Here is a 112,853-nt window from a genome sequence, read left to right as displayed (position 1 = left end):
CGGTCTGCACCCGCATCTCCAGCCAGGCCCGGCCGGGCAGCCGCATCTCGGCGCGCAGCCGCAGCAGTTCGCCGGGGACGATCTCCTCCACCCGCCAGAAGTCGAGTGCCTCGCCGACCCGCAACTGGTGCGGGTGACGCCGGCCGCGCCGCAGCCCCACCCCGCCGACCAGCCGGTCCAACCAGCCGCGCACGGACCAGGCGAGCGGGAACGAGTACCAGCCGTTCTCCCCACCGACCCCCTCGATCACCTGCCACAACGCCTCCGGCGGGGCCGCCACCGTCTGCTCCCGCAGGTCGGTGTAGGCGGTGCCGCCGCTCCAGTGCGGGTCGCTCGGCAGCGGCTCGGCGGGGGCGTCCGCACCGGCCGCGTTCGACCACCGGGTCTCCACCTCGGCGTCGCGCACCTTGGCCAGCGCCAGCTCGACCGCCCGGTCGAAACCGGTGAGTCCGCCGGCCGGGTCCGGCAGGTACGTCGCGATGTCGTGCTCGTGCGCCACCGCCTCGTGCACCAGGCTCTCCACCAGCGGCCGGGCGAGCGCGTTGGGCACCGGGGTGACCAGTCCGACCCAGTACGACGACAGTGTGGGCGTGAGCGGCCGTACCGGCAGCAGGAGACGGCGGGAGAGCCCGGCGACCCGGGCGTAGCGCTGCATCATGTCGCCGAAGGTCAACACGTCCGGACCGGCGATGTCGAAGGCCCGGTTGACCTCCGGTGGCAGCGTCGCGCAGCCGACCAGGTAGCGCAGCACGTCGCGGACCGCGATCGGCTGGATCCGGTTGCTGACCCAGCGTGGGGTGACCATCACCGGCAGCCGCTCGGTCAGGTAGCGCAACATCTCGAACGACGCCGAGCCGGAGCCGAGGATCACCGCCGCCCGCAGCACCACCGTGGGCACGCCGCTGTCCAGCAGGATCCGCGCCACCTCGGCGCGGGAGCGCAGGTGCGCCGAGGCGGCGTCGTCGGGCGCCGGCTCCGGCCCACCCAGGTAGACGATCCGGCGTACGCCTGCGGCGCGGGCCGCCTCGGCGAAGGTCGTCGCGGCCTGCCGGTCGGCGGCCTCGAAGCCGGCCTGGCCGAGCGAGTGCACCAGGTAGTACGCCACGTCGACGCCGTCGAAGACGCCGGCCAGGCTCTCCGGCCGGCTCAGGTCGCCCTCGACCACCTCGACCTGCGCGGCCCACGGCACGTCGCGCAGCCGATTGGCCCGCCGCGCCAGGCAGCGCACCGCGTATCCCTCGGCCAGCAGGCGCGGCGCCAGGCGCCCGCCGATGTATCCGGTCGCTCCGGTCACCAGGCATCTCACGCCTCCAGTCTGCGGTCTCCTAGACTCTGGCGCTGTGGAGACCGCCGAGGGCACCTTCTGGGGGCCGGACTTCGAGCAGCTCAGCACGGCCGACCCGGAGATCGCGGAGGTGGTGCTGGGCGAGCTGGACCGGCTGCGCGGCGGGCTGCAGCTGATCGCCAGCGAGAACCTCACCTCGCCGGCCGTGCTGGCGGCGCTGGGCTCGACGCTCACCAACAAGTACGCCGAGGGCTATCCGGGCCGGCGCTACTACGGCGGCTGCGCGCAGGTGGACCGGGCTGAGGAACTCGGCATCGCCCGGGCGAAGGACCTTTTCGGCGCCGAGCACGCCAACCTCCAGCCGCACTCCGGCGCGAGCGCCAACCTGGCCGCGTACGCCGCGCTGGTCCAGCCGGGTGACACGGTGCTGGCGATGGAGCTGCCGCACGGGGGGCACCTCACCCACGGCAGCCGGGTGAACTTCTCCGGCCGGTGGTTCAAACCCGTCGGCTACACCGTCCGGCGGGACACCGAGCTGATCGACTACGACGAGGTACGGGATCTCGCCCGCACCCACCAGCCGAAGATGATCATTTGTGGCGCGACCGCGTACCCACGGCTGATCGACTTCGCCCGGTTCCGGGAGATCGCCGACGAGGTGGGCGCGTACCTGATGGTGGATGCCGCGCACTTCATCGGGCTGGTCGCCGGGCAGGCGATCCCGTCGCCGGTGCCGTACGCCGACGTGGTCTGCGCGACCACCCACAAGGTGCTGCGCGGCCCGCGCGGCGGCATGATCCTCTGCCGGGAGGCGTTGGCCGAGCGGATCGACAAGGCGGTCTTCCCGTTCACCCAGGGCGGCCCGCTGATGCACGCCGTGGCGGCCAAGGCGGTCGCGTTGCACGAGGCGGCGCAACCGGCGTACCGCGGTTACGCCGCGCAGGTGGTGGCGAACGCCCGGGCGCTCGCCGCCGGGCTGGCCGCCGAGGGGATGCGTCCGGTCTCCGGCGGCACCGACACCCACCTGGCCCTGATCGACCTGCGGGAGACCGGGGTCACCGGCGCCGAGGCGGAGGCGCGCTGCGACGCGGCGACCATCACGCTGAACAAGAACGCGATCCCGTACGACCCGCAGAAGCCGTTTGTCGCCTCCGGGATCCGGGTGGGTACGCCGAGCGTCACCACCCAGGGCATGGGGGAGGCGCAGATGCGTCAGATCGCCGGGTTGATCGCCCGGGCGGTGCGGACCGACCCGTCCGCCCCGGGTGGCGTCGACGAGTTGGCCCGGATCGCCGCCGACGCGGCCGAACTGGCGGCCGAGTTCCCGGCGTACCCCCGATGAGCGCGCCTTCGGGCGGACCCGGCGTACCCCGGGCGACCGCGCCCCGGGCCGGGGAACCCGGCGCGATCCGGGCCCGGCTGCCGTACCTGCGCCTGCCGCTGCTGGCCTGTGCCGCGCTGGCGGTGGTCGCGGTGCCGGCCGCCGCCGTGCTGCGCGGCCCGACCGGTGCGGCCGGCGTGGCCGCCGGCATCGCCCTGGTGGTCGTCAGCTACCTGATCTCGGGTCTCTCGGTGGCCTGGGCGGACGCGGTCCACCCGCGACTGATCATGTCGGTGGGGCTGGTCACCTACGCCACGAAGATCGTCATCCTGGGGGTGGCGATGGCAGCCGTGGCGGCCACCGGCTGGCCGGGGCTGCCGGACATGGGGGCGGCCATCATCGCGGCCGTGCTGGTGTGGACCGGTGCCCACCTGACCTGGGCGTTGCGCTCCCCGCTGCCCAGCGTGGACCGTCCGTCGGATCACTGACCGTACGGCTGGAGTTTCCCCGGCGTTTCGTCGGCCTGTCCGGCTGGCCGGACAGGAGTAGGCTAACCCCGGCTTGACGCGCCGCACCCGCCGCCCGCACGCTGCCCGCAGTGTGGGGGGTGCCGCACACTCGCGAAACACCCGGCTGATAGTGTTCGCCTCGTCATGGCCGACAACCCACACCGCAGAAGCCCCGACGAACACTCGTCGGAAGGTGTCGCCGGAGCCGTCCTCGGCTACCTGCTCGCCGGCATCGTGGTGTGGGGATTCCTCGGCTGGTTGGCGGGGGAGTTCCTGGGCCTGCCGACCGGCGTCGGAATCGCCGTGGGCATGATGCTCGGCGCAGCCGGAGCGATCTACCTGATCATGAAGAGGCTCAGTGCCTGAGTGCCGGCACGCGCGGGTCTGTCGAGTGCGGAGGATGACACGGTGAGCGGACAGCTTGTCGCCGCAGAGGGCCTTCCCTGGCCCCCCAGCGTCGGAGACTTCTACCCGCCGGATCTCGCCGGCCCGTGGGTCACGAAGTTCACGCTGATGATCTGGCTGGCCGTCGGGCTTCTGATCATCTTCTTCATGGCCACCTACCGGAACCCGAAGCTGGTGCCGAGCAAGGGTCAGTGGATGGCCGAGTCGATCTACGGCCTGGTCCGGGACAACATCGCCCGCGAGCAGATGGGCAAGGACGGCATCCGGTTCGCGCCCTACTTCACCGTGCTGTTCTGCTTCATCGCGGTGACCAACCTCTTCGGCGTCACCCCCGGGTTGCAGATCTCCCCGAACTCGCACATCGCCTTCCCGATCGTGCTAGCCGCGATCACCTACGTGATGTACCTCTACATCGGTGTCCGCAAGCAGGGTCTGGGCCGCTACCTCAAGCAGAGCCTGATCATCCCGGGCGTGCCGTGGCCGATGCACGTCCTGCTGATCCCGATCGAGTTCCTGCAGAACTTCATCAACCGACCCGTCACGCTGGCGGTGCGACTCTTCGCCAACATGTTCGCCGGGCACCTGATCCTGCTGGTGTTCACCGTCGGCGGCTTCGTGATGCTCGCCTCGGACAACGTCTTCGTCCAGGTGACGTCGGTCTTCTCGTTCCTGATGGCGATCCTGATGGCCTTCTTCGAGGTGCTCGTCGCGCTGTTGCAGGCCTACGTCTTCGTCACCCTGACCGCCAACTACATCGGCACGTCGCTCGCCGACGGGCACTGATCCACAGACCTCGGCGGGCCGCCCGGCCCGACCAAGCTTCCGGTACGACCGCGTACGCGTGAGGAATCACGCGTCTACTAGGAGGAATACCCGCAATGGACGTTATTGCCGCCATCGAGGGCAGCGTCAACACCATCGGTTACGGTCTCGCCGCCATCGGCCCCGGCATCGGTGTCGCCCTGGTCTTCGCGGCCTACATCCAGGCCAGCGCCCGCCAGCCGGAGTCCGCCGGCTACAACCGCACCTGGCTGGTCCTGGGCTTCGCGCTGGTCGAGGCGCTCGCCCTGTTCGGCCTGGTGCTCGCGTTCGCAGTCTGACGTAGCCCGACGCGACCCGGAGGTCTGACATGTATGTCGCCGCTGAAGGTGTAGAGCATCACCCGCTCGTGCCGATCTGGCAGGAGCTCGTCGTCGGGACGATCGCCTTCGCCCTGCTCTGCTTCGTGCTGATGAAGTTCGTGATGCCGCGCATGGAGGCGATGTACCAGGCGCGGGTCGACGCGATCGAGGGCGGCCTCAAGCGTGCCGAGGCCGCTCAGGCCGAGGCCAACCAGCTGCTGGAGCAGTACCGGGCCCAGCTCGCCGAGGTGCGTACCGAGGCGGCCCGGATCCGGGACGACGCCCGCGCCGACGCCGAGTCGATCCGGACGGAGATCCTGGCCAAGGCCCGGGAGGAATCCGACCGGATCATCGCCGCCGGCCGGGAGTCGCTGGCCGTGGAGCGCCAGACCATCGTGCGCGAGCTGCGCGCGGAGGTCGGCGGTCTCGCGGTCGACCTGGCCAGCCGGATCGTGGGCGAGTCGCTCGCCGACGAGGCCCGCCGCAAGGGCACCGTCGAGCGGTTCCTCACCGACCTCGAGAGCGCGGGGGCCCGCTGATGCAGGCCGCCAGCCGGGAGTCCTACGCCGCCGCGCTCGCGCGGCTGGAGGCGTACGTCGCCGGTGCCGAGCCGTCGACCGTGGCCGGCACCGGTGCGGAACTGCTCGCCGTCGCGGACCTGCTGCGGCGGGAGGTCCGGCTGCGCCGGGCGCTCTCCGACCCGGCCCGCGAGGGTGCGGACCGCACCGGCCTGCTGAACTCGGTGCTCTCCGGCAAGGTCGGTGCGGACACGCTCGACCTGCTCGGGACGCTTGTCGCCGGCCGCTGGTCGGTGCCGTCGGAGCTGCTCGACGGCGCGGAAGGTCTCGGCGTGCAGGCCCTGCTCGCCAGCGCCGACCGCGCCGACGAGCTGGGCGAGGTGGAGGACGAGCTGTTCCGTTTCGGCCAGGTGGTCGCGGCGGACCCGCAGCTGTCCAATGCCCTGTCCGACCCGATGGCGCCGGTGGCCCAGCGGGCCGAGCTGGTCGGGATGCTCCTGACGGGCAAGGCTCGGCCGGTGACGGTGCGGCTGGCGGAGGCGGCGCTGGCCGGCTTCGGTGGCCGGTCGTTCACCGCCGCGTTGTCCCGGCTGGTGGAGCTGGCGGCGGAGCGGCGGGACCGGCAGGTCGCGTACGTGACGGTCGCCGCCCCGCTCACCGAGGAGGAGGAGCGGCGACTGGGCGATCGGCTATCCGCCATATACGATCGACAGGTTGCTGTCAAGCTTACGGTTGACCCGACGATCCTCGGTGGAGTGAGCGTACGGGTGGGTTCGGACCTCTACGACGGGACGATCCTGCGCCGCCTCAACGAGACCCGCAACGCGCTCGCGAAGCGCTGACCAGCACCCGCGAAGCGCCCGGAAAGACAGTCGACCCGAGGACCGGTCGGTACTAGGTATCCCGGGCCCCTGATACTTAAGGAAGCAGAGGATGGCCGAGCTGACCATCTCGACGGAGGAGATCCGCGGCGCCCTTGAGCGCTACGTCTCCTCCTATTCGCCCGACGTCTCCCGTGAGGAGGTCGGCACCGTCGCCGACACCGGCGACGGCATCGCCCACGTCGAGGGCCTGCCCTCGACCATGACCAACGAGCTGCTGGAGTTCGAGGACGGCACGCTCGGCGTGGCGCTGAACCTCGACGTCCGGGAGATCGGTGTCGTCGTCCTCGGCGACTACTCCGGGCTGGAGGAGGGGCAGCGCGTCAAGCGCACCGGCCGGGTGCTCTCGGTGCCGGTCGGCGACGCCTTCCTGGGCCGCGTGGTCAACGCGCTCGGCCAGCCGATCGACGGCCTCGGCGAGATCGCCGACGAGGGCTACCGCGAGCTGGAGCTGCAGGCCCCCAACGTGATGGCCCGGCAGTCCGTCTTCGAGCCGATGCAGACCGGCATCAAGGCCATCGACGCGATGACCCCGATCGGTCGGGGCCAGCGGCAGCTGATCATCGGTGACCGGAAGACCGGCAAGACCACCGTCGCCCTGGACACCATCCTCAACCAGCGGGAGAACTGGGCCTCCGGCGACCCGAAGAAGCAGGTCCGCTGCATCTACGTCGCCATCGGCCAGAAGGCCTCCACCATCGCCGGCATCAAGGGCATCCTTGAGGAGGCGGGCGCGATGGAGTACACCACCATCGTCGCCTCCCCGGCGTCGGACCCGGCCGGCTTCAAGTACCTCGCCCCGTACACCGGCTCGTCGATCGGCCAGCACTGGATGTACGGCGGCAAGCACGTGCTCGTGGTCTTCGACGACCTGAGCAAGCAGGCCGAGGCGTACCGGGCCGTGTCGCTGCTGCTGCGTCGCCCGCCGGGCCGTGAGGCGTACCCGGGTGACGTCTTCTACCTGCACTCCCGGCTGCTGGAGCGCTGCGCGAAGCTCTCCGACGAGATGGGTGGCGGCTCGATGACCGGCCTGCCGATCATCGAGACGAAGGCCAACGACATCTCGGCCTTCATTCCGACCAACGTCATCTCGATCACCGACGGTCAGATCTTCCTGGAGACCGACCTGTTCAACCAGGGCGTCCGGCCGGCGATCAACGTCGGCACCTCGGTCTCCCGGGTCGGCGGCGCCGCTCAGGTGAAGCCGATGAAGAAGGTCTCCGGTTCGCTGCGGCTGAACCTGGCCCAGTTCCGGGAGCTGGAGGCGTTCGCCGCCTTCGCCTCCGACCTGGACAAGGCCTCCCGCGCCCAGCTGGATCGCGGTGCCCGCCTGGTGGAGCTGCTCAAGCAGCCGAACTACTCCCCGTACCCGGTGCAGGAGCAGGTGGTGGCCGTCTGGGCCGGCACCGAGGGCAAGCTGGACGACGTCCCGGTCGGCGACGTGCGGCGCTTCGAGACCCAGTTCCTGGAGCACCTGCGGCGCAAGCACAACGCCACGCTCCAGGCGATCGCCGACAACAAGTGGGACGACGACATCATCGCCACCCTCGACTCGGCCGTCGCGGAGTTCAAGCAGGGCTTCCTCGGCCGTGAGGACGAGCGCACGATCAACGAGGCGCCGGCGGCGCCGCTGGAGGGCGAGGCCGAGCACGAGACGGTCACCCGGTACAGCGGCGAGGCTCCGGCCGAGAAGCAGTAGGGCCGGGCCATGGCGGCGCAGGTACGTGTTCTTCGTCAACGGATCCGCTCGGCGAAGGGGATGAAGAAGATCACCAAGGCGATGGAGCTCGTGGCGACGAGCCGGATCGCCAAGGCCCAGGCCCGGGTGGAGGCGTCCCTGCCGTACGCCCAGGCCGTCACCGGTGTGCTCACCGCGCTGGCGTCCAACGCCTCGGTCGACCACCCGCTGCTCACCCCGCGCGAGCGGGTGCGGCGGGCGGGCGTGCTGCTGGTGACCTCCGACCGCGGCCTGGCCGGTGGCTACAGCTCCAACGCCATCCGGACGGCGGAGTCGTTGATCGCCCGGCTCAAGGCCGACGGCAAGGAGCCGGTGCTCTACGTCATCGGGCGCAAGGGCGTGTCGTTCTACCGGTTCCGCAACCGGCCGATCGAGGCCAGTTGGACGGGCTTCTCGGAGCAGCCGTCCTTCGCCGACGCGCGCGAGGTCGGTGAGACGCTGATCAAGGCGTTCACCGCCGGTGCGGACGACACCGACGGCGATCCGGGCCCGGACGGGGTACGCGGCGTGGACGAGTTGCACATCGTCTACACCGAGTTCAAGTCCCTGATGACCCAGAACCCGATCACCCGCATCATCGGGCCGTTGCAGATCGAGGAACGGCCCCGCGCGGAGGGTGCGCTGCCGGCGTACGAGTTCGAGCCGGACGCGGAGGCGCTGCTCGACGCGCTGCTGCCGAAGTACATCAACACGCGGATCTACGCGGCGTTGCTGGAGTCGGCGGCCAGCGAGTCGGCGGCCCGGCGGCGGGCGATGAAGAGCGCCACCGACAACGCCGAAGAGATGATCGACAAGTACACGCGTGAGATGAACTCGGCCCGCCAGGCCGGGATCACCCAGGAGATCAGTGAGATCGTCGGCGGCGCGAACGCGCTGGCCGCGTCGGGAAGTGAAGTGTGATGACTGTTTCCACCGCTGCTGGAGGACCAGCCGAGACCAAGACGGCCACCGGTCGCGTGGTCCGGGTCATCGGCCCGGTCGTCGACGCCGAGTTCCCGCGCGACGCCATGCCGGACCTGTTCAACGCGCTGCACGTGGACGTGACCCTGTCCGGCGGCGAGAAGACGCTGACCCTGGAGGTCGCCCAGCACCTGGGTGACAACCTGGTCCGCGCCATCTCGATGCAGCCGACCGACGGCCTGGTGCGCGGTGCCGACGTCCGGGACACCGGCGGCCCGATCAAGGTGCCGGTCGGCGACGCGGTCAAGGGCCACGTGTTCAACGCCATCGGTGAGTGCCTCAACCTGACCGAGGGCGAGACCATCCAGGCCGACGACCACTGGGGCATCCACCGCAAGGCCCCGGCCTTCGCGGACCTGGAGCCGAAGACTGAGATGCTGGAGACCGGCATCAAGGTCATCGACCTGCTCGCCCCGTACGTCAAGGGCGGCAAGATCGGCCTGTTCGGCGGTGCCGGGGTGGGCAAGACGGTGCTCATCCAGGAGATGATCACCCGGGTCGCCCGTAACTTCGGTGGTACCTCGGTCTTCGCCGGCGTGGGTGAGCGCACCCGTGAGGGCAACGACCTCATCCACGAGATGACCGACTCCGGCGTCATCGACAAGACCGCTCTGGTCTACGGCCAGATGGACGAGCCGCCGGGCACCCGGCTGCGGGTCGCGCTTTCCGCGCTGACCATGGCGGAGTACTTCCGGGACGTGAAGAAGCAGGAGGTGCTGCTCTTCATCGACAACATCTTCCGCTTCACCCAGGCCGGTTCCGAGGTCTCCACCCTGCTGGGCCGGATGCCCAGCGCGGTGGGTTACCAGCCGACCCTGGCCGACGAGATGGGTGAGCTGCAGGAGCGGATTACCTCCGTCCGGGGCCAGGCCATCACCTCGATGCAGGCGATCTACGTGCCGGCGGACGACTACACCGACCCGGCGCCGGCCACCACGTTCGCCCACCTGGACGCGACCACCAACCTGGAGCGGTCCATCTCCGACAAGGGCATCTACCCGGCGGTGGACCCGCTGGCCTCCTCCTCGCGGATCCTGGCCCCCGAGTTCGTCGGCCAGGAGCACTTCCAGGTGGCCAGCGAGGTGAAGCGGATCCTCCAGCGCTACAAGGACCTGCAGGACATCATCGCCATCCTCGGTATCGAGGAACTCTCCGAGGAAGACAAGATCACGGTCCAGCGGGCCCGGCGGATCGAGCGCTTCCTGTCGCAGAACACCTACGCGGCGGAGCAGTTCACCGGCGTGCCGGGCTCGACGGTCCCGATCAAGGAGACCATCGAGGCGTTCCGCAAGATCAGCGAGGGGGAGTACGACCACTTCCCCGAGCAGGCGTTCTTCATGTGCGGTGGGCTCGACGACCTGGAGAAGAAGGCCGCCGAGCTGATGAAGGGCTGACCTTCGCCACACAGAGACACCAGAAAGAAGGCCGTCCCGGTAACCCCGGGGCGGCCTTCTGTTCATCTTTACGACGTACCATCGCCGCTGCCCGGTGACCCGTGCTCGGCGATCACGCCGACTGCGAGCTACCGTCGTTGCGATGTCCAGGAGGGCGACCGTGCAGTGGCGAGGCGCGGTCGCGGTCAGTTCCGCTGGGCATCGCACAGCCACGCTCATGCGCCGATGAGCGTTGATTGGTTAAACCATTCGGCCCCGCGCGCCCGTACTTCCCCCCGGGGGCGTGACGAACGGAGATGCTTGTGGGTAAGGCCGGCAGACGCGGCAAGCGTGGTGGGCGCTCGTCGGTGTGGCGGGGCGTGCCCCGCTGGGCGCAGCTCTGCACCATCTTCGGCGTTGTCCTGATGGTGCTCAGCGGGACCAGTCTGGTGGGCGCGGAGGCGCTGATCGCCCGCTACGAGGGCGCGGTCGGCAAAGCGGACCTCTTCGGCGACCAGGCGGCCGGCGCCACTCCCAAGAGCGACATCAAGGGCCCGCTCAACATCCTGCTGGTCGGCATCGATCCTCGCGACAAGGACACCCCGCCGCTGTCCGACGCGATCATGGTGCTGCACGTGCCGAAGGAGATGGACCGCGCGTACCTCTTCTCTCTGCCGCGTGACCTCTACGTGGAGATCCCGCCGTTCGAGAAGGCCAACTTCCCCGGCGACACCACCAAGCTGAACGCGGCGATGTCGTACGGCAGCCGGGTGCCCGGCGGAAAGCCGGACGCGGCGAAGGGCTTCGAGCTGCTCGCCATCACCGTGCAGCGGGTCACCGGCATCAAGCGGTTCGACGCGGGCGCGATCATCAACTTCTCCGGTTTCCAGAAGATCGTCGACGCCATGGGCGGCGTCACGATGAAGATCGAGCGGGAGGTCCGCTCGGAGCACCGGGAGCCGAGCGGCAAGCACCGCCAGGGCAACCCCAACGGCGAGGGCTACATCGGGCCGCAGGCGGTCTACCCGAAGGGCAAGCAGCACCTCAGCGGTTGGCAGGCGCTGGACTACGTCCGCCAGCGGTACCCGGAGAACGGTGTCCCCGACGGCGACTACGGCCGGCAGCGGCACCAGCAGCAGTTCGTCAAGGCGATGGCCGGTCAGGCCCTCAGCGCCGACGTGGTGACCAACCCGGTGAAGCTGGACAAGGTGCTCCGCGCGGCCGGCGAGTCGCTGATCTTCAGCGGCCGGGGGCACAGCGTGCTCGACTTCGCCGTCGCGCTCAAGGACATCCGTCCCGGCAACATCCAGATGATCAAGTTGCCGGGTGGCGGAATCAAGGAGAACGGCAAGTACCTCGGTGAACAGTTCGCGCCCGAGGTGGACGACTTCTTCGTCGCGCTGGAGCGGGAACTGTTGGACCCGTTCCTGCTCGAACATCCGAAGCTGGTGAACAGGAGCTGAACGTGGCGCGGGTCTTGGCACCCGCCTGAAGAACAGGTCCCGGGCGCGACTAGAATTTCCCCAATCCGCCGCCTCAGCAAGGAGACAGCGTGGCAGAGCAGCTTAACGTCCAGCTCGTGGCCGTCGAGGAGAAGGTCTGGTCCGGCACGGCCGAGATGGTCATGGCCCGGACGACCGAGGGTGAGCTGGGTGTGCTGCCGGGGCACGCACCCCTGCTCGGCCAGCTCGCCGAGCCCGGCCAGGTACGCATCAAGCTCTCCGGGGGTGAGCAGCTCAGCTACGACGTGGCAGGCGGCTTCATCTCGGTCAGCGAGCAGGGCGTGACCGTACTGGCCGAGACCGCCACTCCGGCCGCCGCGGCTTCCGGCAACTGAGCCGACCCGCCGATGGAGATCGTCGAAGGGGTCGGAATCGGCGTCGCCGTACTTCTCGGCGCGTTCCTGTTCCTCTTCATCCGGCGGGCTCTGGTCACCCGTAGCGGAGGCATCATCCGGCTCAGTGTCCGGACCTCCACCATGCTCGACGGTCGCGGCTGGTCACCCGGTTTCGGCCGCTTCGTCGGCGACGAACTCCGTTGGTACCGGATGTTCAGTTTCGCCGTACGCCCCAAGCGGGTGCTGTCCCGCGAAGGGCTGGCGGTCGAACGACGGCGACTGCCCGAGGGGCAGGAACGAATGTCCATGCCGGCCGACTGGATCATCCTCCGCTGTACCAGTCGACACGCCCCGGTCGAGATCGCCATGGCACGATCCACCGTCACCGGGTTTCTCTCCTGGCTCGAGGCCGCCCCTCCGGGGGCGGTCTCGCCACGTATGGCCTCCCAAGACTGGCCCGCCGCCTAACAGCCCCACCCCCCTCCACCCCGACCTCATGATCAACCGTGTGGGGGTGTGGCCCGCCGTGCCCGGCTCCGGGCGGTCAGGCTTGATCCCTGCGCCGGGCACGCCGGGCCACACCCCGTCGTGCGGCCACTTCGCCCGAATGTGCCGTCTGTCCGTTTCTGTCAGTGTCGCCGGTTGGAGATCTTGGTGCGGTCGTGCCCCTCGGTGGGCGGTTTCGGACCAAGATCGCGGAGTGGTCGGGGGCTCGGGCGGAATGGGTGGCGGGCCGGGGTGGTTGTAGACGGGTGAGCGACCGAGGAAGATCGCCCGCCGCACGGTGGGTGGGTGCAGGCCCGGGAATGATGGCGGGCCGGCGGTCGTTGGACATTGCTGAACGGCCGAGGAAGACACCGCCCGCCCAGGCGGGTGAGGTTCCCCCGATAACGCGGAGGGCGTTTTAGCAGGCTAGAGCCTGTTCGTGGGTGGTGTTCACGGGGTTCGGTGTATCGATGTTCTTTGTGTACCAGGCGGCTTCGTACTCGTCGGGTGACAGCCAGCCGAGGTCCTTCTGGATGCGTTCGCGGTTGTACCACCCGTCGATGTAGGCGAAGATCGCGTTCTCCGCTTCGTCTCGGGTACGCCACGAGGTGCGGTAGACCAGTTCGATTTTCAGGGTGCTGAAGAAGTTTTCCATCAGGGCGTTGTCGTAGGAGTCCCCGACGGAGCCCATCGAGGGCAGGATCCCGTTGTCTGCCAGGCGTTCGGAGAATTTGATCGCGGTGTAGGTCGATCCGCGGTCGCTGTGATGGATCAACTGACCGTCACGCACGTCGCGTGACCAGATCCCGTACTCGAGGGCGCCGAGGACGAGGTCGGTGTTGCACCGGTCGGAGGTTTTCCAGCCCACGATCCGGTTGGAGAACGCGTCGCGGACCGCGGCCAGCCAGAGCACACCATCACCGCAGGTGATTCGGGTCGCGTCGGCCACCCACAGCCGGTTCGGGGCGTCGGTGGTGAAGTTCCGGTTGACCAGGTCCGGTGCCGGATCGGCCTTCGGGTTCTGCTTCGTGGACCCGCCCCGCCAGCCCTTACGCAGGAAGGCTCCTTGCCGGTCGTGTTCACGCATCAGCCGCTCGATGCGCTTGCGGCCCACGCGGATGCCCCGGCGGGCGAGGGTGGCATGCACGCGCGGGCTGCCATACGTCTGCCCGGACCGGTCGTGGATGTCGACGATCTCCGACAGCAGCCCGCGGTCTTCGACCTCCCGCGGGCCGGGAGTGGCCTCGCGGGCCAGCCACCCGTAGTAGGTCGACGGGGCGATGTTCAGGACCCGGAGGACGGGCTCGACCCCGAAGCGGTCGCGCAGCTCGCTCACGAGCGTCATGACCGTCGCCGGGTCGGGTCGAGTTCCGATGCGAAAAAAGCGGACGCGGCCTTGAGGATCTCATTGGCTCGGCGCAGCTCAGCGACCTCCTTGCGGAGCCGGCGCAGTTCCTCGGCCTCGGCGGTGGTGGGCTGGTCGAAGCGCTCACCGTGATCAGCCTGGTCCTGGCGGATCCAGTTACGCAGCGCCTCGGGATGCACACCGAGTTGCTCGGCCAAGCGCTTGATCACCGGTTTGGGGTCGGACTCCCGGTAGAGCCGCACCGCACGCTGGCGCAACTCGTCCGGGTACTTACGAGGGGCGGGCACAGAAAACCTCCTGGTCAGGGCCTATCAGACCATGATCGAAAGTCTCCGAGCTATCGGGGGAACCTCAGCCGCCCACGCCGAGGCCACCCCGGTCACCAGCAACCCGGTCGCGGCGGCGGTGCAGGCCGACAAGCCCGACACCAGCAAGCTGCTGCCGCACGGCACCCCGAGCAACCAGTCGCACGTCGACCTGAACGACGAGCAGATCAGCAACGTCAAGGCGATCATCGCGGCGACGAAGAAGGCCGGCATGGACGAGCGTGCCGCCGTGGTGTCGATCGCGACCGCGTTGCAGGAGTCGAAGCTGGAGAACCTGGGTCACCTGGGTGACCGCAACGACCACGACTCGCAGGGCCTGTTCCAGCAGCGCCCGTCCAGCGGGTGGGGCACGGTGGAGCAGATCACCGACCCCGAGTACTCCACCCTGGCGTTCCTGAAGGGTTTGAAGCAGGTCGACGGCTGGCAGGACATGCCGCTGACCCAGGCCGCGCAGACCGTGCAGGTGTCGGCCTACCCCGACCACTACGCCCAGTGGGAACAGCAGGCCGCCGACCTCGTCGCCGAACACTGGACCAGCTGACCACCACCAGCTGACCACCACGAACATTCCTCCACAGGGGGAGCAGAAAGCCGCTGGCCGGCACCCGAACCCGGGTGCCGGCCAGCGGCGTATCCGCACACCACCAAGCGCACTGACCGCGACCAGATCGCCAGACAGCCAGCAGCACCACAAACTGAACTGTCCAGCGGACAACAGACAACAGACAGCCGACAGTCAAACCCACCCGGGCTGGCTCAACGCCCACGCCCGGGCGGGGACCGACCAGGTCAGGCTGGGGGCGACCGTGCCCGGCGCAGGGATCAAGCCTGACCGCCCGGAGCCGGGCACGGTCGCCCCCAGCCCCCCAAACAGCAATCAACCCGAAGACAAGCTCAGCCCGAGGCCACCAACTCCACCTCGTACCCCTGCCCGTCCGCCAGATACCCGGCGTACGTGTCGGGCCCGCCGGCGTACGGGTGCCGGTCGGCGAAGAGCAGCTCCCAGCCGTACGCCGGCGCCTGCTCGACCAGCCGGTCCACGGCGGCGGTCGGGCCGGCGTGGAAGGCCAGGTGGTTGAGGCCCGGGGCGCGTCGGTCGTGACGGGTGCCGGTGAGTGCGGGTGATGCCTCCAGTACCAGATATGTCGGGCCGAGTCGCCAGGAGTGACCGACCGGCCACTGCTGGAACGACGTCCAGCCCAACTCGCCGAGCAGCCAGCCCCAGCTACGCATTGCGGCGTTCAGGTCGGGTACCCAGACCTCCACGTGGTGCAGTGCACCGAAGGTCACCGGCCTCCGCCGGGCACCCATAGCACGTCTCCGTCCGGATTTGCCGTTCTTGACAGGATAAAGAGCAGATCCGACAGCCGGTTGAGATACTTGGCCGGGAGGTGGCTGGTCCGGTCGGGGTCGTGGGTGATGAGGGCCCACGCCGACCGCTCGGCGCGCCGGGCGATCGTCCGCGCCGCGTGCAGCAGCGCCGCGCCCGCCGTGCCGCCGGGGAGGATGAAGGAGTCGAGCTTGCTCAGGCGCGCGTTGTACTCGTCGCACCAGCCCTCGAGGCGCTCGACGTATTCCTCGGTCACCCGCAGCGGCGGGTACTTCGGGTCCGGTTCGACGGGCGTGGACAGGTCGGCGCCCACGTCGAACAGGTCGTTCTGGATCGACGCCAGCACCGCGCGGAGCCCGTCGGGTAGCTGGCCCAGGGCGAGTGCCACGCCGAGTGCGGCGTTGCACTCGTCGACGTCGGCGTACGCGGCGATCCGCGGATCGTTCTTCGGCACCTGCTCGTTGTTGCTCAGCCTGGTCATGCCGGCGTCGCCGGCCTTGGTGTAGATGCGCGTGAGGTGGACGGCCATGACGCACAGCCTACGGATACCGGACCTGACGATCCCGGCCCGACCGGATGCCGGCGCGGGTTGGCCGGCGGGCGTCGGCCCGGGTGACGCCGGTGACGCCGCGATCGCCGACGTCGACGTCATCCGGGTACGCGGCGGCGCCCGGCTCGCCGGCACCGTGCACGTGGTCGGTGCGAAGAACTCGGCGTTGAAGCTGATGGCCGCCGCGCTGCTCGCGCCCGGTCGTACGGTGATCACGAACGTGCCCCGGATCACCGACATCGCGATCATGGGTGAGGTGCTGCGCCGCCTCGGTTGCGGCGTACGGTTCGACGCCGACGATCCGGTGGACCCGATGGTGGCGGTCGGCGGGGTGGCCCGGTCCCGTTCGGTCACCATCGACGTGCCGGAGCAGCCCGGCGTCGAGGCCGACTACGACCTGGTCCGCCGGCTGCGGGCGTCGATCTGCGTGCTGGGTCCGTTGCTGGCCCGACGCGGGTACGTGCGGGTGGCCCATCCGGGTGGTGACGCGATCGGCTCCCGGGGCCTGGACATGCACATCTCCGGGTTGACCCGGATGGGTGCCGACATCTCCGGCGAGCACGGCTTCGTGATCGCCTCGGCCCCGGACGGGCTGCGGGGCGCGGAGATCGTGCTGGACTTCCCGAGCGTCGGGGCGACCGAGAACCTCGTCATGGCGGCGGTGCTGGCGGAGGGCACCACCGTGATCGACAACGCGGCCCGGGAGCCCGAGATCGTCGACATCTGCACGATGCTCCAGCGGATGGGTGCGCTCATCGACGGCGAGGGCACCTCGACGATCACCATCGTCGGCGTACCTCGGCTGAGTCCGGTCCGGCACGCCACCGTGGGGGACCGGATCGTCGCGGGAACCTGGGCGTTCGGCGCGGCGATGACCCGTGGCGACGTGACCGTGACCGGCCTCGATCCCGCGTTCCTGGAGGTCGCGCTCGACAAGGTGGTGACGGCCGGCGGCATGGTGGAGACCCGGGCGGACAGCTTCCGGGTACGCATGGACGACCGGCCCCGCGCGGTGGACGTGGTCACGTTGCCCTATCCGGGCTTCGCCACCGACCTGTTGCCGATGGCGATCGGGCTCGCGGCGTTGAGCGAGGGCGCCTCTCTGATCACCGAGAACATCTTCGACGGCCGGTTCATGTTCGCCAACGAGATGATGCGGCTGGGCGCGGACATCAAGACCGACGGGCATCACGCGGTGGTACGCGGCCGGGAGCGGCTCTCCGGCGCGCCGGTCCGCGCGACCGACATCCGGGCCGGCGCCGGGCTCATCATCGCCGGGCTCTGCGCCGACGGGGTGACCGAGGTGTCCCACGTGCACCACGTGGACCGGGGCTATCCCGACTTCGTGGCCGACCTGCGGGCGCTGGGCATCGAGGTGGAGCGGGCGACCGCGCCGGAGGAACCCGAGCTGACCATCTGAGCGACTTAGCCATCGTTCAGGCTCGCCGACTAGGGTGCAGGCAGACACTCATTCGCAGCGAGGGAGTAGCAGCATGGCGGGTCGACTCGCGGTCATCGGTGCCGGTCTGATGGGTTCGGGCATCGCCCAGGTGGCGGCGCAGGCCGGCTGGCAGGTGGTGCTGCGGGATCTGGACGAGACGGCGACGACGCGTGGTCTGGACGGCATCCGGCGGTCGCTGACGAAGTTCGCCGAGAAGGGCAAGCTCTCCGGCGACGAGGTCGAGGCGGCGCTCGCGCGGATCACCACCACCACCGAGCTGGAGGCGGCCGGCGACGCGGACATCGTCGTCGAAGCGGTCTTCGAGAAGCTGGAGATCAAGCACGAGGTGTTCCGCGCGCTGGACAAGATCTGCAAGGCGGACGCGGTGCTGGCCACCAACACCTCGGCGATCCCGGTGACCCAGATCGCGACGGCCACCGAGCGTCCGGAGGCGGTCGTCGGCACCCACTTCTTCTCGCCGGTGCCGATGATGAAGCTCTGCGAGCTGGTGCGCGGCTACAAGACCAGCGACGCCACCCTGGAGCGGGTGAGGTCCTTCGCTGAGGAGATCGGCAAGACCGTCGTGGTGGTGAACCGCGACATCGCCGGCTTCGTCACCACCCGGTTGATCTGCGCCCTGGCCATGGAGGCGGTCAAGCTGGTCGAGGCCGGCGTGATCTCCGCCGAGGACCTGGACACCGCCTGCCGGCTCGGCTTCGGGCACGCGATGGGCCCGCTGGCCACCGTCGACCTGACCGGTGTCGACGTGCTGCTGAACGCGACGCGCAACATCTACACCGACACGGCCGACGAGAAGTTCTTCCCGCCGGAGCTGTTGCAGCGCATGGCCACCGCCGGTGACCTGGGCCGCAAGACCGGCCAGGGCTTCTACTCGTACTGACGCAGCTGTGGGGAGGGCCGTGCGGCCCTCCCCGTGGCTCAGCCGTCGCGGCGGGTGGTCCACCGGAAGGTGGTCAGGCAGAGCACCAGGCCGATCACGCACCAGACGCCCAGCACCACGGCGACGCGGGTCAGCTCGAACGAGCCGCCGGGCTCGTCCGCGCCGAAGCTTTCCGGCAGGAAGACCGCCCGTAGCCCCTGGCACATCCACTTGAGTGGAAACAGCGCCGCCACCTGCTGCATCCAGCTCGGCAGGTTGGTGAAGACGAAGAACACCCCGGAGATGAACTGGAGCACCAGCGCGACCGGGGTGACCACCGCCGAGCCGCTGCGGGCGGTGCGGGCCAGCGACGAGATGGCGATGCCGCAGAGCGTGCAGGCGGTCACCCCCAGGGCGCTGACCCAGCCGAAGGTCACCCAGGCCGTGGTGGTGGTCGGCAGCTCCAGGTCGAACAGCGTCACCGACACCGCGAGCAGCAGCGCGGTCATCACGACGCCGGTCACCAGCACCATGATCACCTTGCCGGCGAACCAGACCCACTTCGGCATCGGCGTGCCCCGGTAGCGCTTGAGCACCCCCCGGTCCCGCTCGATCGGGATCCAGATGCCGAGGTTCTGGAAGCTGACCGTCATCAGGCCGGTCGCGATCATGCCGGTGATGAAGTACTGCGTGTAGCTCACCCCGGGAGCGATCTCCTCGTCGAAGATCGACGCGAAGATCAGCACCATGATGAGGGGGAAGCCCAGCGTGAACACGACGGACTCACGGCTGCGCAGGAACTGCCGGATCTCCAGCCGCCCCTGCCGCAGGGCGAGGCCGGCCGGACCGCTCCGCCGGGCCGGAGCCGCGGCGGTGACCGGCTCCGCCGGTCTCGTCGTGGTGGTCATCGGTGTCCGATCATCGTCAGGTAGATGTCCTCGAGAGTGGGTCGGGTGACGGTCAGGCCGGGCACCTCGCCGCCGAACCGCGCGGCGAGGTCCGCCACCAGCGCCGTCGGCGTCGCGCTCTGCGTGCTGTCCAGCGTGCCGTCCGGAGTACGCCAGGAGACCGTGGCCAGCGCCTCCTGCCGGTTGCCGAGCTGGTTCGGTGCGGCGACCTCGACCAGCCGGCCGCCGGCGATCACACCCACCCGGTCGGCGAGCGCCTCGGCCTCGTCCAGGTAGTGCGTGGTCAGCACGATCGTGGTGCCGGCGGCGGCGAGATCACGGATCAGCTCCCAGAACTCCCGCCGGGCCTCCGGGTCGAAGCCGGTGGTCGGCTCGTCCAGGAAGAGCAGTTCCGGGCGGCCGATGATGCCGAGCGCCACGTCGAGCCGCCGCTTCTGTCCGCCGGAGAGGGTGTGCGTACGGGCGCGGGCCTTGGCGGTCAGCCCGACCCGTTCGATCACCTTGTCGGGGTCGTCGGCGTCGGGGTAGAAGCCGGCGAAGTGGTGCACCACCTCGGCGACGGAAAGTTCGTCGAACTCACCGGTGCCCTGGAACACGATGCCGACCCGCCCCCGCCAGTCGCGCGTCGGGTTGGCCGGGTCGACGTCGAGAACGCGTACCTCGCCGGCGTCGCGCTGGCGGTAGCCCTCCAGGATCTCCACGGTGGTGGTCTTGCCGGCGCCGTTCGGCCCGAGCAGGGCGAACACCTCGCCCCGGTGGACGTCCAGGTCCAGCCCGGCGACCGCGGGAGGGCCGCCGTACGTCTTGCGCAGCCCTCGGACGCGGATCGCGACGTCGTCACTCATGCCGTCAAGTGTGCGGCCCGCCGTGACCCGGCGTCCGCACCGGGGGCGGCGGAGGCTGTGTGGTTTTGCACAACCCGTTCTACTGAACGGTAACTTAGACTACCGGCCATGGACGAGAAGGCACTCATGGGCCGGCTGCCGGAGCGGGACCGTCCCTGGGTGATGCGGACGTACGCGGGGCACTCCTCGGCCGCCGCGACGAACGCGCTCTTCCGTCGCAACCTGGCCAAGGGGCAGACCGGCCTGTCGGTCGCCTTCGACCTGCCCACCCAGACCGGGTACGACCCCGACCACGAACTCGCCACCGGCGAGGTCGGTCGGGTCGGCGTCCCGGTGTCGCACCTGGGTGACATGCGGGCGCTCTTCGACGGCATTCCGCTGGCCGACATGAACACCTCGATGACCATCAACGCACCGGCGATGTGGCTGCTCGGCCTCTACGGCACGGTCGCCACCGAACAGGGTGCCGAACCGGCCCGCTGTGCCGGCACCACCCAGAACGACATCATCAAGGAGTACCTCTCCCGGGGGACGCACATCTTCCCGCCGGCCGCCTCGCTGAGACTGACCGCCGACGTGATCGCGTACACGCTGCGCGAGATGCCGCGCTGGAACCCGGTGAACATCTGCTCGTACCACCTCCAGGAGGCCGGGGCCACGCCGGTGCAGGAGGTGGCGTTCGCGCTGGCCACGGCGGTGGCGGTGCTCGACGCGGTGCGCGCGGGCGGCCAGGTGCCGGCGATGCGGATGGGCGAGGTGGTGCAGCGGATGTCGTTCTTCGTCAACGCCGGGGTGCGGTTCGTCGAGGAGATCGCCAAGATGCGCGCGTTCGGCGTGCTGTGGGACCAGCTCACCCACGACCGGTACGGCGTGACGGACCCGCGACAGCGCCGCTTCCGGTACGGCGTGCAGGTCAACTCCCTCGGCCTGACCGAGGCGCAGCCGGAGAACAACGTGCCGCGGATCGTGCTGGAGATGCTCGGGGTCACCCTCTCCCGGCAGGCGCGGGCGCGGGCGGTGCAGCTACCGGCCTGGAACGAGGCGCTCGGCCTGCCCCGACCGTGGGACCAGCAGTGGTCGCTGCGCATGCAGCAGGTGCTCGCCTACGAGTCGGACCTGCTGGAGTACCCGGACCTGTTCGACGGCTCGCACGTGATGACCGCGCTGGTCGACGAGATCGTCACCGGCGCCCGGGCCGAGCTGGCGACGGTGCTGGAGATGGGCGGCGTGGTCGCCGCCGTGGAGACCGGATACCTCAAGAGCGCCCTGGTGGCCTCCCTGGCCGATCGGCGGCGACGGATCGAGGCCGGCAGCGACGTGGTGGTCGGCGTCAACCGGTTCACCGAGACCGAACCGTCGCCGCTGACTGCCGCCGGTGCCGAGGCGGTCGAGCAGGTCGACCCCGCCGTGGAGATCGCCGCCTCGGCGGCCGTACGCGCCTGGCGGGCCGACCGCGACGCGGCGGCGGTGGACGCCGCCCTGGCCCGGCTGCGCGCGGACGCCGCGACCACGGCCAACCTGATGACGGCCACGCTCGAGTGCGTTCGGGTGGGGGTGACCACGGGGGAGTGGGCGGCGGCCCTGCGCCAGGTCTTCGGCGAGTACCGGGCACCCACCGGCCTGGTGGGCGGGTCCGCGAGCGGCGGTGACGACGGGCTGGCCGAGGTCCGCGCCCGGGTCGCCGCCACCGCCCGCGAGCTGGGCAACGCGCGGCTGCGACTGCTCGTCGGCAAGCCCGGCCTGGACGGGCACTCCAACGGCGCGGAGCAGATCGCGGTCCGCGCCCGCGACGCCGGCTTCGAGGTGGTCTACCAGGGTATCCGGCTCACCGCCGGGCAGATCGTGGCCGCCGCGGTCGAGGAGGACGTGGACCTGGTCGGGCTCTCCGTGCTCTCCGGCTCGCACCTGGCGGCGGTGCCGGCGGTGCTCGACGGGTTGCGGGCCGCCGGCCGACCGGATCTGCCGGTGGTGGTCGGCGGCATCATTCCCACCCGGGACGCCGAGAAGTTGCGCGCGGCCGGGGTGGCCCGGGTGTTCACTCCGAAGGACTTCGCGCTCACCGAGATCATCGACGAGCTGGTCACCGTCATCCGGCAGGCGAACGAGCTGTGACGCGCGGACCCCGGCGGATGGCCGGGAGCCGCGCGAGACGGCGCGCTCAGCGGTGGTCGTAGGTCATGCAGTCGGCCATGTCGGCGTCGGGACCGACCCGGATCGCCGGTGCCTGGCACTCCAGTTGCTCGTTGTGCCGGCAGTCGGCGCGCTGGCACGCCCCGACCTGGGCGATCTGCCCGTCGAGACCGGCCCGGACGGCGGGCATCTCGATGAAGGTGTGGCAGTGGGCGTGGTCCAGGCTGCCGATGGTGATGGCGAAGGCGTGGCAGTCGCCGGTGTGGTTGTACGCGCACGCGGCAACCACGCACTCCTGGACCCGGGGCATCTCCATTGCTGCGGTCATGACCCAACCTCCTCCGTTGATTGCCCCAATTTTAGGCTTTAGGGCGGGTTGAGGTGGTGATTCGGTCGAGCCGGTGACCCGGGCTCAGACGCGGAAGCCCGCCTCGCGTGCCGCCTGCCGCTCCCGACGCCGGTCCGCCCGGCGGCGCAGCAGCCACGGCAGGACGAGCACGAGGCCGACCAGGAACGCCAGCACCAGCACCGGCAGGATGATCGCGACGAGCGACATGACCACGCTCGTGGCGTCCTCGGCGGTGCTCGCCACCGGCGCGCCCAGGCCCGCCGTGGTGGCGTTGATGACCGGTCGCGCGGTCGACTTCAGCAGGTGGACGCCGAGCGCGATGAGCACCCCGACCAGCACCGGCAACCACTGGCCGCCACTGGCGAAGAAGCTGTCCGGGTCGCTGACCGTCACCGTCTCGGACGCCGAACCGGCTCCGAACGCCAGCCCGCCGGCCGTCGGCCGGACGACCGTCTGCACCATGTCGTTGACGTGGTCCACCACGGGCACCTTGTCCGCCACGACCTCGACCACGAGCAGCACCGCGAGGATGCCCAGCACCCACTCGTTGCCCAGCCACTGCCACCCGCCAGGCAGGTCTATCACGCTGGTGTAGCGGGCCAGCAGGCCCGTCACCAGCAACGGAATGTAGGCGTTCAGCCCCGCCGAGGCGGCGAGGCCGGTACCGGTGAGCACTTCGAGCACCAGCCCAGCATGGCACCGGCACGCCAGCGCCGCTCGGTGGCGACGGCCGGTGACTCCGCTACCCTGCTCGGGTGCGGTTGGTGATTGCGAAATGCTCGGTGGACTATGTCGGACGCCTCTCGGCCCACCTGCCGCCGGCCACCCGGCTGCTGATGGTGAAGGCGGACGGATCGGTCTCCATCCACGCCGACGACCGGGCGTACAAGCCGTTGAACTGGATGAGCCCGCCGTGCCGGCTGGAGGAGGCCCCGGGCGTCTGGCGGGTGGTGAACAAGGCCGGCGAGGAACTGCGGATCACCCTGGAGGAGATCTTCCAGGACACCTCGTACGAGCTGGGTGTCGATCCCGGGCTGCGCAAGGACGGCGTGGAAGCCCACCTCCAGGAGTTGCTGGCGGCCAACCCCGAGGCACTGGGCGACGGCTTCACCCTCGTGCGCCGCGAGTACATGACCGCCATCGGCCCGGTCGACCTGCTCTGCCGCGACGCCAACCAGGGCACGGTGGCCGTCGAGGTGAAGCGCCGTGGCGAGATCGACGGGGTGGAGCAGCTCACCCGCTACCTGGAACTGCTCAACCGTGATCCGTTGCTCGCCCCGGTCGCCGGGGTCTTCGCCGCGCAGGAGATCAAGCCGCAGGCCCGGGTGCTCGCCACCGACCGGGGGATCCGCTGCGTGGTGGTCGACTACGACCGGCTGCGGGGCATCGAGCGCGACGAACTGACGCTCTTCTAGCCGGTCACCGGCCGTAGAGCAGCTTGACCGCCTTCACCAGCCGGCTCACGTCGGCCTCGGTGCGCTCGAAGGTGGTCGACGGCAGCAGCGAACGCCCCCGGCGGCGGGTGACGGCCTTGGCCCGGGCGAACTCGCGCAGCCCGTCCTCGCCGTGGATCCGGCCGAAGCCGGACTCGCCGACCCCGCCGAACGGCAGGGTGGACATGCCGGCGAAGGTGAGCGTCGAGTTGACCGAAGCCATCCCGGAGCGCAACCGCCGGGCGATCGCGACCGCGCGCCGCTGACCGAAGACCGAACCACCAAGCCCGTACGGCAGGGCGTTGGCCCGGGCGAGCGCCTCGTCGGCGGTGCGGACCCGGTTGATGGTCAGGGTGGGGCCGAAGGTCTCCTCGCGTACGGCGGCAGCCTCCTCCGGCACCTCGACCAGCACCGTCGGGTGCGCGTACGGCGGGCGTACCGCGTCCGGCCCACCGAGCACCGCCCGACCGCCACGGGCCACCGCGTCCTCGATGTGCCGCCGGATCACGTCGAGCTGACTGGGCATGGTGATCGGACCGATGTCGGCGTGGTCGGGGCCGACGGTGAGCCGCCCGGCGCGCTCGACGACCTTGTCGACGAACGCGTCGAAGACCGGCTCCACGGCGTAGACGCGTTCGATGCCGATGCAGGTCTGCCCGGCGTTGGTCATCGCTCCCCATACGCAGGCGTCGGCGGCGGCGTCCAGGTCGGCGTCGGTGTCCACAATCATGGCGTCCTTGCCGCCGGCCTCCACCAGCACCGGGGTCAACGACTCGGCGCACGCCGCCATCACCTTCTTGGCGGTGGCCGTCGAGCCGGTGAAGGCGAGCTTGTCGACCCCGGACCGGCACAGGGCGGCACCGACGTCGCCGAGTCCGTGCACCGCGGCGAGCACCGGATGCTCGGGCACCACCTCGGCGAAGCTGTCGACGAGCCACTGACCGACGACCGGGGTGTACTCGCTGGGCTTGAAGACCACCGCGTTGCCGGCCGCCAACGCGTACGCGATGGAGCCGATCGGGGTGAAGACGGGATAGTTCCACGGGCCGATCACGCCGACCACGCCGTGCGGCTGGTACTCCAGGTGGGCCGAGAACTCGGCGAGCACGAGCCGCGAGCGGACCCGCCGGGGGCCCAGCACCCGCCGGGCGTTACGGGCCGCCCAGTCCACGTGCTCCACCGTGGTCACGATCTCGACGAGCGCGTCGGCGAGCGGCTTGCCGCTCTCGGCGTGCATCAGGGCGGCCAACTGCTCCATCCGCTGGGCGAGCAGTCGCCGCCAGCGCAGCAGCCGCTCCCGTCGCCCGGTGTAGCCGAGCCCCGCCCACCACTGGCCGGCGGCGCGGGCCCGCTCGACGGCGCGTTCGACGTCGACCGTGGTGGCGACCGGGACGCGCCCGGCTTCGTCGCCGGACGCCGGGCTGGTCGAGATCAGGTGGTTGCCCTGGACCGCTGGGGTGCCGGGGGGTAGCACAGCCGTCATGGCGGAAGTCTAGACGCGAGAATTACTCGCCGGTAGGGGTGGGGAAACGGGCGAATCCTCCCAGCCGTCCGGACGGTTGAATCGGACGAACCTCTCGTCCGGGCCGGTAGTTCTGTCGCCGGATGCCGTGGAATATGTGAACACAAAGCACCCGGACGGTTACCGGTACGCATCCGGCTGGATGGTGGAGGTGGACACCCGGTGGTGAAACGCTGACCCGGGATCGTCACACGGGTGGAGGGGCTGACCGTCCATGGAGGAACATCCGCAACTGATGCCGCTGCTCACGGTGGCTGCCGGGCCGATGCGGGGCTGGCGTTTCCGGCTGCCGCGCCGGCCGCAGGTGATCGGCCGTGATCCGGCGGTCGACATCGTGGTGCACGACCCGCATCTGAGCCGGCGGCATGTCGAGATCTGGCGGGCCGGTGAGGGCGCCTCCCTGGTGGATCTCGGGTCCACGAACGGCACCTGGGTGAACGACCTCCGAGCAACCGAGGTCGTCCGGCTCAGTGACGGCGACGTGATCCGGATCGGCGGTACCGAGCTGAGGTTCTTCGACCCGGGCGTGGCCCGCACGGATCCGGTGGGTCTGAGCTTCGAACTGCCGCGCCAGGAGCGCCGGCCGGTCCGACCACTGCCCGCCACGCTCGCGACACCGGTGGTGCCCGGGCAGGTCGGCGCGCCGGACGCGGCGGCGGTGGTCGGCGTCCACCGCTGACGACCGCGTCCCGGTCCCCGCTCCGGCCCCGGCGGCGTGGGCGTCGGCCACCCACGACGGCCCGGCACCGTGGGTGCCGGCCATATGGACCGGCGGTTTCGATCGTGGCAGCATGCCGCGGATGGACAGCCAGCAGCGCGACGTCACCGCGAACGGAATCACCCAGGCCGTCCGGGTGGCCGGACCTGTCGACGGCGTGCCGGTGCTGCTCGTGCACGGCAACTGCTCCTCGGCCGCCTTCTGGGAGCCGCTGGTGCGCCGCCTGCCGCCGACCCTGCGGGTGGTCGCGCCGGATCTGCGCGGCTACGGGGCCACGCAGACCGCCCCGGTCGACGCCACCCGGGGCCTGACCGACTTCGCCGACGACGTGGTGGCGTTGCTCGACGAGCCGTCGCTCTTCGCCGAGGGCGCCCGGCCCGTGGTGGTCGGCCACTCGCTCGGCGGCGGAGTGGCGATGCGCCTGCTGGTGGACCGCCCCGACCGGATCGCCGGGCTGCTGCTCGCGGCGCCGGTGTCCCCGTACGGGTTCGGCGCCACCCGCGACCTGGCCGGCACGCCGACCACGCCCGACCTGGCCGGCTCCGGGGCCGGCACGGCGAGCGGCGACTTCGTCGCGCGGCTGGCCGCGGGTGACCGCGGCGCGGAGGCGCGGACCAGCCCGCGCAGCGTGCTGCGGGCGGCCTACGTGGCGGACCCCGCCTGCCTCGGCGACGACGAGGAACCGTTGCTCGACAGCGTGCTCTCCACCGCCACCGGCCCGGACAACTACCCCGGCGACGCGGTGAGCTCGCCGAACTGGCCGGGTAGCGCGCCGGGCGGCCGTGGCGTGCTCAACGCGCTGGCGCGGTTCCGGATCGCCGAGGAACTGGTGGCCGTGACACCCAAGCCCCCGGTCACCTGGATCCGCGGCGACTCCGACGTGATCGTCTCGGACACCTCACTGTTCGACCTGGCGCAGTTGGGGGCGCTGGGCGTGGTGCCCGGCTGGCCCGGGCCGCAGGAGTGCCCACCGCAGCCGATGATCGGACAGACCCGCGCGGTGCTCGACCGGTACGCCGAGACCGGCGGCAGCTACCGGGAGGTGGTGCTGTCCGGCTGCGGGCACAGCCCACACCTGGAGCGCCCGGCGGAGTTCGTCGCCGAACTGCTCGCCCTCGCCGGGGTCGATCCCGACTGAGCCGGGTCCGCTCCCGGCTCGGGCCCGGTCGCCCGCCGTCCGGGCTCGACGGGTAAACCGGGACATCGGTGACATGTGCCACGACGCCTCGACAACGGTGCGTCACATGGCAGACTCGCGCGCATAACCTTAGCGGCCGTTAATGTCCGGCCGTGTCGCTGCCGACAGGGGAGGCCGGGTCGTGACGCGCGAGTTCACCAGCGTGGGTGTGGTGGGTCTGGGCACCATGGGTGCCGGCATCGTTGAGGTCTTCGCCCGCAACGGCATCGACGTGGTGGCCGTGGAGATCTCCGACGCCGCGCTCGACCGTGGTCGGGCCAATCTGACCGGCTCGACGGACCGGGCGGTGGCCAGGGGCAAGCTCGCCGAGGCCGACCGGGACGCGCTGCTGGGCCGGGTCACCTTCGCCGTCGGGCTGGACGCGCTGCACTCGGTGGACCTGGTGATCGAGGCGGTACCCGAGCACCTCGATCTGAAGCAGCGGCTCTTCGCCGAGCTGGATCGGGTCTGCCAGCCCGAGGCCATCCTCGCCACCAACACCTCTTCGCTGAGCGTGACCGAGATTTCCGTGGCCACCGCGCGCCCCAACCAGGTCGTCGGCATCCACTTCTTCAATCCGGCACCGGTGATGAAGCTGGTCGAGGTGGTACGCACGGTGGTCACCTCCGCCGACGTGGTGGCCGACGTGGAGGCGCTCTGCAAGCGGCTCGGCAAGGTCGACGTCACCATCAGCGATCGGGCCGGGTTCATCGCCAACGCCCTGCTCTTCGGCTACCTCAACCACGCCGTCGACCTGTTCGAGTCCCGGTACGCCACCCGCGAGGACATCGACGCGGCCATGAAGCTCGGCTGCGGACTGCCCATGGGTCCGCTCGCGCTGATGGACCTGATCGGCCTGGACACCGCGTACGAGATCCTGGACACCATGTACCGGCGTGGTGGCCGGGACCGCCGGCACGCCCCGGTGCCGTTGCTCAAGCAGATGGTGACCGCAGGACTGCTCGGGCGGAAGTCCGGCCGGGGTTTCTACACCTACGAGCGGCCCGGCTCGCCGAAGGTCGTACCGGACGAGCAGACGCCGACCACGACGGAACCGGCGGTGACCGGCGCGACCCTGACCAAGGTTGGCATCGGGAGCGCGAGGAGTGAGCTTGCGAGCCCCGCAGTCGTGACCAAGGTCGGCATCGTGGGTTCCGGGACCATGGCGACCGGGATCATCGAGGTCTTCGCCAACGCCGGCTACGAGGTCGTGTCGGTGACCCGGGGCGCGGAGCAGTCGGCCAAGGTCTTCGAGGCGGTGCGGACGTCGCTCAACAAGGGCGTGGTCCGAGGCCGGCTCAGCGAGGCCGACCGGGATGCCGCGCTCGGTCGGATCAACTGGTCGGCGACGCTGGACCACCTGGCCGACGTGGACCTGGTGGTCGAGTCGGTGGTCGAGGAACTCAGCGTCAAGAAGGCCCTCTTCGCCAGCCTGGACGAGACCTGCAAGCCGGGCGTGGTGCTGGCGACCACCACCTCGTCGTTGCCGGTGATCGAGCTGGCGATGGCCACCCAGCGCCCGGCCGACGTGGTGGGTCTGCACTTCTTCAACCCGGCCCCGGCGATGCCGCTGGTGGAGATCGTCCGGACGATCCGTACCTCCGCCGAGACCGTCGCCACCGCGCAGGCCGTCAGCGCCACGCTGGGCAAGACCGGGGTGGTCTGTGGCGACCGGTCCGGTTTCATCGTCAACGCGCTGCTGTTCCCGTATCTCAACGACGCGGTGCGGATGCTGGAGGCCAGCTACTCCACCACCGACGACATCGACCACGCGATGAAGCTGGGCTGCGGCTACCCGATGGGTCCGTTCGAGCTGCTCGACGTGGTGGGCCTGGACGTGGCGCTGGCCATCCAGCGGGAGCTGTACCTGGAGCTGCGCGAGCCCGGGTTCGCCCCGGCACCGCTGCTGGAGCACCTGGTCACCGCCGGCTACCTGGGCCGCAAGACCGGCCGGGGGTTCCGCGACCACACCCGCCGCTGACCGGGTCGCGCCGGCTCGACCGTACGCTTGAGGACGTGAGTCCCCGTCGTAACCGTCCCCGCCGCGACGACGCGGTGCGCCTCGACGCCGAGCGCGCCCGGCACGGCGTCGCCGCGGTCCAGCAGTGGCGGGACGGGGAGTGGCAGGTGCGCGGCATCAGCGGCGGCGCGTCCACCAAGACGTACCGCTGTCCCGGTTGCGACCAGGAGATCCGGCCCGGTGCGGCGCACGTCGTGGCCTGGCCGGCGGACGGCCGGGGCGACCTCACCGACCGCCGGCACTGGCACACCGGTTGCTGGCGGGCCCGCGACCGTCGGGCCCCGGTGATCCAGCGGGGGCGGCGGAACGGGAGACTGGAGGCATGAGCGCACCGATCCGTGCCTCCTCGATCCTGCCCGGGCATCGAGAGGACATCGAGCTGCACACCGCGGACGACCTGCGGTTGGTCGGCGAGCTGGCCCGCCCGGTCGACCGGGAACCGGCCGCGACCCTGGTCTGTCTGCATCCGTTGCCCACCCACGGCGGAATGATGGACAGCCACCTGTTCCGCAAGGCGGCCTGGCGTCTGCCCGCCCTGGCCGACCTGGCCGTGCTCAGGTTCAACACCCGGGGCACCAGCAGTGTGCGCGGCACCAGCGAGGGCAGCTTCGACTCCGCCGTCGGCGAGCGCTTCGACGTCGCCGCCGCCATCGAGTACGCCGAGTTCCACGAACTGCCGAACGTCTGGTTGCTGGGTTGGTCGTTCGGCACCGACCTGGCGCTGCGCTACGGCTGCGACCCGGCGGTGACCGGCGCGATCCTGCTCTCCCCGCCGCTGCGCTATTCCGGACCGGCCGATCTGGCCCAGTGGGCCGAGTCGGGAAAGCCGGTCACCGCCCTGGTGCCGGAGTTCGACGACTACCTGCGCCCGGAGCAGGCCCGCGAGCGGTTCGCGGCGATCCCGCAGGCGGAGGTGGTCGGTGTGCCCGGCGCCAAGCACCTCTGGGTCGGTGACGCCGAGACCGCGCTGGACGAGGTGGTGCGGCGGGTCAACCCGGCGGTGCCGGTGCCGCTGCCGACCACCTGGGACGGCCCGATGGAGACCGGCGACGCCAGCGCGTACGCCGACCGGACGGTCGCCGCGTTCGCCGACGTCCCGGTGTCGGGCCCACCACAGCGCCAGGCCGACTGAACCGCTGCCGGTTCGCCCTGGCCCGGCAGGGTCAGCGGGCGTCCTGGCGGGGGAGGACCACCTCGCGGAGGATGAGCTGGATGGCGGCGACCGTCGGGATGGCGATCAGCGCGCCGATCACCCCCACCAGCGCGACCCCGAGCAGCGCGGCCACCAGCGCGGCGACCTCGTTCACCTGCACCGACCGCCGCATGATCTTGGGATAGATGAGGTAGTTCTCGACCTGCTGGTAGACCACGAAGAAGATCACGCAGGCGATGCCGACCGAGGGATCGGTGGCGAAGCCGACCAGGCTGACGATCACCGCACCGAGGGTGGCGCCGATCTGCGGGATGAGGTCGGTCACCGCGACCACCACGGCCAGGGCGAACGGGTACGGCAGGCCGACGACCAGCGCGAACACGAAGGTGCTCGCGCCGGCCAGTACGGCGATGGCGAGCGCGCCCACCATGTACGCCCCGACCTTGGTCAGGATCTCGTCACCGATCAGCTGCACCCGCTGCCGACGGGAACGCGGCACCAACGCGTACCCGAGGTTGCGGAGCCGGTCGAAGTAGACCAGGAAGTAGATGGTCAGCACCAGCACGGTGAGCACCCGGAAGACGGTGCCGAACACCAGTTGGGCACCGCCGAGCACCCCGCCCAACGCCCGGCCGATCATGTCCGCGCTGGTCGCCTCCTGGGCGCGGCGCATCAGGTCGAACTGCTCGACCAGGTCGTTCACCGTCTCGTTGCGGCGCAGCGACTCCAGGTAGCTCGGCAACTGCTCGACGAACTGCCCGGACTGGGTGACGATGGGTGGCACCAGCGCCAGCACCCCGGCCGCCAGCAGCGCCAGCACGATCAGCACGACCGTCGCCACGGCCAACCCGCGCGGAAACCCCCAGGACCGCAACCGGACCACCGCCGGGTGCAGGCCCACCGCGAGGAAGAGCGCGATCACCACCAGGACCAGGATCCCCGCGGCGTTGCGCACCCCCAGATAGACCGCGTACGCGAGCAGTACGCCGAGCGCACCGGTGAATCCGACCAGGAAGCTGTTGCGGCGCAGCGGTCGCCCGGGGGTGCCGAAGCGGCCGGCATCGGCACCTACCGGACGCTGCTGCGGCGCGCCGGTCGCCTCGTCGGCCCCTGGCGGCTTCGAGTCGTGCTGCTCCCGCTCGGCCGGTCTCGGCTCGGCCTCATCGGGTTCGTGTTGCGCCATCAGGTCTCCCCGTCGGCTGTTCCGGCGGTGCCGCCGGGTCGAAATGAGCCTGCCGGGCCGGCGAGCCGGCGGCCCTGTTCGGCAGGGTAGTGCCGTCGCCCCGCAGTGCTGGTGCGGGCACGCTGTCGAGCTGAGGGCGTGGGTGGTTCAGCGCGAGCCGCCGCGGCGAGTCAGGTCCGCTTTAGCGTTGCGACGAAGGACCGCCAGGTCGACGGGGTGAACGCGAGCACCGGGCCCCGTCGGTCCTTGCTGTCCCGGACGGCCACCAGGCCGGGCAGGTTGTCGGCGACCTCCACGCAGTCGGTGCTGCCGCTGCGGGTGGAGGTGCGCCAGGTCGCGCCGTTCAGGGCCATGACTTCACCATCTCGTTGAGGAGTGCGATCGACTGCTGGCGGGACAGTGCCTCGTTGCGCACCGTCTCCCAGCGCGCCAACAGGGTAGCCAGATTCGCCTCGTTGTCGGTCGGTGACGCGGTCAGTTGGGTCTCCTGGCTCGCCACCCAGCCGCCGTCCGCGCCCCTGGCCAGCGAGAACGACCCGTAAAGGCCGACGTGCAGCCCGACGCTGAGCGGTACGACGTGGACGCTCACGCTCGGGCGCTCGGCGCAGGCGATCAGGTGCTCGATCTGGTGCCCCATGAGCGTCCGGAAGCGCTCGTCCCGCCGGTGCAGGATCGCCTCGTCGACGACCGCGACGAGCTGCGGCGGGTCGGGCTGGTCGAGGATGGCCTGCCGGTCCAGCCGGGCGGCCACCCGCTGCTCCACCTCGTCGTCGCTGAGCAGGTCGTCGCAGCGGATCACCGCGCGGGCGTAGCCCTCGGTCTGGAGCAGCGCGGGGACCAGCGTCGGCTGGAAGACCCGTAGCTGCCGGGCCTGGCGTTCGGCGTCCAGCCAGGGCAGAAACCAGGACGGCTGCCCCTCCCGCTCGGCGATCCGCAGCAGCGACCCCAGCAGCCCGTCCGAGGTCAGCACCTCGTCGGCCCGGGCCAGGAGCTGGCGATCGTACGGCCGGGCGCCGGTCTCGACGGCGGAGACCATCGACGCCGAGTAGTGCACCAGTTTCCCGAACTCCTCCTGGCTCAACCCGGCGGTGACGCGTAGCCGGCGTAGCTGGGACCGGATCAGGTCCGCCGTGGTCTGCTCCACACTGCCTCCACAATCGCCGGCCGAGGACCACTCGGCATTCCTCGGCGGCCTCCGGCTTCCGCACCAGGGCCACCACCAGCCTCGATGCCTTCCGACAGTAGTGGTCCCGTCACCAGACTGTCAGCCATGCCGGATTCGTTCGTTGCCCGGAGGGCGCGGACGGGTTCAGGCGGGGGCCGCCCGCAATCCCCCTGTGGGCGGCCCTTTTCGAACCCGCTCCAGGTGCGGCTGTCGCTGCCCTGGCCACGACAGCCGCACCCGGGAGCCGTCCTTGCGGAGCTTGCTGTGTCACTTGAGCGCGCGGCCCGACCAGGTCGACCGCCACACACGCCGTTGCGGCCGACCTGGTGCTGCCGTACCGACGGGCAGCCCTGGCCCTGCGGGGAGGCGCGACTGGTGCTGCGGGCGGAGTACAAAGACAACCTGACCGGTCTGTCCGTCTACCTCGCCGGCCTGATGCACGAAGCCATGCGCGACCTGTACCACCTCAACCCGCACGACGCCCCCACGCCGCAGGCCCTCTTCTCCCGCTTCCTCACCTGGACCCGACCCCGCCACCACCCCCCACCCGCCCGCCGATCATGCAGTTGTGGTGGTTGACTTGTCCGCAGTGGACCGCTTTGTAACCGCCACAACTGCATGATCGCCGCTGGGGTCGGCTGGGCGGCGTCAGTCGGAGGTGACTTTGCTGGGCTTGGCGGTCCGCTCGTCGGTGGTCGGCTTGGTGGGGCGCTTGCCGTTCTCGCCGGTGCTGGTGATCTTCGTCGGGGTGGCACCTCGGCCACCCTCGCCGGGAACCGCGGCCACCGTCGGCTCGCCGTCCAGTCCTTCGCTCGCGGTGCCGCCGTCGGCGCTCGTGGGCTCGGCCGCCGGCCGGGTCGGCGACGAGTCCTCGACAGTGGTGACCGGCTCCGCCACCGGCTTCGTCGCCGGCCCGGCATCGGCACCGCTCGGACGGTCACCGGCTCGGCCGTCGCCTACCGCGGCATCGTCGTTCGGGCGGCTGGCAGCGCCGCCGGAGGAGGTGACCGCCAGCGTGTCGCCGGAGGGCTGAGTGCCGTTCGTTGAGACGCCGGTAGGGCGTGCCCCGTTCGTGGTCGCGGTGGCCACCGCGGGTGCGGCCGACGCGGCGGGAGCCGAGGTGGCCTGGAGCCGCAGGCCGAGCAGCTTGCGCTCCAACTCGTCGGACTCCTGCCGGGACTTCCACGTCTCCTGGCGCAGGTCGGCGAGCTGCTGTTGGGCCTTGGCGATCTCCAACATCACCTGGGCGAGCTGCTGCCGGCTGGCCGCCGCCTCCTGCTGGGTGGCGGCGAGGTGCTGCTGGGTGGTGGCGAGGTGCTGCTGCGTGGTGGCCGCGTACTCCTCGAACTGGCGGCGGGACGCCGCGACGTGCTCGTCCGCCTCCCGCCGTACGGCGGTGACGTGCTCGTCGGCCTCGCGTCGGGTGGTGTCGGCATACTCGTCGGCGTCGCGCCGGACGGTGGCGACGTACTCGTCGGCCTCGCGTCGCTTCGTGGTCGACTCGGTCTCCGCCTGGCGCAGCAGCTCACCGGCCTGCTCCTCGGCCTGCCCGCGTAGCGCGGCGGCATCCCGCTCGGCGGCCTGGCGGATCTGGTCGGCGCCCTGCTCGATCTCGTTCTTCCGCGCGGTGTACTCCGACTCGAGCTGGGACCTGCGGGTCTCGAAGCCGGACTCCAGCTCGGCGGTACGGGTGCGGATCCGCTCGTCCAGCTCGGCGTTGCGGGTCTTGTACTGCTTCTCGAGCTGATCGCGGCGGGCGGTGAACTCGCGTTCGACGGTGGCCGTGCGCTCGGTCAGCTCCCGGTCGGCCGCCTCGCGTCGGCTGTTCACCTCCTTCTCCACCCCGGCCCGCCAGGCGCCCAGCTCCTGCTGCGCCTGCGCCCGGGCGTGCTGCACGTACGCCTCGGTCTCGCCGCGCATCCGCTGGGCGTACGCCTCGGTCTCGGCGCGGGTGCGCTTGGCCGCCTCGGTCGCCTGGGTGGTCAGCCGCTCGGCCTCCTGACGTGCCTTGTTACGGGCGGCCCGGCCAGCCTCGGCGGCGTCGTCGATGATCTGCTTGGCCTCCTGCTGGGCCTTGGCATGGGTGGCCCGGCCCGCCTCGGTGGCCTGGTCGACCAGCCGTCGCGCCTCCTGCTGGGCGTTCGCGTGCACCTCTTTGGCGGCGTCGCGCAGCTGGGTCGCCTCCTGCTGGGCGGTGGCGAGCGCCTCGCGGGCCGCGTCGCGCAGCTTGGTCGCCTCCTGCTGGGCCCGACTGTGGATCTCCTTGGCCGCGTCCCGTAGCTGGGTGGCCTCCTGCTGCGCCCGGTCCAGGGCCTCCTGGGCGGCCTTGCGCAGCCGGGCGGCCTCCTCCTTCGCCGACTTCGCGGCGGCCTCCGACTCGGCCCGGCGAGCGGCGGCCTGCCGCTCCTCCTCGGCCCGGCGGGCGGCCAGGGCGATCTCGAAGTCCTTGAGCGCGGTGGCCGCCGCGACGCGAGCCTCCTCGATGATGTGCTCGGCGGCGGCCCGCCGGGCCTCGATCTCCTCGTTGGCGGCGGAGAGGATGTCCTCGGCCTGCTCCTCGGCCAGCGTCAGGATCTGCTCCACCCGTGGCCCGAGATGCCGGAAGGCGGCTCGGTCGACGACCCCGACCTGCTTGCGCACCTGGGCGAGGTCACGTTGCAGCACCTCGACCTGACCGGCCAGCTTGTGGATCTGGGTGTACGCCTGTTCCCGCTCGGCCGCGAGCGCGGCGATCTCGTGCTCCGCACGAGCGACGTATCGGTCGACCTGTCGTTTCTCGTACCCCCGCAGGGCGGACTCGAAGCTGGGCTCCGTGGTCACGTCCCCGCCGAGCGCGAACAGTTCCTCGCCGTGCGACATGCCCCCATCCTCACACGCATCAGGCCCTCCTGGGGCGATACGGACGCCGTGGATTGGAGGTACTTCACACGGATCGCGGCGGGTGTGGGACGCATGACGGCGTGAGGTGCCACCGGTGTCCCGGTGTCACCTCACGCCGTAAATTCATGCCCCGGTACGGGAGGCGGCTCAGCTGGCCGACTCGGCGGCGACGGGCTTCTCGGAGCCCTCCGCCTTGGTGTCCTCCGCCTTCGTGGCCTCGACCTTGGCGACCACCGCGTCGGCCACCCCCGGCACCAGACCGGCGAGGCCGGCGAGGCTGGACCGGATCTGGACGAGCTGGGCGGTGACGGCATCCTTCTGCCGGGTGAGGTCCTCGACCTCGCGGCTGGCCGCCTGGGTGGTCAGCTCGGCCTCGGTGCGGGCCTCGCTGAGCAGCCGCTGCGACTCGGCGCGCGCCTCGTTGAGCGTCCGCTCGGCCAGGGCCTTGGCCTTCTCCACCGTCTCGGTGGCGTTGCGCTCCGACTCGACCCGGCGGGCCTCGGCGCGCTGCTCGATCTCCTTGGCCCGGTCCTGCGCGGCGCGGGCCCGCTGCTCGGCCTCGTTGACCAGCTTCTGGGTCTGCGCGACCTGGGCGGCGTGCCGCTCCGACTCCTCGCGCTCGGCCTTCTCCCGCCGCTCCGCGAGCTGCAACTCCAGAGCCTGGAGATCCTTGTCGCGCTTGTCGCGGGCGTCGGTGAGCAGCTTGGTCGCCTCGGCGCGCTTCTCCTCGGCCTCGCGGGCGGCCTTGGCCCGCTGCTGGGTGATCTCGCGCTCGGCGGTGGCCCGCAGGGTGGCCACCTCGCGCTCCACGGTGGACTTCAGCTCGGCGACCTCGTGGGCGGTCACCGTACGCAGCTGCTTGGTCTCCCGATCCGCGTCGGCGCGCAGCGTGTCGGCCTCGCGTCGGGCCTGGACGCGCACCTCGGCGGCCTCGCGCTCGGCGGCGGTGCGGACGTTGCCGGCCTCCCGCTCGGCGGTCGCCTTCATGGCCGCGGCCTCGGCACGCGCCTTGTCGGTGATCTCCCGCGCCTCGAGGCGGGCGGCGGAGAGGATGCCCTCCGACTCGCGCTTGGCCTCGTTGCGGTGGTCGTTGGCCTGCTCCTCGGCGAGCCGGAGGATCTGCTCGACCCGGGTGCCGAGGCCGGACAGCGTGGGCCGGCTGTTCTCCTCCAGCTGCTTGCTGGTGTCGGTGAGCTTCTGCTCAAGGGCGGTGAGCCGCTGCTCGGACTGCCGGAGCCGGCGCTGCGCGTCGTTGAGCGCCTGCTCGGCGTCGGCGCGGTCCTTGTTGGCCTGGCTCAGCGCGGCGTTGAGCCGGCCGATGAAGTCGTCGACCTGACCGGTGTTGTATCCGCGCAGGCCAACCGTGAAATCTGGCTGCGAGTTCGCGTTATCGAAGAACGCGAGAGGGGAGGACTGCTGCTGGGGCATTGGGACATACTGGCAGACTCCCTGGGGTGCTTCGCAAGAGCGTGCCGCCCTTTGCCGTCCGCATTACATGGTCAACTCCGGGCGGTGGTCGGCCACCGGGTCGACAGGCGATCTTGCCAGCTCCGGGGCGAGCCGGATGGCACGGAGCGTGACGTGGAAAAGGGCCGTGGCGGGATCGCGCACGGCCCCTTTGTTTCCGCGTCGCTCTCTCACACGAATGGGCGTCAGGCCGCCCGTGTGGAAAGCCAATCGGCGATCACCGAATGGCCACCGGCGCCTCGGCCGTCAGGTCAGCGCCCACGGAACCGGTTGATGGCCTCGACGTGGCGGGCGCGTAGCTCAGGGTCGCGTACGCCCAGTCCGTCCGCAGGGGCCAGACAGCGCACGCCGACCTTGCCCTGGTGGGCGTTGCGGTGCACCTCGTACGCGGCCTGGCCGGTCCGCTCCAGCGGGTACGTCCTCGACACGGTGGGGTGGATCCTCCCCAGCGCCACCAGCCGGTTGGCCTCCCACGCCTCGCGGTAGTTGGCGAAGTGACTGCCCACGATCCGCTTCAGGTGCATCCACAGGTAGCGGTTGTCGTACTGGTGCAGGAAGCCACTGGTGGAGGCGCAGGTGACGACGGTGCCACCGCGCTTGGCGACGTAGACGCTGGCACCGAAGGTCTCCCGGCCCGGGTGTTCGAAGACGATGTCCGGGTCCTCGCCGCCGGTGAGCTCCCGGATCCGCTCGCCGAAGCGGCGCCACTCGTCCGGATTCTGGGTCTCCTCGTCCGACCAGAACCGGAAGCCCTCGGCGGAGCGGTCGATGACCAGCTCGGCACCCATCCGTCGACACAGCTCCGCCTTCTCCGCGGAGGAGACGACACAGACCGGGATGGCGCCGCCGTTGAGCGCCAACTGGGTGGCGTAGCCGCCCAGCCCGCCCGAGGCGCCCCAGATCAGCACCACGTCGCCCTGCTTCATGTTCGCGCCGTGGTGCGACACCAACTGCCGGTACGCGGTCGAGTTGACCAGCCCGGGGCTGGCCGCCTCCTCCCAGCTCAGGTGCGCCGGCTTGGGCATCAGCTGGTTGGCCTTGACCACGGCCAGCTCGGCCAGGCCACCGAAGTTGGTCTCGAACCCCCAGATCCGTTGCTGCGGGTCGAGCATCGTGTCGTCGTGACCGGCCGCGTCCTCCAGCTCGACCGACAGGCAGTGGGCCACCACCTCGTCGCCCGGACGCCAGCGGCTCACCCCGGCACCGACCCGTAGCACCACTCCCGCCGCGTCGGAACCGACCACGTGGTACGGCAGGTCGTGCCGACGGGCCAGCTCGGAGGTGCGGCCGTAGCGGGTGAGAAACCTGAAGGTGGACAGCGGCTCGAAGATGCTGGTCCAGACGGTGTTGTAGTTGATGGCGCTGGCCATCACCGCGACGAGCGCCTCTCCCGGGCCGAGTTCCGGCGTCGGCACCTCCTGCAGGTGCAGGGCCTTGCGGGGGTCCTTGTCCCGGGTGGCCATGCCGTCGAACATCCCGGTCTCCCCGGCCCGGACGACCACGCCCCGGTAGCTGTCCGGTACCGGCAGCCCGGCGACGCCGGCCAACTCGCGCGCCGGGTCGGCCGACCCGTCCGCGGCCATGATGGCTTCGAGAATCTCCTGCACGGTGACCTCCGGTTCTCGCCGCGCCAGCGGCGGGCCTGGGCTGCCATCGTCGACGCCGTTCGGCGGCCGTCACCATGTCGGCCGCCGCCACATACCGCGCCACCGGGCTACCTGTGAGGCCGGAGGTTACTGAACGGTAGCTAAGGCTGGAAAGCCTCCTGTGAGAAAGTGCATCGGCCACTGCGCGGAGGTGCGTGCCTGCCCGGGCAAGCGCACACCTCCGTGCTCGCGGCTCGTCAGGTCGGGTGGGCGCGGGCCGGGTCAGTGGGACGCGGCCGGTTGCACCAGTTCGATCAATACGCCGCCGGCGTCCTTCGGGTGCACGAAGTTGATCCGGGAGTCGGCGGTGCCGCGTTTCGGGGTCTCGTAGAGCAGCCGCACGCCACGCTCGCGCAGTGCCGCGCAGGCCGCGTCGATGTCGGTCACCGTGTACGCCACCTGCTGAACGCCCGGCCCGTTGCGGTCCAGGAACTTCGCGATCGTCGACTGCGGGGTCAGCGGCGCGAGCAGTTGCACGCAACCGCCCTCGGCGCTCGGCCCGACCGTCAACATCGCCTCCCGGACGCCCTGCTCGGCGTTGGTCTCGGTGTGCACGCAGCGCATCCCGAACGTGCGCTGATAGAAGTCGATGGCGACGTCGAGGTCGGGCACCGCGATCCCGACATGGTCGATGCGGCGCAGCCCGATGTCTGTGACATAGTCGGCAGCGGGCTCGGCGGGGGAGTTCTCAGGCATGACGTTAGTCTGGCCGAACATTCGTTAAGGCGTACAGTGCGGCATCCCCTCGGAGGCAGGTATGGCTTCGGTGATCGTCAGCGGCGCGCGGACCCCGATGGGGCGCCTGCTGGGCAACCTCAAGGACCTACCGGCGACCAAACTCGGCGGCATCGCCATCTCCGCCGCGCTCGAACGGGCGGGAGTCGCACCCGACCAGGTGCAGTACGTGATCATGGGCCAGGTGCTCCAGGCCGGCACCGGGCAGATCCCCGCCCGGCAGGCGGCCGTCGAGGCCGGCATCCCGATGTCCGTACCGGCCCTGACGATCAACAAGGTCTGCCTCTCCGGTCTCGACGCGATCGCCCTGGCCGACCAGCTGATCCGGGCCGGCGAGTTCGACATCGTGGTGGCCGGCGGCATGGAGTCGATGACCAACGCCCCGCACCTGCTGCTCGGTCAGCGTGCCGGCTACAAGTACGGCGACGTGGTGATCAAGGACCACATGGCGCTCGACGGGCTGGCCGACGCCTGGGACTGCTGCTCGATGGGTGAGTCCACCGAGCGGCACGGCGGCACCCGCGGCATCACCCGCCAGGAGCAGGACGAGTTCGCGGCCGGCAGCCACCAGCGCGCCGCCGCCGCCCAGAAGAACGGCCACTTCGCCGAGGAGATCACCCCGGTGGTCATCCCGCAGCGCAAGGGTGACCCGCTGGTGATCAGCGAGGACGAGGGCATCCGGCCGGACACCACCGCCGAGTCCCTGGCCAAGCTCCGTCCGGCGTTCACCTCCGACGGCACCATCACCGCCGGCAGTTCCTCGCCGATCTCCGACGGCGCCGCCGCCGTGGTGGTGATGAGCAAGGCGAAGGCCAAGGAGCTGGGTCTGGACTGGCTGGCCGAGGTGGGAGCGCACGGCAACGTGGCGGGTCCGGACAACTCCCTGCACTCGCAGCCGTCCAACGCCATCCAGCACGCCCTGCGCAAGGGTGGCCTGGCCGTCTCCGACCTCGACCTGATCGAGATCAACGAGGCGTTCGCCCAGGTGGGCATCCAGTCGATCCGTGACCTCGGCGTCAGCCCGGACAAGGTCAACGTCAACGGCGGCGCGATCGCGCTCGGCCACCCGATCGGCATGTCCGGTGCCCGGCTCGTGCTCACCCTCGCGCTGGAACTCAAGCGGCGTGGCGGCGGCACCGGCGCGGCCGCGCTGTGCGGCGGCGGGGGCCAGGGCGACGCGCTCATCATCCACGTGCCCGACCCCAGCGAAACCGATCTGTGAGCGAGTCGGACACCCGCGTCCCGGCGGCGGCGACCGGTTCGGTGCGCCGCAGCCGGGACGTACCGATGCTCGTCGAACGGGCCCGCGACGGTGACCCCCGCGCGGTCGCCCGGCTGATCACCCTGGTCGAGTCGGGCGACGGGACCGTGCCGGCGATCGCCGCGGCGCTCGCCCCGTACACCGGACGGGCCCAGGTGGTGGGCCTGACCGGTTCGCCGGGGGTGGGCAAGTCCACCACCACGAACGAGCTGGTCCGGGCCCTACGCGCGCACGGTCACCGGGTGGGGGTGCTGGCCATCGACCCGTCCAGTCCGTTCACCGGCGGCGCGATCCTCGGTGACCGGGTTCGGATGCAGGACCATGCCACCGACCCGGGCGTCTACATCCGCTCGATGTCCAGCCGAGGGCATCTCGGTGGGCTGTCGGCGGCCACCCCGCAGGCGGTGCGGGTGCTGGAGGGCGCCGGTTGCGACGTGGTGCTCGTGGAGACCGTCGGCGTCGGGCAGGCGGAGGTCGAGGTGGCCTCCCTGGCCGACACCACGCTGGTGCTGCTCGCGCCCGGAATGGGCGACGCGATCCAGGCGGTGAAGGCCGGCATCCTGGAGATCGCCGACGTCTTCGTGGTCAACAAGGCCGACCGGGACGGCGCCGACGCCACGGTCCGCGACATCCAGGGCATGATCGCCCTCGGCGAGCGTGGGCCGGGCCAGTGGCGTCCGCAGGTGGCGCGGACGATCGCCGCGCGTGGTGAGGGCATCGACGACGTCGCCGCCGCGATCGACAAGCACCGCGCCTGGCTGGTCGAGCACGACGAGCTGCGCCGGCGGCGCGAGGCACGGGCCGCCGCCGAGGTCGAGGCGATCGCGCTGGGCGTGCTCCGCTCCCGGATCGGCTCGCTGCGCGACGGTACGCAGCTGCCCGCGCTCGCCGCCGAGGTGGCGGCCGGTGCCACCGATCCGTACGCGGCAGCCGAGGCGTTGCTGGCTCAGCTCTCCGGGTAACCGCGTCCACTGCGGACCGCCGGAGACGGTTAGGCTCGCACCGCCGCGCGGTTGCGCGGCTGCCGCGACGGCCGCTGGGGGACGCATGGATCACGAGATGACGCAGGAGCTGGCGATGACGCCGGACGCGGTGGCGGGCGGGCGCACCCACATCTCGGACGAGGTGGTGGAGAAGATCGCGGTGGCGGCGGCGAAGTCGGTGCCCGGCGTGGTCGAGCTGGGTGGCGACATCGCCCGGTTCTTCAACGCGGTGCTCGACCGGGTGGGGCTCGACCAGGTCGGCGACGCGCGGCGGGGGTGCTCGGCGCACGTGACGAACGGCGGTGCCGTGATCAACCTGGTGCTCGTGACCGACGCCGGGCATCCGGTGCCCGAGGTGACCACGGCGGTGCGGGTCGCGGTGACCAGGGCGGTGGAGGCGTACGGGCTGCGGGTCGACGAGATCAACATCCGGGTGGACGACGTGGCCATCGACGGTCCCGCCGGCTGAGTTCGCGCAGCTCGGGTTACCGGCCGGTACGAACTACCTTATCGATCGTTCAGGCAGGGGCTCTACACTCGATCGCAGTCGAGGACTCGAGGAGGAGCCCGGGGATGAACGCCGACGACATCGCGGCCGGGCGGGCCCGCTGGCAGGCCCGCTACGACTCCGCGCGCAAGCGGGACGCCGACTTCACCACGCTCTCCGGGATGCCCGTCGAGCCGGTCTACGGTCCGCCGGAGGGCGTCGCGTACCCGGGCTTCGAGCGGATCGGCTGGCCCGGGGAGTTCCCCTACACCCGGGGCCTGCACCCGACCGGCTACCGGGGGCGGACCTGGACCATCCGCCAGTTCGCCGGGTTCGGCAACGCCCGGCAGACGAACGAGCGCTACAAGATGATCCTGGGCGCCGGTGGCGGCGGGCTCTCGGTCGCCTTCGACATGCCCACCCTGATGGGGCGCGACTCCGACGACCCGCAGTCGCTCGGCGAGGTGGGCCACTGCGGGGTGGCGGTGGACAGCGCCGCCGACATGGAGGTGCTCTTCGACGGCATCGACCTGGCCGGGGTGACCACGAGCATGACCATCTCCGGCCCGGCGGTGCCGGTGTTCTGCATGTACCTGGTCGCCGCCGAGCGGCAGGGCGCCGACCTGTCGAGCCTCGACGGGACGTTGCAGACCGACATCTTCAAGGAGTACATCGCGCAGAAGGAGTGGCTGTTCGACCCGGAGCCGCACCTGCGCCTGATCGGCGACCTGATGGAGTACTGCGCGGCCGAGATACCGCGCTACAAGCCGCTGTCGGTCTCCGGGTACCACATCCGGGAGGCCGGCTCGACGGCGGCGCAGGAGCTGGCGTACACCCTGGCCGACGGCTTCGGCTACGTCGAACTCGGGCTGTCGCGTGGGCTCGACGTCAACGTCTTCGCCCCCGGGCTGAGCTTCTTCTTCGACTCGCACGTCGACTTCTTCGAGGAGATCGCCAAGTTCCGGGCCGCCCGCCGGATCTGGGCCCGCTGGTTGCGTGACGTCTACGGCGCCACCAGTGAGAAGGCGCTCTGGCTGCGGTTCCACACCCAGACCGCCGGCGTGTCGCTGACCGCGCAGCAGCCGGTCAACAACGTGGTACGCACCGCCGTCGAGGCGCTCGCCGCGGTGCTCGGTGGCACCAACTCGCTGCACACCAACGCCCTGGACGAGACCCTCGCCCTGCCCACCGACTCCTCCGCCGAGATCGCCCTGCGTACCCAGCAGGTGCTGATGGAGGAGATCGGGGTGACGAACGTGGCCGACCCGCTGGGCGGCTCCTGGTACGTCGAGGCGCTCACCGACCGGATCGAGGCCGAGGCGGAGGAGATCTTCGCCCGGATCCGCGCGCTCGGTGGCGACGGCCCGCACCAGATCGGGCCGATGACCTCCGGCATCCTGCGGGGCATCGAGGACGGCTGGTTCACCGGACAGATCGCCGAGGCCGCGTTCGCGTACCAGCAGGCGCTGGAGAAGGGCGACAAGAAGATCGTCGGCGTCAACTGCCACACCGGTACGGTCGCCAAGGAGTTGGAGATCCTGCGCATCTCGCACGAGGTGGAGGTGGAACAGCGCCGGACACTGGCCGAGCGCAAGCGCGCTCGGGACGAGGGCCGGGTGCGTGCCGCGGTCGAGGCGATGGTGGCGGTGAGCCGTACCGGGGGGAACATGATCCCGGCGATGCTGGACGCCGTCCGGGCGGAGGCGACGCTGGGCGAGATCTGCGACGCGCTGCGGGCCGAATGGGGCGTTTACCGCGAGCCCGCACGGTTCTGACCTTCGGCCCACCAGGGCGGCTGGGCAGGGGTGACAGTGGCAACTGCGCGGGCCGAGGCTGATCCGAGTTCGGCGGACTGCGTGCGAGACTAGACAACCATGAGCGACCCACGGATCACCTCGTCGATCTTCACCCGCGGCGCGGTCGACCTCAGCGCGCTGCGCACCCCTGCCCCCAGTTCCACACCGGCTCCGGTCCAGGCCGGCCCGCCCGCCGGGGCACCCGGCGGCGCCGTCGGCGGGGTCACCGTCATCGACGTGACCGAGGCGACCTTCCAGTCCGAGGTCCTGGAGCGCTCGCTGACCACACCCGTCGTGATCGACTTCTGGGCCGAGTGGTGTCAGCCCTGCAAGCAGCTCTCCCCGGTGCTGGAACGGCTGGCGGTGGAGGGTGGCGGCGCCTGGGTGCTCGCCAAGGTCGACGTGGACGCCAACCCGCGGCTCGCGCAGATGTTCCGGGTCCAGGGCATCCCGATGGTGTACGCGGTGGTCGGCGGGCAGCCCGTCGACGCCTTCTCCGGCGTGGTGCCCGAGGCGCAGCTGCGCCAGTGGATCCAGGCCGTGCTCAAGGCCGGCGGGGTGAGCGTGGCCGAGCCGGAGGATCCACGGCTCGACGAGGCGGACGACGCGCTGATGAGCGGCGACCTGGACGCCGCCGAGCAGGCGTACCGGAAGATCCTCGCCGAAACCCCGGCGGACGCCGCCGCCGAGGCCGGGCTGGCCCAGGTGGGACTCGCCCGCCGGGTGGCCGGCGCCGACCCGCAGGCCGCGCTCACCGCCGCGGCGGCCAAACCCGACGACGTCGACGCCCAACTGCTCGCCGCCGACATCGAGGTGCTCAGCGGTCTGGCCGATCAGGCGTACCAGCGCCTGGTCGGGTTGGTCCGCCGCACCGCGGGTGACGACCGGGAGAAGGTACGCCAGCACCTGGTCGGCCTGTTCGCCATCGCCGGCCCGGACGACCCCGCCGTCGCCTCGGCCCGTCGGGCCTTGGCCAGCGCCCTGTTCTGAGTACCTGCCACGCCAGCGCGGGCCGGCGTGTCGCCGGCCCGCCTCCACCCCAGGAGGACGGGAGCTCATAATGCGCCGGATCGCCGTCCTCGACGCGCCGAGCAACCTCGGCCTGCGCCCGCCCACGCCCACCTCCGTTCCCGGCTGCGGGAAGGCACCCGGTGCGCTCCGGGACCAGGGGCTGCTGCCCCGGTTGCGGGCCCGCGACGCGGGCTGCCTGACCCCGCCCCGCTACGACGCCGGTGACTGGCGACCCGGCGACGGCGTCTGCCACGCGCGCGAGATCGCCGACTACTCGGCGGCACTGGCCGACCGGATCGGCGCGATCATCGACCGGGGCGAGTTTCCCGTGGTCCTCGGCGGTGACTGCTCGATCCTGCTCGGCTCGGCGCTGGCCATGCACCGGCTCGGCGAGGCGGTAGGTGGCCGGATCGGGCTGGTCTTCGTCGACGGCCACTCCGACTTCCGGCACCCCGGGAACGCGTCGTACGTGGGTGCGGCGGCGGGTGAGGACCTCGCCCTGGTCACCGGCCGGGGCCAGGCCGACCTGGCGGGCATCGAGGGACGGCGACCCTACTTCCGGGACGTCGACGTGGTGGTGCTCGGCATCCGCGCCCAGGACGAGTACCGGCTCGACCTGCAGGCCGCCGGGATCATCACCCGACCGGTGCCGGCGCTGCGCGCCGAGGGTGCGGCGCGTACCGCCCAGTGGGCGCACGAGCAACTGGCCGACTGCGCCGGCTACTGGGTGCACGTCGACGTGGACGTGCTCGACCCCGCCGTGATGCCGGCGGTCGACGCGCCCGACCCGGGTGGCATCGCCTTCGCCGAGCTGGAGATCCTGCTCGCCGGTCTGGTCGACACCCCGCACTGCCTCGGCGTCGAGCTGACCGTCTTCGACCCCGACTACGACCCGGACGGCGGGTACGCCGCGGAGATCGTCAACACCGTGGTGTCCGGCCTGCGGCCGGTGACCGCCCCCGGCTCGGCGCCCTCCCGGCTGCGTGCCGAGCAGGCGCCGGCTCCCGCTCCCGGGCCGCGCCGGAGCATCGATCAGCTCGGCCCACCGGACGCACCGGCACCGGTCCACGGCGGTCAGCTCCACGACGATGCCGCGAGCGGCGCGGACGTGTCCGACGGTGGCCCGGCTGACCAGGACCTGACCGATGGTGACCTGGGCGGCGCGGGTGTCTCGACGGAGACCACCCGTCCGGCGACCGCCACCGGCGGGCCGGCCGCCTGACCCCGCACGGACCGGCCGCGCCGAGGGCGCCCCACCGATACCGCTGGGGCGCTCAGTCGGCCAGGGCACGGAGGAAGCGCTCGGCGATCGGTACCGCGGTGCCGCTGCCCGAGCCGCCCTTCTCGACGAAGACGGCGAACGCGACGTCGCCCTGCCAGCCGACGAACCAGGCGTGGGTGTTCTCCGGGTTGTCGTCGTACTCGGCGGTGCCGGTCTTGCCGTGCACCGGCTCACCCGGCACGTCCCGCAGGGCGGTCCCGGAGCCGCTGGTGACCACCTCGCGCATCATCTCCTGGACCGCCGTCACCGCCTCGGGCCGCAACTGCGGCCCGGGCTCGGCGGCCCGTTCCGGCGCGGGATCCACGAGCAACTGCGGTGGCAGGAACCTGCCCCGGGCCACCGCCGCGGTCGCCGCCGCCATGGCCAGCGGGCTGACCACAGTCGTACCCTGACCGATCGCCGCGGCGGCCTGTTCGGTGGCGCCGCCGTTCGCCGAGACCTTGCCGGTGAACGCGTCCAGGCCCAGGTCGCCCCACTCGCCTTCCAGGCCGAGGGTGCGTCCGGCGACGGCCAGGCCGTCCGCGCCCAGCTGGGGGGCGAGCGCGGCGAAGGCGGTGTTGCACGACTTGGCGAAGTCGGTGCGGAACGGCACCTCGCCGAGGGCGAAGTCGTCGGAGTTCTTGAAGGCGCGCCCGTCCACGACGAACCGCTTCGGGCAGGCGACGGTGGTGTCGGGGGTGACCGCGCCGCGCTCGATCAGCCCGAACGCGCTGACCATCTTGAAGGTCGAACCGGGTGGCACCTGCGCGGTGAAGGCCAGGTTCTCCCCGGTGGCGCCGGGGCCGTTGGCGGCGGCGAGCACGGCACCGTCGGTGATCCGAACGGCCACCAGGGCGGCCCGCCGGCGTTCCGCGCGCAGCGCCCGGTCCGCGGCGTTCTGGGTGGCCACGTCGAGGGTGGTGCGAACCGGCTGGCCGGGCTGGGGTTCGCTGCGGAACACCTCGGTGCCGGTCGACTCGACGGTGCCGTCCGGCCCGGCCCGGTTGATGACGACGGCCAGGCCCGGTACGCCACGCAACCGTTCGTCCCAGCGGCCCTGCAGCCCACCGTGACCGACGAGGTCGCCGGGGGAGTAGCGGTCGGGATGGTTGGCGAGGTCCTCGGCGTACGCGGGGTCGACGGTGCCGAGCACCGCCCGGGCGAACTCGCGGGTGGGTGCGAGGTCCAGCTTGTCGGTCGGGAACTTCGTCCCGGACAGGGGGTAGATGCGGGACTTGATCTGTCGGTACGCCTCGTCGCGCAGGGTGACCACCTCGACGAACGCGTCCGGTTTCGCCTCCTTCAGCCGCTTCGGCAGGTCCGACAGGTCGACCGGCGGGGTGATCGCCGGCCGGATGGCGCGGAACGCGCTGTCCAGTTCGCGGATCATGGCCTTGACGTCGGTCACCTCGTTGGGCTGCAACCCCACCCGGACCACGTCGCGGGGCGCCACGATCGGCTCACCGGCGCCGTCGAGCACGGTGGCCCGGGTGGCCCGGTCCCGCCGCAGTCCCAGCCGATCGCCGCGGGTGAGCTGTTCCTGGACGATCTGCGGCTCCCAGATGACCTGCCACTGGTCGTCGCGGCCCTGGGTCAGCCGCACCGGCCGGTCGTACGCCCACCTCGTCCCGCCCGGTAGCGTCCACTCCGCCCGGACGCTGGCGGTGGCGGTGTTCTGGACGACCTCGGGGTCGCCCTGGCGGGTCAGCGTGAGCGGCGCGTCGACGAGCTCGCCGGAAAGCTCCCGGATCTCCTGGACGACGGTGCCGGCGGAGATCTTCGCGCCGGTCGGGTCGACGAAGCCGACCGCGTTCAGGTCGCCCTTACGCCAACCCTCCAGGAAGGCGTCGACGGTGCGCTGCGGGCCGTCCGCACCGGAGCAGGCGACCAGGCCGGCCGCTACGACCAGGCAGGTGGCGGCGACGGCCAGTGGCGACCGGCTGCGGCGGTGTCGGCGCGGAACGAACATCTGTGCTTCCTCCAGGTCGGCTGCTCCGCACGCTAGTACGCCGGCGGGCCGGCCACTGCCCCGCTGGTCCTGGCCAGGCGAAAAGACGGTCTCGTGACGGTGTGATGAACAACATCAGGCGGGGTACTCCGAACCCGGTCGAACCTCGTACCGCAACGGGGTGAAAGGACGGCGTCGGAGATCCGGACGTCCGGCCGGTGGTCCGCCGACGGAAGTACCGATCGGTCGGCCTAGGCTTGGCGGCAGAGTGACCCACAGCGTTGTGGGTCGAGGGGAGTGGCACCGATGGACCGGCGTCCGGCGATCAAACCGGAACCCGACCTCCGGCAGGTTGACACCGGCCGGGACGACAGTTTCGACACGGCGACCGACGGGGACGGTTTCGGTCGGCTAGACACAGGCGCGACCGGAATGACCGGTTCGAGCATCGACACCCTCTACGATCTGGGACTGCCGCCGGAGGCGCTCGCCGACGACGCGGAGGACACCGAGTTCGACGAGCCGGTGCCCAACGCCGAGCGACTCGTGGCCCAGGCCGTGTCGCTTGCCGGCGACGACCACGACGCGGCGACCCTGGTGGGCAGGTTCTGGCGGTTCGCGCCGGACGAGGAGCTGATCGGGTTCACCGCCGAGGAGATGCTCGACGCCGCCCGTGCGCACCGGGAGCTGGCCCGGCAGCGGGTGCCGGGCGAGTTGAAGCTGCGGATCCACTCGCCCGACGCGGAGCAGCACCACAGCGTCGTCGAGATCGTCACCGACGACATGCCGTTCCTGGTCGATTCGGTGACCGCCCTGCTCAACACCCACCACCTGGACGTCCACCTGCTCGTGCACCCGCTGGTCGTGGTGCGTCGGGAGCCGTTGGGGCGGCTGGTCGAGGTCGCCGCCGACGTGGAACCGGACGACGCGATCTCCGGTGACCTGGTCGAGAGCTGGATGCGGATCGAGATCGACCCGGTCCGCGACCCGGAGGAGCGGGACAAGCTGCGCCGGGAGCTGCAGCGGGTGCTGACCGACGTGCGGGAGGCGGTCGAGGACTGGCCGAAGATGCGCCAGCGCGCCCTCGCCCTGGCCGACGAGTTGGCCGCCGCGCGGACCAGTGACAACCGGCCACCGGTGCCGGAGAAGGACATCACCGACTCGGTCGAGCTGCTGCGTTGGCTCGCGCACGACCACTTCACCTTCCTCGGCTACCGGGAGTACCGGCTGGTGCCGAACTCGGCGGCGGACGGGCCGGCGTTGGAGGCGGTGCTCGGCACCGGGCTGGGCATCCTGCGCCAGGACTCGCCGGAGGCGCGGGCGCTGTCCTCGATGACGCCTGAGGCGCACGAGAAGGTCACCGAGAAGCGCCTGTTGATCATCACCAAGGCGAACTCGCGGGCCACCGTGCACCGATCGGCGTACCTCGACTACATCGGCTTCAAGATCTTCGACGAGAACGGCGAGGTGGTGGGCGAGCGCCGTTTCCTCGGCCTGTTCTCCACCGCCGCGTACCGGACCAGCGTCCAGGAGCTGCCGGTGGTCCGGCGCAAGGTCGCCGAGGTGCTGGACCGGTCGGGCCTGAGCCTGCGCAGCCACTCCGGCAAGGATCTGATGCAGATCCTGGAGACGTACCCGCGCGACGAGCTGTTCCAGATCAAGACCGACGACCTGTACCACGCGGTCATCGGGGTGCTGCGGATGGCCGGTCGCCGGCAGTTGCGGGTCTTCCTGCGCCGGGACGCGTACGGGCGGTTCATCTCCTGTCTGATCTATCTGCCCCGGGACCGGTTCACCACCCAGAACCGGCTGCGGATGCAGGACATCCTGCTGCGTGAGCTGAACGGGGTCGGGGTGGACTACACCACCCGGGTGACCGAGTCGATGCTGGCCCGGGTGCACTTCATCGTGCGTACCGACCCGACGAGCCCGCCCGGTGACATCGACGCCGACCTGCTGGCCGAGGAGTTGGCCGACGCGACCCGGTTGTGGGACGACGACTACCGGCTGGTGCTGGAACGCAAGCTCGGCGACGAGCAGGCCAAGCACCTGTTCGGCCGGTACGCCGACGCGTTCCCGGAGGGCTACAAGGACGGGCACACGCCGTACGAGGCGATGAAGGACCTGGCCAAGCTGGAGCTGCTGGAGGAGCCCGGCCAGCTGGAGATGCACCTGTTCCGCAAGCAGTTGGCGCCGCGTGCCGGTAGCCGAGGTCCGGACGTCGACGAGTCGATGGACGTGCGGTTCAAGGTGTACCGCTACGGCGAGCCGATGATGCTCTCGGCGGTGCTGCCGGTGCTGCACTCGCTCGGCGTGAAGGTGGTCGACGAGCACCCGTACGAGGTGGAGCGGGTCGACGGCCGGATCTGGCTGTACGACTTCGGGCTACGACTGCCCGAGGGGCACCAGCAACTGGCCGAGGTACGCCCGCACGTGGAGAACGCCTTCGCGGCGGCGTGGCGGGGCGAGGCCGAGGTGGACCGCTTCAACGAGCTGGTGCTGCTCGCCGGGCTGACCTGGCGTCAGGTGGTGGTGCTCCGGGCGTACGCGAAGTATCTGCGGCAGACCGGCACGGTGTTCTCGCAGGACTACATGGAGTCGACCTTCATCGCGTACCCGCACCTGGCCACGCTGCTGGTGCAGCTGTTCGAGGCGCGGTTCGAGCCGGGCCCGGTCGCTGCCGAGCAGCGCCAGCGACGTGGCGCCGAGCTGGTCGCCGAGATCCGTGCCGCGCTCGACGACGTGGCCAGCCTGGACCAGGACCGGATCCTGCGCTCGTACCTGAACCTGATCCAGGCCACCCTGCGGACCAGCTTCTACCAGCGGCCGGTGGGTGGGCGACCGAAGCCGTACGTGGCGTTCAAGCTCGATCCGCAGGCGATCCCCGAGCTGCCCGCGCCCCGACCGAAGTTCGAGATCTTCGTGTACTCGCCCCGGTTCGAGGGTGTGCACCTGCGGTTCGGGCCGGTGGCCCGGGGCGGCCTGCGCTGGTCCGACCGGCGGGAGGACTTCCGTACCGAGGTGCTCGGCCTGGTCAAGGCGCAGATGGTGAAGAACGCCGTCATCGTGCCGGTGGGTGCCAAGGGTGGCTTCGTGCTCAAGCAGAAGCCGGGTGACCGGGACGAGGCGGTGACCTGCTACCAGGAGTTCGTCTCGGCGCTGCTGGATGTCACCGACAACATCGTGGCCGGTGAGATCGTGCCGCCCGACGACGTGGTCCGCCACGACGGTGACGACCCGTACATGGTGGTGGCGGCGGACAAGGGCACCGCGACCTTTTCCGACACCGCCAACGAGATCTCGACGGCGCACAACTTCTGGCTGGGCGACGCCTTCGCCTCCGGCGGCTCGGCCGGCTACGACCACAAGAAGATGGGCATCACCGCCCGGGGCGCGTGGGAGTCGGTCAAGCGGCACTTCCGGGAGATGGGGCACGACACCCAGAGCCAGGACTTCACCGTGGCCGGCGTCGGCGACATGTCCGGTGACGTGTTCGGCAACGGCATGCTGCTGTCGGAGCACATCCGGCTGGTGGCCGCCTTCGACCACCGGCACATCTTCCTGGACCCGGACCCGGACCCGGCCACCTCGTACGCGGAACGGAAGCGGCTGTTCGAACTGACCCGGTCCACCTGGGAGGACTACAACGCCGAGCTGATCTCCGCTGGTGGCGGTATCTACCCGCGTACGGCGAAGTCGGTGCCGATCTCGCCACAGGTCCGTGCCGTGCTCGGGCTCGACGACGACGTCGACCAGTTGAGCCCGCAGGAGTTGATGAAGGCCATCCTCACCGCGCCGGTCGATCTGTTCTGGAACGGCGGCATCGGTACCTACGTGAAGGCGTCCAGCGAGACCAACGCCCAGGTCGGCGACAAGTCCAACGACGCGATCCGGGTGGACGGTCGCAGCCTGCGCTGCCGGGTGGTCGGTGAGGGTGGCAACCTCGGCTTCACCCAGCACGGCCGGATCGAGTACGCCCAGGCGGGCGGTCGGATGTACACCGACTTCATCGACAACGCGGCCGGAGTGGACTGCTCCGACCACGAGGTGAACATCAAGATCCTGCTGAACACCGCGGTCGCCGACGGCGAGCTGACCATTCCCGAGCGGGACGAGCTGCTCGCCCGGATGACCGACGAGGTCGCGGAGCTGGTGCTGCGGGACAACTACGACCAGGCCAGGGCGATCAACAACTCTCAGGCGCAGGCCACCTCGCTGCTCCCGGTGCACCGCCGGATGATCACAGAGCTGGAGCGCGCCGGAGTGCTGGACCGGTCGCTGGAGGCGCTGCCGCCGGACGAGGAACTGGCGGTACGCACCGAGTCCGGACTGACCGCGCCGGAGTTCGCCGTGCTGTTGGCGTACGTGAAGATCGCCCTGGAGAAGGAGATCCTCACCGACGCGCTGCCCGACGAGGAGTGGACCGGCGAGGTGCTGGTCAACTACTTCCCGACGCCGATGCGGCAGCGGTTCGCCGACCGGATGAACCGGCACCGGTTGCGCCGCGACATCGTGACCACGGTGCTGGTCAACGAGGCGATCAACCGGGGTGGGATCTCGTTCGTCTTCCGGGTGGTGGAGGAGACCGCCGCCACGGCGGCGGACGTGATCCGGGCGTACGTGGTGGTCCGTGAGGTCTTCGGACTGCGCGAGCTGTGGGACGCGGTCGAGGCGCTGGACAACCGGATCGATCCGGAGTTGCAGACGAACGTCTACCTGGACACCCGACGCCTGCTCGACCGGGCGGTCCGGTGGCTGGTGACCAACCGCCGCTCGCCGCTCGACGTGCCGGCGGAGATCGCCCGACTGCGGGACGGGATCGCCCGGCTGCTGCCCGGGATGGAGACGCTCTTCTACGGCAGCGAACGCGAGTCGATCGCGGCCCACATCGACTCGATGACCGAGCGTGGGGTGCCGCGTGAGCTGGCCGAGCGCAGCACCCGCCTGATGTACAGCTTCGGTCTGCTGGACGTGGTGGAGACCGCCGCGAGCACCGGACGGGACGTCGGCGAGGTCGCCTCGGTCTACTTCGTGCTCTCCGACCGGTTCCGGGTGGACTCGTTGCTGTCGAAGATCTCCCTGCTGCCACGCGAGGACCGGTGGCAGACGCTGGCGCGGATGGCGTTGCGGTACGACCTGTACGCCGCGCTCGCCGCCCTCACCGCGGAGGTGCTGGACTCCACGCCGGGCGACCTGCCGCCGCAGGAGCGGGTGCAGCAGTGGGAGCAGTCGAACGCCACGTCGATCCACCGCGCCGAACGGGCGATGGGCGAGTTCGACGAGTCCCGCGCCGACCTGGCGGCCCTGTCGGTCCTCCTCCGCCAGATCCGCACCCTGGTCCGCACCTCCGCCGCCAACTGACCACCCCGCCCTTCGCGATCATGCAGTTGTGGCGCCCCGAATGCGTGGACACACGGCATTCGTTCGGTGCCACAACTGCATGATCGGCGGGGTGGTCAGGGCAGCAGGGTGGCGAAGACGATCACGTTGTCGGGGTAGTCGCCGGTGGCCTCGTCGAACTGGCCGCCGCAGGTGACGACCCGCAGTCCCGGACGGTCGCTGGGGCCGTACACCTGCTCGGTGGGGAAGGCGTCCTTCGGGTACGAGGCCACCGAGTCCACCCGGAAGGTCGCCGTCCGGCCGTCGGCCCGTTCGACGCTCACGGTGTCACCGGGTCGCAGGGCGCCGAGGGAGAAGAAGACGGCGGGACCGATCGCGGCCGAGTCGACGTGTCCGACGATCACGGCGTTGCCCGGCTCGCCCGGGCTCGGGCCGGGCTCGTACCAACCGGCGAGCATCGCCTGGTCCAGTGGCGGCACCTGGACGGTGCCGTCGGGGTTGGTGCCGAGCGCCATGATGCCGGCGCGGACTCCGATGCGGGGAATGTCGATCCTGGTGGGCGCGGCCCGGGGGAGTCCGGCGGGCACCCGCCGCGCGTCGTCGAGGTCGGTTTCGGCGAACGGGTTCTGCGGGGACCGGTCGGCCGTACCCGCCACGGGCTGCGGTGGGCGCGCGGCGTCGGTGCTCTTCAGTGACGCGCCGACGAGCCCGGAACCTGTCATGGCGAGCAGGACGACGACGGCGGTGCCGACGGCACGCCACGGTCTACCGTGGCGGCCGCCGGCCCGTCTCGTCGTCGCGTCAGGCCGCGAACTCATCGACCCGACGACGGCGCATCAGCACGAGGCCGCCGAGGGCGGCCGCGCCGACCAGGCTCGCCCCGGCGGCGGCCAGACCACGGTCGGCGCCGGTGGCGATGCCACCGTCACCGCCGTCGACCCCACCGTTCGGCAGGACGACCAGCTCGCCCGTGCCGCAGGAGCCCTCCAGCTTGTACGTGCCGGGCGCGGCGTCCTCGGCCACCTGGGCCTCGCCGTAGTAGACGAAGTCCTTCTTGTGCTCCCAGCCGCGCTCCTCGGCCTCCTCGGCCTCCTCGGCCGCCCAGTCGCCCTTGCCGGACCAGTCGCGCTCGCCCGACTCGCCGGACCAGTCGTCCTTGCCCGACCACTCGCTCTCGCCCGACTCGTCGGACCAGTCGCCCTTGCCGGACCAGTCGTGCTCGGCGGAGTCCGCACCGTTCTCGTGCCGGCCGGACCAGCCGCCGGTGGACTCCTCGGCGGCCGAGTCGCTCTCCTCGGCCTGGCCCTTCCAGTCCTTCTTGCCGTGGTCCTTCGCGTCGCCAGCCTCGGCGTCCTGGCCGTGCTCCTCGCCCTTCCAGTCGTCGTGGGCGTCAGCCGCGCCGCCGCCCCAACCGCTGCCGGACTCGGCCTCGGCGGGCTGCGAACGCTCGTGGCCGGACCAGCCTTCGCTGTCCGCGCCTTCGGCGGCGCCGTTCTCCTCGCGCCAGTCCTTGTGGTCGCCACGCGAGTCGCCGCCCCGAGCCGGTTCGAGCTTGACCTTCCCGGTGACCTTGGACCAGACGAAGGGGTGCTCCTGCTCCTCGGGGCAGATCTGCACGAGCTTGACCTCTTCGCCGGCCTTGACGGCGTGCGGCTTGGCGAAGACCTTGCCCTCGTCCGTCTGTGCTTGGCCGTCGGCGTACGCGGCCCCGGGCGCGAACACCAGCAGGGAAGCGCTGCCGAGGGCAGCACCCGCAACCACCTTCCCCAGCATCTTCTTAGCCATGACCTGTGTCACTCCATCCCTGTTGTCCTGCGGCCGGCAACAACCGAGCCAGAACCGACGTTAGACCGTTTCATGACTTATGCAGGGAAAATTCGTGTTCTGGCATTAGTTCGGTATGCCGGGTTCTACCGGTTCGCTTGCCCCGGGACCCGCCGGCTTGTCCGGTGCCTGGGTGGATGGGTGGCGCAGTGCTTGCCAGGGCGGCCCGCTCGCGTTGTAGTGGAGTTGGGGGTTTTGCCCGGTAGGGTTTCGAAATATCGAACCATTGCCATGGAAGCGCTCCCATGTAAGAATCGCTGCACGCGGTGAGCAGAGCCACACCGCGTAGGCAGGTGTCGAGGGCATCCGGTTCGCCGGACGACCACCTGGCCGCCGACCGGTGACGCCGGTCGTCGCACCACCACCAACGCCCGTCCGGGTCGGGCGCTCCCGAAGAATCCCGTTGGCACCGGCGGCCGTCCGCACCGGACGTCCTTCGGGCCACGTACCGGGCCGTACGCGGATCCGGTCTCGCCCAAGGAGATCAGTGGCATGAATGTGTGGAGAAGGCTGTCCGGTCGACGCCGGGCCGTCGCGCTGGCCGGCGCGAGCGCGCTGGTCGCGGGCGGTTTGGTGACGCTACCGGTGACCGCGGCGCACGCGGCGACGCAGTGCGACGTGGCCTACACGACGAACGACTGGCAGGGCGGCTTCACCGCCAACATCACCATCAGGAACGTCGGCGACGCGCTCAGCAACTGGACCCTCGGCTTCACGTTCCCCGACGCCAACCAGCGTCTCGTGCAGGGTTGGTCGGCCCGGTGGAGCCAGTCGGGCCGCAACGTGACCGCGCAGAACGAGTCGTGGAACGGCAACCTGGCCACCGGCGCCAGCACCAGCATCGGCTTCAACGGCTCGTGGAGCGGCAGTAACCCCAAGCCCACCTCGTTCACCGTCAACGGGGTGGCCTGCAACGGCGGCACGACGCCGACCACGCCGCCGCCGACCACGCCCCCGCCGACGACGCCGCCCCCCACCACGCCCCCGCCGACCACGCCCCCGCCGACGACCCCGCCGCCCACCACGCCGCCGCCCGGCACCAAGGTGGACAACCCGTACGTAGGCGCCCGGGGGTACGTGAACCCGGAGTGGAAGGCCAAGGCCGAATCGGTAAGCGGTGGTAACCGCATCTCGAACACCCCGACCGGTGTGTGGCTTGACCGGATCGCGGCGATCGAGGGTACCGACAACAGCCAGTCCAACGGCCCGATGGGCCTGCGTGACCACCTGGACGAGGCACTGCGGCAGAACGCGCAGTACATCCAGGTCGTCATCTACAACCTGCCCGGCCGGGACTGCGCGGCGCTCGCCTCCAACGGTGAGCTGAAGGCGGACGAGTTGCCGAAGTACAAGGCCGAGTACATCGACCCGATCGCGGCGATCCAGGGTGACGCGAAGTACCGCAACCTGCGGATCATCAACATCATCGAGATCGACTCGCTGCCGAACCTGGTGACCAACACCTCCGGCAACCCGGGTGGCACCGCGATGTGCGACACGGTCAAGGCCAACGGCGCTTACGTGCAGGGTGTCGGCTACGCCCTGGCCAAGCTGGGCGCGATCCCGAACGTCTACAACTACATCGACGCCGGTCACCACGGCTGGATCGGCTGGGACAGCAACTTCACCCCGACCGCCCAGATCCTGCGGGAGGCCGCCGGCGCCTCTGGTGCCACCGTCAACCACGTGCACGGCTTCATCACCAACACGGCCAACTACTCGGCACTGGTCGAGCCGTACGCCAAGGTCACCGACTCGGTGAACGGGCAGACGGTGCGGCAGTCGGACTGGATCGACTGGAATCAGTACAACGACGAGCAGAGCTTCGCTCAGGCGTTCCGCCAGGAACTCGTCCGGCAGGGCTTCCCCAGCAACATCGGCATGCTGATCGACACCTCCCGTAACGGCTGGGGCGGCCCCAACCGGCCTACCGCCGCGGGCCCGACGACCAGTGTGAACGCCTACGTGGACGGTGGCCGGATCGACCGTCGTATCCACAAGGGCAACTGGTGCAACCAGGCCGGTGCGGGCCTGGGCGAGCGGCCGACGGCCGCGCCGGCGTCGGGCATCGACGCGTACGTCTGGATCAAGCCCCCGGGCGAGTCGGACGGCTCCAGCCGCGAGATCCCGAACAACGACGGCAAGGGCTTCGACCGGATGTGCGACCCGACCTACCAGGGCAACGAGCGCAACGGCAACAGCATGAGCGGTGCCCTGCCGGACGCCCCGATCTCGGGCGCCTGGTTCCCGGCGCAGCTTTCCGAGCTGATGCGCAACGCCTACCCGCCGCTGTCCTGACGGACACAGGCACACCCGCCGCCGACAGTAGGTGAGGCGCTGCGGCGGCAGGTCACCCGGGCCCCTGGTCCGACCGCACCGGTCGGACCAGGGGCCCCTCGCGCCGCCTGCGCCACGGTCGCCGTCACCCGCCCGGCGGCGGTGCAACGCCGCAACCGGCTACCGCTGTCCGGGTGGGGGCGCACCGGGGCGCGGGCGGATCAGGGAACCGTCTTCTCGATCGCCGCGCGTCCGGCCTCGGCCAGCTCGCGCCGGGCCCGCTCGATGTTCTCGGCGGTGAGATCCTGCCCTCGGGCCATCACCAGATCCTCCGGCTCCCAGGGCTGCTCGGCGCCGGTGCGGATGTTGTCTCCGCCCGCGCCGGTACCGGTTCCCGTCGCGCCGGTGCCGGCGGCGTACGGGTCGGCGATGATGTCCTCGGTCGACCCGCCTTCGGGCCGGTCGTCCGGTTCGGCGAACGTCGGATTGTCCCGGTCAGGTCCGCCTCCGGTCATCAGCTGCGGCACGGTGCTGTCGTCGTCGACCGCCGCAGCCGCCTCGGGGCGCTCCTCCAGCGGTCGTTGCCGATCACGATCCGTCATCGCTGCTGCCCTCCTGTCCGCGGCGCTCTCCGACCCTGTTGGGCGTACCCGCCACACCGGTGGCCATGCCTGACGGTGGTACGCCGAGGGCGGGTGCCCCGGATCGGAGGCACCCGCCCTCGGGTGGTACGGCCACGCGGAGTCAGCGGCCGAGCACCCGGTCGAGGAAGTCCCGGTACTCGCGCACGGCCACCCGCAACTGCTCGGTGTCGGACGAGCCGGCCTCCTGCCAGCCGCCGAGCTTGTCGCGGTGCGCGGCAAGGGCGGCGGACAGCGCCTCCATCGCCTCCTCCACCAGCGACTGCGCCTCACCCGCCGCCGCCCGGGGATCGTCCACGAAGCGCAGCTGGACGTCGCGCCAGCGGTCCCGGAAGCCCTGCGCCGTCGCGTCGTCGAACAGCGTCGCCGCGCCGGCCGGGACCGCCGTCCCGGAACCGGACGTGCCCTCGCCCGAGGTCTGGGTGTCGGGGTCGACCATCGTGGGGGTGGCACTTCCGTAGCCGGGGCCACCCGCCGCCGCCGTGTCGTCGACGTCCGTCACCGCCGTCGGTCGGTCGTCGCCGTCGGCCGTGGCCACGTCGTCGTCGGTGAGCCGGTCGTCCGCCGGGTCGTCGAGCCGGTCGTCCGTCGGGTCGTCGCCGACCGCCGAAGCCCGGTCGTCGACGACGTCGGCCGCGGCATCGTCGACCGGGTCGGTCCGGTCGACGTCGTCGCCCGTACCGCCGAACTCCGCCGTCGGGTCCGCCCGCCGTCCCTCCCGGTCCCCGTCGACGGCGCCGTCACCAGGCCGGGCGGTGTCCTCCTCGCGCGGGTCGCGCTCGTCCTCGGGGCGCGGGCTGGCCAGCGCGGACGCGGCGACCGCGCCACCGACCGTGGTCGCGCCGAAGGCGGTCGGCACCGGACCCGGCTCGTGGAACTCGGTGCGCTCGCCGTCGGAGCCGGGACGGCCGTCCCAGGGCCGGCCGCGGTCGGCCTCCGACCGGTCCCGATCCGTCGGCTCGTCGACGGTGTCGACCTCGTCGCCCGGCTTCCGGTCGTCCTCGGTGGTCGGCACCGCCACCGGGGCGGAGCGTACGGCCTCCGGGTGGTCGTTGTTGAGCTGCTGCTCTTCCTGCCGCATGGTGATCTCCTCAGCGGTTGGTGGCGTCGTGGGCGGCATCGGGGTGGCGCTGTTCCGGCATCCCCGCAGCGACCGGCGACTCCTCGCCGAGCAGGTCGCTGAAGAGAGCGCGATAGTGGACGACGGCCTGGCGGAGATCCTCGGTGCTGGCCTCGCCCCGGGAGTTGCGCAGGTGGATCTCGTGCGCGTCGCGGTAGTGGCCCAGCGTCCGCGCGTGCTCGACGGAGAGATGGGCGATCTGGTCGTCGAACTCACCGGTGGGGTACCCGCGTTCGGCGATCAGCCGGCTGACCAGTTCGTCGGCCTGCCCGACGGTTTCGGCGGGAGCGTCGACGAAACGTACCTGAAGCTCCTCCCACGCCTCGGTGTACCGGGCACGGGACTCGGGGGTGAGCGGGACCAGTTCGAGCTCGGCGTGCCGGCGTTCCCGGTCCCGCAGCTCGCGCTCGGCGGCGCTGCGGCTGTCCTGCTCGGCGACGACGTGGTCGTACTCGGGGCCGAACCGTTGCCGGAGCGACCGGCGGCGGCCGGCCACGACGACGACGGCGGCGATGGCGGCGACCACCAGGATGACGAGGACGGTGACGACTATCTGCGTGGGCGACATGGCTCCTCCTTCGCCTGCAGGTATTCCCGCCACGCACTGATCGCCAATCCCGTTCCGGAACACTTTCCTGACCCGACCCGGTTGGCACGGGCAGGGAACCCGACAAGGGGTTCGTCGTCGGGACGTTCGGCAACGTACCGGTAGTCTCGACGGACGGTAGTGCGACCGGCGCGGATTACGTATCCTGCCCAAGGCGCCCGAGCCGGCGTCCCGGCGGGACGACCGGGATGCGCCCGGTGACGGCGCTGCCCGGCTGCGCCGGAGCCCTTCCAGCCACCCTTCCGGGCGAGGTCCGATTGAACACCCGCGACTGGCCGATCCGCTCGAAGCTGACCGCGTTGGTCGTCGTGCCGGTGACCGCGCTGCTGGCACTGTGGATTTTCGCGACCACGCTCACCTTCGGGCCGGCGCTCGACCTGCTCGCCGCCCGTACCCTGCTGTACGACCTCGGCCGGCCAGGTGAGACCGTGGTGGCCGAGCTGCAACGGGAACGACGGCTCTCCGTGGTGCACCTCGCCTCGCCACGCACCGAGTGTGGACAACCCCCGGCCGACTGCGTGCTGCCGGCTCTGGTGGCACAGCGGGGCCGCACCGACGCGGCGATCACCGAGTTGCGTCGCCGGGTCGGCGGCGACCAGCTGCGCGACGCCGCCGGTGAGCTGCTCGAAGCCCGGCTCGAACGGCTCATCGGCGAGTTGGACGCGTTGCCGGCCGGCCGCGGCTTCATCGATCGTCGGGATCTCGACCGAGCCGGCGCGGTCGGGCTCTACAGCGGGATGATCTCCTCCGCCTTCCACACCTTCACCGCCCTGGCCAACCTCCCGGACCACGACCTCAACCGCGAGGCGTTGGCGCTGACCGGCCTCGGCCGTTCGCGGGAACTGCTGGCCCAGACCGACGCGCTGCTGGCCGGGGTGCTGACCTCGGGCAGGTTCGCCGAGGGCGAGCACATCCTGCTCGTGCAGGGCATCGGAAATCAGCGGTTCCTGGCCGAGACCGCGGTGGCCGACCTGCCCGAGGCGGACCGGGCCGCGTACCAGCGGCTGACCGAGCGGGAGGCGTTCGGCCGGCTCCGGGAGATGCAGGACGACGTCGTCGCCGCCGACCCGTCGGCCCGGCTCAGGCTCGACCCGCAGGCGTGGCAGACCAGCTACGACACGGTGCAGCAGTCGCTGCGGGACTTCGAGCTGACCCAGGCGGACGGCCTGGCCGACCGGTCGGTGCCGATGGCGGTACGGACCCTGGTGCGGCTGGCCGCCGCGGGACTGCTCGGCCTGATCGCCGTCGTGCTCTCGCTGGTGGTGGCGGTCCGGGTCGGCCGCTCGGTCGCCCGACGGCTGACCCGGGTACGCGGCACGCTCGCCGACGCCGAGCGGCGCCTGCCGGAGGTGGTGGACCGGCTGCGCAACGGTGAGCAGGTCGACCTGGCTCGGGAGGCCTCGGTGGCCGACCGGGGCGCCGACGAGATCGGCCAGGTCGCGCAGGCGTTCACCGAGGTGCACAAGGTCGCCATCCGGTCGGCCATGGTCGAGGTGAGCCTGCGGCGTGGTCTCAACGACGTCTTCCTGAACATCGCGCGACGCAGTCAGGGGCTGGTGCACCGGCAGATCGCGCTGCTCGACCGGCTGGAACGCGACGCGGAGGACCCCGACCACCTGGCCGAACTGTTCCGCGTCGACCACCTCGCCACCCGGTTGCGTCGGCACGCGGAGGATCTGGTCATCCTCGCCGGCGCCACACCGGGCCGGGGCTGGCGCAACCCGGTCGCCATGGTGGACCTCATCCGAGGGGCGATCTCCGAGGTCGAGTCGTACGACCGGGTCGACATCACCACGGTGCAGCCCGCCGGCACGGTCGGTCGGGTGGTGGGGGACATCATCCACCTGCTCGCCGAGTTGATCGAGAACGCCACCGCGTTCTCCCCACCCGACTCCCGGGTCGAGATCTCCGGTGCGCACGTGGCGCACGGCTACGCCCTCTCCGTCACCGACGAGGGTCTCGGCATGAGCGAGGCGGCCATCGACGAGGCGAACCGGAAGCTGGCCCGGTCGCCGGAGTTCGATCCCAGCGAGACCGCCCGGCTCGGTCTGTTCGTGGTGGCGCGACTGGCCGCCCGGCACGACGTCCGGGTCCGGTTGCGGCGATCGAAGGGCACGGGCACCGGCCTCACCGCCGTGGTGCTCATCCCGACCGGACTGATCACGGAGGAACCGTCACCGTTGCCCGGCCCGGAGGCGCTGGCGGGCGACGACAAGGGTGCCACGCCGGAGCAGCGGAGGCTGGCCCGGGCGACCCGACTGACCACGGTGCCCCGTCCCCGAACCCGCGCCGTCCCGCGCGACACGACGGCACCCGCCGGCGGTCCGGTCGAAGGCGAGCCGGTCGGCGAGACGACCCTCCGGACCCAGGGCGGCAGATCGACGGTCGGGCCGGCGGAGGCCGACGGTCTGCCCCGCCGGATCCGCCGCCGCGCCGTCGCGTCGCCCAGCGGCGAGCCGGCAGCGTCGACCGCTGATGCCGGCAACGGCGTCCCGTCCACCGCCGAGGTGGCCCCCGTCGTCCGGGCCGGACCGGAACCTCAGCCCGCACCGGCGCGGCCGGCCGGCACCGATCCAGCCGAGGCCGGCGCCGACGCGCCGGTTGGACCGGTTTCCGGGCACCGGGACGTGCCCGGTGCCGACCCCGTGCTGGACGCGCCCACCGTGCAACTGCCGGCGATGACCGCACGGCCCGCACGGACGGCCGCGATCGACGGCCCGACCGTCCGACAACCGGTGGTCGCGTCCCGGACCCTGGCCCGGCCGCACCGCGATCCGGCGCCGCGCAGCCCGGAGGAGGCACGCCGGGTCATGTCGGCGTTGCAGGCGGGCACCGCGCGGGGTCGGCTGGCCGCCACCCGAACCCCCGGCCGTGATCCGGGTGGACCGGTCCCCGGCAACGGGACCGACCGGACCGAGCCGTCTCCGGCGCAGCCGAACCACCAGCCCGGTGCGGCTGCCGCCGACCCGACCGACCGGGCCGGTTCCGCCGTGCCGGCTCCCGACCCGGCCGGAACGGACCCGCCGGGTCAAAACCGCAGCACCGCGCCGCCCGACGCCCTGCCGGCCACCGAATCGGCGCCGGCGAATCCCCCGACCGTGACTGAGAGGGACGCCTGATGCAGTCGACGAGGCAGAACGCAGATCTCGACTGGTTGCTGGACGATCTGCTGGAGCGGGTGCCGACCGCGCGGCAGGCCGTGGTGCTGTCGGCCGACGGACTCCTGCTGGGCGCCTCCGCCGGCCTGGGCACCGCCGATGCCGAGCACCTCTGTGCGCTGGCGTCCGGCCTGTCCAGCCTGGCCCGGGGCGCGAGCCGGCACCTCACCGGTGGACCGGTCCGGCAGACCGTCGTGGAGATGGAGTCCGCGTACCTCTTCGTCACCGCGGCGGGCCAGGGCGCGTGCCTGGCGGTCGCCAGCGACGCCGACGCGGACATCGGCCTGGTGGCGTACGAGATGGCGATGCTGGTGACCCGGGTGGGTGAGAACCTGGGGGCGCCGGCCCGGGCGGCTGCGGGTACCACCGATGCGGACTGACCTGCCCGGGCACCGACATGAGTGGCTCGACGACGACGCCGGGCCGGTGGTGCGGCCGTACACCCTGACCGGCGGGCGGGCCCGTCCCAGCACGGACGGGCTCGATCTGGTCGCGTACGTGCTGGCGAAGCCGGATCCGGACCTCGCGGCCTATCCGGAGCTGTATCCGGAGCACCGGCTGCTGGTGGAGCTGGCCGGCCGCGGTACCCCGGTCGTGGAGCTCGCCGCGGACCTCGACCTGGCGATCGGCGTGGTCCGGGTGCTGCTCGGTGATCTGCTGTCCCGCGGACTGGTCGCCGTGCACCAGCCACCGCGCGCCACGTACCTACCCGACAACGACATCCTCAAGGCGGTGGTCGATGGACTCCGTGCGTTATGACGGTGAGCGGCGGGGCAACCGGGTGCCCATCGCGCTGAAGATCCTCATCGCCGGCGGCTTCGGCGCCGGCAAGACGACGCTGGTGAGCGCGTTGAGCGAGGTCCGGCCGTTGCAGACCGAGGAGATCCTGACGGACGCCGGCATCTACACCGACGACCTCTCCGGGGTGGAGACCAAGACGACCACCACGGTGGCGATGGACTTCGGCCGGATCACCATCAACGAGGACCTCCAGCTCTACCTGTTCGGTACGCCGGGACAGGACCGGTTCTGGTTCCTCTGGGACGAACTGGCCTTCGGTGCGCTCGGCGCGGTGGTGCTCGCCGACACCCGACGGCTGGCCGACTGTTTCCCCTCGATCGACTACTTCGAGCAGCGGGGCATCCCGTTCGTGGTGGGGGTGAACTGCTTCGACGACGCCCGGCGGTTCAGTCTCGAGGCCGTGCGCCGGGCCCTGGATCTGGACCCGGACGTGCCGATGGTGCTCTGCGACGCTCGTGATCGGCAGTCCGGCAAGACCGTGCTGATCTCCCTGGTCGAGCACGTCGCCCGGCATCGGGGCGAGCCGGTACCGACGGCCTGAGCCGACCGGCGGCGCGCCCGGGTGGCGGCGCAGAGGTCTAATCCGTCGGCGTCGGGGGAAGGCTGCGGAGGTGGATTCGACGGAAACGAGCGGAGGGCGGCAACCGGTGGCAGGTCGAGGCGAGATCGTTCACATCGGCGGGTACACCGCGCCCAGCGGTGGGCGCGGCACCGGCATCGTCGCCGCCCGGCGGGAGCCGCGTACGGGCGAGCTGACGTCGCTGGGCACCGTCGCGGTCACCGACTCGCCCTCCTTCCTCGCCCGCCACCCGACGCGACCCGTGCTGTACGCGGTGAACGAACTGCCCGACGGCCGGATCAGCGCCTGGCGGGTCGGCACCGACGGCGAGCTGTCCGCGATCGGGTCGTGGCCCACCGGCGGAGCGGAACCGTGCCACCTGGCGGTCGCACCCGACGGGGGTCACCTGTTCGTGGCCAACTACGGCGGCGGCAGCGTGACGGTCTTCCCGCTCGACGCCGACGGGGTGCCGAGCGAGCGCACCGATGTGGTCGCGCACCAGGGACACGGGGCCGATCCCGAACGCCAGGAGCGGGCGCACGCCCACATGGTCTCGCCGGGGACGGGTGCGTCGCCGTTGCTGGCGGTCGATCTGGGCACCGACTCGATCTACCGGTACGACCTCGACGCCGCAACCGGACGACTGGTGCCACGCGCGCCCCGGGTGCGAACCGCGCCCGGGGTGGGGCCCCGGCACCTGGCCCGGCACCCCGACGGACGGCGCTGCTACGTCTCCGGGGAGCTGGACGGTTCGGTGCTGGCCTACGAGCTGCTCGACGGGGCGCTGCACCACCGGGGCCGGGTCGACGCCAGCGACCGGGGCGGGCACGTCCAGCCGTCCGAGATCGGCATCGGTCCGGACGGCCGCTTCCTCTACGTCGCGAACCGGGGTGTCGGCACCGTGACGGTCTTCGCCCTCGGTGCGGACCTGCCGGAACTCGTGGCGGAGGTGGAGACCGGCGGCGAGTGGCCCCGTCACTTCGCCCTGATCGGTGAACACCTGTACGTCGCCGACGAACGGGCGGACATGGTGCGCACCTTCCGGGTCGACCCGGCCACCGGGGTGCCGGTGGCGGTCGGCGAGCCGCTACCGATTGCGAGCCCTACTTGCGTTCTGCCCTGATCGTGTGGCTCGGACATAGATACATCCACATTGCGCCGCTGACTCATCACTCAAAGTAACTGAATCGCGGTGAACTGTTTCTCCTCTGTAACTTTCGTCCGAACGGCCATGGCAGTACAACGGTCGGATACGCAAGATGGTCTGCGTGTCAGCAGGCCGCCATCGCATGCGTTCAAGTATTCACGGTGCCGCCGCCGCAGCAGCGGTCGGCGTACTCGTCGTCACCGCTGGTGGGTGGGTCGGCTATCGCCAACTCGCCGGCCAGGACTGCTCCGGCAAGATCGAGCTGTCCGTCGCGGTGGCCAGCGAGCTCGCCCCGGCGGTCGACCAGGCGGCCACCGAGTGGGAGGAGAAGGGTGCCGCGGTCGATGGAACCTGCATCGACGTGACGGTCGCCGCCTCCGACCCGGTGGAGGTGGCCGCCGTGGTGTCCGCCAAGCACGGCGCGATCCTGGCCGGCGTGGGGCAGGCCAGTGGCACCGCGGTGAGTCCGGACGTCTGGATTCCGGATTCCTCCACCTGGCTGCTGCGACTCAAGACCGGCGGCGCGGCGGCCTTCGAGCCCGGCAACGGTTCCTCCATCGCGAGCAGCCCGGTGGTGGTCGCGATGCCGGAACCGATCGCCACCCGGCTGGGCTGGCCGCAGCAGGAACTCGGCTGGACCGACCTGCTGACGCGCCTCAACAGTGATCGGCCGCTGAAGACCGGCATCGTGGAGCCGACCCGCGACGCCGCCGGACTGTCCGGCCTGCTGTCGATGATGACCGCCGCGGCGTCGACCGGCGGCGAGACCGCCGAGCAGGAGCGCGTCGGCGCGTTGCGGGCGTTGGCCGCCGGCGCCTCGGCGCTGCGCCAGGACCTGCTCGCCAAGTTCCCGACGGCCAGCGACGCCACCACGCTGGCCAGCGCCCTCGGTGCGGCGGCGCTGTCCGAGGAGGACGTCATCCAGTACAACGCCCGGAAGCCTCCGGTGCCGTTGGCGGCGCTCTACCTGAAACCGGCGCCACTGCCGCTCGACTACCCGTACGCGGTGCTGCCCGGGATCGAGCCGGCCAAGGCGTCCGCCGCCGGGGTGCTGTTCGAGGCGCTGACCACGACGTCGTTCAAGGACAAGCTGGCCGCGCAGTCGCTGCGGGCGCCGGACGGCAACTGGGGCACCGGTTTCAACGCGCCGCAGGGCGCGCCGAGCCCGGCCGGTGGGGACGCTTCCGTCGCGCCGCCGGCCCAGGGCGGCGTCGCCGCCGGTGGGCTGGCCCCGGACGCGGTGGAGCGGGCGGTCTCCAGCTGGTCCATCGCCACTCTGTCCGGTCGGATGCTCTGCATCATCGACGTCTCCGGCTCGATGAAGAACGAGGTGCCGACCGCCAACGGGGCGACCCGGCAGCAGGTCACCACGGAGGCGGCCCGGCGCGGGCTGAACCTGTTCGACGACTCGTGGTCGATCGGCCTGTGGGTCTTCTCGACGAACCTGGTGGGCTCGCTGGACTACCAGGAGTTGGTGCCGATCGCGCCGCTGTCACGGCAGCGCAGCGAGTTGGAGCGCGGCCTGGACCGGGTCGCCTCGTCGAGCGGCGACACCGGCCTGTACGACACGCTGCTGGCCGCGTACAAGGACGTCCAGGCGAACTGGGAACCTGGCAAGGTCAACTCGATCGTGCTGTTCACCGACGGCAAGAACGAGGACGCCGACGGCATCTCCCAGAAGGCCCTGCTCGCCGAGCTGAAGCGGATCAAGGACCCGGAGCAGCCGATCCAGGTGATCATCATCGGTATCGGCACCGAGGTCAGCAAGTCGGAGCTGGACACCATCGCGAAGAGCGCCGGTGGCGGTGCGTTCGTCGCCACGGATCCCACCAAGATCGGTGACATCTTCCTCCGGGCGATCGCGCTGCGGAAGGCACCCGCCTGACCTGAGACACCCCGTAAAGGGGCCGCTGGTACCGGTTTCGCCGGTACCACCGGCCCCTTTCTCGTTGTCCTACGCCTTGGAAACTGACGGCAATACGTCGGAAGCAATTGGTAGTCATGGTTGTCAGGGCAGGATGTCGTCGTGCATCGGCAGACCCGACCGTCCCGGCCGGGCCCGTGCCGTCGGCGAGCGAAGTGGGAGGGCTGGTGACCTCGGCTACGCTGTTGACCCCGGTCAGATCGTCATCGCGACCCAACGACGTCCCGGCACCGGGGCGACCGGTGCGTACCGACCAGCGGGCGTACGTCCGGACGCTTGTCGTGCTGGACACCGCCGTGCTGGCGGTGGCGGTGCTGGTCGGCTACGCCGTCCGGTTCGGTGAGGCCGCACCCCGTGGCCCGGTGCCGTACGTCCTGGTCGCCCCGGCGCTCGTGCTGGCCTGGCTGGTCTCGCTGAAGGCCCTGCGCTGCTACGACGACCGGGTGGTGGGCTACGGTGCGGACGAGTACCGGCGGGTGAGCATGGCGAGTCTGCGGCTGGCCGGCGCCACCGCGATCGCGGGCTACGTCGCCGACGTCGGGGTGTCCCGGGGCTTCCTGGCCATCACCTTCGCGGTGGGCACGATCGGTCTGGAGGTGGCCCGGTTCGCCGCCCGCAAGCGCCTGCACCGCGCCCGGTCGCAGGGGTCGGGCTGGTCGCGGCGGGTGCTGGTGGTCGGTGACACCGCCCACGTGCTGGAACTGGTGCACACCCTGCGCCGCGAGCCGTACGCCGGCTACCAGGTCGTCGGTGCCTGCATCCCGGACGCCCTGCTCGCCCCGGTCGCCCAGCGGCTCGGCGACGTGCCGGTGGTCGGTTCGTTCCGGGCCATTCCGGAGGCCGCCGCCGCGATCGGCGCGGACACGGTCGCCGTCACCGCCTGCGGGGAGCTGACCGCGACCCGGCTGCGTCGGCTCGGTTGGCAACTGGAGGGCACCGGCATCGACCTGGTGCTGGCTCCGGCGCTGACCGACGTGGCCGGCCCGCGCATCCACACCCGGCCCGTCGCCGGCCTGCCACTGATCCACGTGGAGGCCCCCGAGTTCCGCGGCGTCCGCAAACTGGTCAAGGGGTTCGTCGACCGGTCGATGTCGCTTGTCGCCCTGGCCCTGCTGCTGCCCCTGCTGGCGGTCATCGCGTTGGCCGTGAAGCTGGACAGCCGAGGCCCGGTGCTCTTCCGCCAGATCCGGGTCGGGCAGGGCGGCCAGGAGTTCGGGGTCTTCAAGTTCCGCACCATGGTGGTCAACGCGGACGTGCTGCTGGCGGAGTTGGCCGCCCGCAACGAGACCGACGGCCTGCTGTTCAAGATGCGGGACGACCCCCGGGTGACCCGGGTCGGTCGGCTGTTGCGCAAGTGGTCACTTGACGAGCTGCCGCAGCTGGTGAACGTCCTGCTGGGGCAGATGAGCCTGGTCGGTCCCCGGCCGCCGCTGCCCTCCGAGGTCGCCCGGTACGACGGCGACGTCGCCCGCCGGCTGCTGGTCAAGCCGGGGATGACCGGGCTCTGGCAGGTCAGCGGCCGCTCCGATCTGAGCTGGGAGGACGGCATCCGGCTCGACCTCTACTACGTGGAGAACTGGTCGCTCGCCGCCGACCTGACGATTCTGTGGAAGACCGTCGGCGCGGTGGTCAACAGCCGCGGCGCGTACTGATCCGGCGGGTGGTCTCACGGCTGCGGACCGAGCCAGTCCAGGCAGACCACGACGGCGTCGTCGGTGAGATCACCGGCGACGAAGGCCCGTAGGTCGCCGAGCAGGGAGCGGACGGCGTCCAGCGCCGCCATCGGTGCGGTCCGGCGCAACATCCGGTCCAGCGCGGTCTGGCCGTACTGCTCGGCGCCCCCGGTCGCCTCGATCACCCCGTCACTGATCATGAACAGTCGGTCGCCGCGCTGGAGCTGGACGAACTGCTCGCGGTAGTTGGTCCCCTCGAACATGCCGAGCGGGAACTGCTCCTCCAGCGGCTGGATGCTGACCTCGCCGTCCCGGAGCAGGACGAGCCGGGGCGAGCCGGCGTCGACGGCGGTGAGCCGCCCGGTGCGCAGATCCAGTTCGAGCAGCAGGGTCGCGAGGTACTGCTCACCCCGGTGCAGGTCGTAGATCGCCTGATCGGCGAGGGCGGCCTGGTCGGCCAGGGGAATGCCGGCCCGGCGGGCGTTGCGCAACGCACAGGTGGCGAGGGTGGTGAGCATGGACGCGGCGACCCCCTCACCCATCCCGTTGATGGTGGCCAACCAGACCCGCTCACCGTCGTCGGACCAGTCGAAGCTGTCACCACGCACCGCGTACGCCGGCTCCAGCTGACCGGCGAGGCTGAAGGAGGGACGCAGCCGGCTACGCCCCGGCAGCAGTTCCCACTGCACCTCGGCGGCGAGGGTGAGTCGGCGACTCCGCCGGGCCACCCGGTACACGTCCGTGCCGGCGTCGACGGCGGCCAGCTCGTGGGCCAGCGCGGTGGCGACCTCGGCCAGCTCGGCAAGTCGGGCGTCGGTGACCGGCGTGACCCGGAGCACACCCCGCCGTTCGCCACGCATGCTCACCGGCAGGTACCCCACGCCGTCGGCGTGGGTCGGGCTCTGGTGGTCGAAGCAACGCCAGGCCGGGTGCCCGGGCATGGTCACCGGTTCCCCACCGCCCAGCGGCAGCAGCGCCGCCAGCCGGTAGTCGACCTGGAGGAGATCGGTGTCGGTGATCCCGTACTCCCGCTCGAACAGCTCCCCGACGCGCGTCACGAGGAGATCCACGGGGGCGGCGGTGATGGCCGCGCGGCCCCTGTCGACCGGCTCGGTCATGGTCCCTCCTTGATCACAAGCCCAACCGCCGACGGAATCGGGGTACGCTCAGGCGCACCATGGCGGAACTGCATGGTCCACCGGGACCCGAGATGAGTATGGCTGCCGAGCTGGATGCCGCGGCAGGAGCCCTGCTGACGGTCTGGGACGGTGCGCGGGAGCGGACGGCCAACCGCATCTCCACCGCCCAGCTTCGCGCCGTCATGCTCGTCGAACGGCATGACGGGATAAACCTGCGGCGCCTCGCCGCCGGTCTGGACATGCTGCTCTCGTCGGCCAGCCGACTGTGTGACCGGCTGGTCGCCGCGGGGATGCTGGAGCGGGAGCCGGGCCGCGCCGATCGGCGGGAGATCTCGCTGCATCTGACCGCCGAGGCCCGCCGGCTGCTGGCCGAGCTGCGCGACGACCGTCGCCAGCACCTGGCGGCGATCCTGGCCGACATGACCCCCGACGCCCGGGAGGCGCTGCTGCGCGGGCTGCGTGCCTTCGACGAGGCCGCCCGCGCACGGGTCGTCCGACCGGTGTCGCCGCTGGTGCCACAGCCCGAGCAACCACGTGCGGAACAGTCGGACGGCCGGGACGCCGTCGAGGCGGCGCCGCGTGGCTGGGCAGCGGGGGACGCCTCCGTCTTCCGCACAGCCTGACCGGGCCGGCTACCGTCGGTGCTGCCGCACGGCCGGATCAGTCTGCGGCGGGACCGATCGCCAACATCGCGATGTCGTCGTGGCGGTGCCCGGCACACCACGTGTCGATCTCCCGGAGCACGCGGTCGACGAGCGTCGCCGGGGGCAGCCCGGCACCGGCCGCCAGCGTCCGGCGTAGCCGCTGCTCGCCGAAGGTCTCCGCGCCGTGCGGGCCGCCCCGGGCATCGGCGACCCCGTCGGTACGGGTGAAGAGCAGTTCGCCGGGGCCGAGCCGAAGGTCGGCGGCGGCGAACCGGGCACCGGGCAACGCGCCGACCGGCATCCCGCCCACCCGGAGCGCGGCCACCGTTCCGTCGGACCGCACCACGAGGGGTGCCGGATGCCCGCCACCGGCGATCCGCAACCGCAGTTCACCCTCGGGTCCGACCCGCAGGGCGCCCAGCAGCAGGGTGGTGAACTGCCCGCGCCGGCTCGTGTCCGGCAGGTCGAGCAGTGCCCGGTCGAGCAGCCGGAGCAGTTCCCGCGGTTGCCGTTCGACCAGCCGTAGGGTCTGCAGGGACTGGCGTACCCGGCCGGTGAGCACGGCCGCACCCACGCCCTTGCCGCAGACGTCCCCGACGGCGAACAGCGCACCGTCGTCGGTCGGCAGGACGTCGTAGAAGTCGCCACCGATGCGCAGTCCGTCGCCGGCCGCGCGGTAGCCCCCGGCCAGGCGCACTCCGGCCACCGTGGGCAGCCGCGGCGGCAGCAGGCTGTGCTGAAGGACCCGGGCGAGGTGGCTCTGTTCGTCGTGCAGTTGCGCGGTGGCCAGCGCGGCGCCGGCCCGGGCGGCGAACTCCCGGACCAGCTCGACGTCACGGCGGTCGAAACCGGCCCGCCCGGCTCGGCGGAGCAGCACCAGGGCGCCGGCCGTCCGGCCGGCGCCGGGGATCGGGCTGACCAGCAGGGTCGAGGGCGGGTCGAGGTCCGCCGGGACCAGATCGTCGATTCCCGCCCGGGTGATGGCCGGCCAGGGCCGCGGATCGGCGGGCTCGCCGTCGAGGGCCTCGACGAGTCCGGGTACGGCGGCGACCACGTCCCAGCCGACCGTTCCGGTGACCGGCGTGCTGTGGTCAGCGGTGTGCCGGATCCAGTGCGGCCGGTGTTCGGTCGGCGTCGGTGGCAGGTGTACCACCAGAGCCAGATCGGCCAGGTAGGGCACGGGTAGGGCGGCCACCGCGCGCAGCGCCTGGTCACCCTCGAGCGCCAGGCCGAGCTGACGGCCGGCGTCGGCCAGGAACCGGGTACGCCGACGCTCGGCGAGCAGCTCCGCCGTGCGGGCGTGCTCGTCGGTGACATCCCGCACGTACCAGGCGGACCGGTTGCCACCAAGCGTGCGGCGGACCCCTCGCAGCCGCCGGCCGAGGTGTTCGGCATCGAAGTCGTCGGCACCGGTGGCGGTTGCGGCCGCCAGGGCCGCGAACGGACAGCCGGTCAGGTCGGTGCCGACGACGATTTCCGGCAGCAACGCTCCGGCCACCGCGTTCACCAGCACGACCAGCCCGGCGTCGTCGGTGGTCAGCACCGCCTCGTCGAGGCCGTCGAGCAGCTCACGGGCGAGATCGGCGTCCACGGGTGACGTGCCGTGCGGCGCCTCGGCGGCGGTGCGCTCCGACCGGTCGTCGCTGGTCCGCTCGCCGGCCGCACCGGCGAAGGCGCCGGGTCGGGTGCTGGTCATCGGCGGACACCCGGCGGCGGGCCGTGTCGACCAGTACGCATGCCGGGGTGCACTCCTCGGGGTCACGGTTGGTTGCTTGGAAGCAAGCGTACCGAGCGGCTGCCGAGGCATCCGGACGAGCGCGTCAGAGCCGGGCCAACCAGCCGCCGGGGCGAGCGATGATCCGGCGTACCACCGAACCGGCCGCTCCCACCGCGGCGGCGGTGGCACCCAGGGTGGCGGGCCGGACGGTGACCGGCGACCATGCCGCGGTGAGCACCCGGCGTTCGATCTCGGCGAGTACGGGCGGTCGGAGCCAGCCGGTGAGCGGGGCGTAACCGCCGCCGAGCACCACCGTGTCGAGGTCCAGCAGGTTGACCACGCTCGCCACGGTGACCCCGATCGCCGTACCGGCCTCGGTCAGGGCGCGCAGCACGGCGGGATGCTCGGCTGTGGCGAGCTGGGTCAGCCGGGTCGAGGCCCGGTCGGCGGGCAGATCCGCACCGGCCAGGCCGGCGGCGGACAGGATCGCCTCCTGCCCGGCGTAGAGCTCCAGACAGCCGCGGCCGCCGCAGCGGCAGGGTGGGCCGTCCGGGCGGACCGGGATGTGGCCGATCTCGCCGCTCCAACCACGGGTGCCCCGGAACAGCGCGCCGTCGAGGACGATGCCCGCACCGATGCCGACCTCGCCGGAGATGTGCAGAAAGCTGCCCGGCGCGGCGCCGGCATGCAGCTCGCCCAACGCGGCGAGGTTGGCCTCGTTGTCCACCACCAGGGGCGGCACCCCGTCGACCCGTTCGGTCAGTGGGGGATGGTCGGCCAGCAGTTCCGGCACCGGCACGTCCCGCCAGCCCAGGTTCGGCGCGAGGCGGACCCGCCCGGCGTCGTCGACCAGACCGGGTACGCCCAGGGCGGCACCGGCCAGGGTCAGACCCTGGGCCTCGGCGTCGACGCGGGCCCGGCCGGCCAGCTCGGCGAGCTGGCCGAGAGCCTCGGCCGGCGACACGGGTCGCAGGTCGGCCCGGTGCACCGTGTGGTGCCGGACCTGCCCGGAGAGGTCGACGACGCACGCGGCGAGGTAGTCGACATTGATCTCCAGGCCGAGACCGGCGGGACCGTCGCCGGCCAGCATCAGGCCGCGCGCCGGACGACCGGCGCCGGCTCGTGGCGTCGGATCCGCCTCGGTGACGAGGCGGCCGGCGACGAGGTCCTCCACCACGGCCGACACGGTGGCCCGGGTGAGACCGGTGTCGGCGGCCAGCGCCGCCCGCGACGGGGGGCGACGGGCGGCGGCGATGCGGCCGAGCACGAGGGCGAGATTCAGCTCACGCAGGCTGCCCTGCCGCACCGCGCCGGCCGGGGCTGCGGGTGAGGTCACCCCTTGACACTGCCACATCGCGGTCATTTAATTCAACCACTGAACAAATAGCGGATGACACCACCGGAGGTCTGCCATGGCACCCCGTCCCACTCCTGCCGACAAGTTCTCCTTCGGGCTCTGGACGGTCGGCTGGCAGGGCCGCGACCCGTTCGGCCACGCCACCCGAGACGCGTTGGATCCGGTGGAGTCGGTGCACCGGCTCGCCGAGCTGGGCGCGTACGGCGTCACCTTCCACGACGACGACCTGGTGCCGTTCGGTGCTGACGCCGCCACCCGCGACGCCCAGATCGCCCGGTTCCGCAAGGCGCTCGACGAGACCGGCCTGGTGGTGCCGATGGTCACCACCGACCTGTTCCAGCAGCCGGTCTTCAAGGACGGTGGCTTCACCAGCAACGACCGCGACGTCCGGCGGTACGCGTTGCGCAAGGTGCTGCGCAACATCGATCTCGCCGCCGAGCTGGGCGCGAAGACCTTCGTCATGTGGGGCGGCCGGGAAGGCGGCGAGTACGACGTCGCCAAGGACGTCCAGGCCGCGCTGGAGCGCTACCGCGAGGCGGTGGACCTGCTCTGCCAGTACGTCATCGACCGCGGCTACGACCTGCGTTTCGCGCTGGAGCCGAAGCCGAACGAGCCGCGCGGTGACATCCTGCTGCCCACCGTCGGGCACGCCCTGGCGTTCATCTCCACCCTCGCCCACCCGGAGCGGGTCGGCCTGAACCCGGAGGTCGGCCACGAGCAGATGGCCGGGCTGAACTTCGTCCACGGCATCGCCCAGGCGCTCTGGCAGGGCAAGCTGTTCCACATCGACCTCAACGGCCAGCGTGGCGTCAAGTACGACCAGGACCTGGTCTTCGGTCACGGCGACCTGCTCAACGCGTTCGCCCTGGTCGACCTGCTGGAGCACGGCGGCACCGCCGGCGGCCCCGGCTACGACGGCCCCCGCCACTTCGACTACAAGCCCTCGCGCACCGAGGACGTCGACGGGGTCTGGGCTTCGGCCGCCGCGAACATGAACACCTACCTGCTGCTCAAGGAGCGGGCGGCGGCGTTCCGGGCCGACCCGGAGGTGGCCGAGGCGCTGGCCGCGAGCAAGGTCGCCGAGCTGGGCGTGCCGACCCTCGGCGAGGGCGAGGGCTACACCGAGCTGCTCGCCGACACCAGCGCGTTCGAGGAGTTCGACGTCGACGCGGTAGCCGCCAAGGGCTTCGGTTTCGTCCGGTTGAACCAGCTCGCCGTCGAGCACCTGCTCGGCGCGCGCTGAGGCGGTCGGCATGCCGCTCGTCGCCGGGGTGGACTCCTCCACCCAGTCCTGCAAGGTGGTCGTCCGGGACGCGGAGACCGGTGCCCTGGTCCGGCAGGGCCGGGCACCGCACCCGGACGGCACCGAGGTCGATCCGTCGGCCTGGTGGTCGGCCCTTCGGACGGCGATCGACGCCGCCGGTGGCCTGACCGATGTCGCCGCGGTCTCCGTGGCTGGGCAGCAGCACGGCATGGTCTGCCTCGACGAGGCCGGGGAGGTGGTCCGGCCGGCGCTGCTGTGGAACGACACCCGGTCGGCCGGTGCGGCAGCCGAGCTGGTCCAGGAGGCGGGCGAGGGGCAGGCCGGGCGCCGGTTCTGGGCCGACGCGGTGGGCAGCGTGCCGGTGGCCAGCTTCACCGTCACCAAGCTGCGCTGGCTGGCCCGCAACGAGCCGGCGAATGCCGACCGGGTGGCGGCGGTCTGCCTGCCGCACGACTGGCTGACCTGGCGGCTGGCCGGTGCTCCCGGGCTGGACGCGCTGCGCACCGATCGCAGCGACGCCAGCGGCACCGGCTACTGGTCCCCGGCCAGCGGCGAGTACCGGCCGGACCTGCTGGAGCGGGCGCTCGGCCGGGCCGTGCGGGTGCCGACGGTGCTCGGTCCCGCCGAGACCGCCGGCCGGTTGGCTCCGGCGGTGCTGTCCGGTGCCGTTTCCGCCACCGACCCGGGCGCGGCGCTGCTCGGGCCGGGCGCGGGCGACAACGCCGCCGCCGGCTTCGGCGTCGGTGCCCGCCCGGGCGACGTGGTGGTGTCGATCGGCACCTCCGGCACGGTGTTCAGCGTCGCGGACACCCCGGCGGCCGACCCGAGCGGTATCGTCGCCGGCTTCGCCGACGTGACCGGCCGGTTCCTGCCGCTGGTCTGCACGCTGAACGCGGCCCGGGTGCTGGACGCCGCCGCGGCGATGCTGCGGGTCGGTCTGGACGAGCTGGCCGACCTCGCGCTGTCCGCGCCGCCCGGCGCGGACGGGCTGGTGATGGTCCCGTACCTGGAGGGGGAGCGGACCCCGAACCGGCCGGACGCCACCGGGGCGGTGCACGGGCTGACCCTGCGCACCTCGACCCCGGCGCACCTGGCCCGGGCCGCCGTGGAGGGGATGCTCTGCGCCCTCGCCGACGGACTCGACGCACTCGCCGCCCACGGCGCGACCGTACGCCGGGTGATCCTGGTGGGTGGCGGTGCCCGCTCGGCGGCGGTGCGTCGCATCGCGGCGCAGGTCTTCGGCTGCCCGGTGGTGGTCCCACCGCCCGGTGAGTACGTCGCCGACGGTGCCGCCCGGCAGGCCGCGTGGTTGGCCCTGGGCACGGGGGAGCCGCCGTCCTGGACACCGTCCGGCACGCAGGAGTACGCCGGTGAACCGGTGCCCGGCATCCGGGAGCGCTACGCGCAGGCCCGGGAACGCCACCTGGACCGGTTGTCCCAGGGCTGATCACGCCCGTTCCCGGATCGGGTGGCCTGCACGTGACGAGGAGCCACCCGGTCCGGGACCGAGCACGATCTCGGCCGCGCCGCGAGGTGACCCGGTGATCGGCTCGTTATCCCGCCCTGGTTGGCTGCCCGCATGACCTCGACCACACGCGGACCCGCGCGGGTGTGGGGCAGCAGTGCGCCGCGCCGGCTCTACAGCGTCGTGGTCTTCGTGCTGCTCGCCTCGCTGGACAACGTGGCGATCGGTCTGGTGCCCCCGCTGTACGGCGCGATCGCCGATTCCTTCGAGGTGCCGCAACGGCTGCTCGGCCTGGTCACCGCGATCAGCTTTCTGATCAGCGCGGTGGCGGCGGTGGGTTGGGCGTACTTCGGCGACCGGACCAACCGCAAGCCGTTGCTGATGCTCGGCACACTGCTCTGGGCGGCCGGAACGGGCGGCAGCGCACTGGCCGGGAACTACCCCACCTTCCTCGCCGCGCAACTGCTCGCCGCGGTGGGTCTGGGCGCGGTCGGTTCGGTCGGTTACTCGGTCGTCACCGATCTCATCACGCCGCGCCGTCGGGGCCTGGTGATGAGCTTCTGGGGGCTCTCGCAGGGGGTCGGCACGGTGGCCGGCGGCCTCGTCGGCGGGCTGCTCGGCGCGACCGACTGGCGTCGGCCGTTCCTGGTGCTCACCGTGGTCGGGCTGGTCGCCACGGCGGCCTACCTGTTCACGTACGACATCCGGCGTGGTCAGAGCGAGCCGGAGCTGGCCGCCGCGCTCGCCGCCGGTGGCGACTACGACTACCGGATCAGCCGGGCCGACCTGCCGGTCATCCTGGGCCGGCGGACCAACCGGTGGCTCATCCTCCAGGGCCTCACCGCGCAGGCCGCCTTCGGCTCGCTGGTCTGGCTGCCGGTGCTGTTCCGCGAGCGGGCCGAGGACCAGGGCTATTCGGAGGCAACCGCCATCGTGGTGGGCGCCGTCTTCGCCGCGCTGTTCCAGCTCGGTGGGGTGTTCTCCATCGTCGGTGGGCTGATCGGCGACGCGCTGCAACGGCGTACGCCCTCCGGCCGGGCGTTGGTCGCCTCGGTCGGCATCTTCGCGGCGCTCCCGTTCTACCTGGTGCTGTTCTTCGTGCCGATCCGCATCGACGTGCCCGACGGGGCCGGCACCGGCGCGGTCGTCGGTGCGGTGCTGGGCAGCGTGGTCAGCGAGCCGACGGTCGGGTTGAGTCTGCTCGCCGCGTTGCTGGCCCTGGCGCTCACCTCGGCGAACTCGCCGAACTGGTTCGCGCTGATCGCCGACGTCAACCCGCCGGAGAACCGGGGCACCGTCTACAGCCTCGGCAACCTGGTCAACGGGGTGGGGCGGGCGGCCGGCAACGGCCTGGTCGGGGTGGCGTTCCACGGGCTGCGGGTGGCTTTCCCGCCGCCGCTGAACTACGCCGTCGGGCTGGCCGCCTTCCAGCTCTTCTTCATCCCCACCGGGGTCATGTACTGGCTCGCCGCCCGCACCTCACCGCAGGACATCGCCGACGTGCGGCGGCTGCTGCACACCCGCGCCACGAAGGATCGTGGTACGGAACCGTCCGCATAGGGACAATCCCGTACCACGATCTCTCGGCTACGCCCTGACCCAGACGGTCACGTCGGTGGGCACGGAACCGTCCTCGTTCAGCGGTGCGCTGCTGTGCACCACCTCGCCGTCGGGCCTCGTTGCCGGGTCGGCCCCGAAGTTGGTGAACACCACCAGGTCACCGTTGCGGAAGGACAGCACCTCGTCGCCGGAGGAGAGCCACTCCAGGGTGCCCCGACCGAGTCCGTACGCGCGCCGCAGCCGCAACGCCTCCCGGTACAGCTCGTACGTCGAGCCGGGCACCCCGCGCTGACGGTCCAGCGCGTACTCGGCCCAGACCGGCGGCTGCGGCAGCCAGCTCGCGTCGGTCGGCCCGAAGCCGTACGAGGGCGCGTCGGCCTCCCACGGGATCGGCACCCGGCACCCGTCGCGGCCCCGCTGGGTGTGCCCGCTGCGTTCCCAGGTCGGGTCCTGCCGTGCTGCGTCGGGCAGGGTGGTGTGCTCCGGCAACCCGAGTTCCTCACCCTGGTAGAGGTAGGCCGAGCCGGGCAGGGCCAGCATCAGCAGGGTGGCCGCCCGGGCCCGACGCAGCCCGGTGGCGGCGTCCGGCTGCTCGTCGCCGATCCCGATGCCGTTCGGTCGGGGCGCACCGATCGGCAGCCCGAGCCGGGAGGCGTGTCGCACCACGTCGTGGTTGGAGAGCACCCAGGTGGTGGGCGCGCCGACCGCGTCGGTGGCCTCCAGCGATCGCGTGATCACCGCGTACTGGGCCGGGGCCGTCCAGGAGGCGAGCAGGTACTCGAAGTTGAACGCCTGGTGCATCTCGTCGGGACGTACGTATCGGGCCAACCGCTCCGCCGGCTCCACCCACGCCTCGGCCACCAGGATCCGCTCGCCGGGGTAGCCGTCCAGCAGCCGTCGCCAGTCGCGGTAGACCTCGTGCACGCCGTCCTGGTCCCACATCGGCGGGCGGGGCTTGTCCGCCTCCTGCCCGGAGAGGATCTCCTGCGGATCCTGCCAGTCGGCCAGATCGGCCTGCTTGACCAGACCGTGCGCCACATCGACCCGGAAGCCGTCCACGCCCCGGTCCAACCAGAACCGCAGCACGTCCAGGAACTCGGTGCGGACGTCGGGGTTGTCCCAGTTCAGGTCGGGCTGGGCGGTGTCGAACAGGTGCAGGTACCACTGGCCGTCCGGCAGCCGGGTCCAGGCCGGGCCACCGAAGACGCTCTGCCAGTCGTTTGGCGGCTCCGCGCCGCCCGGTCCGCGACCCTCGCGGAAGACGTACCGTCCCCGCTCGGCACTGCCGGGACCGGCGGCCAGGGCGGCCTGGAACCAGGCGTGGGCCGAGGAGGTGTGATTGGGCACCAGGTCGACGATCACCCGCAACCCGTTGGCATGGGCCTTCGCGATCAGGTCGTCGGCATCGGCGAGCGTGCCGAACAGCGGCTCGACGTCCCGGTAGTCGGCCACGTCGTAGCCGGCGTCGGCCTGCGGGGACGGATAGAACGGGGAGAGCCAGACCGCGTCGACACCCAACTCCGCCAGATGGTCGAGGCGGGCGGTGATCCCGGGCAGGTCGCCGATCCCGTCACCACCCGAGTCGGCGAACGAGCGGGGGTAGATCTGGTAGATCACCGCCTCCGTCCACCATCCGGTCGGTGGGGTCTGCTGCGTCGCGTCGTGGTTCAGGGCGTACTCCCGTGGTCGAGCCGTCCGGCCCGGTTGGCCCCGACGGCGTGCTGGCTGTCGTTCAGTTTGCCCGGGCGGGCGCGGTCGAATCACGTACGACCAGCCGAGTGTCCAGGATCACCGACGAATCGGGTTTGCTCACGTCGTTGTCGAGGGCCCGCCCGCAGAGCGGGTCGAGCAGCAGTTGCGCGGCCAACCGGCCCTGCTCCGCCGCCGGTTGGGCGATGGTGCTCAACCCCAGCACCCCGGAGAGGGCGTGGTCGTCGATGCCGATCACGCTGACGTCCTGGGGTACCCGCAGGCCGGCGTCGCGCAGTGCGGTCAGCGCACCCATCGCCATCTCGTCGCAGGCGGCGAAGATGGCCGTCGGTGGGTCGCCCCGGCGGAGCAGTTCCTCGGTGGCCCGGGTGCCGCCGGCGATGTCGAAACTCGACTCCACGTCGAGGCTCGGGTCCGGCTGCAACCCGGCCGCGCGCAACGCCTCCTGATGCCCCCGGCGCCGGTCCAGATGGGCGCTGAAGGCGAGTTCGTCGTCGGGATCACCAGAGATGTGCGCGATCCGGCGGTGCCCCAGATCCAGCAGGTGCCGGGTGGCGGTCCGCGCCGCCGCCACGTCGTCGATCCGCACGCAGGGCCAGCCCGGCACGGTGGTACCGGAGCTGATGGTGACGCCGGGCAGGTCGAGCGCGGCCAGGGCGGTCACGTCGGTGGCCCGCAGCGGGGTGGCGACCAGCATGATCGCGTCCACCCGCTTGTGCAGGTGGGTGGCGTGCAGGACGCGCTGCCTGTTCTGCTCCCGCCCACCCAGGTTGTGCAGCAGCAGGTCGTATCCGGCCCGGTGGAAGAAACCCTCGGCCGCCTCGACGACCACCCCGAAGAACCACCGGGTGATCCGGGGAACCACCACCGCGACGGTGCCGGTCCGGCCACCCGCCAGCCGTGAGGCGCTCGGCGACACGGCGTACTGCAACTGCTCGGCGGCGGCGAGCACCCGGCTGCGGGTCGCCGCGGACACCGTCGGCAGCCCGCGCAGCGCCCGGGAGACGGTGGCCGTGGAGACGCCGGCCAGCCGGGCGACATCGTCGATCTTCGTCACGTGACACCCCGTTCACGTCCCGCGTGGTGCCGCCGCCGACGGCGGCGGCACCACGGCGGATCAACCCTTGACGCTGCCGGCGAGCAGCCCACGAACGAAGTAGCGCTGCAACGACAGGAACACGATCAGCGGTACGACGATCGAGACGAACGCTCCGGCGGTCAACCGTTGCCACTCGTTGCCACGGGTACCGGCCAATTCGGCGAGGCGGACCGTGAGTGGCGCGGTGACGTCGCTGCCACCGGCGAAGATGAGCCCGACCAGCAGGTCGTTCCAGACCCAGAGGAACTGGAAGATGCCGAACGCGGCGAGCGCCGGGGCAACCAGGGGTAGCACGATGGTGCGGAAGATCTTCGGGTGGGTGGCCCCGTCGACCCGGGCCGCCTCCATCAGATCCTTCGGCAGTTGCGAGATGAAGTTGTGCAGCAGGTACACGGCGAACGGCAACGCGAAGCAGGTGTGCGCGAACCATACCTGGGCGAAGTTCTGCGCGCCGTCGAGGTTCCAGGCGGGCATCAGGGTGACGCCGCCCAGGCTGACTCCGCGCGAGAAGAAGCTCAGCAGCGGCACCAGGGCCATCTGCAGCGGCACGATCTGGAGCGCGAAGATGCCGATGTACACCCAGTCACGGCCCCGGAAGTTGATCCAGGCCAGCGCGTACGCGGCCAGGGCCGCGAAGGCGAGCGGGAACAGCACCGCCGGCAGGGTGATCACCAACGAGTTGACGAAGTAGCTGGCGAGCTGCCCGGACGAGGCGGACTGTCCGAACAGCACCTCCTGGTAGTTCTGGAGGGTGAACTCCGGATCGCGGAAGAACGTCCACCAGCCGGTGGTCTTGATCTGATTCTCCGGCCGGAACGAGGAGACCAGCAGACCGAAGGTGGGGATGGTCCAGACGACCGCGATGACGATGGCGACCATCGTCGCGGTGTGGGTGTTCAGCCGCTTGCGTACCCGCCCCGCACGGGTCGGCCGGCCGCTGGTCTCCTGTGCTCCGGCGGCGACCGGGGGAGTGGTGGTGGTCATCTCAGCCCTCCCGTCGCTGCTGACGCAGGTTGCGGATCTGGAAGATCACGATGGGGATCACCAGGATGAAGAGGAACACCGCGAGCGCGGAGCCTTGCCCGTTCTGGCCGTACCGGAACGCCTGGTTGTACATCTCGTTCGCGATCACGCTGGTGTCGTAGTTGCCGTTGGTCGAGGTGCGGACGATGTCGAAGACCTTCAGCGTGGCGATCGAGATGGTGACCACCACCACGATCAGCGCCGGCCGGATGCTGGGCAGGGTGATCTGCCAGAACATCTGCCACGGGCTCACCCCGTCGAGCCGGGCGGCCTCGACGATGTCGGCCGGAATCGCCTTGATCGCCGCGGACAGCACCACCATCGCGAACCCGGCCTGGATCCACACCATGATCACGATGAGCAGCAGCGTGTTCAGCGGTGAGTCGAGCAGCCACTGTCGGGGTGTGCCGCCGAGGCTGACCACGATCTGGTTGAGCAGACCGATCTGTTCCTGCTCTTCGCTGCGGAAGGCGTACACGAACTTCCAGATGATGCTGGCGCCGACGAACGAGATCGCCATCGGCATGAAGATCAGCGACTTGGCCACCGCCTCCAGCCGGGCCTTGTCGACCAGCACCGCGTAGATCAGACCGATCGAGGTGGCGACGAGCGGCACGAGGGTCACCCAGACCAGGGTGTTGAGCAGCACCCGGACGATCGAGTCGTCGGCGAACATCCAGCGGTAGTTGTCCAGGCCGACGAAGTTCTGGCTGCCGCCGTCCATGAAGGACAGCAGGGTGGTCCGCAGCGCCGGGACGACCAGGCCGATCAGCAGCAGCACCACCGTCGGCAGCAGAAAGAACGTGGCGAACAGCCCCTCGCGGGACCTGGGCCGCCCGGGCGGCGGCGCCCCGTTGGCGGTGGCGGCCACGAATCGCGCCTCGCGTCGCCGCGCGAAGAAGGCCGGCACCGCGTCGAGCAGCACGAGCAGGCCGCCCACCACCACCGCGAAGGCCACCAACCCCCACAGCAGCATCATCAGTTTGGGTGACTGCTCGGCGAAGTCGAAGTCCATCAACCCTCCCAGGGTCCTCGGTAGAGCCGGTGGGCCGGCCCGCGCACGCGGACCGGCCCACCACCGGAAACTACTTCCAGCTGCTCTCGATGCCCTGCAGGACTTCGGCGGTGTTCCCGCCGTTGATCCAGTCGACCATGCCCTTCCAGAACGTCCCGGCGCCGACGGCGGCGGGCATCAGGTCGGAACCGTCGAACCGGAAGACCGTGCTGTCGTCCTGGAGGATCTCCACCGACAGCTTGTCGATCGGGTTGGCGACGTTGGCCAGGTCGACCTTGTTGTTCGCGGACACCCAGTCGCCGATCTTCGCGCGGCTGTTGGCGTACTCGCCGGAGGCCAGGTACGTCTGCACCGCCTGCACCTCGGGACGGTCGGCGAAGGCCGTCACGAACTCGCCGCCGCCCAGCACCGGCTTGCCCTTGCCGGGGTCGATGGCCGGGAAGTAGAAGGCGAAGACGTCGCCGTCCTCGGCCACCCGGGTGCCCTCAGGCCACTGGTTGGCGTAGAAGGAGGCCTGCCGGTGCAGCGCGCACTTGCCCTGCGTGATCGGCACACCCGCCTCCTGGAAGGAGGTGGTGGCGATGCTGCGCACCCCACCGAAGCCACCGTTGACGTACTTGTCGTTCTTCAGGATCGTGCCGGCCCGGTCCAGCGCCTCGGCGACCCGGGGGTCGTTGAAGGGGATCTCGTGCGTGGTCCACTGGTCGTAGACCTCGGGGGTCTGCGTCCGCAGCATCACGTCTTCGATCCAGTCGGTGGCCGGCCAGCCGGTGGCGTCACCGGACTCGATGCCGGCGCACCACGGCTTGACGTCGCTCTGCGCGATCGTGTCGCTGAGCTGGATCATCTGGTCCCAGGTGGTCGGCACGGTCCAGCCGTTCTCCTGGAACATCTTCGGCGAGTACCAGACGAACGACTTCACGTTCGACCCGAGGGGTGCGCCGTAGAAGGTGCCGTTGACGGTGCTGTACTTCAGCCAGTCGGGCGAGTAGTTCTGCTCGGCCATCGCCTTGGTCTCGGCGCTGGCCGCCTTCAGCTGGTTGCGCTCGGCGAACCGGGCGAGCAGACCGGGCTGGGGGATGAAGGCCAGGTCAGGGGCGTTACCGCCGTCGACCCGCACGGGAAGCTGGGCCTCGAACTCGCCGCTTCCCTCGTGATTGATCGTGATGCCGGTGCAGTCCTCGAACTGCTTCCAGGACTCCGCCAGGCGGTCGGCCTCGATGTCCCGGATCGACGAGTAGATGTTCACCGTCTTGCCGGAGTGGCCCTGGTAGTTCTCGTACGGGGCGCACTCCGCGGAATCGGCGTTGCTGCTGCCGCCGTCGTTGCTGCTGCTTCCGGTGCCGCAGGCGGTGGCGCTGAGTGCCAGTCCGATCGCGCCAACGATCGCGACAGCCTGGCGTGGCCTGGCAGAGATCGCCATGCCGTCCTCCTTCCTGTCCGGCGCCGGCCGGGATCACATCCGGTTGACCAGGCGCCGGTCCGATGGGCGTTTTCACATGTAAGCGCTTGCATCCGCCCGGGGTCCACCCCTGGACGGACACGAGCGAGTAACAATCCGGAAACCTGGCCCGGGGCCATGGACCCACGTCTCTCGACCGGAGAGACCCCTGTCTATCAGCGGATATGTCTGTCGGCCGAGCCGAGCGGCAGGGAGATTCCCGGCGCGAGAGACCGGCTGGCGGGCAGCGGCGTGCCGCTGCCCGCCAGCCGGTGGTCGTCACCACGCCCGGGTGCGTTCGCCCGGTCGTGGCCGCGCTGCGGGGTGCCGATCGTCAGATCGCGGAGATGGCTGCCGCGGTAGCCGTTCGACGGCTGGCCGGCCCTCCGGTCAGGTGTTCAGCTGCCAGATCGAGTAGTTGAGGGCCGCGGCGAAGGTCACCCACGCCCAGTAGGGCAGCAACAGCACCGCCGCCACCCGACTCGCCCGGGCGAACAGCAGGACGGTCACGCCGATCGCCAGCCACAGCAGGATGATCTCGGCGAACGCCAGCCCGTACCGGTCACCGGCGAAGAAAAGCGGCGTCCAGGCGGCGTTGAGCACGAGTTGGACCACCCACGCACCGAGGGCCACACCGAAGCCCACCCGGCGCCAGACCAGCCAGGCGGCTAACGCGATCGTGGCGTAGAGGATGCTCCAGACCGGGCCGAAGAGCCAGGACGGCGGCGACCACGCGGGCCGGTCGAGGCTCGCGTACTGGTCGGCTGCGCCCGAGGCGGCCAGGTTGCCGATCACGGCGGCGGCCAGGACGGCCACCGCGAAACCGGCGAGCGCCCACCACTTGCCGGCACCGTTGCGTCGGATCTGTTCCGTACTCGTCCGCATGGTCGGAGGTTCTCCGCTGAGCGGGCGCGGCAAACCTTCCGGTGGCCGTCGTCGCGGCCGTGGTCACCGGCGAGCGCGCTAGCCCGCCGACCGGGAGCGGGCACGGTCGGCGGACAGCACGCCGGGGTCGCCGCGCCCGGTGACTCCTGTCGGGAGGACGGAGTACCGGTCGCGACGACCCCGGCGGGTCCGGTGAGCGACGCCCTGCGTCGCCGAATCAACTGAAGATGCTGACCCCGCCCGGGCCGACCAGCAGCCCGACGACGATGAGGACGATGCCCCAGAGAATCTGCCGGCGGAACAACGCGAGGATGCCGGCGACCACCAGTACGACTGCGAGAATCCAGAGAATCAGCTCCATGGTTGCTGAATACCCCCGGCGGCGACTCCGGAAACCTCGCCTTGATCAAGGTGGTCGCCCAGGTGGAAGACGCTGTACGCCTGCTTGATCACCGGGTGGGCGACGTTGCGGACGCGTACGCCGCCCGGGGTGGTGCCCCGCTCGGTGCCGTGGTGGGCGTGCCCGTGCAGGGCGAGGGCGGTCGGCGCGGCGTCGATGGCCTGCCCCAGCTGGTAGCAGCCGAGGAACGGGTAGATCTCCAACGGTTCGCCGGCCAGGGTGTCCGGCACCGGGGCGTAGTGGGTGAGGGCCACCAGCACGTCGCAGTCCAGCGAGCGCAGTGCCTCGCCCAGCCGATCGGCGCTCTCGGTCGTGGTCCGTACGAACGCCTTCATCTCCGGCTCGCCGAAGTCGCTGGCGCACCGGCCGGCGAAACCGCCACCGAAGCCCTTCACCCCGGCGACGCCGAGGCGGCCGCCCGGACAGTCCAGCACCACCCCGTCGCCCTCCAGGACGGTGATACCCGCCTCCGTCAACGCCCCGACCACCTGGGGAACCTGGTCGCACTGATGATCGTGGTTGCCCAGCACGGCGATCACCGGTACGCCCAGGCCGCCGAACTCCCGGGCCACGCAGCGGGCTTCCGCCTCGGTGCCGTGCCGGGTCAGGTCGCCGGCGAGCAGCAGCGCGTCGACGTTGCCCGGTAGTTGCTCAAGTGCCGGCCGGAACCGGCCGACCACGTCCTCGTCCAGATGTACGTCGCCCACAGCGGCGATCCGGATAACCATCGAACCTCCCTCAGGGCAGTTGCTCGATCTCCGTGGGCGCCTGCGTGCGGACCACCCCGATGTCACTGGTGATCGGCACGTCCGGGAAGCGGTCGGCCACCCGGCGCAGGATCTCCTCCCGCCGGTGCGCGCTCTCGACCTCGCCGTGCAGCACGAGAGCGCGTTCGGTACGGACCACGGTGATTCCCTGTTCGGCGACGGCCGGATCCTCGGTGAGCAGCCGGTGGATCTCCGCCTCGACGTACTCGTCCGGCGGTCCGGCGCCGGAGTCGCGGTGCGCGGTCACGGTTTCCCCTTCCCGTCGGCCGTGCCGGAGTAGGGCACGACGTCCAGCCTGTCCAGCAGCACCAGGAACGACTCGGCGTACGGCGAGTGCTGCGTCTCCTTGCGTACCCGTTCCCAGTCGATCTGCTCCCGCAGCGAACGGGCCAGCGGCAGCCCACGGGCGAAGTCGCAGTAGTGCTGGGAGAAGCTGAGCAACTTGTGCACCATCAGCTGGGTGGCCGACAGCACCGGCATGTGGATGGCGTCGACCGGGCGTACCACCGTGTCGGCGAAGGTCTCCTCGGTCACCGGCGTCTCGATCGGGCGGTGGATCAGGTCCACCATCCGGCCACCGTCGAAGACCTTCACCAGCCAGTCCTCCGGTGGCCGCTCGGCGGTGAAACCGGCCTGCCCCAGCGCCTCCAGCGCGGGTTCGACGTCGGACTCGCGGATGAGGAAGTCGACATCGTGCTCGCTGGAGTGTCCGCCGTGCGCGTACACGGCGAAGCTGCCGCCGAGCGCGAACGGGATCTCGGACTGCTTGAGCACGGCGGCGACCTTCTTGAGGGTGTGTAGGAGAGTCTCGTCGTCGCGCTCGGCCATCTCGCCTCTCCAGTCGACTCGTCGGGGGTGCCACCGGTGGGATCTCCGATCGGTACCCGGCATACCGGTTGCCCACACCTGCGCGGCGCGCGCAAGGGGATGAACAGGGCGCAAACCGGATCTAAGGTGCGAGCACCGTGCGCCTGTCGGATAGCCTTTCGAGGGTGGCCAGATCGACGGGAGCGCCCGATTCGACGGGAGTCCGCTGTGGCAGGGGGCGGCTCCGCACCATTGCCTTGATCGGCATCGACGGCTCGGGCAAGACCACCCAGGCGCACCGGCTGGCCGAGGCACTCACCGCGGCGGGGCATCCCGCCACCTACCACCGCAACGCCGGCGGCCGGCGCTGGCTCGGCCGGGTGGCACACCGGCTCGGTCGGCCTGATGCCCTGAGTCTCCTCGGCCGGGACGGGATGCTCCTGGTGGAGTCCGTGCTGCGCTGGTTGGCCATCGCGATGACCCTGCTCGGTGGCCTGTGCACCGGTCGGGTGGCCGTGATGGACCGCTACGCGGCCTGCCAGTACGCCAGTCTGCGGGCACACGGCGGGCACCGCTGGGAGCGGATGATCCGGGCCACCTACCGACTCTTCCCCCGGCCGCAACTGACGTTCCTGCTGACGGTCGAGCCGACCGAGGCGTACCGGCGGATCGAGCGTCGGGGCACCGACCACGAGACCCTGGGCTTTCTGGCCGCTGCCGACCTGGCCTACCGCACGCTGCCGGAGTATCCGACGTTCGTGCCGGTCGACGCGGCTCTCCCGGCCGAGGAACTGGCCCGGGAGATCCGCGAGCACCTGAACGCCTGGCTGACGGCCGGGAACGAGCCGACCGCTACCGTGCCGGCAGGGGCGGTCGCTCCGGTGACGGAACTGGTCCCACTTCAGGCCCGTCCGTAGACCGGTACGGCGGCGCCGCTGGTGGGTGCCGACTCGTCCGAGGCGAGGAAGCGGATCACCGAGGCGATCTCGGCCGGGTCCACCCAACGGGTGTGGTCGGCGTCCGGCATCGCGTCGCGGTTGGTCGGGGTGTCGATGACACTCGGCAGCACCGAGTTGCAGCGGACCCCGGCCGCCTTGTACTCCGTCGCGACCGCGGCGGCGAAGCCGAGCACCGCCGCTTTCGCGGTCACGTAGCCGGCGGCCCCGGGGAAGGGCGCGACCGCAGCCCGGGCCGCGACACAGACCACCGCGCCACCGCCGGCGGCGACCAGGTGCGGCAGCGCGGCGCGGGTGACCAGGTGGGTCGGGCGGAGATTGATGGTCAGCATCCGTTCGAAGTCCTCGACCGGTGTCTCGTGCAGCAGGCCGCCGCTGGCGTATCCGCCGACCAGGTTGACCACCGCGCGTAGCGGCGCCTCGGGATCGCCGGCCGCGACCTCGGCCACCCGGGCGGCATCCCGCGGGTCGGTCAGGTCCGCGACGATCCGGACCGGAGCATCGCCCTCGGGTCCGTCCACCGGGTCCGGTCGTCGGCGCTGGGGCGCGACCACCCGCCAGCCCGCCGCCGAGAAGGCGGCGCTGACCGCCGTGCCCAGCCCGCCCGTGGCTCCGGTGACCAACACACTGCGATTCACCATGGCCTGAGGTTAGTGCGGTGACCGGTCGGCGGGGGCGGGGCCCCGGCCGCGCTGCCCGAACCGGAGACGCCGTCCGCCCTGGCCGGTGACGTCCTCATCCGGGTGGACACCGGGCCGCGGGTGGTGGGCCGGTGCGACGGGGACGAAGGCGGCACGGCCCGGAATCCGTACCGATCGCGTCGGGAACGAGACAGCTGGCCGGCACACGCTGTCGTCGCGGGCATAGGACCGGCGCGCGGATTGTTCATCAGGGCGTGGGGTATTACCACCGGCGTGGATGAACCGAGCGGTCGACGTACGCGTATCTGGCAGTGACCAGGATCGCAGCACGGTGGTGACCCGGGTCGCTGCGACCATCGGCCGGGCAGTGCTGCCATGGACCGGGACGGAAGGCGATCCGTCGATCCGTCGACCTCACGAGGTGCCTGCCGGCGACAGCCAGGCAGGGTGCTGACAGCAAACATGGACGCTGCTCTCAGCGGATTATCAGGCATTCGTGACACTTTCGACCCACGACATGGAATCCCCGACACGTCTCATCTGTTGTGTAGATGTCAGCACCGATGGGCACAGCGGAGGTTACGGGGGAGGGCTGATGGGCGTGGGGATGGCAAGGAACCGGGCAACCGGCGCGAGCGAGGGGACCGTGGGCACCGTGGACAAGAACATCGGAATGCGAACTGACGAGGTCGCCGAGGAGCGCGACCTGGTCGGAGTCTACCTGCACGAGATCTCCCGGACGCCGCTGCTGGACGCCGCCAAGGAGGTCGATCTCTCCAAGGCGATCGAGGCCGGCCTCTACGCCGAGCACCTGATCGGCGAGGACCGCGTCCCCGACGGGGTCACCCGGGAGGAACTGGAGCGGCTGGTCGCCGACGGGGAACGGGCCAAGGACCTGTTCATCCGGGCGAATCTGCGGTTGGTCGTGTCGATCGCCCGACGCTACGTCCGCTCCGGCATGCCGATGCTGGACCTGATCCAGGAGGGCAACACCGGTCTGGTCCGGGCGGTCGAGAAGTTCGACTACGAACGCGGCTACAAGTTCTCGACCTATGCGACGTGGTGGATTCGTCAGGCCATCAGCCGGGCGATCGCCCAGCAGGAGCGCACCGTGCGGCTGCCGGTGCACCTGGTCGAGGACGTCAACCGGATGCGTAACGTGGCCCGGCAGCTCACGCGTGAGCTGGGCGGCGACCCGGAGCCGGAGCAGATCGCGGCGGCGCTGGGAGTCACCGTCGAGCGGGTCAACGAACTGGTCCGCTGGTCGCAGGACACCGTGTCGCTGGACACGCCGGTCGGCGACGACGGCGACACCAACCTCGGCGACCTGGTCGCCGACAGCGACGCTCCCTCCCCGGAGGAGATCGTGCTCACCGGGTTGGAGCGGCAGCGGATCGAAGGGCTGCTCAACCACCTGGACGACCGTTCGGCCGGCATCATGCGGGCCCGGTACGGGCTGGAGGACGGCCGTGAGCACTCGCTGACCGAGGTGGCCTCGCGGTTCTCCCTGTCCCGGGAGCGGATCCGGCAGTTGGAGATCCAGGCGCTCGGCCGGCTCCGCGAGCTGGCCCGGGCGGAGGGTCTGCAGGCGGCCTGAGCGGGAGACAATAACGGCGAACGGCCGGCGTCCGATAGGGGGACGCCGGCCGTTCGCCGCTTGTCGTCGTCGGCCGGGACGCGGCCGGATCGACTCGTCGAGGCCGGTGGGTCAGCGCACCCGCCCGTAGCCGTACGGCGACATCAGGTCCACGGATCGCTTCTCCACGTTGCGGCCGAAGGTCGGTGCGTGGATGACCTGCCCGTCACCGACGTAGATGGCGACGTGACCGAGGCTGCGGTAGAAGACCAGGTCACCGGGGCGCAGCTCACCGCGACTGATGTGGGCCACCGCTCCCCACTGCATGCGGGTGTTGTGTGGCAGGGACCGGCCGGCCGCCCGCCAGGCGGCCGAGGTCAGCCCGGAGCAGTCGTAACTGCCCGGCCCGTCCTGTCCCCAGGCGTACGGTTTGCCCAACGCGCCGTAGGCGTACCGGACGGCGACGCCGGCCTTGCCGGAGACGGCGGGTGCGTCCTGGGCACTGCTGGCCCGGTTCGTCGGTCGTTCGGTCGCCCGGCCGTACGCCTCCCGGCGCAGCTCGTAGAGCTTGGCGAGATCGCGCTCGATCCGTTTCTTCGCCGACGACAACTCGCGCGACTGCGCGGCCTGCCGGCTGAGCGTCACGTCCAGCCGGGTCTTCTCGTCGAGCAGCCGCCGCTGGTCGGCGGTGTAGCCGGCGATGGTGGCCTGCCGCTGCCGGGTCAGGTGGTCCAGCGTGCCGAGCCGGTCCAGTACCGCGGTGGAGTCACCGCCGTGCAGCAGCGCGTCGACGGTGCCCAGGGTGCCGGTCTTGTACGCGGTCACCGCCATCTCGCCGACGTCCTCGCGGCTCTGCTCGGCCTGCTGCTCCAGGGGGCCGATCCGGTCCTGCAGCCGCTCCACTGCGGCACGGTTGTCCTTGATCTTCTCCCGCAGCTCGTTGTGGGCCTCCACCACGCGTTCCAACTCGACGGAGGCCTTCTCGATCCGCCGGGTCAGTTCGGCGGGGGAAGGCTCGGCCCGAGCCACCGTCGCTGGCATGAGCAGCGCCAAGGTGACGGCGGTGGCCGTCAGGGCGCGCAGCGTGTGCGTCAGGGACGACAAGAGCCCGAATGCTCCTCTCCCAGGGCCGGCGCGGGCGGCTGAGGCTCCGCGACGGCGACGGCCCGGTGCCGTCCCGGTGGACGGCGGCCGGCCGAGCCGACCCGCCCAACCTAGTACGGGACGCCTGTCATCCGCAGAGAAAGCCGGGACCAATGGTGGTGCTGTGGCAAAGCACGCAGGCCACGACCAGCCCCAAAGCGGTTATCAGCGACATGTCGGACTGGTCGCTCCCGGCATATGACGTCGGATGCCGGGCCGTTATGACCGACAAGCCGGACTTGCTGCGCTGTTTCCGGCACCACCTGTCCCTGGCAGGCCTCTGACCATCGCAAACGCCCGAGCCGGAGTGGCGCGGGCGGCCCACAATGAAGCGCGCGGCCGGGAATCCCGTCAACCGGTGTCGATGTCTCCGGCCGGCGGTGATCGACCCGGTGCCAGCCGTGGAAGGAGGGGTCGTGAATCCTGATGGCGCGACGACGCGACCGCCACGGACACCCCGAGGCGCCGGCACCGGGCCGACGTTGCTCTACGCGCGGCCCGGGATCATCGTCACGGTCGACCGGTTCACCGTCGGGCGCAGCAGTTGGCGCGTCGCCGAGCTGACCCACCTGCACAGCACCCGGGGGCCACACGACCGGGCGGCGACCCGGGCCGTGCTGACCTCGACGGTGGTGATCGGCGGGGTGGGACTGCTGCTCGGGTTCACCGGCGGGCTGCAACGGCTCACCGCCGGGGCGTACCTCCTGCTCGGTGCCGTGTTCCTGGTGCCGGTGCTGCTCGCGGTGGCGGGCGACCGCTGGCGCCCACCCGCGTACGAGCTGTGGGGTCGCCGGGCGGGCGGCGACGAGCTGTTGTTCAGCAGCGACGACGAGCACCAGTTCGGCCAGGTGAGCCGGGCGCTGCGCCGGGCCCGCGAGATGAACAGCTACGGCGGCTGGGAGGACCCGCTGGCGGGTACCGAACCGTGGCGACCGCGACGGTGAGGGTGGGTCGCTAGCCGGCGATCGGCTCGGGCTCCTGCTCGCGCTCCCGCTGCTCGGCGGTGACCAGCGCGCTCACCCGCCGCTCGGCCCAGAAGGAGACGAACGGTACGGTGCCGGCCAACATCACCAGGATCATCCGCTTGAGCGGCCAGTCGGCCCGCCGGGACAGGTCGAACGCGGCGACCAGATACACCATGTAGAGGAAGCCGTGTGCCTGGCCCACGGTCTCCACCACGACCGGGTTGTCAAAGCCGTACTTGAGTGGCATGCCGATCACGACCAGCAGGATCAGCACCACGCCGACGACCCAGGCGATCACGCGGTAGCGGGTGAGGGCAGCGCGCACTTCTCGTCCGTCCTTCCGGGCCCGGTTCAGCCGGGATAGTCACCGGGCTTCGCGCCCGGATTGGCGTTCAACCATGACAGGTAGCGGTTGTAGGCGGCCAGCTCGGCGTCGTCCGCACCGGGCCCGGCGCCGACCCGGACGACCCGCACCGGGCGACGGATTCCCGGGCGTGGCGGCCCGGCGTCGGATGCGGTGACACCGCCGGGTCCGGCGGACTCGGCCGGGTGATCGGCGGACCTCGGTGCGGCCGGGTGCTCGTCCGGCGCAGCGGCCGTCCGTAACGTGTGGCGCACCTCGCGCCACCAGACGAAGACCACGAAGCCGGCGAATATCGGCCACTCCACGGCGTAACCCCAGCTGATGGCGTTGCCCGCCGCCGCCCGGCTGACCTGCCACCAGCCGAGGCCGAGGAAGGTGGTCACCAGCACGACCATGGCCACGTGGCGAGCGATCCACGCCGGGGTCCAGAGCCGCTTCATGCCACGAGGGTACCGAAGTCGGCCGCCTTCTCCGACGCGGTGTCGTAGTGCCTCGTGGTTTGGCCACACCCGAGGTGGGCAACCGTACAGACGCCAGCCCAGGACGGACGAGGGGGCGAGATGACGGCATCGGGACGACCGGACGGATTTCCCACCGGCGGTACGGAGGTGAGCCCCGAGCAGCGGATTCCTGAGTGGGGCGACGACCGGACGCCGACGCCCGCCCCCGAGGCGGATCTGCTCGGCATCGATCCGGCGGAACTGGGCGAGGAGGATCTCATCCGGGAGATGCAGAGCCTGCACCGCACCCGACTGGACACGCTGCGCCACGCCACGGACTCGGCGCTCGCCAATCACCTGCGACGCACCGCCGAGCTGGAGACCGAGTACCTCGCCCGCCACCCGGGGCGTGAGGTCGACCCGAGCCGGCTGCGGGACGCGTGATGGCGTACGCCGAGCGGGGGGTGTCCGCGCCTCCGGAGGTGGTGTTCAACACGGCCACCGATCCCGACCGGATCTCCTCCTGGCTGCCCGAGCCGTTGCTGTCGAACGACCCGGCCCAGGAGGGCGAGGCCGAGCAGCTGCACGCCCGCTGGACCGCCCGAGGCGCCGACTGGTCGGCCGACCTGCGGGTGGAGCCGGTCGACGCCGGTGGCTCCCGCCTCCGGTTGGAGATCGGCGGGGGTGGCGAGGACGTCGACCGGCTGGCGGACGAGGCACTCGACAGCCTGGCCCGCGAGGTGGCCGACAACCTGCAGGCCGGCTGATCCGATCGGACCCGCCGCCGGGCCGTGGCGGCACTCGTAGCGTGACCCGAAGAGGAGGCCGGGTGAGCGATCTGAAGCAGAAGGTGGCGCGGTTGCGCCAGGCGTACGCGCCGCACGAGCACCGCCCGCTGGGTGGTTACCTGGCGGCGATGGGCACCTACGCCGCAGTGACCGGTGCGATCGCCGGCCTGGTGCGGGTGACCGGACGGACCGTGCCCGAGCGACCCAGCACGTCGGACGTGGTGCTGCTCGCCATCGCCACCCACAAGCTCAGTCGGCTGCTGTCCAAGGACGCGGTGACCAGTCCGTTGCGCGCCCCCTTCACCCGCTACGACCGGCCGATCGGCAGTGGTGAGGTGATGGAGCAGGTACGCGACTCGGGCAGTTCCACCCGCCACGCCATCGGCGAACTGCTCAGCTGCCCGTTCTGTCTGGCCGTGTGGGTGGCGACCGGTCTGACCGGCGGACTGGTGCTCGCGCCCCGGCTGACCCGGCTCGTCGCCACGGCGTTGACCGCGGTGGCGGCCTCCGACTTCCTGCAGATGGGGTACGCGGTGGCCCAGCAGGCGGCCGAGGGTGGCGGCGGGGAGGATTGACGGACGGTAGGTACCTGTGACGAGGTCGGCCCGGGATCCCGGGCCGACCTCGTTCCGGTTGTCCGACCGATCTCCGGGTTCCGGCTGTATCTCCGGCGGCCCGGAAGTTCAGCGCTGCATGCCGGACCAGCCGCGGGGTGACTCCGGTTCCCGCTCGTCCTCGTCGGCGCCGGTGACGATGTCCCGGTCGACGGCGGTGCGGTCGTGCTCGTTGGCGAAGTCTGGCTCCGGCAGGGTGTCCGTCCCCTCCGGTGGCTGGCCGAGCGCGGGCGGGTGGGGGTGCTGATCTTCCTCGCGCTGCGTCATCGCGTTCCTCTCCTCGTCGCCGGCAGCCGCCGGCGGATCATCCCGTCGAGCCACCCAGCAGGTCGGTCACCTCGTCGGCCGCGTACTCGCCCTCCGGCAGCGCGTTGAGCCGGGACAGCAACTGCGCCGGCAGTTCCGCGGCGACCGCGCGGCGGTAGATGTCCGCCTGACTGATCCGCTCCTGACCGTGGTAGATGTCGTCGAGCAGTTCGTCGAGCGGACGGGTGTCCACCTGCTCGGTCTCCACCTCGTCCCCGACCGCGGCGGCCGTGCCGGGCAGATCGGTGGTGGGCGGATCGAGCGCGGCGGTGTCCACCACCGGCACGTCGGCCAGGATGGCGTCGGGCAGCCGTGCCTGGGTCGTAGGTGCCGTGGCTGCCTCGGTCACGGGTACGTCGTCACTCACCCCCGTGACCTACCCACCCCCACCCCACCAAAACACCCACCCACCCACCAGCCCACCCACCAGCCCACCCGCGTTGACCATGAGGTTGACGGCACCGTGGAGATCGAACACTGCCGTCAACCTCATGATCAACGAGGTGGGACTAGGCGGGGGTGGGGAGGGAGGGGGCGGTGGCGCGGCGGGTGCGGACGGCGGCGGCCAGTTCGGAGAGCACCTCGTCGGTGGTGTCCCAGCCGATGCAGGCATCGGTGACGGACTGGCCGTAGGTGAGTTCGCGGGTGGGGTCGAGATCCTGTCGACCCGGTACCAGGAAGCTCTCCAGCATGATCCCGACGATGCCGCGCTGGCCGGCGGCGATCTGCCCGGCCACGTCGGCGGCGACCGCGGGCTGGTTGCGGTGGTCCTTGCCGCTGTTGGCGTGGCTGGCATCCACCACCAGCCGTTCCGGCAGCCCCGCGGCGCGCAGCAGGTCCAGCGCCCCGGACACCGACTCGGCGTCGTAGTTCGGCCGGCCGCCGCCGCCCCGCAGCACCAGGTGGCCGTCCGCGTTCCCGCGGGTGTGCATGATCGCCGGCGTGCCGGAGACGTCGATGCCCGGGAAGACGTGTGGTACGCCGGCCGCCCGGATCGCGTCGACCGCGGTGGCGATGCTGCCGTCGGGACGGTTCTTCATGCCGATCGGCATGGACAGCCCGGAGGCGAGCTGGCGGTGCACCTGGCTCTCCACGGTGCGCGCCCCGATCGCCCCCCACGCGACGGTGTCCGCGATGTACTGCGGGGTGATCGGGTCGAGGAACTCGCAGCCCACCGGCAGACCGAGACGCAGCACGTCGAGCAGCAGCGCCCGGGCACGGCGCAGCCCCGTGTTGACGTCACCGGAGCCGTCCAGCCCGGGGTCGTTGATCAGCCCCTTCCAGCCGACCGTGGAACGCGGCTTCTCGAAGTACACCCGCATCACGACGAGCAGGTCCTCGTCGACCCGCTCGGCCGCCGCCCGGAGCCGGTGCGCGTAGTCGAGGGCGGCGGCGGGGTCGTGGACCGAGCACGGCCCGACCACCACCAGCAGGCGGTCGTCGGCGCGGTCGAGCACCTGGCCCACCGCCCGACGGCCAGCCAGTACGGCCGCCGTGAGGGCGTCGTCCAGGGGCAGCTCGTGCAGCAGCAGGGCCGGGGTGGTCAGCGGTACCACACGGTCGATCCGCTGGTCGATGACCCGGTGGTTCTCCGGGGTCGTCACGGTGGGCATCCTTCCGCCGACCGCACCCGGGGCCGGTGCCCGGGTCGAGCCGGCTGCTCGTACGCGAAAGGGCAGGAACGAAAGCTCCTGCCCGGCCGGCTCGAATTCGGTGACGTCAGATCATGGTGAGGTCACCGGCCGAGCCGGCTGCCTAAACCATCGATACGAGCGCGTCACGGCGGTAAGCGTACCCGACCGTGCCCGAGCGCTCATCCTCCCGTCGACAAAGCCTCGTCTCGTGTTCACCGACATCGATAAAACCGCCGGTAATTTCAGCGCCACCGAACGCTGCTCCCTCCGGAGGTCCCCGATGGATCGTCGTACCGTCCTGCGCGCCACCGTCGCCGGTGGCGCCGCCGCCTTCTCCGGCAGCCTCTGGGCGGGCGCCGCCGTGGCCGCACCCGCCCAGCCCGGCCCCAGCCCATACGGCTCACTGCGCAGCGCCGACGGCAACGGCATCCAGCTGCCCACCGGCTTCACCAGCCGGGTGATCGCCCGGTCCCGCCAGGCCGTCTCCGGGACGTCGTACACCTGGCACGACGCGCCCGACGGGGGTGCCTGCTTCGTCGCCGGCACGGGCTGGATCTACGTCTCGAACTCCGAGATCACCCCGGGCGGCGGTGCCTCGGCGGTGCGCTTCAACGCCGACGGCAGCATCGCCTCGGCGTACCGGATCCTCGCCAACACGAACCAGAACTGTGCCGGTGGGGCCACGCCGTGGGGCACCTGGCTCTCCTGCGAGGAGGTCAACCGCGGGTTCGTCTACGAGACGTATCCGCAGGGGGGTACCGCCGCGGTGCAGCGGCCGGCGATGGGACGGTTCAAGCACGAGGCCGCCGCCTGCGACCCGGACCGTCGGGTGATCTACCTGACCGAGGACGAGAGCAACGGCTGCTTCTACCGGTTCCGGCCGAACAGTTGGGGCAACCTCTCGTCCGGCACCCTGGAGGTGCTGGTCGCGGGGTCCGCCACCAGCGGCCCGGTGACCTGGGCGCGGGTACCGGACCCGGACGGGTCGCCGACGGTGACCCGCAGCCAGGTCTCCGGCGCAAAGCGGTTCAACGGTGGCGAGGGCTGCTGGTACGACGACGGCACCTGCTGGTTCACCACCAAGGGTGACAACCGGGTGTGGGCGTACGACGCGGTCAACCAACGCATCGACCTGGCGTACGACGACTCGCTGGTCTCCGGCACCGCACCGCTGACCGGGGTGGACAACATCACCGGCACCGGCTCGGGTGACCTCTACGTGGCCGAGGACGGCGGCAACATGGAGATCAACATCATCACCCCGGCCGGGGTGGTCGCCCCGTTCCTGCGCGTCACCGGTCAGTCGTCCTCGGAGATCTGCGGGCCGGCCTTCTCACCGGACGGCACCCGGCTGTACTTCTCGTCCCAGCGCGGCACCTCCGGCTCCTCTTCCGGCGGCATCACCTACGAGGTGCGTGGCCCGTTCCGCTGACCTCGGGTCTCCGGCGAGGTCGGGTCCCTCGGACAACACGAGGGGCCCGCCCTCGCCGGAGTGGGGAAGACGGGGGCGGGGTATGAGGAGCGCCATGACTGACGAGACTGACGAGCGAAGCGACCAGGAGCGGGTGGAGTCCCGCGCCCACCTGCTACCGGAGGAGGCGGCTGCCGGCAGCGACGACGCGCAGGCCCAGGCCGACGCGATCCTCACCGAGTCCGACGCCCGGGAGGCCAACCAGAACGTCGCCCCCGACACGGTGTTGGAGCGGCGCACCTCGGATCAGACCGTCAACCCGGTGGAACCGCCGGACTGAGCGGTGGCGCCACGCCCTCGGCGGGATCCTCGGTAGGTGTGCTGGCGCAGCCAGGCCAGCGGTCCGGCCAGGCGCAGCTCCTCCGGGAGGTTGCCGACCGGGTCGAAGGCCAGCCCGGCGTCCTCCCGCGCGCTGAGCTGATCGCCGATCGTGACCTGCCCGAACGGCCGCCACGGTCCGGCGGCCGAGGCGACGGCGAGGACCAGCCTCGGCCGGCCGGCCGCCACCGCGGCGGACAGGCCGGCCAGGTCCCGGCCCAGGTCGGGTGACTCCGGGTCGGCCAGCGCGGCCAGCCAGAGCCGCCGCCGACCGGCACGGTAGGACATGACCGAGCTGTACGTGCCGGTGAACCGGCGTCGCGGCAGCGGCAGATGCCGCAGCACCGGTGCCGTGGCGCTGGAGCTGACCAGGAGGTCGAACGGCCGTCCGGTCGGTCGGTGGAACCGCACGGCCAGGCCGAGCACGTCGGGCCAGGTGCCCGGGGTGGGCGTCCCCTTGGAGAGCCGGACGGTGGCCGGATACTGTCCGGGCCGGTCGAGCAGCCGGACACCGGTTGGCCGGCCGGACGTACCCCAGACGAGCACCGCACCGGCGAAGGACCGGCCGGCCGGGTGCAGCATCCGGTCCCGGCGCAGCCGGGCCACGGCCCGTGCCGCTCGTTCGGTGAGGACGGCGGGCGGCGGCCAGGACATCGTCGGCATGTCTTCCGCATACCCAGGGCCCTGTCGTCGATGCCGCCATCCGCTCCGCGGACCCGTCCGTCGACGCGGCTCGCCGGTGGGGCGTCCCGCGGCCTGCCGAGGCGGAAGATCGGATAGCGTCGGTGCCATGCCCGACAGCGGTTATCCCTGGCCGATCTCGACGACCCGACTGGACAACGGCCTGCGCGTGGTGGTCAGCGAGGACCGCACCGCCCCGGCGGTCGCGGTCAACCTCTGGTACGACGTGGGTTCCCGGCACGAGCCGGCCGGACAGACCGGCTTCGCCCACCTCTTCGAGCACCTGATGTTCGAGGGCTCGACGCACGTGGCGAAGACCGAGCACATGAAGCTGGTCCAGGGGGCCGGCGGCTCGCTCAACGCCACCACCAACCCGGACCGCACCAACTACTTCGAGACGGTCCCGGCGGAGCACCTCGAGTTGGCGCTCTGGCTGGAGGCCGACCGGATGGGCGGGCTGGTGCCGGCACTGACCCAGGAGACGCTCGACAACCAGCGGGACGTGGTCAAGAACGAGCGGCGGCAGCGCTACGAGAACGTGCCGTACGGCGACGCCTGGCTGCGGCTGCTGCCGCTGCTCTACCCGCCAGGCCACCCGTACCACCACGCCACCATCGGCTCGATGGCCGATCTGAACGCCGCCGACCTGGCCACCTTCCAGGCGTTCCACCGGACCTACTACGCGCCGAACAACGCCGTGCTCAGCGTGGTCGGCGACACCACGGTGGACGAGGTCGTCGCGCTGGCCGAGAAGTACTTCGGCGGCATCCCGCCCCGGCCGGAGATCCCGGCGGCACCCGACGGGCGGGTCGTGCCGGCCACCGGAGTCCCCGCGGTGGAGACGGTGGTCACCGAGGTGCCGGCACCGCGGGTGTACGTGGCGCACCGCACCCACCCGTTCGGCAGCCCCGGATACGACGTGGTGACCGTGCTGGCCACCGTGCTCGGCAGCGGTCGGGGCAGCCGGCTCTACCAGCGGCTCGCCGATGGTGAGCGGATCGCCCAGCCCGATCTGGTCGGTGCGTACGGGGTGGATCTGGCACACGCACCGGCACCGCTGATCGCCACCGCCACCGCCCGTCCCGGGGTGAGCGGTGAGCGGTTGGCCGCCGGGCTCGCCGAGGTGGTCGACGAGCTGGCGACCGTGCCGGTCACCGCCGCCGAGCTGGATCGGGCGAAGGCGTTGCTGACCACCGCGTGGTGGCGGCAGATGTCCACCGTGGACGGCCGGGCGGACGCGTTGAGCCGGTACGCCACCCAGTTCGACGACCCGGCCACGGTGGCCGAGCGGTTACCGGCCTGGCTCGCGGTGACCGCCGAGCAGATCGCCGAGGTGGCCGCCGAGGTGCTCGGCGCCGACGACCGGGTGACCCTCACCTACCTTCCGCAGGACAAGCAGTGAGCGCCAGCAGCGGGCGGTGCCGCCCGGCGGAGTGCTGCGGGTGGGCATCCGTGAGCCCCGCAGCCGCGAACGAGAGGATCGCCCGGTGACCCTGATCGCTGATCGTCCCGGTCCGGGTACGGCCCGCCCGTACCGTTTTCCCCAGGTGGTCCGCCGCTCCGTCGCGGGTGGCGACGTCGTCGCCGCGCACCTGCCCGGGCAGAACCTCGCCGTGGCGATGCTGCTGCTGGACGCGGGTGCCGGTCGGGAACCGGTGGGCCGCGAGGGGCTCGGCGGGGTGCTGGCCAAGGCGCTGGAGGAAGGCACCACCCAGCGTGACGCCACCGCGTACGCGCTGGCGATCGAGGCGCTCGGCACCGAGTTGGTGACCGGGCTGGACTGGGACACCTTCCAGGCCAGCGTGCAGGTGCCGGTGGGTCGGCTGGGCGCGGCGGTGGAACTGCTCGCCGAGGCGGTGCGTACCCCGAGGCTGGACCCGGACGACGTGCGGCGGGTCCGCGACGACGAGGTGACCGCGCTGCGGATGGACTGGGCCAACCCGGGGCCACGGGCCGACGCGGCGTTGCGTGCCGACCTGTTCGGGGCCGGCAACCGGTGGGGCCGTCCGATGTACGGCGATCCCGACTCGGTGGCCGGCCTGGACGTGGAGGATGTGACCGTCTTCCACTCGGAGTGGTTCATCCGTCCGGGCACCCTGGTCGTCGCCGGTGACCTGGAGCGGCTCGACCTGGACGCCCTCGCCGCCACGGCGTTCACCGGCACCGGCGGTGGGCCGGTGGACCGGGGGACGCCGATCGAGGTGCCGGCGCGTCCCGAGCGGCGGATCATCCTCGTCGATCGGCCCGGATCGGTGCAGTCCACACTGCGGCTCGGTCATCCCGGCCCGCACCGGGCACACCCGGACCACGTGCCGATCGCGCTCGCCGGCACGGTGCTCGGCGGGGCGTTCACCTCCCGGCTCAACCACCTCATTCGGGAGGTCCGTGGCTACACGTACGGCATCCGGGGCGACTTCGCCTCGTCCCGCCGGTTCGGCCGGTTCGCGGTCAGTTCGAGCGTGCAGACCGCCGTCACCGCACCGGCGCTGGTCGAGGCGGTCGGCGAGATCGCGCGTACCCAGGCCGGTGGGGTGACCGAGGACGAGCTGGCGGTGGCCCGGTCCTGGCGGGCGGGCCAGCTCTCGGTCGAGTTGCAGAGCCCACGGGCGATCGCCGGGGCGCTCAGCACGCTCGTGGTGCACGACCTGCCGGACGACTACCACGCCCGGCTGCGGGAGGAACTGCTCGGCGCCCAGGTGGACCAGGTCTCGGCGGCCGCCGCCACGCACCTGCGTCCGGAGTCGCTGACCCTGGTGGTCGAGGGCGACGCCGCGGTGATCAGGGACGAGCTGCTGGCCACCGGTCTCGGCGAGCTGACCGACCACCCGTCCGGGACGTGATCGACCGCCCGCGGGGCCAAAGTGTGACGTCGGTCGCGGCGGGGGTGGCCGGGCTGAGATGCTGCGGTGGGTGAGGGCGGCGCGACGATGTTCTTGCGGCGGAACCGGCCGGCGAGGGGCGACTCTCCCGGTCCGGTCCGGCCCGGCCCGGCCGCCGGGATCCCCGCCGGTGGGAAAGCGTTCCCGATCCGGGCACCGGGCTGGGTAGCCTCGCGGGCATGAGGATCGGCATTGTGGGTGCCACCGGCCAGGTCGGTGGCGTGATGCGGCAGGTGCTGGCGGAGCGGAACTTCCCGGCGGAGCAGCTGCGGCTGTTCGCCTCGGCGCGCTCGGCCGGGCGGACGCTCGCGTGGCGCGGCGAGGAGATCACGGTCGAGGACGCCGCCACCGCGGACTACTCGGGGCTGGACATCGTGCTCTTCTCGGCCGGCAAGGGTTCCGCCAAGGAGCTGGCGCCACGGGTCGCCGCCGCCGGTGCGGTCGTCATCGACAACTCCTCGGCGTTCCGGATGGACCCCGAGGTGCCGTTGGTCGTCGCCGAGGTCAACCCACACGCCGCCGCCGTCCGGCCCAAGGGCATCATCGCCAACCCGAACTGCACCACCATGGCCGCGATGCCGGTGCTGCGCCCGCTACACGCCGAGGCGGAACTGGTCGCCCTGGTCGTCGCCACCTATCAGGCGGTCTCCGGCGCCGGCCTGGCCGGCGTCGCCGAACTTGACGAGCAGGTCCGCAAGGTCGCCGAGACCGCCGCCGGGCTCACCTTCGACGGCGGCGCGGTGGAGTTCCCCGCACCCCGCTCGTTCGCCCAGCCGATCGCCTTCAACGTGCTGCCGCTGGCCGGCTCGATCGTCGACGACGGGTCGGCGGAGACCGACGAGGAGCAGAAGCTCCGCAACGAGAGCCGCAAGATCCTGGAGATCCCCGACCTGAAGGTCTCCGGCACCTGCGTGCGGGTCCCGGTCTTCACCGGTCACTCGCTTCAGCTCAACGCCCGGTTCGCCCGGCCGATCAGCCCGCAGCGGGCGTACGAGCTGCTCGCCGACGCCCCGGGCGTCGCCCTCTCCGACGTGCCGACCCCGTTGCAGGCGGCCGGCCAGGACCCGACGTTCGTCGGCCGGATCCGGGTCGACGAGACCGTCGAGCACGGTCTGGCGCTCTTCTGCTCCGGCGACAACCTGCGCAAGGGCGCCGCGCTCAACGCCGTGCAGCTGGCCGAGCTGGTCGCCGCCGAGGGCTGAACGATTGTCCGACCGATCGGAGCAGAACGTGACCGACGAGCACGTCCGCAACGCCCTCAGCGACCTCATCGCGGGTCGGTCGCTGGGGGTGCTGGCGACCATCAGACGCGACGGGCGGCCACAGCTGTCGAATGTGGTCTACGCCTATGACCGCACGAACGGGCTGATCCGGGTGTCGGTCACCGACGGGCGGGCGAAGACCGCCAACCTGCGCCGTGACCCCCGGGCCAGCTTCCACGTGGCCAGCGACGACGGCTGGTCGTACGCGGTGGCGGAGGTGCGGGCCGAGCTGACCCCGGTCGCGGCGGAGCCCGGCGACGACACCGTCGCCGAGCTGGTCGATCTCTACCGGGCGGTACAGGGGGAACATCCGGACTGGGACGACTACCGCCGGGCCATGGTGGCCGAGAGGCGGCTGGTGCTGCGGCTGCGCGTGGAGCGCCTGTACGGCATCCCGCCGCGCGGCTGACCGGTCACGTTACTGCCCGCGACGGTCGGGTAGACCCCTGGTTGCCCGACACCCAGAGGGAGGCGCCATGACAACGGTCGGAGAGTTCATGACGACCCGGTTGGTGACCATGGACGGCAACGCCACGCTCGTCGCGGCGGCCCAGGAGATGCGCGACTCCGCCATCGGTGACGTGGTGGTGACCGACGGCGACAACGTGGTCGGCATCGTCACGGACCGGGACATCACGGTCCGAGGCGTGGCGGAGAGCATGGATCCGGACACCACCCGGCTGAACCAGATCACCACCAAGGACGTGGTGACGGTGAGCCAGTACGACGACGCCGTCGCCGCCGCCGACCTGATGCGGACTTACGCCGTGCGGCGGTTGCCCGTGCTGGAGGACGGCCGACTGATCGGCCTGGTGTCCATGGGCGATCTGGCGGTCGAGCGGGAGCCCCAGTCGGTGCTGGCCGACATCAGCGCGGACGACCCCAACAACTGATCCTTGCGCCGAACGGAGCCGGTTCCCGAGCCGTCGGGAGCCGGCTCCGTGCCGCTCGGCGCCACGAGTCCCGCGGTCCTGCGTTTCACCGCAGCACGTGCCGGTCGGGCCTCACCCCAAGCGGGTGAGGTTGAGTCAGCGGGCCTCGGGGACCCCTCCTGCGGGACATGAGCGATTGGGAGGAGGGGCCCGATGGCGGACGCGACCACGCGGTTTTTCGAGGACCTCGACCAGCAGGGGTACGAGCCTCTGCTGGCGAAGACCTCCGGAGCCCTGCGCTTCGACCTGCACGAGGGGCCGCAGACCACGCACTGGCTGGTGCGGATCGACCGGGGAGACATCCAGGTCAGTCGGCAGGACATGGAGGCCGACACGGTGGTCGGTACCAGCCCCGCGCTGTTCGAGGAACTGGTCACCGGCCGGGAGAACGGGCTGGCGGCGCTGCTGCGGGGGGACATGACGGTCACCGGTGACGCCCGCCTGGTGGTGCAGGTCGAACGGATCTTCCCCGGGTCGCCGTACGCCCGGGGACCGCAGCGCTACCGGAAGGGGGTGCAGTGATGGCGCCCAGCCACACCGTACGGATCCTCGACGGCAACAACTTCGTCGTCAGCGAGGCCACCGGGGACATCGAGGCGACACCGACGGAGCCGACGGGACTGTTCTCCATCGACACCCGCTTCCTCTCCAGATGGGTGCTCACGGTCAACGGTGAGCGACTGAACGCCCTCTCCTACGACGACCTCCAGTACTACGAGTCGCGCTTCTTCCTGGTGCCCGGGCTGGCCACGCACTACGTGGACGCGAAACTGTCGATCATCCGGGAGCGGGCGGTCGGTGGGAGCTTCCGGGAGGACATCACCATCCTCAACCACGACGAGAAGGCGGTCGACCTGGAGATCCGGATGGACGCCGGCTGCGACTTCGCCGACCTGTTCGAGGTCAAGGACGAGATCCTCAACAAGAAGGGTGAGATCTACGCCGAGGCCGAGCCGGACCGGCTGCGCCTGGGCTACCGGCGGGGCAACTTCAAGCGCGAGACGATCATCTCGTCCTCCGCGCCGGCCCGGTACGACCGCAACGGTTTCGCGTACTCCATCCACCTGGAACCGAACGAGCAGTGGAACACCCGCATCGACGTGCAGACCCTGGCGGTCGGCCCGGGCGGACGGGACCTGCGTCTCGGGTTGCAGGCGCACGGCACCGAGCGGCTCGCCCTGCAGCACGACCTGGAGGAGTGGATCGCCAAGGCGCCGACGGTGAACAGCGAGCACGACCGGCTGGCCGCGACGTACCGCAAGTGCATCGTCGACCTGGCGGCGTTGCGCTTCTCGCCGCTCTCGCTGGGCGGTCAGACCCTGCCCGCCGCCGGCCTGCCGTGGTTCATGACCATGTTCGGCCGGGACAGCATCCTGACCTGCCTGCAGACGCTGCCGTTCACACCGCAGCTGAGCGCGACCACGCTGCGGATCCTCGCGGCCCTGCAGGGCACCCGGTTCGACGACTTCCGGGAAGAGGACCCCGGCCGGATCCTGCACGAGATGCGGTACGGCGAGAGCGCCGCGTTCGAGGAGCAACCGCACTCGCCGTACTACGGAGCGGTCGACTCGACGCCGCTGTTCGTGGTGCTGCTCGACGAGTACGAGCAGTGGAGCGGCGACGGCGCGCTGGTCAAGGAGTTGGAGCAGGAGTGCCGCCGGGCCTTCAAGTGGATCGACGACTACGCCGACCTGGTCGGCAACGGCTACATCTGGTATGAGCGGCGGAACACCGACACCGGCCTGGAGAACCAGTGCTGGAAGGACTCCTGGGATTCCATCTCCTACCGCGACGGCACGCTGCCGCCGTTTCCCCGGGCCACCTGCGAGGTGCAGGGGTACGCGTACGACGCGAAGATGCGCGGCGCGCGGCTGGCCCGCGAGTTCTGGGACGACCCGGCGTACGCCGACCAGTTGGAGCGGGAGGCCGCGGCCCTGAAGGAGCGGTTCAACCGGGACTGGTGGGTCGAGGACGGCGGCTACTACGCGCTCGCGCTCGATCCCGACGGACGACAGTGCGACGTGCTCAGCTCCAACATCGGCCACCTGCTCTGGAGCGGGATCGTCGACGACGAGCGGGCCGAGCAGATCGCCAACCACCTGGTCGGGCCACGGCTCTGGACCGGCTGGGGGGTGCGGACCCTGGCCGAGGGCGAGGTGCGTTACAACCCGATCGGCTACCACAACGGCACCGTCTGGCCCTTCGACACCTCGTTCTGTGCCTGGGGGCTGCGCCGGTACGGCTTCGCCGAGGAGGCCGCCATGATCGCCAACGGCATCCTGGACGCCGCCCGGTACTTCGACGGACGGTTGCCCGAGGCGTTCGGCGGCTACCCGCGTGAGCAGACGAAGTTCCCGGTGGAGTACCCGACGGCGTGCAGTCCGCAGGCGTGGTCGACGGGGGCGCCGCTGCTGTTGCTGCGGACGATGCTCGGCCTGGAGCCGCACGAGGGGCACCTGGCGGTCGAGCCGCGGCTGCCGGTCGGCATGGGTCGGATCGAGGTGCTGGACATTCCCGGCCGCTGGGGTCGGGTGGACGCCTTCGCCCGTGGCCGGGTGGACCTGCACTCGCTCGCCGGGTGACCGGCGCGGCCGGGTCGCCCCGACCGGGCGACGGGTGACCCGGCCACGCTCCGGCGGATCACGGCGACCACCGTCCCTACCGGTGCGTAACCTACTCGGGGTAAAGTTCCGGAATGCCGGAACTCGTGTACCCGCCCGTTATCGCCGCCGCCAAGACGATGTTCCGGGTCCTCGACCTCAGGCTCACCGTCGAGGGCGACCACCACGTTCCCCGCACCGGCGGGGCGGTGCTCGCCAGCAACCACGTCAGCTACCTGGATTTCATCTTCTGCGGACTGGGTGCCCTCGAATCCCGGCGACTCGTCCGGTTCATGGCCAAGGACTCGGTGTTCCGGCACCGGGTGTCCGGGCCGTTGATGCGCGGCATGCGTCACATCCCGGTGGACCGGCGCGCCGGCGCCGACTCGTACGCCGCCGCGGTCGCCGCGCTGCGCTCGGGTGAGGTGGTCGGCGTGTTTCCCGAGGCGACGATCAGTCGCTCCTTCACCGTCAAGGAGCTCAAGAGCGGAGCCACCCGGATGGCCCGTGAGGCGCGGGTACCGGTGCTGCCGGTCGCGCTCTGGGGCACCCAACGGCTGTGGACGAAGGGGCGACCGCGTACGCTCACCCGCCGGCACACCCCGATCACCATCCTGGTCGGCGAGCCGATGGATCCGTCCGGATACCCGGACCCCGCCGCGATGACCGAGGAACTGCGTACCCGGCTGACCGCGCTTGTCGACCGGGCGCAGCGGGAGTACCCGGACCAGCCCGCCACCCCGGCGGACCGGTGGTGGTTGCCGGCGCATCTCGGCGGCAGCGCACCGACCCCGCAGGAGGCGGCGGTGCTCGACGCCGAGGACCGGCGTTCCGCGCCCCGCTGAAGCAGGTCGAGCCCTGCGGGCTGTCGGCGGCCTACCGCTGGCCGGACGCCGCGTCGTACGGCTGCGCGTCGCCGTGCCTCGGTCGGTAGTAGTCCTCGCGGGAGTGGAACTCCACCGGCAGGGCACCGGGCAGCAGCACCCGGCCCGTGCCGCTCAGCGACGCGGTCCGGGTCAGCCGGGCCAGCGCGTCCCGCTCCGGCGGGGACAGGTCCACCAGCTCCGGTCGGACCAGCCGGAACGTGGCGATCGCGTGGCGCAGCTGCCGGGCGAGTTCGCCGATCCGGTCGCCGGGACCGACCAGGGCGAGCGCCGGCTGCCGGATCGTCCGCAGCGCGTCACAGACCACCAGCAACGTCGCCGGGTTGCCGTCGGCGGCGGGCGCCAACTCCAGCCGCGACGGCCACTGCCAGCGGATCTGCCCGCTGACCAGTGCGGGCAGGCGGGCTGTGCCGCGGTGCCTGGCGCCCAGGTCGGTGCGCTGCCGGTCCCCACCGACGTACGTCAGCCGGTGGTCGGTGACGGTGAGCGCCACCGGGGCGGGCAACGACCAGGCGCGGTAGGCGTCGCTGGGACCGAGCAGATAGCCGGCCACGTCCACCCGGTGGCGGTCGAGCACCTGCTCGCCGCTCGCCGGGACCAGCTCGTGCCGCCGGTCCAGCACCGGGCCGGTACCGTCGTCCACCGCGTCGAACCGGTGCGGTGCGATGAAGAACGGGGACGCGTCATCGTGCATCGTCGGGAACCTCCGGTGCGGACGGCATCTACCCATGAGCCTCGCCGAGACTTCCGCCGCTGTCATGACGCCCGTTAGGGGGTCGGCCGATCGGTCGACGCGCGCGACCGGTAGATACCAATTTCCTCTGGTCGGACGAGTCCGTCCTCGATCGCCCGGGCGAGCAGCGCCGCCTTGGTGGCGGCCGGGCGACCGGCCCGCGTGTACTTGATCCGCGCCCGGTCGACGTACTGCTTCACAGTGTGCTCGCTGATCCGCATCCGCCGGGCCACCGACGCCTTCGACATCGACTGGAACCACAACAGCAGCGCCTCACGCTCCTTGTCGGACAGCATCGGCCGATCCGGTCGCGGATCACCGACCATCGCGCCGGCCAGCGCCGGCGCGACGTACGGCCGGTCGCTCGCCGCGTCCAGCACGGTCGCCACACAGTGTTCCCGTCCCTCGTGCTTGGCGAGGAACGCCACCGCACCGGCGTCCAACGCGGCCAGCATCGTCGCCGGGTCGGAGTGTTCTGAGTAGACCACCACCCGCCGTCCGGCGGAACTCAGCTCGGCGAGCTTGTCCAGCACCAACCGTCCGTGCAACCGCAGGTCGAGCAGGATCACGTCGGCCTGCGGTGCCGTTCGCAACACCTCGTCCGGATCGTCACCGGTGGCCAGCACGGTCAGTCGGGGCTCGGTGGCGAGCCAGGCGCGCACCCCGTCGATGACCACCGGGTGGTCGTCCACGATCGCCACACCGACGGGCCGTCCCGGCGTCACCGGTGCCAGCGCGTCTGCGTCCATCTGATCTTCCCGTCCCGTTCGTAGAGGTGCTCCACCTGCCCGTCGTCCTCCGCCGGATGCCCGGGGTCGTCCGGGCCCTCCCGGTCGGGTGTTACGAGGCTGACCACCACCTCGTCCGGGCTGGAGACGACGGTCAGCCGGGCCCAGTCCCGTGCGTCCGCGAGTCCGGCGGTGAGCGGATCCGCCAGGCCCCTGCGGATCCGCACCGGCAACGGTGGCGGTGAACCAATTGTGACCAGGTCGATCGGCAGGCCGTTGCGCTCGGCCAGATCGGCTGCGGCCCGCAGTTCGTGCAGCAACGGGTGGGGCACGTCGTCGGACTCGGCGATCAGGCGTCGCAGCCGAGCGGCAGCGCGTACGCAGCGGCGCTGGACCTCCGGGTCGGCCGGATCGGCCTGCCCACGGGCCAACTCGGTGAGCACCTCGCTGGCGGCGCGACTGACCAGGTTCAGCCGCTCGCCCCGCTCGTGCCGGGCACGTTCGGCGGCTTCCCGTTCGGCCACCATCGCATTCGTGGTTGCCGCCGTGGCGGCCCGCTGCCGGGACAGCGCGGCGAGCGCCGCCGCACCGGCGAAGACCGCCACCGGCAACGACGACGTGCCGTAGAGCGCCATCGTGGCCCGAGCCAGATCGGCGGCCTGCGTAGCGCCGTGCAGCACGACGGCGGTCAGCGCGGTGGCCGCGTGCGCGGCCAGCAGGGCGAGCAGCCGGCCCACCGGCTGCCCCCAGAGCGCCACCAGGAAGAACCAGGCGAGAGTGCCCCACACCCAGTTCGCCGGGCTGAACAGATGCGACCGACCGACCGCGGCGAAGACCGCCACGTCCACGACGAGCAGCAGGCCGGCCAGCGGCGCGGCCGGCAGCGGCGTGTCGCGTAGCAGTCGGATGCCGGCGATCACGCCGAGCGCCGCCACGAGCAACCAGCCACCCAGCACCACCGCGGGCACGGCCAGCGCCGACCCGGCGGCCAGCACCGCGGGCAGCCCGATCGCCAGATGCCAGACCAGCGCGATGGTGACCGCGACGATCCGGGCGCCCCGGTCGGAGATGCGGGCCACCGCGGCGGCCGCCCGGACCGCACCGATCTCGTCGGGCGCCGGCCTCAGCCGCTGCGCCGGTGCCGGACCCGACCGGATCCGCCACGGGCGGAACACCGCCCCGCCTGACCGTCGCCGAAATCCGGTCTCGCGCGTACCGGGGCCGCCCGGCAACCGCTCAGCCGACATCCGACCACTCCAGCCGGATCCGGGTGCCCCGACCGGGAGCGGAGTCGACGTCGGCGTGGCCGCCGATCGTCGCCATCCGGCCTCGTACCGACTCACGCAGACCGTACCGGTGCGCCGGCACTGTGCCCGGGTCGAAACCGGGACCGTCGTCGCTCACCTCGACCGTGACGGTGTCGGCGAACCGCCGCAGTCGCAGTGTCGCCCGCGCGCCGGGAGCATGATTCACCACGTTCGCCAGCGCGGCGTGGGCGCTCTCCGCGACGGCCTCCGCGACCGGTGCCGCCACCGTGCAGGGTGGTAGGTCGGCGGCGACCGGTAGGCCGGGCAGCCGGGCGAGCACCGCCCGCAGGCGCTCGTCCAGCCGGGCCGTCGCGTCGTGCGGCACGGAGCGCGCCTCCGCCAGGGCGGCGAGGGTACGCAGATCGGCGGCAAACCGCTCGCGTAACACGGGGGAGGGCCCGCCCACCGCGCCCTGCCCGACCATGGTGAGGGTCGCGAGCACCGTGTCGTGCAGGTCGCGGTTCTGCCGTCGTTCCGCCTCCCGCGCGATCCGGGCGACCGTGGCGTTACGGGTGGCCCGTTGCGCGGCCACGAACGCGGTGTCGGCGCGGGCGATACGTCGGCGCATCACCGCGGTCATCATCGCCGTGCAGCCGGTCTGGACCAGCAGGGTGACCGCGTGGGCCCACGCCTCGGTCGGGTTTCCGGCCGTGTGCGCACCCGTGGCGTAGGCGGCGACGACCAGCAGCCCGGCCGGAATGGACAGCCGGGCCGCAGCGGTCGCCTGCGCGTTGATCACGGTGGTGCTCGCCAGCACGGCGATCCAACTCGCCTCGCCGGGCAGCACCTCGGGCGCGACCAGGACCGGAATCGCCAGGCACGCCGCGCTGGTCAACGCCACGTCGACGGCGACGAGTCGGGTGCCGAGGCCGTCCCGCCAGGCGCGCGAGGCGTACCAGAGCGACCACGCGGTCAGCACCGCCACCGCCGGTAGCAGCAGTTCCGGACGTACCGGCGGGGTACGCACGGCGAGCGCCACCGGGAGGCAGAACAGCCCGCAGGAGAGCCGCAGCAGCGCCGGCAACCGGGTGAAGATGAACGCGAACGCGCCGGCGGCCGGGCGGTCCACCGTGGTGGGCGACGTGATCGGGTTGGGCAGGGCCGGCATCGGGAAGGCGTCCTTTGCGACAAACGACCCGATCCGGGTGCGCGCTGCGGAGATCGACGCCGGAGAATAACACACGGCAGTGGCCGTGATGACTGTAGGTGACGTCGGGATGGACGCTACGTCGCCCATCCGTCACACTCAGCCGCTGCCGTCCTCGCGGAGCCCCACGCAGTCCTGCTGCCAGAAGGTGGCCGAGTAGACGAACGTGCCGGTCATCCACGGCTCGTAGCCGGAGAGCCTGGCCACCTGGAAGGCGGGGGCCGGAATGCGCAGCGACGGTCGACGAAAGCCCAGGCCACCGGCGGCGGCGAAGCCGAAGCGGGCGTAGAAACGCGGGTCGCCCTCCAGGAAGACCGCCGGCACGCCCCGCTCGTCGAGCAGGCGCAGCCCGTGGGTGACCAGAGCGCCGCCTATGCCGCGGCGCTGCCGGTCCGGTACGACCGCGAGTGGGCTGAGCACCTGCACCGGTACGAGTCGACGTGGCGCGTCGAGCAGGCTGCGGCTGAACAGCACGTGGCCCACGACCTCGTCGTCCTCCTCCGCGACCAGGCTGAGGGCCTCCGGATCGTCGTCCCGCAGCGCCCGCACGAGCGCCGCCACCACCTCGCCGTGGCTGCCGAACGCAAGCCGGTGCAACTCGTTCACGGCGTCCCGATCGGCTGTCAGTTCCTCGCGCAGGCGCATGGCGTGGACGGTACGGCCGGCGGCGCGGCCGGGGCCAGCGATATCCGGAGCCGGCGTGGCATCGTGTTAG

General features: G+C 71.4%; 107 protein-coding genes, 1 pseudogene and 1 other annotated feature (1 of these 109 only partly in view). Of the genes and pseudogenes, 59 read left to right on the top strand and 49 right to left on the bottom strand.

The window, feature by feature from the left end:
- On the bottom strand, nt 1-1,306 hold the 5' portion of the coding sequence (locus O7597_RS05710; RefSeq protein WP_269738060.1) for an SDR family oxidoreductase. 188 nt of this gene lie to the left of the window's left edge; 1,306 of the gene's 1,494 nt are visible here — the first part of the coding sequence; it begins with the start codon at nt 1,304-1,306; its stop codon lies off the left edge, out of view.
- Between the two features lie 34 nt (nt 1,307-1,340).
- Here O7597_RS05710 and glyA point away from each other — a divergent pair, with 34 nt between their 5' ends.
- The 13 genes from glyA (at nt 1,341) to O7597_RS05645 (ending at nt 12,416) form a co-directional block, all read left to right on the top strand.
- A complete protein-coding gene (gene glyA / locus O7597_RS05705; protein WP_281582183.1) occupies nt 1,341-2,627 on the top strand; it encodes a serine hydroxymethyltransferase in 1,287 nt (428 codons plus the stop codon).
- Nucleotides 2,624-3,094, top strand: a complete 471-nt coding sequence (locus O7597_RS05700) for a hypothetical protein (protein WP_269738058.1) — start codon at nt 2,624-2,626, stop codon at nt 3,092-3,094. Before glyA ends, O7597_RS05700 begins: the two co-directional genes overlap by 4 nt.
- A 165-nt stretch (nt 3,095-3,259) precedes the next feature.
- Nucleotides 3,260-3,481, top strand: a complete 222-nt coding sequence (locus O7597_RS05695) for a hypothetical protein (RefSeq protein WP_093405421.1) — start codon at nt 3,260-3,262, stop codon at nt 3,479-3,481.
- On the top strand, nt 3,482-4,303 hold the full coding sequence (gene atpB, locus O7597_RS05690) for a F0F1 ATP synthase subunit A (protein ID WP_164447646.1): 822 nt from the start codon (nt 3,482-3,484) through the stop codon (nt 4,301-4,303).
- A gap of 95 nt (nt 4,304-4,398) precedes the next feature.
- Complete coding sequence (atpE, locus tag O7597_RS05685) at nt 4,399-4,620, top strand: ATP synthase F0 subunit C (RefSeq protein WP_013735640.1); 222 nt, start codon at nt 4,399-4,401, stop codon at nt 4,618-4,620.
- 29 nt (nt 4,621-4,649) lie between these two features.
- A complete protein-coding gene (locus tag O7597_RS05680) occupies nt 4,650-5,180 on the top strand; it encodes a F0F1 ATP synthase subunit B (protein WP_210941328.1) in 531 nt (176 codons plus the stop codon).
- Nucleotides 5,180-6,001 (top strand): F0F1 ATP synthase subunit delta, encoded by an 822-nt coding sequence (locus O7597_RS05675; protein ID WP_269738057.1) that lies wholly within the window; start codon nt 5,180-5,182, stop codon nt 5,999-6,001. The genes O7597_RS05680 and O7597_RS05675 overlap by 1 nt, the downstream gene beginning before the upstream one ends.
- Nucleotides 6,002-6,092: 91 nt before the next feature.
- Entirely contained in the window at nt 6,093-7,739 is a 1,647-nt protein-coding gene (atpA, locus tag O7597_RS05670) for a F0F1 ATP synthase subunit alpha (RefSeq protein ID WP_093405432.1), read from the top strand.
- Between the two features lie 9 nt (nt 7,740-7,748).
- Complete coding sequence (locus O7597_RS05665) at nt 7,749-8,678, top strand: F0F1 ATP synthase subunit gamma (RefSeq protein ID WP_269738056.1); 930 nt, start codon at nt 7,749-7,751, stop codon at nt 8,676-8,678.
- Nucleotides 8,675-10,132 (top strand): F0F1 ATP synthase subunit beta, encoded by a 1,458-nt coding sequence (atpD, locus tag O7597_RS05660; RefSeq protein ID WP_269738055.1) that lies wholly within the window; start codon nt 8,675-8,677, stop codon nt 10,130-10,132. Before O7597_RS05665 ends, atpD begins: the two co-directional genes overlap by 4 nt.
- A 296-nt stretch (nt 10,133-10,428) precedes the next feature.
- Nucleotides 10,429-11,574 (top strand): LCP family protein, encoded by a 1,146-nt coding sequence (locus O7597_RS05655; RefSeq protein ID WP_269738054.1) that lies wholly within the window; start codon nt 10,429-10,431, stop codon nt 11,572-11,574.
- Between the two features lie 89 nt (nt 11,575-11,663).
- Nucleotides 11,664-11,948 carry a F0F1 ATP synthase subunit epsilon gene (locus O7597_RS05650; RefSeq protein ID WP_269738053.1) on the top strand — a complete coding sequence of 95 codons (285 nt, stop codon included), beginning with the start codon at nt 11,664-11,666 and terminating at the stop codon, nt 11,946-11,948.
- 12 nt (nt 11,949-11,960) lie between these two features.
- Nucleotides 11,961-12,416: a DUF2550 domain-containing protein gene (locus O7597_RS05645; protein WP_093405446.1), complete on the top strand. Its 456-nt coding sequence runs from the start codon at nt 11,961-11,963 to the stop codon at nt 12,414-12,416.
- Between the two features lie 436 nt (nt 12,417-12,852).
- Here O7597_RS05645 and O7597_RS05640 read toward each other — a convergent pair whose 3' ends face one another.
- Together O7597_RS05640 and O7597_RS05635 are read right to left on the bottom strand one after the other, a co-directional pair.
- Complete coding sequence (locus O7597_RS05640) at nt 12,853-13,779, bottom strand: IS3 family transposase (RefSeq protein ID WP_281580763.1); 927 nt, start codon at nt 13,777-13,779, stop codon at nt 12,853-12,855.
- Nucleotides 13,708-13,821, bottom strand: a sequence feature (AL1L pseudoknot). (Overlaps the previous gene by 72 nt.)
- Nucleotides 13,776-14,087 carry a transposase gene (locus tag O7597_RS05635; protein ID WP_269742286.1) on the bottom strand — a complete coding sequence of 104 codons (312 nt, stop codon included), beginning with the start codon at nt 14,085-14,087 and terminating at the stop codon, nt 13,776-13,778. (Overlaps the previous feature by 46 nt.) The genes O7597_RS05640 and O7597_RS05635 overlap by 4 nt, the downstream gene beginning before the upstream one ends.
- A gap of 31 nt (nt 14,088-14,118) precedes the next feature.
- Between O7597_RS05635 and O7597_RS05630 the strand changes: the two genes are divergently transcribed.
- The gene (locus O7597_RS05630) at nt 14,119-14,667 is read left to right on the top strand and encodes a hypothetical protein (protein ID WP_281582182.1); all 549 of its coding nucleotides are present in this window, start codon (nt 14,119-14,121) and stop codon (nt 14,665-14,667) included.
- 353 nt (nt 14,668-15,020) lie between these two features.
- Here O7597_RS05630 and O7597_RS05625 read toward each other — a convergent pair whose 3' ends face one another.
- On the bottom strand, nt 15,021-15,437 hold the full coding sequence (locus O7597_RS05625; RefSeq protein WP_269738051.1) for a VOC family protein: 417 nt from the start codon (nt 15,435-15,437) through the stop codon (nt 15,021-15,023).
- Nucleotides 15,413-15,985 carry a cob(I)yrinic acid a,c-diamide adenosyltransferase gene (locus O7597_RS05620; protein ID WP_164447635.1) on the bottom strand — a complete coding sequence of 191 codons (573 nt, stop codon included), beginning with the start codon at nt 15,983-15,985 and terminating at the stop codon, nt 15,413-15,415. The genes O7597_RS05625 and O7597_RS05620 overlap by 25 nt, the downstream gene beginning before the upstream one ends.
- On the opposite strand from O7597_RS05620, the gene murA reads away from it, so the two are divergent.
- Together murA and O7597_RS05610 are read left to right on the top strand one after the other, a co-directional pair.
- Nucleotides 15,984-17,426, top strand: coding sequence for a UDP-N-acetylglucosamine 1-carboxyvinyltransferase (gene murA / locus O7597_RS05615; protein WP_281582181.1), 1,443 nt, complete (start codon nt 15,984-15,986; stop codon nt 17,424-17,426). The two genes, O7597_RS05620 and murA, sit on opposite strands and share 2 nt — an antisense overlap.
- Before the next feature lie 73 nt (nt 17,427-17,499).
- Complete coding sequence (locus O7597_RS05610; RefSeq protein WP_269738049.1) at nt 17,500-18,348, top strand: 3-hydroxyacyl-CoA dehydrogenase family protein; 849 nt, start codon at nt 17,500-17,502, stop codon at nt 18,346-18,348.
- Between the two features lie 38 nt (nt 18,349-18,386).
- On the opposite strand, the gene O7597_RS05605 is transcribed toward O7597_RS05610, so the two are convergent.
- Nucleotides 18,387-19,235: an ABC transporter permease gene (locus O7597_RS05605; RefSeq protein ID WP_164447632.1), complete on the bottom strand. Its 849-nt coding sequence runs from the start codon at nt 19,233-19,235 to the stop codon at nt 18,387-18,389.
- Nucleotides 19,232-20,080 carry an ABC transporter ATP-binding protein gene (locus tag O7597_RS05600; RefSeq protein ID WP_281582180.1) on the bottom strand — a complete coding sequence of 283 codons (849 nt, stop codon included), beginning with the start codon at nt 20,078-20,080 and terminating at the stop codon, nt 19,232-19,234. Before O7597_RS05600 ends, O7597_RS05605 begins: the two co-directional genes overlap by 4 nt.
- A gap of 108 nt (nt 20,081-20,188) precedes the next feature.
- Between O7597_RS05600 and O7597_RS05595 the strand changes: the two genes are divergently transcribed.
- The gene (locus O7597_RS05595) at nt 20,189-22,192 is read left to right on the top strand and encodes a protein meaA (protein WP_281582179.1); all 2,004 of its coding nucleotides are present in this window, start codon (nt 20,189-20,191) and stop codon (nt 22,190-22,192) included.
- A 46-nt stretch (nt 22,193-22,238) separates the two neighbouring features.
- On the opposite strand, the gene O7597_RS05590 is transcribed toward O7597_RS05595, so the two are convergent.
- The gene (locus tag O7597_RS05590; protein ID WP_164447629.1) at nt 22,239-22,538 is read right to left on the bottom strand and encodes a DUF1540 domain-containing protein; all 300 of its coding nucleotides are present in this window, start codon (nt 22,536-22,538) and stop codon (nt 22,239-22,241) included.
- A gap of 84 nt (nt 22,539-22,622) precedes the next feature.
- Nucleotides 22,623-23,243, bottom strand: a complete 621-nt coding sequence (locus O7597_RS05585) for a DUF4126 domain-containing protein (RefSeq protein ID WP_164447628.1) — start codon at nt 23,241-23,243, stop codon at nt 22,623-22,625.
- A 71-nt stretch (nt 23,244-23,314) separates the two neighbouring features.
- Here O7597_RS05585 and nucS point away from each other — a divergent pair, with 71 nt between their 5' ends.
- Nucleotides 23,315-23,974, top strand: coding sequence for an endonuclease NucS (gene nucS, locus O7597_RS05580; RefSeq protein ID WP_269738044.1), 660 nt, complete (start codon nt 23,315-23,317; stop codon nt 23,972-23,974).
- A 4-nt stretch (nt 23,975-23,978) separates the two neighbouring features.
- On the opposite strand, the gene O7597_RS05575 is transcribed toward nucS, so the two are convergent.
- Nucleotides 23,979-25,475, bottom strand: coding sequence for an aldehyde dehydrogenase family protein (locus O7597_RS05575; RefSeq protein ID WP_269738043.1), 1,497 nt, complete (start codon nt 25,473-25,475; stop codon nt 23,979-23,981).
- 253 nt (nt 25,476-25,728) lie between these two features.
- On the opposite strand from O7597_RS05575, the gene O7597_RS05570 reads away from it, so the two are divergent.
- The 5 genes from O7597_RS05570 to O7597_RS05550 all read left to right on the top strand — a co-directional run bounded on the left by O7597_RS05570 (nt 25,729) and on the right by O7597_RS05550 (nt 30,561).
- A complete protein-coding gene (locus O7597_RS05570) occupies nt 25,729-26,193 on the top strand; it encodes an FHA domain-containing protein (protein ID WP_281582178.1) in 465 nt (154 codons plus the stop codon).
- Nucleotides 26,194-26,314: 121 nt separating this feature from the next.
- Nucleotides 26,315-27,370, top strand: a complete 1,056-nt coding sequence (locus O7597_RS05565) for an alpha/beta hydrolase (protein WP_281582177.1) — start codon at nt 26,315-26,317, stop codon at nt 27,368-27,370.
- 181 nt (nt 27,371-27,551) lie between these two features.
- Nucleotides 27,552-29,390, top strand: a complete 1,839-nt coding sequence (locus tag O7597_RS05560; protein WP_281582176.1) for a 3-hydroxybutyryl-CoA dehydrogenase — start codon at nt 27,552-27,554, stop codon at nt 29,388-29,390.
- A gap of 74 nt (nt 29,391-29,464) precedes the next feature.
- Entirely contained in the window at nt 29,465-29,755 is a 291-nt protein-coding gene (locus O7597_RS05555; protein ID WP_281583190.1) for a hypothetical protein, read from the top strand.
- Entirely contained in the window at nt 29,752-30,561 is an 810-nt protein-coding gene (locus O7597_RS05550; protein ID WP_164447623.1) for an alpha/beta hydrolase, read from the top strand. Before O7597_RS05555 ends, O7597_RS05550 begins: the two co-directional genes overlap by 4 nt.
- 31 nt (nt 30,562-30,592) lie before the next feature.
- Here O7597_RS05550 and O7597_RS05545 read toward each other — a convergent pair whose 3' ends face one another.
- From O7597_RS05545 to O7597_RS05535, 3 genes are all read right to left on the bottom strand, one after another.
- Entirely contained in the window at nt 30,593-31,765 is a 1,173-nt protein-coding gene (locus tag O7597_RS05545; protein ID WP_269738038.1) for an AI-2E family transporter, read from the bottom strand.
- Between the two features lie 170 nt (nt 31,766-31,935).
- The gene (locus O7597_RS05540) at nt 31,936-32,118 is read right to left on the bottom strand and encodes a DUF397 domain-containing protein (RefSeq protein WP_281582175.1); all 183 of its coding nucleotides are present in this window, start codon (nt 32,116-32,118) and stop codon (nt 31,936-31,938) included.
- Nucleotides 32,109-32,909: a helix-turn-helix transcriptional regulator gene (locus O7597_RS05535; protein WP_281582174.1), complete on the bottom strand. Its 801-nt coding sequence runs from the start codon at nt 32,907-32,909 to the stop codon at nt 32,109-32,111. The genes O7597_RS05540 and O7597_RS05535 overlap by 10 nt, the downstream gene beginning before the upstream one ends.
- Before the next feature lie 285 nt (nt 32,910-33,194).
- Here O7597_RS05535 and O7597_RS05530 point away from each other — a divergent pair, with 285 nt between their 5' ends.
- Entirely contained in the window at nt 33,195-33,509 is a 315-nt protein-coding gene (locus O7597_RS05530; protein WP_269738035.1) for a hypothetical protein, read from the top strand.
- Nucleotides 33,510-33,578: 69 nt separating this feature from the next.
- On the opposite strand, the gene O7597_RS05525 is transcribed toward O7597_RS05530, so the two are convergent.
- From O7597_RS05525 to mce, 4 genes are all read right to left on the bottom strand, one after another.
- Nucleotides 33,579-35,789 carry a hypothetical protein gene (locus tag O7597_RS05525; RefSeq protein WP_281582173.1) on the bottom strand — a complete coding sequence of 737 codons (2,211 nt, stop codon included), beginning with the start codon at nt 35,787-35,789 and terminating at the stop codon, nt 33,579-33,581.
- Between the two features lie 168 nt (nt 35,790-35,957).
- Nucleotides 35,958-37,238, bottom strand: a complete 1,281-nt coding sequence (locus O7597_RS05520; protein WP_164447617.1) for a DivIVA domain-containing protein — start codon at nt 37,236-37,238, stop codon at nt 35,958-35,960.
- A 290-nt stretch (nt 37,239-37,528) separates the two neighbouring features.
- The gene (ccrA, locus tag O7597_RS05515; RefSeq protein WP_281582172.1) at nt 37,529-38,884 is read right to left on the bottom strand and encodes a crotonyl-CoA carboxylase/reductase; all 1,356 of its coding nucleotides are present in this window, start codon (nt 38,882-38,884) and stop codon (nt 37,529-37,531) included.
- A gap of 261 nt (nt 38,885-39,145) precedes the next feature.
- Nucleotides 39,146-39,619, bottom strand: coding sequence for a methylmalonyl-CoA epimerase (mce, locus tag O7597_RS05510; protein ID WP_269738032.1), 474 nt, complete (start codon nt 39,617-39,619; stop codon nt 39,146-39,148).
- 61 nt (nt 39,620-39,680) lie between these two features.
- Here mce and O7597_RS05505 point away from each other — a divergent pair, with 61 nt between their 5' ends.
- From O7597_RS05505 to O7597_RS05480, 6 genes are all read left to right on the top strand, one after another.
- Nucleotides 39,681-40,880, top strand: a complete 1,200-nt coding sequence (locus O7597_RS05505) for an acetyl-CoA C-acetyltransferase (RefSeq protein ID WP_281582171.1) — start codon at nt 39,681-39,683, stop codon at nt 40,878-40,880.
- Nucleotides 40,877-41,881, top strand: a complete 1,005-nt coding sequence (meaB, locus tag O7597_RS05500; protein WP_281582170.1) for a methylmalonyl Co-A mutase-associated GTPase MeaB — start codon at nt 40,877-40,879, stop codon at nt 41,879-41,881. The genes O7597_RS05505 and meaB overlap by 4 nt, the downstream gene beginning before the upstream one ends.
- An 85-nt stretch (nt 41,882-41,966) precedes the next feature.
- Nucleotides 41,967-42,371 (top strand): Asp23/Gls24 family envelope stress response protein, encoded by a 405-nt coding sequence (locus O7597_RS05495; protein ID WP_269738029.1) that lies wholly within the window; start codon nt 41,967-41,969, stop codon nt 42,369-42,371.
- A gap of 104 nt (nt 42,372-42,475) precedes the next feature.
- On the top strand, nt 42,476-44,164 hold the full coding sequence (locus O7597_RS05490) for a methylmalonyl-CoA mutase family protein (RefSeq protein WP_269738028.1): 1,689 nt from the start codon (nt 42,476-42,478) through the stop codon (nt 44,162-44,164).
- A gap of 99 nt (nt 44,165-44,263) precedes the next feature.
- Nucleotides 44,264-45,175: a tetratricopeptide repeat protein gene (locus O7597_RS05485; RefSeq protein WP_281582169.1), complete on the top strand. Its 912-nt coding sequence runs from the start codon at nt 44,264-44,266 to the stop codon at nt 45,173-45,175.
- A 67-nt stretch (nt 45,176-45,242) separates the two neighbouring features.
- Nucleotides 45,243-46,418 carry an arginase family protein gene (locus O7597_RS05480; protein ID WP_348650805.1) on the top strand — a complete coding sequence of 392 codons (1,176 nt, stop codon included), beginning with the start codon at nt 45,243-45,245 and terminating at the stop codon, nt 46,416-46,418.
- Between the two features lie 52 nt (nt 46,419-46,470).
- Here O7597_RS05480 and O7597_RS05475 read toward each other — a convergent pair whose 3' ends face one another.
- Nucleotides 46,471-48,426, bottom strand: coding sequence for a penicillin-binding transpeptidase domain-containing protein (locus tag O7597_RS05475; RefSeq protein WP_281582168.1), 1,956 nt, complete (start codon nt 48,424-48,426; stop codon nt 46,471-46,473).
- Nucleotides 48,427-48,711: 285 nt separating this feature from the next.
- On the opposite strand from O7597_RS05475, the gene O7597_RS05470 reads away from it, so the two are divergent.
- A complete protein-coding gene (locus O7597_RS05470) occupies nt 48,712-53,766 on the top strand; it encodes an NAD-glutamate dehydrogenase (RefSeq protein WP_281582167.1) in 5,055 nt (1,684 codons plus the stop codon).
- A gap of 95 nt (nt 53,767-53,861) precedes the next feature.
- Here the strand turns inward: O7597_RS05470 and O7597_RS05465 are convergent, their stop codons facing one another.
- Together O7597_RS05465 and O7597_RS05460 are read right to left on the bottom strand one after the other, a co-directional pair.
- Entirely contained in the window at nt 53,862-54,563 is a 702-nt protein-coding gene (locus O7597_RS05465) for a class F sortase (protein WP_281582166.1), read from the bottom strand.
- On the bottom strand, nt 54,547-55,530 hold the full coding sequence (locus O7597_RS05460) for a hypothetical protein (protein ID WP_269738022.1): 984 nt from the start codon (nt 55,528-55,530) through the stop codon (nt 54,547-54,549). The genes O7597_RS05465 and O7597_RS05460 overlap by 17 nt, the downstream gene beginning before the upstream one ends.
- A gap of 531 nt (nt 55,531-56,061) precedes the next feature.
- Here O7597_RS05460 and O7597_RS05455 point away from each other — a divergent pair.
- A complete protein-coding gene (locus O7597_RS05455) occupies nt 56,062-57,867 on the top strand; it encodes a glycoside hydrolase family 6 protein (RefSeq protein ID WP_281582165.1) in 1,806 nt (601 codons plus the stop codon).
- Between the two features lie 200 nt (nt 57,868-58,067).
- Here the strand turns inward: O7597_RS05455 and O7597_RS05450 are convergent, their stop codons facing one another.
- From O7597_RS05450 to O7597_RS05440, 3 genes are all read right to left on the bottom strand, one after another.
- On the bottom strand, nt 58,068-58,448 hold the full coding sequence (locus O7597_RS05450) for a hypothetical protein (protein WP_269738020.1): 381 nt from the start codon (nt 58,446-58,448) through the stop codon (nt 58,068-58,070).
- A 142-nt stretch (nt 58,449-58,590) separates the two neighbouring features.
- Entirely contained in the window at nt 58,591-59,568 is a 978-nt protein-coding gene (locus tag O7597_RS05445; protein ID WP_281582164.1) for a hypothetical protein, read from the bottom strand.
- Between the two features lie 10 nt (nt 59,569-59,578).
- Nucleotides 59,579-60,175 carry a hypothetical protein gene (locus O7597_RS05440; protein ID WP_281582163.1) on the bottom strand — a complete coding sequence of 199 codons (597 nt, stop codon included), beginning with the start codon at nt 60,173-60,175 and terminating at the stop codon, nt 59,579-59,581.
- 296 nt (nt 60,176-60,471) lie between these two features.
- Between O7597_RS05440 and O7597_RS05435 the strand changes: the two are divergent.
- The 7 genes and pseudogenes from O7597_RS05435 to O7597_RS05405 form a co-directional block, all read left to right on the top strand.
- A pseudogene (locus O7597_RS05435) lies at nt 60,472-63,081 on the top strand (nitrate- and nitrite sensing domain-containing protein); the annotation flags it as partial.
- A gap of 251 nt (nt 63,082-63,332) precedes the next feature.
- Nucleotides 63,333-63,752 carry a roadblock/LC7 domain-containing protein gene (locus O7597_RS05430; protein ID WP_269738017.1) on the top strand — a complete coding sequence of 140 codons (420 nt, stop codon included), beginning with the start codon at nt 63,333-63,335 and terminating at the stop codon, nt 63,750-63,752.
- The gene (locus tag O7597_RS05425) at nt 63,742-64,131 is read left to right on the top strand and encodes a DUF742 domain-containing protein (protein WP_269738016.1); all 390 of its coding nucleotides are present in this window, start codon (nt 63,742-63,744) and stop codon (nt 64,129-64,131) included. The genes O7597_RS05430 and O7597_RS05425 overlap by 11 nt, the downstream gene beginning before the upstream one ends.
- A complete protein-coding gene (locus tag O7597_RS05420; RefSeq protein WP_269738015.1) occupies nt 64,112-64,714 on the top strand; it encodes an ATP/GTP-binding protein in 603 nt (200 codons plus the stop codon). The genes O7597_RS05425 and O7597_RS05420 overlap by 20 nt, the downstream gene beginning before the upstream one ends.
- Before the next feature lie 106 nt (nt 64,715-64,820).
- Nucleotides 64,821-65,855, top strand: coding sequence for a lactonase family protein (locus tag O7597_RS05415; protein ID WP_269738014.1), 1,035 nt, complete (start codon nt 64,821-64,823; stop codon nt 65,853-65,855).
- Nucleotides 65,856-66,000: 145 nt separating this feature from the next.
- On the top strand, nt 66,001-67,764 hold the full coding sequence (locus tag O7597_RS05410; protein WP_281582162.1) for a substrate-binding domain-containing protein: 1,764 nt from the start codon (nt 66,001-66,003) through the stop codon (nt 67,762-67,764).
- A 206-nt stretch (nt 67,765-67,970) separates the two neighbouring features.
- On the top strand, nt 67,971-69,455 hold the full coding sequence (locus O7597_RS05405; RefSeq protein ID WP_281582161.1) for a sugar transferase: 1,485 nt from the start codon (nt 67,971-67,973) through the stop codon (nt 69,453-69,455).
- A 14-nt stretch (nt 69,456-69,469) separates the two neighbouring features.
- On the opposite strand, the gene O7597_RS05400 is transcribed toward O7597_RS05405, so the two are convergent.
- Entirely contained in the window at nt 69,470-70,594 is a 1,125-nt protein-coding gene (locus O7597_RS05400; protein WP_269738011.1) for a PP2C family protein-serine/threonine phosphatase, read from the bottom strand.
- A 92-nt stretch (nt 70,595-70,686) separates the two neighbouring features.
- Between O7597_RS05400 and O7597_RS05395 the strand changes: the two genes are divergently transcribed.
- A complete protein-coding gene (locus O7597_RS05395) occupies nt 70,687-71,238 on the top strand; it encodes a MarR family transcriptional regulator (protein ID WP_269738010.1) in 552 nt (183 codons plus the stop codon).
- Between the two features lie 37 nt (nt 71,239-71,275).
- On the opposite strand, the gene O7597_RS05390 is transcribed toward O7597_RS05395, so the two are convergent.
- Both O7597_RS05390 and O7597_RS05385 read right to left on the bottom strand, forming a co-directional pair.
- Nucleotides 71,276-72,955 carry a PP2C family protein-serine/threonine phosphatase gene (locus O7597_RS05390; protein ID WP_281582160.1) on the bottom strand — a complete coding sequence of 560 codons (1,680 nt, stop codon included), beginning with the start codon at nt 72,953-72,955 and terminating at the stop codon, nt 71,276-71,278.
- A gap of 124 nt (nt 72,956-73,079) precedes the next feature.
- Nucleotides 73,080-74,339 (bottom strand): ROK family protein, encoded by a 1,260-nt coding sequence (locus tag O7597_RS05385; RefSeq protein ID WP_281582159.1) that lies wholly within the window; start codon nt 74,337-74,339, stop codon nt 73,080-73,082.
- Nucleotides 74,340-74,388: 49 nt separating this feature from the next.
- Here O7597_RS05385 and xylA point away from each other — a divergent pair, with 49 nt between their 5' ends.
- The 3 genes from xylA (at nt 74,389) to O7597_RS05370 (ending at nt 78,622) form a co-directional block, all read left to right on the top strand.
- Nucleotides 74,389-75,576, top strand: coding sequence for a xylose isomerase (gene xylA, locus O7597_RS05380; RefSeq protein WP_281582158.1), 1,188 nt, complete (start codon nt 74,389-74,391; stop codon nt 75,574-75,576).
- Between the two features lie 10 nt (nt 75,577-75,586).
- A complete protein-coding gene (gene xylB / locus O7597_RS05375) occupies nt 75,587-77,044 on the top strand; it encodes a xylulokinase (protein WP_281582157.1) in 1,458 nt (485 codons plus the stop codon).
- 132 nt (nt 77,045-77,176) lie between these two features.
- Nucleotides 77,177-78,622: an MFS transporter gene (locus O7597_RS05370; protein WP_281582156.1), complete on the top strand. Its 1,446-nt coding sequence runs from the start codon at nt 77,177-77,179 to the stop codon at nt 78,620-78,622.
- A gap of 27 nt (nt 78,623-78,649) precedes the next feature.
- Here O7597_RS05370 and O7597_RS05365 read toward each other — a convergent pair whose 3' ends face one another.
- The 10 genes from O7597_RS05365 to O7597_RS05320 form a co-directional block, all read right to left on the bottom strand.
- Nucleotides 78,650-80,293: a glycoside hydrolase family 13 protein gene (locus O7597_RS05365; RefSeq protein WP_281583189.1), complete on the bottom strand. Its 1,644-nt coding sequence runs from the start codon at nt 80,291-80,293 to the stop codon at nt 78,650-78,652.
- A 61-nt stretch (nt 80,294-80,354) separates the two neighbouring features.
- Nucleotides 80,355-81,389 carry a LacI family DNA-binding transcriptional regulator gene (locus O7597_RS05360; protein WP_269738004.1) on the bottom strand — a complete coding sequence of 345 codons (1,035 nt, stop codon included), beginning with the start codon at nt 81,387-81,389 and terminating at the stop codon, nt 80,355-80,357.
- A 60-nt stretch (nt 81,390-81,449) separates the two neighbouring features.
- On the bottom strand, nt 81,450-82,415 hold the full coding sequence (locus O7597_RS05355) for a carbohydrate ABC transporter permease (RefSeq protein WP_269738003.1): 966 nt from the start codon (nt 82,413-82,415) through the stop codon (nt 81,450-81,452).
- 1 nt (nt 82,416) lies between these two features.
- Nucleotides 82,417-83,469, bottom strand: coding sequence for a sugar ABC transporter permease (locus tag O7597_RS05350; protein WP_269738002.1), 1,053 nt, complete (start codon nt 83,467-83,469; stop codon nt 82,417-82,419).
- 70 nt (nt 83,470-83,539) lie between these two features.
- Nucleotides 83,540-84,892 (bottom strand): ABC transporter substrate-binding protein, encoded by a 1,353-nt coding sequence (locus O7597_RS05345; RefSeq protein ID WP_269738001.1) that lies wholly within the window; start codon nt 84,890-84,892, stop codon nt 83,540-83,542.
- A gap of 408 nt (nt 84,893-85,300) precedes the next feature.
- On the bottom strand, nt 85,301-85,795 hold the full coding sequence (locus tag O7597_RS05340) for a TspO/MBR family protein (protein WP_269738000.1): 495 nt from the start codon (nt 85,793-85,795) through the stop codon (nt 85,301-85,303).
- A 217-nt stretch (nt 85,796-86,012) separates the two neighbouring features.
- Entirely contained in the window at nt 86,013-86,156 is a 144-nt protein-coding gene (locus tag O7597_RS05335) for a GPGG-motif small membrane protein (RefSeq protein ID WP_018786997.1), read from the bottom strand.
- A complete protein-coding gene (locus O7597_RS05330; protein WP_269737999.1) occupies nt 86,147-86,923 on the bottom strand; it encodes a metallophosphoesterase in 777 nt (258 codons plus the stop codon). Before O7597_RS05330 ends, O7597_RS05335 begins: the two co-directional genes overlap by 10 nt.
- A gap of 10 nt (nt 86,924-86,933) precedes the next feature.
- Nucleotides 86,934-87,209, bottom strand: coding sequence for a hypothetical protein (locus O7597_RS05325; RefSeq protein WP_164447578.1), 276 nt, complete (start codon nt 87,207-87,209; stop codon nt 86,934-86,936).
- A complete protein-coding gene (locus O7597_RS05320) occupies nt 87,206-87,790 on the bottom strand; it encodes a nucleotidyltransferase (protein ID WP_269737998.1) in 585 nt (194 codons plus the stop codon). Before O7597_RS05320 ends, O7597_RS05325 begins: the two co-directional genes overlap by 4 nt.
- Before the next feature lie 230 nt (nt 87,791-88,020).
- Between O7597_RS05320 and O7597_RS05315 the strand changes: the two genes are divergently transcribed.
- Nucleotides 88,021-88,686 (top strand): dTMP kinase, encoded by a 666-nt coding sequence (locus O7597_RS05315; RefSeq protein ID WP_269738706.1) that lies wholly within the window; start codon nt 88,021-88,023, stop codon nt 88,684-88,686.
- Here the strand turns inward: O7597_RS05315 and O7597_RS05310 are convergent.
- Nucleotides 88,671-89,366 carry an SDR family NAD(P)-dependent oxidoreductase gene (locus tag O7597_RS05310; RefSeq protein WP_281582155.1) on the bottom strand — a complete coding sequence of 232 codons (696 nt, stop codon included), beginning with the start codon at nt 89,364-89,366 and terminating at the stop codon, nt 88,671-88,673. The genes O7597_RS05315 and O7597_RS05310 overlap by 16 nt on opposite strands.
- 607 nt (nt 89,367-89,973) lie before the next feature.
- Here O7597_RS05310 and O7597_RS05305 point away from each other — a divergent pair.
- Entirely contained in the window at nt 89,974-90,963 is a 990-nt protein-coding gene (locus O7597_RS05305) for a sigma-70 family RNA polymerase sigma factor (RefSeq protein WP_269738705.1), read from the top strand.
- A gap of 111 nt (nt 90,964-91,074) precedes the next feature.
- Here O7597_RS05305 and O7597_RS05300 read toward each other — a convergent pair whose 3' ends face one another.
- Nucleotides 91,075-91,983: a C40 family peptidase gene (locus O7597_RS05300; RefSeq protein WP_281583188.1), complete on the bottom strand. Its 909-nt coding sequence runs from the start codon at nt 91,981-91,983 to the stop codon at nt 91,075-91,077.
- Nucleotides 91,984-92,501: 518 nt separating this feature from the next.
- On the opposite strand from O7597_RS05300, the gene O7597_RS05295 reads away from it, so the two are divergent.
- Nucleotides 92,502-93,029, top strand: coding sequence for a DUF6232 family protein (locus tag O7597_RS05295; RefSeq protein WP_269737996.1), 528 nt, complete (start codon nt 92,502-92,504; stop codon nt 93,027-93,029).
- A gap of 10 nt (nt 93,030-93,039) precedes the next feature.
- On the opposite strand, the gene O7597_RS05290 is transcribed toward O7597_RS05295, so the two are convergent.
- Together O7597_RS05290 and O7597_RS05285 are read right to left on the bottom strand one after the other, a co-directional pair.
- Entirely contained in the window at nt 93,040-93,375 is a 336-nt protein-coding gene (locus tag O7597_RS05290) for a DUF3817 domain-containing protein (protein ID WP_269737995.1), read from the bottom strand.
- A gap of 26 nt (nt 93,376-93,401) precedes the next feature.
- The gene (locus tag O7597_RS05285) at nt 93,402-93,854 is read right to left on the bottom strand and encodes a hypothetical protein (protein ID WP_281582154.1); all 453 of its coding nucleotides are present in this window, start codon (nt 93,852-93,854) and stop codon (nt 93,402-93,404) included.
- Nucleotides 93,855-93,974: 120 nt separating this feature from the next.
- On the opposite strand from O7597_RS05285, the gene O7597_RS05280 reads away from it, so the two are divergent.
- From O7597_RS05280 to O7597_RS05270, 3 genes are all read left to right on the top strand, one after another.
- Nucleotides 93,975-94,298 (top strand): DUF6158 family protein, encoded by a 324-nt coding sequence (locus O7597_RS05280; RefSeq protein ID WP_164447571.1) that lies wholly within the window; start codon nt 93,975-93,977, stop codon nt 94,296-94,298.
- On the top strand, nt 94,298-94,621 hold the full coding sequence (locus tag O7597_RS05275; RefSeq protein WP_281582153.1) for a hypothetical protein: 324 nt from the start codon (nt 94,298-94,300) through the stop codon (nt 94,619-94,621). Before O7597_RS05280 ends, O7597_RS05275 begins: the two co-directional genes overlap by 1 nt.
- A 62-nt stretch (nt 94,622-94,683) precedes the next feature.
- Nucleotides 94,684-95,217 carry a DUF1360 domain-containing protein gene (locus O7597_RS05270; protein ID WP_269737992.1) on the top strand — a complete coding sequence of 178 codons (534 nt, stop codon included), beginning with the start codon at nt 94,684-94,686 and terminating at the stop codon, nt 95,215-95,217.
- A gap of 108 nt (nt 95,218-95,325) precedes the next feature.
- Here the strand turns inward: O7597_RS05270 and O7597_RS05265 are convergent, their stop codons facing one another.
- The 3 genes from O7597_RS05265 to O7597_RS05255 form a co-directional block, all read right to left on the bottom strand.
- The gene (locus O7597_RS05265) at nt 95,326-95,523 is read right to left on the bottom strand and encodes a hypothetical protein (RefSeq protein WP_164447568.1); all 198 of its coding nucleotides are present in this window, start codon (nt 95,521-95,523) and stop codon (nt 95,326-95,328) included.
- A gap of 37 nt (nt 95,524-95,560) precedes the next feature.
- Nucleotides 95,561-95,803: a hypothetical protein gene (locus tag O7597_RS05260; protein WP_269738703.1), complete on the bottom strand. Its 243-nt coding sequence runs from the start codon at nt 95,801-95,803 to the stop codon at nt 95,561-95,563.
- Between the two features lie 268 nt (nt 95,804-96,071).
- Nucleotides 96,072-97,175 (bottom strand): 3-deoxy-7-phosphoheptulonate synthase, encoded by a 1,104-nt coding sequence (locus tag O7597_RS05255; protein ID WP_269737991.1) that lies wholly within the window; start codon nt 97,173-97,175, stop codon nt 96,072-96,074.
- Nucleotides 97,176-97,476: 301 nt separating this feature from the next.
- Here O7597_RS05255 and O7597_RS05250 point away from each other — a divergent pair, with 301 nt between their 5' ends.
- Nucleotides 97,477-98,628 carry an alkaline phosphatase PhoX gene (locus tag O7597_RS05250; RefSeq protein ID WP_281582152.1) on the top strand — a complete coding sequence of 384 codons (1,152 nt, stop codon included), beginning with the start codon at nt 97,477-97,479 and terminating at the stop codon, nt 98,626-98,628.
- Nucleotides 98,629-98,722: 94 nt separating this feature from the next.
- Nucleotides 98,723-98,947, top strand: coding sequence for a hypothetical protein (locus O7597_RS05245; RefSeq protein ID WP_269737989.1), 225 nt, complete (start codon nt 98,723-98,725; stop codon nt 98,945-98,947).
- On the opposite strand, the gene O7597_RS05240 is transcribed toward O7597_RS05245, so the two are convergent.
- Nucleotides 98,914-99,648 carry a phosphodiesterase gene (locus tag O7597_RS05240; RefSeq protein WP_281582151.1) on the bottom strand — a complete coding sequence of 245 codons (735 nt, stop codon included), beginning with the start codon at nt 99,646-99,648 and terminating at the stop codon, nt 98,914-98,916. The genes O7597_RS05245 and O7597_RS05240 overlap by 34 nt on opposite strands.
- A gap of 127 nt (nt 99,649-99,775) precedes the next feature.
- Here O7597_RS05240 and O7597_RS05235 point away from each other — a divergent pair, with 127 nt between their 5' ends.
- The 8 genes from O7597_RS05235 (at nt 99,776) to O7597_RS05200 (ending at nt 108,184) form a co-directional block, all read left to right on the top strand.
- Complete coding sequence (locus O7597_RS05235; RefSeq protein WP_281582150.1) at nt 99,776-101,068, top strand: pitrilysin family protein; 1,293 nt, start codon at nt 99,776-99,778, stop codon at nt 101,066-101,068.
- 85 nt (nt 101,069-101,153) lie between these two features.
- Complete coding sequence (locus O7597_RS05230; protein WP_281582149.1) at nt 101,154-102,506, top strand: pitrilysin family protein; 1,353 nt, start codon at nt 101,154-101,156, stop codon at nt 102,504-102,506.
- 218 nt (nt 102,507-102,724) lie between these two features.
- Nucleotides 102,725-103,747 (top strand): aspartate-semialdehyde dehydrogenase, encoded by a 1,023-nt coding sequence (locus O7597_RS05225; RefSeq protein ID WP_281582148.1) that lies wholly within the window; start codon nt 102,725-102,727, stop codon nt 103,745-103,747.
- Between the two features lie 28 nt (nt 103,748-103,775).
- Nucleotides 103,776-104,216, top strand: coding sequence for a PPOX class F420-dependent oxidoreductase (locus O7597_RS05220; protein WP_269737984.1), 441 nt, complete (start codon nt 103,776-103,778; stop codon nt 104,214-104,216).
- 67 nt (nt 104,217-104,283) lie between these two features.
- Nucleotides 104,284-104,700 (top strand): CBS domain-containing protein, encoded by a 417-nt coding sequence (locus O7597_RS05215; protein ID WP_269737983.1) that lies wholly within the window; start codon nt 104,284-104,286, stop codon nt 104,698-104,700.
- Nucleotides 104,701-104,892: 192 nt separating this feature from the next.
- Nucleotides 104,893-105,261: an SCP2 sterol-binding domain-containing protein gene (locus O7597_RS05210; protein ID WP_269737982.1), complete on the top strand. Its 369-nt coding sequence runs from the start codon at nt 104,893-104,895 to the stop codon at nt 105,259-105,261.
- On the top strand, nt 105,261-107,321 hold the full coding sequence (locus O7597_RS05205) for a glycogen debranching N-terminal domain-containing protein (RefSeq protein ID WP_281582147.1): 2,061 nt from the start codon (nt 105,261-105,263) through the stop codon (nt 107,319-107,321). Before O7597_RS05210 ends, O7597_RS05205 begins: the two co-directional genes overlap by 1 nt.
- Before the next feature lie 113 nt (nt 107,322-107,434).
- Nucleotides 107,435-108,184: a lysophospholipid acyltransferase family protein gene (locus O7597_RS05200; protein ID WP_281582146.1), complete on the top strand. Its 750-nt coding sequence runs from the start codon at nt 107,435-107,437 to the stop codon at nt 108,182-108,184.
- Between the two features lie 31 nt (nt 108,185-108,215).
- Here the strand turns inward: O7597_RS05200 and O7597_RS05195 are convergent, their stop codons facing one another.
- From O7597_RS05195 to O7597_RS05175, 5 genes are all read right to left on the bottom strand, one after another.
- Nucleotides 108,216-108,917: a hypothetical protein gene (locus tag O7597_RS05195; RefSeq protein WP_281582145.1), complete on the bottom strand. Its 702-nt coding sequence runs from the start codon at nt 108,915-108,917 to the stop codon at nt 108,216-108,218.
- Between the two features lie 74 nt (nt 108,918-108,991).
- Nucleotides 108,992-109,705 carry a response regulator transcription factor gene (locus O7597_RS05190; protein ID WP_281582144.1) on the bottom strand — a complete coding sequence of 238 codons (714 nt, stop codon included), beginning with the start codon at nt 109,703-109,705 and terminating at the stop codon, nt 108,992-108,994.
- The gene (locus tag O7597_RS05185; protein WP_281583187.1) at nt 109,678-110,811 is read right to left on the bottom strand and encodes a hypothetical protein; all 1,134 of its coding nucleotides are present in this window, start codon (nt 110,809-110,811) and stop codon (nt 109,678-109,680) included. Before O7597_RS05185 ends, O7597_RS05190 begins: the two co-directional genes overlap by 28 nt.
- Nucleotides 110,812-110,920: 109 nt before the next feature.
- A complete protein-coding gene (locus O7597_RS05180) occupies nt 110,921-112,099 on the bottom strand; it encodes an ATP-binding protein (RefSeq protein ID WP_281582143.1) in 1,179 nt (392 codons plus the stop codon).
- 138 nt (nt 112,100-112,237) lie between these two features.
- Nucleotides 112,238-112,783: an N-acetyltransferase gene (locus O7597_RS05175; protein WP_281582142.1), complete on the bottom strand. Its 546-nt coding sequence runs from the start codon at nt 112,781-112,783 to the stop codon at nt 112,238-112,240.
- Nucleotides 112,784-112,853 lie beyond the last annotated feature (70 nt).

Origin of the sequence: Verrucosispora sp. WMMC514, from assembly GCF_027497295.1 — a bacterium.
GTDB classification, from domain to species: domain Bacteria; phylum Actinomycetota; class Actinomycetes; order Mycobacteriales; family Micromonosporaceae; genus Micromonospora; species Micromonospora palythoicola.
Note: the sequence above shows the minus strand (reverse complement) of the source record. Positions and strands in the feature narration are given on the sequence as shown.

What these genes read in the sequence shown, in the direction of transcription:
- O7597_RS05335 (WP_018786997.1), bottom strand. Translation starts at nt 86,156, where the DNA reads ATGGAGCTGATTCTCTGGATTCTCGCAGTCGTACTGGTGGTCGCCGGC.
- O7597_RS05610 (WP_269738049.1), top strand. Translation starts at nt 17,500, where the DNA reads ATGGCGGGTCGACTCGCGGTCATCGGTGCCGGTCTGATGGGTTCGGGC.
- O7597_RS05175 (WP_281582142.1), bottom strand. Translation starts at nt 112,783, where the DNA reads ATGCGCCTGCGCGAGGAACTGACAGCCGATCGGGACGCCGTGAACGAG.
- O7597_RS05700 (WP_269738058.1), top strand. Translation starts at nt 2,624, where the DNA reads ATGAGCGCGCCTTCGGGCGGACCCGGCGTACCCCGGGCGACCGCGCCC.
- O7597_RS05225 (WP_281582148.1), top strand. Translation starts at nt 102,725, where the DNA reads ATGAGGATCGGCATTGTGGGTGCCACCGGCCAGGTCGGTGGCGTGATG.
- O7597_RS05205 (WP_281582147.1), top strand. Translation starts at nt 105,261, where the DNA reads ATGGCGCCCAGCCACACCGTACGGATCCTCGACGGCAACAACTTCGTC.
- xylB (WP_281582157.1), top strand. Translation starts at nt 75,587, where the DNA reads ATGCCGCTCGTCGCCGGGGTGGACTCCTCCACCCAGTCCTGCAAGGTG.
- O7597_RS05485 (WP_281582169.1), top strand. Translation starts at nt 44,264, where the DNA reads ATGAGCGACCCACGGATCACCTCGTCGATCTTCACCCGCGGCGCGGTC.
- O7597_RS05265 (WP_164447568.1), bottom strand. Translation starts at nt 95,523, where the DNA reads ATGACGCAGCGCGAGGAAGATCAGCACCCCCACCCGCCCGCGCTCGGC.
- atpE (WP_013735640.1), top strand. Translation starts at nt 4,399, where the DNA reads ATGGACGTTATTGCCGCCATCGAGGGCAGCGTCAACACCATCGGTTAC.
- O7597_RS05495 (WP_269738029.1), top strand. Translation starts at nt 41,967, where the DNA reads ATGGATCACGAGATGACGCAGGAGCTGGCGATGACGCCGGACGCGGTG.
- O7597_RS05540 (WP_281582175.1), bottom strand. Translation starts at nt 32,118, where the DNA reads ATGGCCCTGAACGGCGCGACCTGGCGCACCTCCACCCGCAGCGGCAGC.
- O7597_RS05570 (WP_281582178.1), top strand. Translation starts at nt 25,729, where the DNA reads ATGGAGGAACATCCGCAACTGATGCCGCTGCTCACGGTGGCTGCCGGG.
- O7597_RS05655 (WP_269738054.1), top strand. Translation starts at nt 10,429, where the DNA reads ATGCTTGTGGGTAAGGCCGGCAGACGCGGCAAGCGTGGTGGGCGCTCG.
- O7597_RS05445 (WP_281582164.1), bottom strand. Translation starts at nt 59,568, where the DNA reads ATGCGGCAGGAAGAGCAGCAGCTCAACAACGACCACCCGGAGGCCGTA.
- O7597_RS05520 (WP_164447617.1), bottom strand. Translation starts at nt 37,238, where the DNA reads ATGCCCCAGCAGCAGTCCTCCCCTCTCGCGTTCTTCGATAACGCGAAC.
- O7597_RS05450 (WP_269738020.1), bottom strand. Translation starts at nt 58,448, where the DNA reads ATGACGGATCGTGATCGGCAACGACCGCTGGAGGAGCGCCCCGAGGCG.
- murA (WP_281582181.1), top strand. Translation starts at nt 15,984, where the DNA reads ATGACGCACAGCCTACGGATACCGGACCTGACGATCCCGGCCCGACCG.
- O7597_RS05250 (WP_281582152.1), top strand. Translation starts at nt 97,477, where the DNA reads ATGGATCGTCGTACCGTCCTGCGCGCCACCGTCGCCGGTGGCGCCGCC.
- O7597_RS05600 (WP_281582180.1), bottom strand. Translation starts at nt 20,080, where the DNA reads ATGAGTGACGACGTCGCGATCCGCGTCCGAGGGCTGCGCAAGACGTAC.
- O7597_RS05680 (WP_210941328.1), top strand. Translation starts at nt 4,650, where the DNA reads ATGTATGTCGCCGCTGAAGGTGTAGAGCATCACCCGCTCGTGCCGATC.
- O7597_RS05300 (WP_281583188.1), bottom strand. Translation starts at nt 91,983, where the DNA reads ATGCCAGCGACGGTGGCTCGGGCCGAGCCTTCCCCCGCCGAACTGACC.
- O7597_RS05645 (WP_093405446.1), top strand. Translation starts at nt 11,961, where the DNA reads ATGGAGATCGTCGAAGGGGTCGGAATCGGCGTCGCCGTACTTCTCGGC.
- O7597_RS05195 (WP_281582145.1), bottom strand. Translation starts at nt 108,917, where the DNA reads ATGCACGATGACGCGTCCCCGTTCTTCATCGCACCGCACCGGTTCGAC.
- O7597_RS05475 (WP_281582168.1), bottom strand. Translation starts at nt 48,426, where the DNA reads ATGTTCGTTCCGCGCCGACACCGCCGCAGCCGGTCGCCACTGGCCGTC.
- O7597_RS05240 (WP_281582151.1), bottom strand. Translation starts at nt 99,648, where the DNA reads ATGCCGACGATGTCCTGGCCGCCGCCCGCCGTCCTCACCGAACGAGCG.
- O7597_RS05215 (WP_269737983.1), top strand. Translation starts at nt 104,284, where the DNA reads ATGACAACGGTCGGAGAGTTCATGACGACCCGGTTGGTGACCATGGAC.
- O7597_RS05200 (WP_281582146.1), top strand. Translation starts at nt 107,435, where the DNA reads ATGCCGGAACTCGTGTACCCGCCCGTTATCGCCGCCGCCAAGACGATG.
- O7597_RS05465 (WP_281582166.1), bottom strand. Translation starts at nt 54,563, where the DNA reads ATGAGTTCGCGGCCTGACGCGACGACGAGACGGGCCGGCGGCCGCCAC.
- O7597_RS05595 (WP_281582179.1), top strand. Translation starts at nt 20,189, where the DNA reads ATGGACGAGAAGGCACTCATGGGCCGGCTGCCGGAGCGGGACCGTCCC.
- O7597_RS05470 (WP_281582167.1), top strand. Translation starts at nt 48,712, where the DNA reads ATGGACCGGCGTCCGGCGATCAAACCGGAACCCGACCTCCGGCAGGTT.
- O7597_RS05440 (WP_281582163.1), bottom strand. Translation starts at nt 60,175, where the DNA reads ATGTCGCCCACGCAGATAGTCGTCACCGTCCTCGTCATCCTGGTGGTC.
- O7597_RS05625 (WP_269738051.1), bottom strand. Translation starts at nt 15,437, where the DNA reads ATGGGTGCCCGGCGGAGGCCGGTGACCTTCGGTGCACTGCACCACGTG.
- xylA (WP_281582158.1), top strand. Translation starts at nt 74,389, where the DNA reads ATGGCACCCCGTCCCACTCCTGCCGACAAGTTCTCCTTCGGGCTCTGG.
- O7597_RS05330 (WP_269737999.1), bottom strand. Translation starts at nt 86,923, where the DNA reads ATGGTTATCCGGATCGCCGCTGTGGGCGACGTACATCTGGACGAGGAC.
- O7597_RS05350 (WP_269738002.1), bottom strand. Translation starts at nt 83,469, where the DNA reads ATGGACTTCGACTTCGCCGAGCAGTCACCCAAACTGATGATGCTGCTG.
- O7597_RS05305 (WP_269738705.1), top strand. Translation starts at nt 89,974, where the DNA reads ATGGCAAGGAACCGGGCAACCGGCGCGAGCGAGGGGACCGTGGGCACC.
- O7597_RS05665 (WP_269738056.1), top strand. Translation starts at nt 7,749, where the DNA reads ATGGCGGCGCAGGTACGTGTTCTTCGTCAACGGATCCGCTCGGCGAAG.
- O7597_RS05695 (WP_093405421.1), top strand. Translation starts at nt 3,260, where the DNA reads ATGGCCGACAACCCACACCGCAGAAGCCCCGACGAACACTCGTCGGAA.
- O7597_RS05430 (WP_269738017.1), top strand. Translation starts at nt 63,333, where the DNA reads ATGCAGTCGACGAGGCAGAACGCAGATCTCGACTGGTTGCTGGACGAT.
- O7597_RS05190 (WP_281582144.1), bottom strand. Translation starts at nt 109,705, where the DNA reads ATGGACGCAGACGCGCTGGCACCGGTGACGCCGGGACGGCCCGTCGGT.
- O7597_RS05390 (WP_281582160.1), bottom strand. Translation starts at nt 72,955, where the DNA reads ATGACCAGCACCCGACCCGGCGCCTTCGCCGGTGCGGCCGGCGAGCGG.
- O7597_RS05235 (WP_281582150.1), top strand. Translation starts at nt 99,776, where the DNA reads ATGCCCGACAGCGGTTATCCCTGGCCGATCTCGACGACCCGACTGGAC.
- O7597_RS05180 (WP_281582143.1), bottom strand. Translation starts at nt 112,099, where the DNA reads ATGCCGGCCCTGCCCAACCCGATCACGTCGCCCACCACGGTGGACCGC.
- O7597_RS05310 (WP_281582155.1), bottom strand. Translation starts at nt 89,366, where the DNA reads ATGGTGAATCGCAGTGTGTTGGTCACCGGAGCCACGGGCGGGCTGGGC.
- O7597_RS05425 (WP_269738016.1), top strand. Translation starts at nt 63,742, where the DNA reads ATGCGGACTGACCTGCCCGGGCACCGACATGAGTGGCTCGACGACGAC.
- O7597_RS05460 (WP_269738022.1), bottom strand. Translation starts at nt 55,530, where the DNA reads ATGGCTAAGAAGATGCTGGGGAAGGTGGTTGCGGGTGCTGCCCTCGGC.
- atpA (WP_093405432.1), top strand. Translation starts at nt 6,093, where the DNA reads ATGGCCGAGCTGACCATCTCGACGGAGGAGATCCGCGGCGCCCTTGAG.
- O7597_RS05420 (WP_269738015.1), top strand. Translation starts at nt 64,112, where the DNA reads ATGGACTCCGTGCGTTATGACGGTGAGCGGCGGGGCAACCGGGTGCCC.
- O7597_RS05675 (WP_269738057.1), top strand. Translation starts at nt 5,180, where the DNA reads ATGCAGGCCGCCAGCCGGGAGTCCTACGCCGCCGCGCTCGCGCGGCTG.
- O7597_RS05640 (WP_281580763.1), bottom strand. Translation starts at nt 13,779, where the DNA reads ATGACGCTCGTGAGCGAGCTGCGCGACCGCTTCGGGGTCGAGCCCGTC.
- O7597_RS05630 (WP_281582182.1), top strand. Translation starts at nt 14,119, where the DNA reads ATGATCGAAAGTCTCCGAGCTATCGGGGGAACCTCAGCCGCCCACGCC.
- O7597_RS05385 (WP_281582159.1), bottom strand. Translation starts at nt 74,339, where the DNA reads ATGACCGCGATGTGGCAGTGTCAAGGGGTGACCTCACCCGCAGCCCCG.
- O7597_RS05525 (WP_281582173.1), bottom strand. Translation starts at nt 35,789, where the DNA reads ATGTCGCACGGCGAGGAACTGTTCGCGCTCGGCGGGGACGTGACCACG.
- O7597_RS05255 (WP_269737991.1), bottom strand. Translation starts at nt 97,175, where the DNA reads ATGCCCACCGTGACGACCCCGGAGAACCACCGGGTCATCGACCAGCGG.
- O7597_RS05345 (WP_269738001.1), bottom strand. Translation starts at nt 84,892, where the DNA reads ATGGCGATCTCTGCCAGGCCACGCCAGGCTGTCGCGATCGTTGGCGCG.
- O7597_RS05505 (WP_281582171.1), top strand. Translation starts at nt 39,681, where the DNA reads ATGGCTTCGGTGATCGTCAGCGGCGCGCGGACCCCGATGGGGCGCCTG.
- O7597_RS05285 (WP_281582154.1), bottom strand. Translation starts at nt 93,854, where the DNA reads ATGAAGCGGCTCTGGACCCCGGCGTGGATCGCTCGCCACGTGGCCATG.
- O7597_RS05490 (WP_269738028.1), top strand. Translation starts at nt 42,476, where the DNA reads ATGAACGCCGACGACATCGCGGCCGGGCGGGCCCGCTGGCAGGCCCGC.
- O7597_RS05245 (WP_269737989.1), top strand. Translation starts at nt 98,723, where the DNA reads ATGACTGACGAGACTGACGAGCGAAGCGACCAGGAGCGGGTGGAGTCC.
- O7597_RS05590 (WP_164447629.1), bottom strand. Translation starts at nt 22,538, where the DNA reads ATGACCGCAGCAATGGAGATGCCCCGGGTCCAGGAGTGCGTGGTTGCC.
- O7597_RS05355 (WP_269738003.1), bottom strand. Translation starts at nt 82,415, where the DNA reads ATGACCACCACCACTCCCCCGGTCGCCGCCGGAGCACAGGAGACCAGC.
- O7597_RS05210 (WP_269737982.1), top strand. Translation starts at nt 104,893, where the DNA reads ATGGCGGACGCGACCACGCGGTTTTTCGAGGACCTCGACCAGCAGGGG.
- O7597_RS05280 (WP_164447571.1), top strand. Translation starts at nt 93,975, where the DNA reads ATGACGGCATCGGGACGACCGGACGGATTTCCCACCGGCGGTACGGAG.
- O7597_RS05575 (WP_269738043.1), bottom strand. Translation starts at nt 25,475, where the DNA reads ATGACGGCTGTGCTACCCCCCGGCACCCCAGCGGTCCAGGGCAACCAC.
- O7597_RS05545 (WP_269738038.1), bottom strand. Translation starts at nt 31,765, where the DNA reads ATGGCGCAACACGAACCCGATGAGGCCGAGCCGAGACCGGCCGAGCGG.
- O7597_RS05320 (WP_269737998.1), bottom strand. Translation starts at nt 87,790, where the DNA reads ATGGCCGAGCGCGACGACGAGACTCTCCTACACACCCTCAAGAAGGTC.
- O7597_RS05620 (WP_164447635.1), bottom strand. Translation starts at nt 15,985, where the DNA reads ATGGCCGTCCACCTCACGCGCATCTACACCAAGGCCGGCGACGCCGGC.
- O7597_RS05565 (WP_281582177.1), top strand. Translation starts at nt 26,315, where the DNA reads ATGGACAGCCAGCAGCGCGACGTCACCGCGAACGGAATCACCCAGGCC.
- O7597_RS05605 (WP_164447632.1), bottom strand. Translation starts at nt 19,235, where the DNA reads ATGACCACCACGACGAGACCGGCGGAGCCGGTCACCGCCGCGGCTCCG.
- mce (WP_269738032.1), bottom strand. Translation starts at nt 39,619, where the DNA reads ATGCCTGAGAACTCCCCCGCCGAGCCCGCTGCCGACTATGTCACAGAC.
- O7597_RS05340 (WP_269738000.1), bottom strand. Translation starts at nt 85,795, where the DNA reads ATGCGGACGAGTACGGAACAGATCCGACGCAACGGTGCCGGCAAGTGG.
- O7597_RS05455 (WP_281582165.1), top strand. Translation starts at nt 56,062, where the DNA reads ATGAATGTGTGGAGAAGGCTGTCCGGTCGACGCCGGGCCGTCGCGCTG.
- O7597_RS05550 (WP_164447623.1), top strand. Translation starts at nt 29,752, where the DNA reads ATGAGCGCACCGATCCGTGCCTCCTCGATCCTGCCCGGGCATCGAGAG.
- O7597_RS05400 (WP_269738011.1), bottom strand. Translation starts at nt 70,594, where the DNA reads ATGACCGAGCCGGTCGACAGGGGCCGCGCGGCCATCACCGCCGCCCCC.
- O7597_RS05275 (WP_281582153.1), top strand. Translation starts at nt 94,298, where the DNA reads ATGGCGTACGCCGAGCGGGGGGTGTCCGCGCCTCCGGAGGTGGTGTTC.
- O7597_RS05395 (WP_269738010.1), top strand. Translation starts at nt 70,687, where the DNA reads ATGAGTATGGCTGCCGAGCTGGATGCCGCGGCAGGAGCCCTGCTGACG.
- O7597_RS05370 (WP_281582156.1), top strand. Translation starts at nt 77,177, where the DNA reads ATGACCTCGACCACACGCGGACCCGCGCGGGTGTGGGGCAGCAGTGCG.